General features: G+C 61.2%; 103 protein-coding genes and 5 pseudogenes (2 of these 108 running past the window's edge). 77 read left to right on the top strand and 31 right to left on the bottom strand.

Going from position 1 to position 115,343, the window contains the following annotated elements:
• A protein-coding gene (locus E2K80_RS09705; protein ID WP_135374831.1) for an alpha/beta fold hydrolase crosses the window boundary here: on the top strand, nt 1-446 show its 3' portion. Its footprint begins 349 nt before the window's first position; the window shows 446 of its 795 coding nt (coding positions 350-795); the start codon falls outside the window, past its left edge; its stop codon occupies nt 444-446.
• Here E2K80_RS09705 and E2K80_RS09700 read toward each other — a convergent pair.
• On the bottom strand, nt 443-622 hold the full coding sequence (locus tag E2K80_RS09700; RefSeq protein ID WP_135374830.1) for a CTP synthetase: 180 nt from the start codon (nt 620-622) through the stop codon (nt 443-445). The genes E2K80_RS09705 and E2K80_RS09700 overlap by 4 nt on opposite strands.
• Before the next feature lie 881 nt (nt 623-1,503).
• Nucleotides 1,504-2,103 (bottom strand): LysE family translocator, encoded by a 600-nt coding sequence (locus E2K80_RS09695; protein ID WP_135374829.1) that lies wholly within the window; start codon nt 2,101-2,103, stop codon nt 1,504-1,506.
• Between the two features lie 72 nt (nt 2,104-2,175).
• On the opposite strand from E2K80_RS09695, the gene E2K80_RS09690 reads away from it, so the two are divergent.
• Complete coding sequence (locus tag E2K80_RS09690; protein ID WP_135374828.1) at nt 2,176-2,628, top strand: Lrp/AsnC family transcriptional regulator; 453 nt, start codon at nt 2,176-2,178, stop codon at nt 2,626-2,628.
• Between the two features lie 306 nt (nt 2,629-2,934).
• Here the strand turns inward: E2K80_RS09690 and E2K80_RS09685 are convergent, their stop codons facing one another.
• Nucleotides 2,935-3,114 carry a DUF1127 domain-containing protein gene (locus tag E2K80_RS09685; protein ID WP_238475478.1) on the bottom strand — a complete coding sequence of 60 codons (180 nt, stop codon included), beginning with the start codon at nt 3,112-3,114 and terminating at the stop codon, nt 2,935-2,937.
• 247 nt (nt 3,115-3,361) lie between these two features.
• Between E2K80_RS09685 and E2K80_RS09680 the strand changes: the two genes are divergently transcribed.
• The 28 genes and pseudogenes from E2K80_RS09680 (at nt 3,362) to E2K80_RS09545 (ending at nt 35,322) form a co-directional block, all read left to right on the top strand.
• Nucleotides 3,362-4,549 (top strand): MFS transporter, encoded by a 1,188-nt coding sequence (locus E2K80_RS09680; protein ID WP_135374827.1) that lies wholly within the window; start codon nt 3,362-3,364, stop codon nt 4,547-4,549.
• Between the two features lie 198 nt (nt 4,550-4,747).
• Nucleotides 4,748-5,851: an Mrp/NBP35 family ATP-binding protein gene (locus E2K80_RS09675; protein WP_135374826.1), complete on the top strand. Its 1,104-nt coding sequence runs from the start codon at nt 4,748-4,750 to the stop codon at nt 5,849-5,851.
• 628 nt (nt 5,852-6,479) lie between these two features.
• Nucleotides 6,480-7,010 carry a division/cell wall cluster transcriptional repressor MraZ gene (locus E2K80_RS09670; RefSeq protein ID WP_135374825.1) on the top strand — a complete coding sequence of 177 codons (531 nt, stop codon included), beginning with the start codon at nt 6,480-6,482 and terminating at the stop codon, nt 7,008-7,010.
• Nucleotides 7,010-8,019, top strand: a pseudogene (rsmH, locus tag E2K80_RS09665) (16S rRNA (cytosine(1402)-N(4))-methyltransferase RsmH). Before E2K80_RS09670 ends, rsmH begins: the two are co-directional and overlap by 1 nt.
• 2 nt (nt 8,020-8,021) lie before the next feature.
• Nucleotides 8,022-8,372 (top strand): cell division protein FtsL, encoded by a 351-nt coding sequence (gene ftsL / locus E2K80_RS09660; RefSeq protein ID WP_135374824.1) that lies wholly within the window; start codon nt 8,022-8,024, stop codon nt 8,370-8,372.
• Nucleotides 8,369-10,153: a peptidoglycan D,D-transpeptidase FtsI family protein gene (locus E2K80_RS09655; protein WP_135374823.1), complete on the top strand. Its 1,785-nt coding sequence runs from the start codon at nt 8,369-8,371 to the stop codon at nt 10,151-10,153. The genes ftsL and E2K80_RS09655 overlap by 4 nt, the downstream gene beginning before the upstream one ends.
• 18 nt (nt 10,154-10,171) lie before the next feature.
• A complete protein-coding gene (locus E2K80_RS09650; protein WP_135374822.1) occupies nt 10,172-11,650 on the top strand; it encodes a UDP-N-acetylmuramoyl-L-alanyl-D-glutamate--2,6-diaminopimelate ligase in 1,479 nt (492 codons plus the stop codon).
• The gene (locus E2K80_RS09645; RefSeq protein ID WP_135374821.1) at nt 11,647-13,062 is read left to right on the top strand and encodes a UDP-N-acetylmuramoyl-tripeptide--D-alanyl-D-alanine ligase; all 1,416 of its coding nucleotides are present in this window, start codon (nt 11,647-11,649) and stop codon (nt 13,060-13,062) included. The genes E2K80_RS09650 and E2K80_RS09645 overlap by 4 nt, the downstream gene beginning before the upstream one ends.
• A gap of 12 nt (nt 13,063-13,074) precedes the next feature.
• Nucleotides 13,075-14,160 carry a phospho-N-acetylmuramoyl-pentapeptide-transferase gene (gene mraY / locus E2K80_RS09640; RefSeq protein WP_135374820.1) on the top strand — a complete coding sequence of 362 codons (1,086 nt, stop codon included), beginning with the start codon at nt 13,075-13,077 and terminating at the stop codon, nt 14,158-14,160.
• A 250-nt stretch (nt 14,161-14,410) separates the two neighbouring features.
• Complete coding sequence (gene murD / locus E2K80_RS09635) at nt 14,411-15,814, top strand: UDP-N-acetylmuramoyl-L-alanine--D-glutamate ligase (protein ID WP_135374819.1); 1,404 nt, start codon at nt 14,411-14,413, stop codon at nt 15,812-15,814.
• Nucleotides 15,815-15,835: 21 nt separating this feature from the next.
• On the top strand, nt 15,836-16,255 hold the full coding sequence (locus E2K80_RS09630; protein WP_210405360.1) for a VOC family protein: 420 nt from the start codon (nt 15,836-15,838) through the stop codon (nt 16,253-16,255).
• A gap of 116 nt (nt 16,256-16,371) precedes the next feature.
• A complete protein-coding gene (gene ftsW / locus E2K80_RS09625; protein WP_135374818.1) occupies nt 16,372-17,538 on the top strand; it encodes a putative lipid II flippase FtsW in 1,167 nt (388 codons plus the stop codon).
• Nucleotides 17,539-17,542: 4 nt separating this feature from the next.
• Nucleotides 17,543-18,643, top strand: coding sequence for a UDP-N-acetylglucosamine--N-acetylmuramyl-(pentapeptide) pyrophosphoryl-undecaprenol N-acetylglucosamine transferase (locus tag E2K80_RS09620; RefSeq protein WP_135374817.1), 1,101 nt, complete (start codon nt 17,543-17,545; stop codon nt 18,641-18,643).
• Entirely contained in the window at nt 18,640-20,052 is a 1,413-nt protein-coding gene (murC, locus tag E2K80_RS09615) for a UDP-N-acetylmuramate--L-alanine ligase (RefSeq protein WP_135374816.1), read from the top strand. The genes E2K80_RS09620 and murC overlap by 4 nt, the downstream gene beginning before the upstream one ends.
• A 232-nt stretch (nt 20,053-20,284) precedes the next feature.
• On the top strand, nt 20,285-20,536 hold the full coding sequence (locus E2K80_RS09610; RefSeq protein WP_135374815.1) for a DUF2484 family protein: 252 nt from the start codon (nt 20,285-20,287) through the stop codon (nt 20,534-20,536).
• The gene (locus E2K80_RS09605) at nt 20,536-20,784 is read left to right on the top strand and encodes a DUF2484 family protein (protein WP_135374814.1); all 249 of its coding nucleotides are present in this window, start codon (nt 20,536-20,538) and stop codon (nt 20,782-20,784) included. Before E2K80_RS09610 ends, E2K80_RS09605 begins: the two co-directional genes overlap by 1 nt.
• Before the next feature lie 86 nt (nt 20,785-20,870).
• Complete coding sequence (locus E2K80_RS09600) at nt 20,871-21,167, top strand: hypothetical protein (protein WP_135374813.1); 297 nt, start codon at nt 20,871-20,873, stop codon at nt 21,165-21,167.
• The gene (gene murB / locus E2K80_RS09595) at nt 21,167-22,102 is read left to right on the top strand and encodes a UDP-N-acetylmuramate dehydrogenase (protein ID WP_135374812.1); all 936 of its coding nucleotides are present in this window, start codon (nt 21,167-21,169) and stop codon (nt 22,100-22,102) included. Before E2K80_RS09600 ends, murB begins: the two co-directional genes overlap by 1 nt.
• Before the next feature lie 45 nt (nt 22,103-22,147).
• Nucleotides 22,148-23,098 carry a D-alanine--D-alanine ligase gene (locus tag E2K80_RS09590; RefSeq protein WP_135374811.1) on the top strand — a complete coding sequence of 317 codons (951 nt, stop codon included), beginning with the start codon at nt 22,148-22,150 and terminating at the stop codon, nt 23,096-23,098.
• Entirely contained in the window at nt 23,086-23,988 is a 903-nt protein-coding gene (locus tag E2K80_RS09585; protein ID WP_135374810.1) for a cell division protein FtsQ/DivIB, read from the top strand. Before E2K80_RS09590 ends, E2K80_RS09585 begins: the two co-directional genes overlap by 13 nt.
• Entirely contained in the window at nt 23,985-25,319 is a 1,335-nt protein-coding gene (gene ftsA / locus E2K80_RS09580; protein ID WP_135374809.1) for a cell division protein FtsA, read from the top strand. Before E2K80_RS09585 ends, ftsA begins: the two co-directional genes overlap by 4 nt.
• Nucleotides 25,320-25,511: 192 nt before the next feature.
• Nucleotides 25,512-27,098 (top strand): cell division protein FtsZ, encoded by a 1,587-nt coding sequence (gene ftsZ, locus E2K80_RS09575; protein WP_135374808.1) that lies wholly within the window; start codon nt 25,512-25,514, stop codon nt 27,096-27,098.
• Between the two features lie 244 nt (nt 27,099-27,342).
• Complete coding sequence (lpxC, locus tag E2K80_RS09570) at nt 27,343-28,266, top strand: UDP-3-O-acyl-N-acetylglucosamine deacetylase (protein WP_135374807.1); 924 nt, start codon at nt 27,343-27,345, stop codon at nt 28,264-28,266.
• A 110-nt stretch (nt 28,267-28,376) separates the two neighbouring features.
• Nucleotides 28,377-29,264 (top strand): outer membrane protein assembly factor BamD, encoded by an 888-nt coding sequence (locus tag E2K80_RS09565; protein ID WP_135376553.1) that lies wholly within the window; start codon nt 28,377-28,379, stop codon nt 29,262-29,264.
• A gap of 37 nt (nt 29,265-29,301) precedes the next feature.
• Nucleotides 29,302-30,960, top strand: a complete 1,659-nt coding sequence (recN, locus tag E2K80_RS09560; protein WP_135374806.1) for a DNA repair protein RecN — start codon at nt 29,302-29,304, stop codon at nt 30,958-30,960.
• Nucleotides 30,961-31,222: 262 nt separating this feature from the next.
• The gene (gene cobT, locus E2K80_RS09555) at nt 31,223-33,100 is read left to right on the top strand and encodes a cobaltochelatase subunit CobT (protein ID WP_135374805.1); all 1,878 of its coding nucleotides are present in this window, start codon (nt 31,223-31,225) and stop codon (nt 33,098-33,100) included.
• Nucleotides 33,101-34,900, top strand: coding sequence for an aminopeptidase P family protein (locus E2K80_RS09550; RefSeq protein ID WP_135374804.1), 1,800 nt, complete (start codon nt 33,101-33,103; stop codon nt 34,898-34,900).
• 80 nt (nt 34,901-34,980) lie between these two features.
• Nucleotides 34,981-35,322, top strand: a complete 342-nt coding sequence (locus E2K80_RS09545) for a DUF427 domain-containing protein (RefSeq protein ID WP_135374803.1) — start codon at nt 34,981-34,983, stop codon at nt 35,320-35,322.
• Nucleotides 35,323-35,471: 149 nt separating this feature from the next.
• Here E2K80_RS09545 and E2K80_RS09540 read toward each other — a convergent pair whose 3' ends face one another.
• From E2K80_RS09540 to E2K80_RS09515, 6 genes are all read right to left on the bottom strand, one after another.
• Nucleotides 35,472-37,085, bottom strand: a complete 1,614-nt coding sequence (locus E2K80_RS09540) for a chloride channel protein (RefSeq protein WP_210405476.1) — start codon at nt 37,083-37,085, stop codon at nt 35,472-35,474.
• 280 nt (nt 37,086-37,365) lie between these two features.
• Nucleotides 37,366-37,785: a hypothetical protein gene (locus E2K80_RS09535; RefSeq protein ID WP_135374802.1), complete on the bottom strand. Its 420-nt coding sequence runs from the start codon at nt 37,783-37,785 to the stop codon at nt 37,366-37,368.
• A gap of 185 nt (nt 37,786-37,970) precedes the next feature.
• Nucleotides 37,971-38,903 (bottom strand): threonine/serine dehydratase, encoded by a 933-nt coding sequence (locus E2K80_RS09530; RefSeq protein ID WP_135374801.1) that lies wholly within the window; start codon nt 38,901-38,903, stop codon nt 37,971-37,973.
• Nucleotides 38,904-38,959: 56 nt separating this feature from the next.
• The gene (locus E2K80_RS09525) at nt 38,960-39,652 is read right to left on the bottom strand and encodes an aspartate/glutamate racemase family protein (RefSeq protein ID WP_135374800.1); all 693 of its coding nucleotides are present in this window, start codon (nt 39,650-39,652) and stop codon (nt 38,960-38,962) included.
• A gap of 125 nt (nt 39,653-39,777) precedes the next feature.
• Nucleotides 39,778-40,764, bottom strand: coding sequence for a cobaltochelatase subunit CobS (gene cobS, locus E2K80_RS09520; RefSeq protein WP_135374799.1), 987 nt, complete (start codon nt 40,762-40,764; stop codon nt 39,778-39,780).
• Between the two features lie 292 nt (nt 40,765-41,056).
• Entirely contained in the window at nt 41,057-42,838 is a 1,782-nt protein-coding gene (locus tag E2K80_RS09515) for a serine protease (RefSeq protein ID WP_135374798.1), read from the bottom strand.
• 171 nt (nt 42,839-43,009) lie between these two features.
• On the opposite strand from E2K80_RS09515, the gene E2K80_RS09510 reads away from it, so the two are divergent.
• The 6 genes from E2K80_RS09510 (at nt 43,010) to E2K80_RS09485 (ending at nt 51,288) form a co-directional block, all read left to right on the top strand.
• Nucleotides 43,010-43,957, top strand: a complete 948-nt coding sequence (locus E2K80_RS09510) for a glycine--tRNA ligase subunit alpha (RefSeq protein ID WP_135374797.1) — start codon at nt 43,010-43,012, stop codon at nt 43,955-43,957.
• Complete coding sequence (locus E2K80_RS09505) at nt 43,954-44,481, top strand: DUF6446 family protein (protein ID WP_135374796.1); 528 nt, start codon at nt 43,954-43,956, stop codon at nt 44,479-44,481. The genes E2K80_RS09510 and E2K80_RS09505 overlap by 4 nt, the downstream gene beginning before the upstream one ends.
• 3 nt (nt 44,482-44,484) lie before the next feature.
• Nucleotides 44,485-46,593, top strand: a complete 2,109-nt coding sequence (glyS, locus tag E2K80_RS09500) for a glycine--tRNA ligase subunit beta (protein ID WP_135374795.1) — start codon at nt 44,485-44,487, stop codon at nt 46,591-46,593.
• Nucleotides 46,594-46,851: 258 nt separating this feature from the next.
• Nucleotides 46,852-49,374 carry a putative PEP-binding protein gene (locus E2K80_RS09495; RefSeq protein ID WP_135374794.1) on the top strand — a complete coding sequence of 841 codons (2,523 nt, stop codon included), beginning with the start codon at nt 46,852-46,854 and terminating at the stop codon, nt 49,372-49,374.
• Nucleotides 49,375-49,620: 246 nt separating this feature from the next.
• Nucleotides 49,621-50,241: a cell wall hydrolase gene (locus tag E2K80_RS09490; RefSeq protein WP_238475476.1), complete on the top strand. Its 621-nt coding sequence runs from the start codon at nt 49,621-49,623 to the stop codon at nt 50,239-50,241.
• A gap of 120 nt (nt 50,242-50,361) precedes the next feature.
• Entirely contained in the window at nt 50,362-51,288 is a 927-nt protein-coding gene (locus E2K80_RS09485; RefSeq protein WP_135374793.1) for a dihydroneopterin aldolase, read from the top strand.
• Here the strand turns inward: E2K80_RS09485 and E2K80_RS09480 are convergent.
• Nucleotides 51,274-51,801, bottom strand: coding sequence for a GNAT family N-acetyltransferase (locus E2K80_RS09480; protein ID WP_135374792.1), 528 nt, complete (start codon nt 51,799-51,801; stop codon nt 51,274-51,276). The genes E2K80_RS09485 and E2K80_RS09480 overlap by 15 nt on opposite strands.
• 115 nt (nt 51,802-51,916) lie before the next feature.
• Here E2K80_RS09480 and folP point away from each other — a divergent pair, with 115 nt between their 5' ends.
• Nucleotides 51,917-52,942 carry a dihydropteroate synthase gene (gene folP / locus E2K80_RS09475; RefSeq protein WP_135374791.1) on the top strand — a complete coding sequence of 342 codons (1,026 nt, stop codon included), beginning with the start codon at nt 51,917-51,919 and terminating at the stop codon, nt 52,940-52,942.
• A 15-nt stretch (nt 52,943-52,957) separates the two neighbouring features.
• Complete coding sequence (gene glmM / locus E2K80_RS09470) at nt 52,958-54,301, top strand: phosphoglucosamine mutase (RefSeq protein WP_135374790.1); 1,344 nt, start codon at nt 52,958-52,960, stop codon at nt 54,299-54,301.
• A 324-nt stretch (nt 54,302-54,625) separates the two neighbouring features.
• Here glmM and guaD read toward each other — a convergent pair whose 3' ends face one another.
• Nucleotides 54,626-55,909: a guanine deaminase gene (gene guaD, locus E2K80_RS09465; RefSeq protein ID WP_135374789.1), complete on the bottom strand. Its 1,284-nt coding sequence runs from the start codon at nt 55,907-55,909 to the stop codon at nt 54,626-54,628.
• A gap of 99 nt (nt 55,910-56,008) precedes the next feature.
• Between guaD and mgtE the strand changes: the two genes are divergently transcribed.
• Nucleotides 56,009-57,391, top strand: a complete 1,383-nt coding sequence (gene mgtE, locus E2K80_RS09460; protein WP_135374788.1) for a magnesium transporter — start codon at nt 56,009-56,011, stop codon at nt 57,389-57,391.
• Nucleotides 57,392-57,490: 99 nt separating this feature from the next.
• On the opposite strand, the gene E2K80_RS09455 is transcribed toward mgtE, so the two are convergent.
• The 3 genes from E2K80_RS09455 to E2K80_RS09445 form a co-directional block, all read right to left on the bottom strand.
• Nucleotides 57,491-59,257 carry a hypothetical protein gene (locus E2K80_RS09455; protein ID WP_210405359.1) on the bottom strand — a complete coding sequence of 589 codons (1,767 nt, stop codon included), beginning with the start codon at nt 59,255-59,257 and terminating at the stop codon, nt 57,491-57,493.
• Between the two features lie 32 nt (nt 59,258-59,289).
• Nucleotides 59,290-60,198 carry a hypothetical protein gene (locus tag E2K80_RS09450; RefSeq protein WP_135374786.1) on the bottom strand — a complete coding sequence of 303 codons (909 nt, stop codon included), beginning with the start codon at nt 60,196-60,198 and terminating at the stop codon, nt 59,290-59,292.
• Nucleotides 60,199-60,400: 202 nt separating this feature from the next.
• On the bottom strand, nt 60,401-61,432 hold the full coding sequence (locus E2K80_RS09445; protein WP_135374785.1) for an NAD-dependent epimerase/dehydratase family protein: 1,032 nt from the start codon (nt 61,430-61,432) through the stop codon (nt 60,401-60,403).
• A gap of 274 nt (nt 61,433-61,706) precedes the next feature.
• Here E2K80_RS09445 and E2K80_RS09440 point away from each other — a divergent pair, with 274 nt between their 5' ends.
• Both E2K80_RS09440 and E2K80_RS09435 read left to right on the top strand, forming a co-directional pair.
• Nucleotides 61,707-62,108 (top strand): MerR family transcriptional regulator, encoded by a 402-nt coding sequence (locus E2K80_RS09440; protein WP_135374784.1) that lies wholly within the window; start codon nt 61,707-61,709, stop codon nt 62,106-62,108.
• Complete coding sequence (locus E2K80_RS09435) at nt 62,071-62,472, top strand: carboxymuconolactone decarboxylase family protein (protein WP_135374783.1); 402 nt, start codon at nt 62,071-62,073, stop codon at nt 62,470-62,472. The genes E2K80_RS09440 and E2K80_RS09435 overlap by 38 nt, the downstream gene beginning before the upstream one ends.
• Before the next feature lie 144 nt (nt 62,473-62,616).
• Here the strand turns inward: E2K80_RS09435 and E2K80_RS09430 are convergent, their stop codons facing one another.
• On the bottom strand, nt 62,617-63,909 hold the full coding sequence (locus tag E2K80_RS09430; protein ID WP_135374782.1) for an O-acetylhomoserine aminocarboxypropyltransferase/cysteine synthase family protein: 1,293 nt from the start codon (nt 63,907-63,909) through the stop codon (nt 62,617-62,619).
• Nucleotides 63,910-64,262: 353 nt separating this feature from the next.
• Here E2K80_RS09430 and E2K80_RS09425 point away from each other — a divergent pair, with 353 nt between their 5' ends.
• The 3 genes from E2K80_RS09425 to E2K80_RS09415 are packed head-to-tail and all read left to right on the top strand — an operon-like array spanning nt 64,263 to nt 65,602.
• Nucleotides 64,263-64,640, top strand: a complete 378-nt coding sequence (locus tag E2K80_RS09425) for an NADH:ubiquinone oxidoreductase subunit NDUFA12 (protein WP_135374781.1) — start codon at nt 64,263-64,265, stop codon at nt 64,638-64,640.
• Nucleotides 64,641-64,685: 45 nt separating this feature from the next.
• The gene (gene mlaD / locus E2K80_RS09420; RefSeq protein WP_135374780.1) at nt 64,686-65,141 is read left to right on the top strand and encodes an outer membrane lipid asymmetry maintenance protein MlaD; all 456 of its coding nucleotides are present in this window, start codon (nt 64,686-64,688) and stop codon (nt 65,139-65,141) included.
• Entirely contained in the window at nt 65,138-65,602 is a 465-nt protein-coding gene (locus E2K80_RS09415; protein ID WP_135374779.1) for a DUF2155 domain-containing protein, read from the top strand. The genes mlaD and E2K80_RS09415 overlap by 4 nt, the downstream gene beginning before the upstream one ends.
• Here the strand turns inward: E2K80_RS09415 and aat are convergent.
• The gene (aat, locus tag E2K80_RS09410; RefSeq protein ID WP_135374778.1) at nt 65,566-66,231 is read right to left on the bottom strand and encodes a leucyl/phenylalanyl-tRNA--protein transferase; all 666 of its coding nucleotides are present in this window, start codon (nt 66,229-66,231) and stop codon (nt 65,566-65,568) included. The two genes, E2K80_RS09415 and aat, sit on opposite strands and share 37 nt — an antisense overlap.
• Nucleotides 66,232-66,372: 141 nt before the next feature.
• Between aat and E2K80_RS09405 the strand changes: the two genes are divergently transcribed.
• Together E2K80_RS09405 and E2K80_RS09400 are read left to right on the top strand one after the other, a co-directional pair.
• A complete protein-coding gene (locus tag E2K80_RS09405; protein WP_135374777.1) occupies nt 66,373-66,846 on the top strand; it encodes a MarR family winged helix-turn-helix transcriptional regulator in 474 nt (157 codons plus the stop codon).
• 1 nt (nt 66,847) lies between these two features.
• The gene (locus E2K80_RS09400; RefSeq protein ID WP_168193151.1) at nt 66,848-67,564 is read left to right on the top strand and encodes a deiodinase-like protein; all 717 of its coding nucleotides are present in this window, start codon (nt 66,848-66,850) and stop codon (nt 67,562-67,564) included.
• 196 nt (nt 67,565-67,760) lie between these two features.
• Here the strand turns inward: E2K80_RS09400 and accC are convergent, their stop codons facing one another.
• A complete protein-coding gene (gene accC / locus E2K80_RS09395; protein ID WP_135374775.1) occupies nt 67,761-69,110 on the bottom strand; it encodes an acetyl-CoA carboxylase biotin carboxylase subunit in 1,350 nt (449 codons plus the stop codon).
• Nucleotides 69,111-69,122: 12 nt separating this feature from the next.
• The gene (gene accB, locus E2K80_RS09390; protein WP_135374774.1) at nt 69,123-69,617 is read right to left on the bottom strand and encodes an acetyl-CoA carboxylase biotin carboxyl carrier protein; all 495 of its coding nucleotides are present in this window, start codon (nt 69,615-69,617) and stop codon (nt 69,123-69,125) included.
• A 317-nt stretch (nt 69,618-69,934) separates the two neighbouring features.
• Between accB and E2K80_RS09385 the strand changes: the two genes are divergently transcribed.
• The 3 genes from E2K80_RS09385 to preA are packed head-to-tail and all read left to right on the top strand — an operon-like array spanning nt 69,935 to nt 72,953.
• Complete coding sequence (locus tag E2K80_RS09385) at nt 69,935-71,269, top strand: NAD(P)-dependent oxidoreductase (RefSeq protein WP_135374773.1); 1,335 nt, start codon at nt 69,935-69,937, stop codon at nt 71,267-71,269.
• A complete protein-coding gene (locus tag E2K80_RS09380; protein ID WP_135374772.1) occupies nt 71,266-71,634 on the top strand; it encodes a hypothetical protein in 369 nt (122 codons plus the stop codon). The genes E2K80_RS09385 and E2K80_RS09380 overlap by 4 nt, the downstream gene beginning before the upstream one ends.
• Nucleotides 71,635-71,651: 17 nt before the next feature.
• The gene (gene preA / locus E2K80_RS09375) at nt 71,652-72,953 is read left to right on the top strand and encodes an NAD-dependent dihydropyrimidine dehydrogenase subunit PreA (protein WP_135374771.1); all 1,302 of its coding nucleotides are present in this window, start codon (nt 71,652-71,654) and stop codon (nt 72,951-72,953) included.
• Nucleotides 72,954-73,292: 339 nt separating this feature from the next.
• On the opposite strand, the gene E2K80_RS09370 is transcribed toward preA, so the two are convergent.
• On the bottom strand, nt 73,293-73,907 hold the full coding sequence (locus E2K80_RS09370; protein ID WP_135374770.1) for a TetR family transcriptional regulator C-terminal domain-containing protein: 615 nt from the start codon (nt 73,905-73,907) through the stop codon (nt 73,293-73,295).
• A 232-nt stretch (nt 73,908-74,139) separates the two neighbouring features.
• Between E2K80_RS09370 and E2K80_RS09365 the strand changes: the two genes are divergently transcribed.
• The 14 genes and pseudogenes from E2K80_RS09365 (at nt 74,140) to E2K80_RS09300 (ending at nt 88,380) form a co-directional block, all read left to right on the top strand.
• Nucleotides 74,140-75,465 (top strand): aspartate aminotransferase family protein, encoded by a 1,326-nt coding sequence (locus E2K80_RS09365; RefSeq protein WP_210405475.1) that lies wholly within the window; start codon nt 74,140-74,142, stop codon nt 75,463-75,465.
• 40 nt (nt 75,466-75,505) lie between these two features.
• Nucleotides 75,506-76,756 (top strand): Zn-dependent hydrolase, encoded by a 1,251-nt coding sequence (locus E2K80_RS09360; protein ID WP_135376549.1) that lies wholly within the window; start codon nt 75,506-75,508, stop codon nt 76,754-76,756.
• A 5-nt stretch (nt 76,757-76,761) separates the two neighbouring features.
• Entirely contained in the window at nt 76,762-77,013 is a 252-nt protein-coding gene (locus tag E2K80_RS09355; RefSeq protein WP_135374769.1) for a hypothetical protein, read from the top strand.
• Nucleotides 77,014-77,046: 33 nt separating this feature from the next.
• The gene (gene hydA, locus E2K80_RS09350) at nt 77,047-78,510 is read left to right on the top strand and encodes a dihydropyrimidinase (protein WP_135374768.1); all 1,464 of its coding nucleotides are present in this window, start codon (nt 77,047-77,049) and stop codon (nt 78,508-78,510) included.
• A 2-nt stretch (nt 78,511-78,512) separates the two neighbouring features.
• Nucleotides 78,513-79,331 (top strand): ABC transporter ATP-binding protein, encoded by an 819-nt coding sequence (locus E2K80_RS09345; protein WP_238475711.1) that lies wholly within the window; start codon nt 78,513-78,515, stop codon nt 79,329-79,331.
• Nucleotides 79,324-79,767, top strand: a complete 444-nt coding sequence (locus E2K80_RS09340) for a GNAT family N-acetyltransferase (protein WP_135374766.1) — start codon at nt 79,324-79,326, stop codon at nt 79,765-79,767. Before E2K80_RS09345 ends, E2K80_RS09340 begins: the two co-directional genes overlap by 8 nt.
• A 120-nt stretch (nt 79,768-79,887) precedes the next feature.
• Nucleotides 79,888-80,790: an ABC transporter permease gene (locus tag E2K80_RS09335; RefSeq protein WP_210405473.1), complete on the top strand. Its 903-nt coding sequence runs from the start codon at nt 79,888-79,890 to the stop codon at nt 80,788-80,790.
• Entirely contained in the window at nt 80,787-81,698 is a 912-nt protein-coding gene (locus E2K80_RS09330; protein WP_135374765.1) for an ABC transporter permease, read from the top strand. The genes E2K80_RS09335 and E2K80_RS09330 overlap by 4 nt, the downstream gene beginning before the upstream one ends.
• 36 nt (nt 81,699-81,734) lie before the next feature.
• Nucleotides 81,735-82,721, top strand: coding sequence for an ABC transporter substrate-binding protein (locus E2K80_RS09325; RefSeq protein WP_135374764.1), 987 nt, complete (start codon nt 81,735-81,737; stop codon nt 82,719-82,721).
• A 144-nt stretch (nt 82,722-82,865) separates the two neighbouring features.
• A pseudogene (locus E2K80_RS09320) lies at nt 82,866-83,117 on the top strand (EthD family reductase); the annotation flags it as partial.
• 290 nt (nt 83,118-83,407) lie between these two features.
• A complete protein-coding gene (locus E2K80_RS09315) occupies nt 83,408-84,733 on the top strand; it encodes a helix-turn-helix transcriptional regulator (protein WP_135374763.1) in 1,326 nt (441 codons plus the stop codon).
• Nucleotides 84,734-84,966: 233 nt separating this feature from the next.
• Entirely contained in the window at nt 84,967-85,389 is a 423-nt protein-coding gene (locus E2K80_RS09310; RefSeq protein WP_135374762.1) for a response regulator transcription factor, read from the top strand.
• Between the two features lie 41 nt (nt 85,390-85,430).
• Nucleotides 85,431-85,697 (top strand): hypothetical protein, encoded by a 267-nt coding sequence (locus E2K80_RS09305; RefSeq protein ID WP_135374761.1) that lies wholly within the window; start codon nt 85,431-85,433, stop codon nt 85,695-85,697.
• Nucleotide 85,698: 1 nt separating this feature from the next.
• Nucleotides 85,699-88,380 carry an ATP-binding protein gene (locus E2K80_RS09300; RefSeq protein WP_135374760.1) on the top strand — a complete coding sequence of 894 codons (2,682 nt, stop codon included), beginning with the start codon at nt 85,699-85,701 and terminating at the stop codon, nt 88,378-88,380.
• 181 nt (nt 88,381-88,561) lie between these two features.
• Here the strand turns inward: E2K80_RS09300 and E2K80_RS19570 are convergent.
• The 6 genes and pseudogenes from E2K80_RS19570 to E2K80_RS09275 form a co-directional block, all read right to left on the bottom strand.
• Nucleotides 88,562-88,846, bottom strand: a pseudogene (locus E2K80_RS19570) (transposase); the annotation flags it as partial.
• A gap of 17 nt (nt 88,847-88,863) precedes the next feature.
• Nucleotides 88,864-88,984, bottom strand: a pseudogene (locus E2K80_RS19295) (transposase); the annotation flags it as partial.
• A gap of 314 nt (nt 88,985-89,298) precedes the next feature.
• On the bottom strand, nt 89,299-90,567 hold the full coding sequence (locus E2K80_RS09290; protein WP_210405453.1) for a M24 family metallopeptidase: 1,269 nt from the start codon (nt 90,565-90,567) through the stop codon (nt 89,299-89,301).
• 44 nt (nt 90,568-90,611) lie between these two features.
• Nucleotides 90,612-92,162, bottom strand: a complete 1,551-nt coding sequence (locus E2K80_RS09285; RefSeq protein ID WP_135374757.1) for a trimethylamine methyltransferase family protein — start codon at nt 92,160-92,162, stop codon at nt 90,612-90,614.
• A gap of 2 nt (nt 92,163-92,164) precedes the next feature.
• Nucleotides 92,165-94,609: a GcvT family protein gene (locus E2K80_RS09280; protein WP_238475709.1), complete on the bottom strand. Its 2,445-nt coding sequence runs from the start codon at nt 94,607-94,609 to the stop codon at nt 92,165-92,167.
• A 93-nt stretch (nt 94,610-94,702) separates the two neighbouring features.
• Entirely contained in the window at nt 94,703-95,362 is a 660-nt protein-coding gene (locus tag E2K80_RS09275; RefSeq protein ID WP_135374756.1) for a TetR/AcrR family transcriptional regulator, read from the bottom strand.
• Between the two features lie 82 nt (nt 95,363-95,444).
• On the opposite strand from E2K80_RS09275, the gene E2K80_RS09270 reads away from it, so the two are divergent.
• The 11 genes from E2K80_RS09270 to E2K80_RS09225 all read left to right on the top strand — a co-directional run bounded on the left by E2K80_RS09270 (nt 95,445) and on the right by E2K80_RS09225 (nt 106,477).
• A complete protein-coding gene (locus E2K80_RS09270) occupies nt 95,445-96,698 on the top strand; it encodes a sarcosine oxidase subunit beta family protein (RefSeq protein WP_135374755.1) in 1,254 nt (417 codons plus the stop codon).
• An 11-nt stretch (nt 96,699-96,709) separates the two neighbouring features.
• On the top strand, nt 96,710-97,000 hold the full coding sequence (locus tag E2K80_RS09265; RefSeq protein ID WP_135374754.1) for a sarcosine oxidase subunit delta: 291 nt from the start codon (nt 96,710-96,712) through the stop codon (nt 96,998-97,000).
• Entirely contained in the window at nt 96,997-98,253 is a 1,257-nt protein-coding gene (locus tag E2K80_RS19290) for a 2Fe-2S iron-sulfur cluster-binding protein (protein WP_210405452.1), read from the top strand. The genes E2K80_RS09265 and E2K80_RS19290 overlap by 4 nt, the downstream gene beginning before the upstream one ends.
• Complete coding sequence (locus E2K80_RS19285; protein WP_210405451.1) at nt 98,139-99,794, top strand: glycine cleavage T C-terminal barrel domain-containing protein; 1,656 nt, start codon at nt 98,139-98,141, stop codon at nt 99,792-99,794. The genes E2K80_RS19290 and E2K80_RS19285 overlap by 115 nt, the downstream gene beginning before the upstream one ends.
• Nucleotides 99,787-100,299 carry a hypothetical protein gene (locus tag E2K80_RS09255; protein WP_135374753.1) on the top strand — a complete coding sequence of 171 codons (513 nt, stop codon included), beginning with the start codon at nt 99,787-99,789 and terminating at the stop codon, nt 100,297-100,299. Before E2K80_RS19285 ends, E2K80_RS09255 begins: the two co-directional genes overlap by 8 nt.
• On the top strand, nt 100,296-101,297 hold the full coding sequence (locus tag E2K80_RS09250) for a GlxA family transcriptional regulator (protein ID WP_135374752.1): 1,002 nt from the start codon (nt 100,296-100,298) through the stop codon (nt 101,295-101,297). The genes E2K80_RS09255 and E2K80_RS09250 overlap by 4 nt, the downstream gene beginning before the upstream one ends.
• 191 nt (nt 101,298-101,488) lie before the next feature.
• A complete protein-coding gene (locus E2K80_RS09245) occupies nt 101,489-102,820 on the top strand; it encodes an ABC transporter substrate-binding protein (protein ID WP_135374751.1) in 1,332 nt (443 codons plus the stop codon).
• 2 nt (nt 102,821-102,822) lie between these two features.
• Entirely contained in the window at nt 102,823-103,101 is a 279-nt protein-coding gene (locus E2K80_RS09240; protein WP_135374750.1) for a hypothetical protein, read from the top strand.
• 12 nt (nt 103,102-103,113) lie between these two features.
• A complete protein-coding gene (locus E2K80_RS09235) occupies nt 103,114-104,076 on the top strand; it encodes an ABC transporter permease (RefSeq protein WP_443216553.1) in 963 nt (320 codons plus the stop codon).
• A complete protein-coding gene (locus E2K80_RS09230) occupies nt 104,073-104,891 on the top strand; it encodes an ABC transporter permease (RefSeq protein WP_135374749.1) in 819 nt (272 codons plus the stop codon). Before E2K80_RS09235 ends, E2K80_RS09230 begins: the two co-directional genes overlap by 4 nt.
• The gene (locus E2K80_RS09225) at nt 104,888-106,477 is read left to right on the top strand and encodes an ABC transporter ATP-binding protein (RefSeq protein ID WP_135374748.1); all 1,590 of its coding nucleotides are present in this window, start codon (nt 104,888-104,890) and stop codon (nt 106,475-106,477) included. Before E2K80_RS09230 ends, E2K80_RS09225 begins: the two co-directional genes overlap by 4 nt.
• A 3-nt stretch (nt 106,478-106,480) precedes the next feature.
• On the opposite strand, the gene E2K80_RS09220 is transcribed toward E2K80_RS09225, so the two are convergent.
• Together E2K80_RS09220 and E2K80_RS09215 are read right to left on the bottom strand one after the other, a co-directional pair.
• Nucleotides 106,481-107,983 carry a sulfatase-like hydrolase/transferase gene (locus E2K80_RS09220; protein WP_135374747.1) on the bottom strand — a complete coding sequence of 501 codons (1,503 nt, stop codon included), beginning with the start codon at nt 107,981-107,983 and terminating at the stop codon, nt 106,481-106,483.
• A gap of 25 nt (nt 107,984-108,008) precedes the next feature.
• A protein-coding gene (locus tag E2K80_RS09215) for an IS3 family transposase (RefSeq protein ID WP_135374746.1) occupies nt 108,009-109,096 on the bottom strand; the annotation gives its coding sequence in 2 pieces (ribosomal slippage) (nt 108,009-108,835 and nt 108,835-109,096; 1,089 coding nt in all).
• A 306-nt stretch (nt 109,097-109,402) separates the two neighbouring features.
• Here E2K80_RS09215 and E2K80_RS09210 point away from each other — a divergent pair.
• Nucleotides 109,403-109,777: a transposase gene (locus tag E2K80_RS09210; RefSeq protein ID WP_135373732.1), complete on the top strand. Its 375-nt coding sequence runs from the start codon at nt 109,403-109,405 to the stop codon at nt 109,775-109,777.
• 13 nt (nt 109,778-109,790) lie between these two features.
• On the opposite strand, the gene E2K80_RS09205 is transcribed toward E2K80_RS09210, so the two are convergent.
• Nucleotides 109,791-110,687: a bestrophin family protein gene (locus tag E2K80_RS09205; RefSeq protein ID WP_135374745.1), complete on the bottom strand. Its 897-nt coding sequence runs from the start codon at nt 110,685-110,687 to the stop codon at nt 109,791-109,793.
• On the bottom strand, nt 110,684-111,952 hold the full coding sequence (gene purD, locus E2K80_RS09200) for a phosphoribosylamine--glycine ligase (RefSeq protein ID WP_135374744.1): 1,269 nt from the start codon (nt 111,950-111,952) through the stop codon (nt 110,684-110,686). Before purD ends, E2K80_RS09205 begins: the two co-directional genes overlap by 4 nt.
• 210 nt (nt 111,953-112,162) lie before the next feature.
• Here purD and xseA point away from each other — a divergent pair, with 210 nt between their 5' ends.
• Nucleotides 112,163-113,761, top strand: coding sequence for an exodeoxyribonuclease VII large subunit (gene xseA / locus E2K80_RS09195; RefSeq protein ID WP_135376545.1), 1,599 nt, complete (start codon nt 112,163-112,165; stop codon nt 113,759-113,761).
• 142 nt (nt 113,762-113,903) lie between these two features.
• Here the strand turns inward: xseA and E2K80_RS09190 are convergent, their stop codons facing one another.
• Entirely contained in the window at nt 113,904-114,857 is a 954-nt protein-coding gene (locus E2K80_RS09190; RefSeq protein ID WP_135376544.1) for an IS481 family transposase, read from the bottom strand.
• 100 nt (nt 114,858-114,957) lie between these two features.
• Nucleotides 114,958-115,128, bottom strand: a pseudogene (locus E2K80_RS19565) (IS630-like element ISSpo6 family transposase); the annotation flags it as partial.
• Between the two features lie 65 nt (nt 115,129-115,193).
• On the opposite strand from E2K80_RS19565, the gene E2K80_RS09185 reads away from it, so the two are divergent.
• On the top strand, nt 115,194-115,343 hold the 5' end (the start) of the coding sequence (locus E2K80_RS09185; RefSeq protein WP_135373736.1) for an IS110 family transposase. It continues 870 nt past the right edge of the window; only the first 150 of its 1,020 coding nucleotides appear in the window; its start codon is at nt 115,194-115,196; its stop codon lies beyond the right edge, outside the window.

The following is a 115,343-nucleotide window of genomic DNA, read 5'->3' as shown; positions in this document are numbered from 1 at the left end:
ATACGCAGGTGCAGTTCATCCATGCCATGCGCGCCCTGGACCTGTCGGGTATCGCGACACGGCGCGATGCGGATGCGGCATTGAAGGCCGATGTGCCGGAAGACGGGATACGCGCCTTCCTGCTGCAATCCCTTGATGTGAAAGAGAAACGCTGGCGGTTGAATCTGGATGTGCTGGAGGCGTTCATGCCCCAGATCATTGGCTGGCCCGATCTTGCAGGCCGGTTCGATGGCCCGGCGCTGTTCCTGTCCGGCGGCGCGTCGGATTATGTCAGGGCTGACCATCGCCCGGCCATTCGCGCGTTGTTTCCCGCCGCTCGGTTCGCCAAAATTCCCGGTGCAGGGCATTGGCTGCACGCAGACAAGCCCCGGGAATTCGAGGCCAGTCTGGGTATTTTCTTTGGCGCAAACGGATCGTCGGGGCAGGGTCAGACCCCTGAATCCTAAAGCGTGCGGATCTTCCGGCCCGCCAGCCAGGCGACGGGGATGGCGATCAACGCACCAAGGGCCGCGCCGATCACGATGGGGCGCCAGCCATCCAGACCGGCGGCCAGAACCGCGATCACGCCAACCCCAGCCAGCGCGGTGGAGGCCAATGTAAATATCAGGAAAAACAACCGCATATCTGTCGCCCCTCTGTCAGAACAGGATTTCTGGACAAAGGGATATCGGCAAGGTCAACTATTGTCTTTGACCTGGATTAGATGAGACAGGGTTTGGCGTAAGGGCACACCACGATATCTGGTAGGCCCTGCCTTATTTTGCTGTTTTTGTATGGTGATCCGCGAGATGTAGTTGATCTGCTGCGCAAGCCCGTGTATGAAATTATCCACAGGTGCATAGACGCGGTACACTGATGACGGGGCTCGACTGAATCATGGCAGGCGGGCCTCGTTTTCTGTTTATACTGCTGTGATATCCGGCTTTCTCGAACAGGAAAAGACGCCAGGTGCTCAGACGCGGTCTTCGCATTGGGCCGAAACCCATCCTGACGTCTTCCTGTTCCGGTTCTCCACCAAAGCGGTTTCCCGGCCCAGTTGCGCGGGCCCTTGCGAGCCTTTGCTGCCACGCTCCCTCCCTCCGAGGAGGTCAGTCCCGTGACGCGCGCCAACCCTTGAAATCCGTGCCTTGCCTCATCCGGCCCGAAGACCTTTTGCGACCTGACCGCAGTTCCCAAAACCCTTTGCAGTTCAATCCAGGCTCAAGTCCCGTCTTGCTCTGCTCCGGCTCCTAAGGGGCCTTTTGCGCCCCGCCCGGTTTGCTTGCGCCCCGTTGCGGTAAGACAGAATTCACAACAGCCGGGCGCGTTGCGCAAGCGTGGAGCAGTGCAGCATGAAAATTTCCTGGGGATGAAAACGGGGGCAGGCTTGTGGGTAAGACGTGGAAGGGGCGGAAAAAGGTTTTCACCTCCGGGCTTTGGGGGAATACAACATCTTGCCGCCCAAAATCGTCATATGCTGCAGGTGCGAAGGTCCTGTTTTGCAGAAGATGCGCCAGCCTGACCCTAGCTTTTGAGGATCGGATAAAGCGAAGCGACCAGAATCAGCGCGGCGGTGATATTGAACGCCCGCAGCCGGGCCGGGTTGGTCAGGAAACGTCGCATTTGCTGGCCCAGAAAGGCCCAGGACCCGACAGAGGGCAGGTTGACCAGACCAAAGACCAGGGCCATGACCAGCAAATCCACCAAGCCCCGCCCCGGCGGCGTGTAAACCGTGATCGCGGTCAGCGCCATGCTCAGCGCCTTGGGGTTGACCCATTGAAAGCCGGCGGCCTGAAGAAAGCTCAGCGGGGTGCCGGTGGCCTGCGCCTCGGGCAGGATCGGGGCGGCACTGGCAATCTTCCATGCAAGATACAGCAGATAGCCGACACTGATCACTTTCAGGATGGTGTAAATCACCGGGTAGGCATCAAACACCCGGATCAGCCCGACCCCGATGGCCAGTGCCATGATCACAAACCCAAGCGCGACACCCAGCATATGCGGAAAGGTCCGGCGCATGCCGAAATTGGCGCCCGAGGCCATCAGCATCAGGTTGTTCGGCCCCGGCGTGATGGAACTGACAAAGGCGAAAAGCGCAAGCGCAAGGATCAGATCAGCTGTCATGGGGCAAGGTTATGCGGCGGGGGATGCAATGAAATTGCAAATATCCCGGAATTCGGATTATAATCACAACAAATGACGAAGATTGATCAGAAAGATCGCCAGATATTGCGTGAACTGTCCCGCGACGGGCGGATCAGCAATCTGGATCTGGCGGATCGGGTGGCGCTTAGCGCCTCGGCCTGTCTGCGCCGGGTGGCTGCATTGGAGGCGGGGGGTGTCATTACCGGCTATCGTGCCGTTCTGGACCCGGTGCAGATGGGTGTGGGCTTCACCGCTTATATGAGTGTGGGTCTGTCGGTGCATTCCAAAGCCGCGCAGGAGGCGTTTGAACGGGCCGTGGCCCATGCGCCTGAAGTGCGGGAATGCCACAATATCACCGGGGCTGTGGAATATCTGCTGCGTGTCGAGGCTGCCGATCTGGTCAGCTATAAACGCTTTCACACCGATGTGCTGGGCGCGCTGCCGCAGGTGGCGACAATCACCACCTATGTGGTGATGGGCTCGCCCAAGGATGACCGTGCCTGACCCCCTGCAATATGTGATCGCCTTGAACACACAAAAAAGGCGGTGACACCAAAAGGGAGGAGAAGGTGCCACCGCCAGATTTCAGCACCCTCAAAGGGAGGAGGAGGGGCCGATGATTGGGCCCAAGGGGCCCGGAACTTTACGGCGGCTCCAAGGGAGGAGGTAGGAACCGCCGTGAATGGACCAAACCTCAAGGGAGGAGGAGAAGTTTGATCCGAAATACGGCACACCCAAAAGGGAGGAGAAGGGGATGCCGCATCACATCGCGCGCCCGAAATAAGGGAGGAACGGGCTATGCGAATTCTGTCAGGCCTGGCGATCTGCCTTGCCATAGGCGGCCTCATAGGCCACCGATTTGATCATCGAACGCGACAGCCCCAGGTCGGACAATTCGCGGGTTGAACAGGTTTCCAGCTCGGCAATGGTCTGACGATAGACCTTGCGGGCGGCATAGGCTTCGGCAAGCTGGGTCTTGATCTCTGCCAAGCGGTCGCTGAAAGAAAGAGTGGATGAGTGTGAACCCGATATATAGGCCATTGGAGATACCTCAATTATGTGCTGTTGCGCCGTGTCGGACCCATTTCCGAAGCGCTTTGGATGTGACGGCGTTTTGCCCGTTTCGAGTAAAAGATAACGCCATGCTGCAGGTGCGCAATCCCCAGCCTGTTCAATGCCGCTATGCAGAAAGTGCATATCGAAAATCCTTATTTTGCTGCAATTTTGAGCATTCGGCATGAGGTCCGCTGCTTTTTCCAACAGACAGTTCCGGCTGTTTTTTCTGGGTATCTTTTTCGCTGTACAGGCGATCTGGATACAGCGGGTGACAATTTCCTGGCTGGCCTGGGAACGCACCGAATCTGCGGGATTCGTGGGGCTGGTCGCCGGGCTCAGCCTGTTGCCGACATTGCTGACGGGGCCGTTTTTCGGCGTGCTGGCAGACCGGATGGATATTCGCCTGGCATCTATTCTGACCAATCTGGGGCAGGTGATCTGCATCACCGGCCTGGCCCTGACCCTGCCATGGATCAAGGCACCGGGTCTGGCCCTGGCGGCGCTTGCCATCGGCATTGTCAGTTCGGCCCACCATCCGGTGCGGATGTCGCTTGGGCCGCGTCTGGTGCCGCCGGATATGGTGCAGCATGTGGTGTCTGCCACGGCGCTGAATTTCAATATGGCGCGGCTGGTGGCCCCGGCGGGTGCGGGGTTTCTGATCGCGCAATTCGGGGCGCAGGTGACGCTTTGGGTCGCGGTGGTGTTTTATATGCCGATGCTGGCCGTGCTTGGCCATCTGCGCCCGCGAACCCTGCCGCCCCGTGCGCGGCGGCCGTTTCTAAAGGAACTGACGGATGGGCTGCGTTATGCCCGTGACACGCCGCTGATCCGCACCGCCTTTCTGCTGACCATGATCTTTGCAACCGCCGTACGTGGCGGGTTGGAGGTGTTGCCGGTTCTGGCCGATGGCGCGTTTCAGCGGGGCGCCGGGGGGCTGGGTCTGTTGACCGCGGCCGCAGGGGCAGGGGCGGTGATGGCGGCCCTTGCCAAAGCGCTCGGTATCGGGGCGGTCGGCGCGCGCATTCCGATAGCGGTCTATGTCGCAGCCCTGGCCGGGCAGGGGGCGATAATCGGGATGGGGCTGGCGCCGGTCTGGTCCGTGGCGCTGGCGGCGACCGCATTGGCGGGGTTCTGTTCCACCTGGTGCGGGATCAGCCTGCAGGCGGCAATCCAGACCGATCTGCCCGATGCCCTGCGCGGGCGGGTGATGAGCCTGTGGACCGTGGTTGGCTTTGGCACCGTGGCCATCGGCGCCTTTGCCATTGGCGGGGTTGCGGACTGGCTGGGCATTGGCCCGGCATTGATGGCGGCGGGCTGCACCGGTGTGATGTGTCAGATCATCCTGACCACATGGGGGGCGCAGCGCTGAATTCTGATCCAGGGCGTTTCGGGACAGACTTGAGACATCAGGCATCGAAAATATCCCCGGAACGCAAGGCGTGGCAGGGTCTTTTCAATGCAGGTTTTCCCCGAAACGCTGTAGGGCGTTTCAACATGAAATCAAAACGCTATATGTCAGGGGCTAAGTCTGATCAAATCGCTCAATCACATCCGGGATGCCTGCAAGATGACCGTGACCAAACAAACCGTTCTGGATGCCCTTTCGGCCCTGACCCTGCCCGATGGTGGCGATCTGGTCAGCCGTGATCTGGTGCGCGCGGTGCAGGTTCAGGGGGATCGGGTCAGCTTTATCATCGAGACTGAAAACCCCGATCAGGCCCGCAGGATGGAGCCGGTGCGTCTGGCTGCAGAGCAGGAGGTCAAAAAGCTGCCCGGTGTGGGGTCCGCCATCGTGGCGTTGACCGCCCATGGGCCGGCAGGCCGGGGCAAGGCCCCCACACCCGCCCCGGCCCCGGCAGAGGCGCCGCCGAACCTGAAAATCGGCGGCCATCCGAAACCCCAGGCTGAACCGATGAACCCCAAAGGCGTGGCGCGGATCATCGCGATCGGTTCGGGCAAGGGCGGGGTCGGCAAATCAACCGTTTCTTCCAATCTGGCGGTGGCGCTTGCGCGGCAGGGCCGCAAGGTCGGTCTGCTGGATGCGGATATATACGGGCCGTCCCAGCCCCGGATGATGGGGGTGAACAAGCGCCCGGCCTCCCCCGATGGCAAAACCATCATTCCATTACAGAACCACGGCGTCACCTGCATGTCGATCGGTTTCATGCTGCCCGAGGAGAAAGCCGTTGTCTGGCGTGGCCCGATGCTGATGGGGGCCTTGCAGCAGATGCTGGGGCAGGTGGAATGGGGCACGCTGGATATTCTGCTGGTCGACCTGCCGCCGGGTACGGGTGATGTGGCGATGACGTTGTGCCAGCGCTCGAAACTGACAGGGGCGATTGTGGTTTCCACCCCCCAGGATGTGGCGCTGCTGGATGCGCGCAAGGCGCTGAACATGTTCGAGACGCTGAAGACCCCGGTTCTGGGTCTGATCGAGAATATGTCGACCTATATTTGCCCCAGTTGCGGGCATGAGGCGCATATCTTTGGTCATGGCGGGGTGGAGGCCGAGGCGCAGAAACTGGATCTGCCGTTTCTGGGGGCGCTGCCGATCTCGCTGGAGACACGGATTGCGGGCGATACTGGCATACCGATTGCTGCAGGCGACAGCCTGATGGCCGAGGCTTATGGCGCATTGGCCGCGCGATTGGTGGCTGGCGGTATGGCCTGAATGCCGGTCAGGGTGGCTTGACCCTGCCTTCTGACTATCACCGCCATGCTGAAGATACAGGGTTTCACCTGTCAGCGGCCTTTTCTGGAGGGGGGTGATTCGGGCCGGATTCCCTCCAAATCTCACGAATCCGCGTGAAAATGCGCCAGGTCATGGATTTTTTTCCCATATCTGCGGCACGAGCCTGCCATGCTATATCTGGGGTCGGTCTATCTCCCAGACACAATTTGTGGCCCGTTTTCCGCCGATATCACCACTATCTGTTGTGTTGACGACCCTTCGGAAACCATATCTTGGAGATTTTTCCCACAAAAAGGGATTGATTGGGAAATACTTCCATGGCACAAAACTCCCACAGCAGTTGAGAGTACCCGGGTTTCCCAAGGCAGCCCGGAATAAAAACAAAAAACGGCAGGTTTCATACAGGCTTCTCACATGCTGAACAACGAGATCCAGCGCGCGGGTGAGTAGACATCCCCCCAGATGACCCGCGCAGTTGGACACCCAGAAATGGGACGAGGGCGGCGGATTGGGCAGTGGCAGCTAGCTCGATCCGCCGTTGTCCGTTGCAGCCGTTCGTTTCGGGCGGTGATGCGATGAAAGCGGGGCGAGATGAGGGCGCGGGACAGTGGAACACAGGTTTCAGGGTGAAAGCCTGAACAAGGTGGACGGAAAGGGCCGGGTGTCGATCCCGGTCAAATTCCGTCGTGTTCTGCAAAACTCCGACAAGCAGTACACACCGGGCGGCGCGCCGCGTCTTTACATCGCCTATGGCAACGCGAAGGACAGGCATCTTGAATGCCTTTCCGGCGACGCCTTTGACGAGATTGACGCGATTATCCGCGCCGAAAAACGCGGCAGCCATCTGCGTAGAGGGTTGGAATACCTCTATTATTCGAAATGCGACGAGACCAGCGTTGACGATACCGGGCGTCTGGTTCTGTCAGCCCTGGCCCGCGACAAGATCGGTCTGGGGGCCGAGGCGCTGTTTCAGGGCAAGGGCGATAAATTCCACATTCTCAATTCCGCAGACGGGGCCGCAGCGGATGAGGATATTGAAGCGATGCTCGCGGCTCTGGGGCAAGGAAATGACTTCTTCGATCCGCTTTCGCTGGCCGGGCAGACCGGTCCAAAACGATCCGATGATGGAGATGCGTGATGCAAGCCGAGGTGCCTGCCAGCTCCGACGCCCGTCCGCATATTCCCGTTCTTCTGGCCCCCTTGCTGCGCGCGGTGGCGCCGGTTGGGGGGGCTGGCTCGACGGCACTTTCGGCGCTGGTGGTTACGCCCGTGGCTTGCTTGAGGCCGGGGCCGATACGGTGATCGGCGTGGACCGTGACCCGCTGGCATTTGAAATGGCCGGGGCATGGGCCGGGGCGATGGGGGATCGTCTGCGGCTGGTCGCCGGAGAGTTTTCCGATATGGATCAACACGCCTCCGATGCGGGCTTTCCCGGGCTTGATGGGATTGTTCTGGATCTGGGCGTATCCTCCATGCAGCTGGATCAGGCCGAGCGCGGGTTTTCCTTTCGTCGTGACGGGCCGCTGGACATGCGCATGGGGCAGGCGGGCCTGTCGGCCGAAGAGATTGTGAATGACGCGTCCGAGGCCCTGATTGCGGATATTCTCTACCACTATGGCGAGGAACGCGCGGCCCGGCGGATTGCCCGGTCGATCGTGGCTGCCCGGGCCGGGGGGCGCATCACCCGTACCGCGCAGCTTGCCCAGATCATTGAGAAAAACCTGCCGCGCGCGAAACCGGGGCAAAGCCATCCGGCCACCCGCAGCTTTCAGGCCATCCGTATCGCGGTGAATGATGAGCTGGGGCAACTGGCCGAAGGGCTGCAGGCCGCTGAACGGGCGCTGAAGCCCGGCGGCAGGCTGGCTGTGGTGACATTCCATTCCATTGAAGACCGGATCGTGAAGCGGTTCTTGCAGGACCGGGCCAGCAGCGGCGGCGGCGGGTCGCGGTATGCGCCCGAAGCGGCGGCACGGCAGCCGACTTTCGATCTGACGCCGCGCCGCGCCATCGCGCCCGATGAGGATGAGGTGGCGCAAAACCCCCGGGCCCGGTCTGCAAAGCTGCGCGTGGCCCGGCGCACGGATGTGCCGGCCAGCCCTGTTCCGGCAGAGGTGTTTGGCTTGCCGCAACTGGCAGAGGGGATCTGAAGATGCGTGGCGTTGCAACATTTCTGGCCGCATTGGCGGTGATCTGTCTGGGCTATTGGGCCTATCACCAGAACATCCTGACCCAGCATTCCGTGCGCGAGGTGGAACGCCTGCACCGCGCCATCGGGGCCGAGCGTGAGCGCCTGTCGGTCCTGCGTGCCGAATGGGCCTATCTGAACCGCCCCGACCGGCTGCGCGAACTGGCGGATTTGAATTTCGACCGGCTGGGCCTGATGCCGATGTCGCCGGATCATTTCGGCGATGTGCATCAGATCGTCTATCCGCCGCTGCTGGACCAGTTGATCTCTGAAACCCTGACCGGCAGCGCCTCGGGCCCGGAGCAATTGCCATGACCCTGCGCACCCCGCTTCGCCCGCTGACCCGGATATTGAGGGCCCGCGAGTACGGCGAAAACCCCGATGCGATTGAACGTGAAAACCTGCGCCTGCGCCATGAGGCGATGCGCGACAGGATGCGCCAGCGGGCCGAAACACGGCTGTTGCTGCTGGCGATGTGTTTCTTTGCGGCCTTTGTCACCGTGGGTCTGCGCATGTCGGCGCTGGCCGCGTCCGAGCCGGAGGAACCGCGGGTGGCCACTTCGGGCTCGGGCATTCTGAACACCCGCGCCGATATCGTCGACCGGGAGGGGCGGGTGCTGGCCACAAATCTGGTCACAAACTCGCTTTATGCCCATCCCCATGAAATCATCGATCCGGCCGCCGCCGCCCATGGTCTGGCGGGTATCTTCCCCGATCTGGAAGAGGAAGCCCTGCTGCGCCGGTTCACATCGGACAGCCGGTTCATCTGGCTGCGCCGCTATATCTCGCCCGAGCAGGAACAACTGGTTCATGATCTGGGCGAACCGGGTCTGCTGTTCGGCCCGCGCGAGATGCGGCTTTATCCCAACGGGTCGGTCGCGGCCCATATTCTGGGCGGGGCCGGGTTCGGACAGGAGGCAGTGAACGCCGCCGAGGTTATCGGTGTGGCCGGTGTCGAGGCGCAGTTTGACGAGTTGCTGCGCGATCCGGCCCGCGATGGGGCGCCGCTGGAATTGTCGCTTGATCTGACGGTGCAATCGGCGGTCGAACAGGTGCTGGCCGGCGGTATGGTGATCATGAATGCGCGGGGGGCCTCGGCCGTGCTGATGGATGTCCATACCGGCGAGATCCGCGCCATGGCCTCTTTGCCAGATTTCGACCCCAATGCCCGCCCGCAACCCCTGACCGAGGGTGATCAGGCCGACAGCCCGCTGTTCAACCGGGCCGTGCAGGGCGTGTATGAACTGGGCTCTGTCTTCAAGATTTTCACCGTGGCACAGGTGCTGGAGGAAGGGCTGGTGAACCCCGCCACCATGATCGACACCACCGGGCCGCTGCGCATGTCGGGGTTTTCGATCACCGATTTTCGCAATTACGGCGCCCGTCTGTCGGTCAGTGATGTGATCATCCATTCCTCGAATATCGGCACGGCACGTCTGGCGCTGATGCTGGGCGGGGAACGGCAGCAAAGGTTCCTGGAACAGCTTGGCTTTTTCCAGCCGACGCTGGTGGAAATGGTCGAAGGGCCGTCCGGGCGTCCGCTTCTGCCTGCACGCTGGGGCGATCTGACGACGATGACCGTATCCTATGGCCATGGCCTGTCCACCTCGCCTTTGCATGTGGCAGCCGCCTATGCCTCGGTCACCAATGGCGGCACGCTGATCCGGCCGACGCTTCTGCGTCAGGACGGCCCGCAGCAGGGCGCGCGCATCATCTCTGAACAGGTTTCGGCGCAGATCCGCGGCATGCTGCGCGATGTGGTGACCGATGGCACGGCCAGCTTTGGCGATGTGCCGGGCTATGAGGTGGGCGGCAAGACAGGATCGGCGGACAAACCGCGCCCGAATGGCGGCTATTACGAGGATCGGGTGCTGTCTACATTTGCCAGCATCTTCCCGGCCCATGACCCGCAATATGTGCTGGTTGTCACCCTGGATGAGCCCGAGATCGTGGCTTTGGGAGAGGCGCGGCGGACAGCGGGCTGGACCGTCGTGCCCGTCGCCGCAGAGGTGATCCGCCGGGTGGCCCCGCTTCTGGGGCTCAGACCAGAGATTGAACCCCGGGACGGCTTTCAGCTATCCAGCGCGTCAGAATGAGCTTTTGGAGAATCGGCCATGGCGTCAGGGGTGAAAACGCTCGCGGAGCTTGGATTGACCCCCACCCGGGGCGGTGATGTTCCGGTCAGCGGATTGAGCCTGGACAGCCGCGCCGTCAAGCCCGGGCATCTGTTTGCGGCCCTGCCGGGCACGCAGGTTCACGGGGCGGAATTCATCCAATATGCGGTGCGGATGGGCGCGGCTGCGGTTCTGACCGACCGGGCCGGGGCCGCGATTGCCACCGATCATCTCGGCGATGTGGGGCTGGTGCTGGTCGAGGATCCGCGCGCGGCTCTGGCCCATGCGGCGGCGCTCTGGTTCGGGATGCAGCCGGAAACCGTGGTTGCGGTCACCGGCACCAATGGCAAGACCAGCGTGGCCAGTTTCACCCGGCAGATCTGGGCCGCCCTGGATATCGAGGCGGCGAATATCGGCACCACCGGCGTGGAAGGGGCCTTTGCCGCGCCGGCCATCCACACCACCCCCGATGCGCTGACCCTGCAGCATCTGCTGGCCGATATGGCGGTGGCGGGCGTCAACCATGTGGCGATGGAGGCGTCTTCCCACGGGTTGGACCAGCGGCGGATGGAGGCCGTGCGCCTGGCCGCTGCCGCCTTCACCAACCTGACCCAGGATCATCTGGATTATCACGGCACGATGGAGGCCTATTTCGAGGCCAAGCTGCGGCTGTTCACCGAACTTCTGCCCGAAGAGGCGACGGCGATTGTCAATCTGGATGATCCGCGCGGGCCGGATGTGGCCGCCGCCTGCACCGCCCGCGAGATCGAGGTGATCACCCTTGGCCAATACACGGAAGAGGCCCGGCTGAAGATCACCGGGCGGCGGCTGGATGAGGCGGGTCAGGATCTGCTGTTTCGCTGGCAGGGGCAGAGTTACCAGGCCCGGCTGGACCTGATCGGCGGGTTTCAGGCGATGAATGTGCTGACCGCCGCCGGTCTGGTCATCGCTGCCGGGGCCGAGGCCGAAGCGGTTTTTGCGGTGCTGTCCCGGCTTCAGGGCGTGCGCGGGCGGATGCAACTGGCCGCGCGGCGAAGCTTTGGCGCGCCGGTTTTCGTCGATTACTCCCATACGCCGGATTCACTGGAAACCGCCCTGAAGGCGCTGCGCCCCCATGTGTTGGGCCGGTTGATTGTGGTCTTCGGTGCCGGTGGCGACCGGGATCGCGGCAAACGCCCGCTGATGGGGCAGGCCGCGGCAAAGAATGCGGATGTGCTGTTCGTGACCGATGACAATCCCAGATCCGAAGATCCGGCGCTGATCCGCGCGGCGATCCTGCAGGCCTGCCCCGAGGCAAGTGAGGTCGGCGACCGGGCCGAGGCGATTTTGCGCGGGGTTGATGCGCTTGGGCCGGGGGATGCGTTGCTGATTGCGGGCAAGGGCCATGAAACCGGGCAGACCGTGGGCGATGTGGTCTATCCGTTCGATGATGTGGAACAGGCCAGCGTCGCCGTATCCGCGTTGGAGGGCGCCATATGAGCGTGCTTTGGACCGCCGCCGATGCCGCCGCCGCAACCGGCGGGCGGGCGATTGGCGATTGGGCCGCATCCGGGGTTTCGATCGACACGCGGGCGCTGGAACCCGGCGATTTGTTCGTTGCCTTGAAAGATATGCGTGACGGGCATGATTTTGTGGCTTTGGCTTTGCAGAAAGGGGCTGCGGCCGCTTTGGTCAGCCACCGGCCCGGGGATGTGACGGAGGATGCCCCGCTTCTGATCGTGCCCGATGTGTTGCAGGCGCTGGCCGATCTGGGCCGGGCAGGCCGCGCGCGGATGGCGGGCCGGGTGATTGCGGTCACCGGCTCCGTCGGCAAGACCACAACCAAGGAAATGCTGCGCGCCGCCCTGTCGCCCCAGGGTCGCACCCATGTGGCGGAGGCGAGTTACAACAATCACTGGGGTGTGCCCTTGACCCTGGCGCGGATGCCCGCAGAGACTGAATTCGCAGTGATCGAGATCGGCATGAACGCCCCCGGGGAGATCGCGCCGCTGGCGAAACTGGCCCGGCCCCATGTGGCGATGGTCACCACCGTGGCGGCGGTGCATCTTGAGGCTTTTGGCGCGATCGGGGGGATTGCCCGCGAGAAGGCCGGCATATTCGAAGGGCTGGAACCCGGCGGCGTGGCGCTGATCAATGCCGATCTGGAGACCAGCCCGATACTGGAGGCCGCCGCCAGTGCCGCAGGTGCCGATCTGATCCGCTTTGGAGAAACAGCCGGTCTGCCGGTGAGGCTGTCCGAGGTCAGCCTTGCCGATGAAACAACGGTGATCCAGGCCAGATTTCATGACATGCCGCTTCTGTTCAAGCTGGCGGCACCGGGGCGGCATCTGGCGTTGAACGCATTGGCGGCGCTGGCCGCGGTCGGGGCTGTGGGCGGGGATATTCCGCAGGCGGCGCTGGCCCTTGGGGCCTGGAAGGCGGTGACCGGGCGGGGCAAACGCGAATATCTGTTGATCGACATCGCCGGGGATCGGGGGGTGGAACTGATCGACGATGCGTTCAACGCCAGCCCGATCTCGATGGCCGCCGCGCTGGAGGTTCTGGCCGCCGCGATCCCGCAGGGCCGGGGCCGCCGGGTGGCGGTTCTGGGTGATATGCTGGAACTGGGGCCGGAGGGGCCGGATATGCATGGCGCATTGGCCGATCTGCCCGCGATGGCCGCGATTGATCTGGTCTGTACCTCGGGGCCGCTTATGGCGCATCTGGATGCCGCCCTGCCCGCAGACAAGCGCGGGCCCCATACGGACAGCGCGGTCGAGATGGCGCGGATATTGCCCGGGCTGTTGCGGCCGGGCGACATCGTGCTGATCAAAAGCTCCAAGGGTGCGAAACTGTCGCTGGCGGTTGACGCGCTTCGGAAACTGGGGCAGGCGACTGCCGACAAAGGGTAAGGAAACCGCTTTATGTTATATTGGCTAAGTGGGCTGTCCGATGGCGGCGATGTCTTCAACCTGTTTCGCTATATCACCTTTCGGGCCGGGGCTGCATTTTTCACCGCGCTGATTTTCGGCTTCATCTTTGGCCGGCCGCTGATCAATGCGCTGCGCCGGAAATATGCCAATGGGCAGCCGATCCGCGAGGATGGCCCGGCCCATCATATCACCGCCAAGGCGGGAACGCCGACCATGGGCGGGCTGCTGATCCTGGCGGCGCTGATCCTGTCGACGCTGCTTTGGGCGCGGCTTGACAATGCCTATGTCTGGCTGGTTCTGGGGGTGACGGTGGCCTTTGGACTGATCGGGTTTGCCGATGACTGGGCCAAGGTCAGCCGGAACACCAGCAAAGGCGTGCCGGGCCGTATCCGGTTTGGCGCGGGCCTGATCATTGCGGCCTTCGCGGGCTATATGGCGACACAATTGCACCCGGATGATCTGGCCTTTCAACTGGCCCTGCCGGTGTTCAAGGATGTGCTGGTCAATCTGGGTGTTCTGTTTGTGCCGTTTGCAATAATCGTGATTGTGGGCAGTGCCAATTCGGTGAACCTGACCGACGGGCTGGACGGGCTGGCGATCATGCCGGTGATGATCGCGGCGGGGACATTGGGGGTGATTTCCTATGCGGTCGGGCGTGTCGACTTTACCGAATATCTGGACGTGCATTACGTGCCGGGAACCGGGGAATTGCTGATCTTCACCGCCGGGCTGATCGGCGGCGGGCTTGGGTTTTTATGGTATAACGCGCCGCCTGCGGCGGTGTTCATGGGCGATACCGGGTCACTGGCGCTTGGCGGGGCCCTGGGGGCAATCGCGGTCTGCACCAAGCATGAGATTGTGCTGGCGATTGTCGGCGGGCTGTTCGTGGCCGAGGCGTTGAGCGTGATCATTCAGGTGCTTTATTTCAAACGCACCGGCAAACGGGTGTTTCTGATGGCGCCGATCCATCACCATTTCGAAAAGAAAGGCTGGGCCGAGCCGCAGGTGGTGATCCGGTTCTGGATCATCTCGCTGATCCTGGCGTTGATCGGTCTGGCCACGCTGAAGCTGCGCTGAGAATGTGACAGGGGCAGCCGACCGCTTTGGTGACCGGCGGCAATCGCGGCGGGTTTTTCCGCGACCGCGCCCCGATTGCCTGGTAAGCGCCGGGGTGTAAAACGGAGGCCCGTGTTACGGGCCACGCGATGCTGATTGGCGCTTGTGGGGTATGCTGTAGCCTGACCCGGGGGGTTGCACCTCTGGCTGAGGCCGGGCAGCCTCCGGCGGGCGTATTTTGGACAAGAAGAAGCTGGGGAGCGGAGCGGATATGATCCCGGTTCAAGGATTTGAGGGCGCGAAGGTGGCCGTGCTGGGGCTGGGCCGGTCGGGTCTGGCGGCGGCGCGGGCCTTGCGCGCGGGGGGCGCGGAGCCTTTGGTCTGGGATGATGGCGCCGCCGCGCGGGCGCAGGCGGAGGATGAGGGGTTCACGCTTCATGATCCGCTGAAACCCGGTGCGCTGGAAGCTGTGGCGGCGATGATCGTGTCGCCGGGCATCCCGCATCTTTATCCAAGGCCACACCCGGCGATTGCGGCGGCCTGGGCGGCTTGTGTGCCGGTTGATAATGATGTGGGCGTGTTCTTCCGCTCGCTTGGCGGCGGGGACTGGGACAGTCATGCCACCCCGCCCCGGGTGATTGCGGTGACCGGATCGAACGGGAAATCGACCACGGCGGCGCTGATCCATCATTGTCTGGAAGAGGCGGGGATGGCCGCGCAGCTGGCGGGCAATATCGGGGTTGGCGTGCTGGATATGGACCCGCCTGAAGATGGCGAGGTGATTGTGCTGGAACTGTCCAGTTACCAGACCGATCTGGCCCGCGCACTGACCCCGGATGTGGCGGTCTTCACCAATCTGTCCCCCGATCATCTGGACCGGCATGGGGGCATGGGCGGATATTTCGCCGCCAAGCGCCGGTTATTCGCGGAAGGCGGGCCGGACCGCGCGGTGATCGGCGTGGATGAGGATGAGGGGCGGTATCTGGCCAATCAGATGGCGGAAGGGCCGGGGGACGGGCGGTTGATCCGGGTGTCGGCCGGGCAGAAGCTGACCGGACCGGGATGGCATGTTGTGGCGCGCAAGGGCTGGCTCAGCGAGGTGCGGAAGGGGCGGCAGGTGGCCTCGATCGATCTGCGCGGCATGCGCGGGCTGCCGGGGGCACATAACCATCAGAATGCGTGTTGCGCCTATGGGGCGCTCAGGGCGCTTGGGTTGGCGCCGAAACTGCTGGAGGCCGGGTTGCGGTCCTTTGCCGGGCTGCCGCACCGAAGCCAACCGGTGGCGGAGAAAGACGGGGTGATGTTTGTCAATGACAGCAAGGCCACCAATGTGGATGCAGCCGCCAAGGCGCTTGCGGCCTTCCCGCGGATTCGCTGGATTTGCGGCGGGTTGGAGAAGGATGGCGGGCTTGACGGGTTGAAACCCGCCCTTGGGTCGGTGGCGAAGGCTTATGTGATCGGGCGCGAGGCGCAGGGATTTGCCCTGAAACTGGGGGATCTGCCTTTGGAGATCTGCACCACGATGGCGGTTGCCGTCGACCGGGCGGCGGCAGAGGCGGAACCGGGGGAGACCGTGTTGCTGGCCCCTGCCGCCGCCAGTTTCGACCAATATGACAATTTCGAACAGCGCGGGCAGGATTTCATGGATCAGGTTGCGGCGGTGATTGCGAAATAGGCCTGATCCGCGATCCGTGGTATGGTCGAGGCGGACCACAAGACAGAGGGTGACAGGATGGCAGAGGTGATCGGTGTAGGCGGCGTGTTTCTGGAATGCGCCGACCCTGAGGCGACCAAGGACTGGTATAGCCGCGTTCTGGGAATGGTGCCCAGTGACTATGGCGGATTTGATTTTCTGCATAAGGACAGCGGGCAGGAATTTCCCGAAGGGGCGCGGACGATCTTTGCGCCTTTCAAGGCGGGCGGGGAATATTTCAAACCCTCGACCCTGCCGTTCATGGTGAACCTGATGGTGGATGATCTTGATGCGATGCTGGAGCGGGTGACATCCGAAGGGGTGGAGGAGCTTCAGCCGCGCGAAAGCCACGAATACGGGAAGTTCGGCTGGATACTGGACCTGGACGGTCGCAAGATCGAGCTTTGGCAGCCGCCTAAGTGAAATAAGCTATTTGCGGGCGGGGCCTTCTTTCACTGGCCCTCAGGCGATTTTCGCGCTAAGCTGTCACCCAGACCCGGATAACCGGGCAGCATAGAGGCAGTATCGGGCGATATCCCATGACGGAAATGGCGCATGGCACGGTGGTCGTGCAATCGGGCGAGGCTATTCTGCCGCGCTGGTGGCGCACGGTTGATCGTGTCACCATCGGGTGCATTCTGGCGCTTTTCGCGATTGGCCTGTTGCTGGGTTTCGCGGCCTCACCGCCGCTGGCGGAACGCAACGGCCATGACCCGTTCCATTATGTGATCAGGCAGGCGGCCTTTGGCGGGCTGGCCTTGATGGTGATGGTGATGGTGTCGATGCTGACCCCAACCCAGATCCGGCGGCTGGCGGTGCTGGGCTTCTTTGCGGCGTTCGGGGCGCTGGCCCTGTTGCCTGCCTTTGGTACGGATTACGGGCAGGGCGCCACGCGCTGGTATTCGCTGGGCTTTGCAAGCCTTCAGCCTTCGGAATTTCTGAAACCGGTCTTCGTGATTTTCACCGCCTGGATGATCGCCGCCAGCCAGGAGGTCGGCGGCCCGCCGGGCAAGCTGGTCTCGCTGGTGGTGACCATCGCGATTGTCGGTTTTCTGGCGATGCAGCCCGATTTCGGGCAGGCCGCTTTGGTGGTTTTTGCCTGGTGCGTGATCTATTTCATCGCCGGGGCGCCGATGCTGCTTCTGGCGGCAATCGGCGTTGTGGTGGGTGCGGCGGGCACCATCGCCTATTCCAATTCCGAACATTTCGCGCGGCGGATTGACGGGTTCCTGTCAACCGAACTGGACCCGAATACACAGCTGGCCTATGCGACCAACGCGATCCGCGAAGGCGGGTTTTTCGGCGCGGGTCTGGGCGAGGGCGCGGTGAAATGGACCCTGCCTGACGCCCATACGGATTTCATCATCGCGGTCGCGGCCGAGGAATACGGGCTGGTTCTGGTGCTGGTCATCATCGCGCTTTTTGCCGTCATCGCCCTGCGCGGATTCTTCCGCCTGATGAGAGAACGTGACCCGTTCATTCGCCTGGCAGGCGCGGGGCTGAGCAGTCTTCTGGCCTTGCAGGCCATCATCAATATGGGCGTGGCGGTGCGGTTGTTGCCGGCCAAGGGCATGACATTGCCTTTTGTCAGCTATGGCGGGTCCAGCCTGATTGCCACCGGCCTTGCCATCGGCATGCTGCTGGCCCTGACCCGGACCCGCCCGCAGGGCGAGATCGGTGATATCCTTCTCAGCCGGCACCGGTAGCGGCATGACTGGACCCTCGCATCTTATCATCGCGGCAGGCGGCACCGGCGGGCATATGTTCCCGGCCCAGGCCCTGGCCGAGGCGATGTTGCGCCGGGGCTGGCGGGTGACGCTGTCCACCGATGCGCGGGGCGCGCGGTATGCGGGGGATTTCCCCCATGTTGTCGATGTGCGGCAGGTGGCCTCGGCCACATTCGCGCGGGGCGGGCTTTTGACGAAACTGGTGACGCCGTTTCGGATTCTGGGCGGCATTCTTGCGGCCACGGTTCGGATGGCGCGGGAACGCCCAAGCGTTGTGGTGGGCTTTGGCGGCTACCCCTCGATCCCGGCGATGGCGGCGGCCTGGCTGACCGGGCGGCCCCGGATGCTGCATGAACAAAACGGAGTTCTGGGCCGGGTCAATCAGCTTTTCGCCAGACGGGTCGATGTCGTGGCCTGCGGAACCTGGCCAACCGAATTGCCCGAGGGCACAAATGCGGTGCATTCGGGCAATCCGGTGCGGGCTTCGGTACTGGACAGGGCCGGGGCCTCGTATATTCCGCCGGGGGATTACCCGCTGTCGATCGTAGTGATCGGTGGCAGCCAGGGCGCGCGCATCCTGTCCGATGTGGTGCCTGCCGCAATTGCCGCCCTGCCGGAGGGGGTGCGCAAAACGGTCCGCATTGCACAGCAGGCCCGCCCGGAAGATCAGGCGCGGGTCACCGGCGCTTATGCCGAGGCCGGGATCAGCGCCGAGGTGGAGCCGTTCTTTCGCGACATCCCGCGCCGGTTTTCCGAGGCGCAACTGATCATCAGCCGTTCCGGCGCGTCCTCGATCGCCGATATCTCGATCATCGGGCGCCCGTCGATCCTGGTGCCGCTGGCCGCCGCGATCCGCGATGAGCAAACCGCCAATGCCCGCGCCCTGGTAGAGGCGGATGCGGCGATTCTGATCCCCGAAAGCCAGTTCACGCCAGACAGTCTGTCCCGGCATATCGCCGCCATTCTGACCCAGCCGGATGCCGCCTTGCAGATGGCCAATGCGGCCCTTGGCACAGGCGTGCCCGACGCAACGGAACGTCTGGCGGTTCTGGTCGAAGAACTGGCAAAGAAAGACCTGTCATGAATGCTGCTGCCACAAAACTCCCCACCCAGCTTGGTCCGATCCATTTCGTCGGGATCGGCGGGATCGGCATGTCGGGGATTGCCGAGGTTCTGCTGAACCATGGCTATCAGGTGCAGGGGTCTGATCTGAAAGCCTCGAAACTGACCGAACGGTTGCAGGAGCTGGGTGCGAAAATCTTCATCGGCCAGACCGCGGAAAATCTTGAGGCGGCTGAGGTCGTGGTGATCTCAAGCGCGATCAAGCCGGGCAATGCGGAACTGGATGCCGCCCGGGTCATGGGACTGCCGGTGGTGCGCCGGGCCGAGATGCTGGCCGAACTGATGCGGCTGAAATCCAACATTGCCGTGGCGGGCACCCATGGCAAGACCACCACCACAACCCTGGTGGCAACCCTGCTGGATGCCGGTGGCGTTGACCCGACGGTGATCAATGGCGGGATCATTCATGCCTATGGATCCAACGCGCGGATGGGGCAGGGCGAATGGATGGTGGTGGAGGCCGATGAAAGTGACGGAACCTTCACCCGACTGCCCGCGACGATTGCGATTGTCACCAATATCGACCCGGAACATATGGAACATTGGGGCAGTGAAGAGGCCCTGCATCAGGGGTTCCTGAATTTCGTCTCCAACATTCCGTTTTACGGGCTGGCCGTCTGCTGCACCGATGACCCGGATGTGCAGACCCTTGTGGGCAAGATATCGGACCGCCGGGTGCTGACCTTCGGGTTCAATGCGCAGGCGGATGTGCGGGCGGTGAACCTGAAATACGCCAGGGGTGTGGCGCATTTCGACATCGCGTTGCAGGCCGAGGGCCGGGTGATCGAGGGGTGCAGCCTGCCGATGCCCGGGGATCACAATGTCTCAAACGCGCTGGCCGCCGTTGCCGTGGCCCGCCATCTGGGGCTGAAGACCAGTGAAATCCGCGAGGCGCTGGCCGGGTTCAAGGGCGTGAACCGGCGCTTTACCAAAGTGGGTGAGGTCGATGGTGTGACCATCATCGACGATTATGGCCATCACCCGGTGGAAATTTCCGCCGTGCTGAAAGCCGCGCGTCAGGCCAGCGAGGGCCGGGTGATCGCGGTGCATCAGCCGCATCGCTATTCCCGCCTGCATTCGCTGTTCGAGGATTTCTGCGCCTGTTTCAACGATGCCGATGTGGTGGCCATTGCCGAGGTCTTTGCGGCAGGCGAAGACCCGATTGAAGGCGCCACCCGGGATGATCTGGTGGCCGGGCTGATCCGGCATGGCCATCGTCATGCCCATGCGCTGCAAAGCGAGGATGATCTGGAAACTCTGATCCGCGCACAGACGCAGGAGGGCGATATCGTGGTCTGTCTTGGGGCCGGCACAATCTCGGCCTGGGCGCAGGGCCTGCCCGCCCGGCTGTCGAAAGGGGCGACCGGATGATGTGGACATGTTCCGATCTTTTGGCATTTCCGCGCCTGAAGCACCGAGGTGAAATTCTGCACTACCCCGCATCACCCTCCCGCCCGGCGGCACCGCCGGGCATCGCCCGTACCGCCCCCACGGTACGGGCGATGCCCTCTGCGGAATGTATATATGGTGCAGAATTTCAATCCGGCGCTATAGCTGACGCCATGGCTTTGGCGGGTTCCCCCCGGATCGGCGGGGGGATCGCATGAGCCTGTCCCTGACATTTGCCTGTCTCTGGGTTCTGGCCGCAGCCATCGTTGCGATGCTGCCCATGCGGCATCAATATATTCCGGGGATCGCGCTGTTGATCCTGTCCCTGCCGCTGATCGGCTATGTGGCCTGGCAGCATGGCCCGCTTCTGGTGCTTCTTGTGGTGTTCGCCGTCCTCTCGATGTTCCGCCGCCCGCTTCTGTATTTTGCGCGCCGGGCCATGACCCGTTTGAAAGGAGGCATCTGATGCCCCTGTCCTTGACCCTGGCCTGTCTTTGGGCCGTGATTGCCTGTTTGATCGGGCTTGGCCCGCAACGATATCATTGGCCCGCGGCCTGGCTGCTGATCGCCACCGGTATTCCGCTTCTGGGGTATCTGACCTGGCAATTGGGGCCGTGGTGGGGGCTTGGTGCGATGGTGGCCGGGGCCTCGGTGTTGCGCTGGCCGCTGATTTATCTGGGCCGCTGGGTGCAGCGGTTGATCAGCAGCCAGTGATTGCGCGCGCCGGTATGGGGCTGCTTGACGGGGTTCCGCTTTCGGGGCCAAACCCGTAACTTGCGGGACATTGCGGGGCAGGTGGCATGGACCCAGGGATCATTCTTGTTATCGCAGGCACCGGCAGTGTCTCAGCCTGGCTGGCCTTTGTTCTGGGCCGGTATCTGTCGCCGCTTACGGTTTATCTGTTCTGGGCGGCTTTGCTGATCCTGTCGCTTTGGATGCTGATCAACATGAACCGGCAAACCGGGTGGGACGCAATAGGGTCAGCCGTCTTGCTGTTCTTTGTGGCCTTGCCTGCCGCTGTCGGCGCGCTGATTGGCGGGGTGGCAGGCATATCGATAAGACGCAAACGGCACATGCCGGACGGGGATCAGACGTGATGGATTTGCCTCAGACGACAGGGGTCCTGACCCGGGGGCGCCCGCTGGCCGATCTGACCTGGATGCGGGTGGGTGGCCCGGCGGATGTTCTGTTTCAGCCCGCCGATGAAGCGGATCTGGCGCAGTTCCTGGCAGCACTCGACCCGGCGATCCCGGTCTTTCCCATGGGTGTCGGGTCAAACCTGATTGTGCGCGACGGCGGGCTGCGCGCCGTGGTGATCCGCCTGGGGCGTGGCTTCAACGGGATCGAAACGGCTGCAGGCAAGGTGACGGCCGGGGCCGCCGCACTGGATGCCCATGTGGCCCGCAAGGCCGCCACTGCCGGGCTTGACCTGACATTCCTGCGCACCATCCCCGGCGCCATCGGCGGGGCGCTGAAGATGAATGCGGGCTGTTACGGATCCTATGTGGCGGATCATTTTGTGTCGGCAAGGGCGGTGCTGCGTGATGGTACGTCTGTGACCCTGACACCAAAGGATATTCATTTCGCCTATCGCCAGACCGATCTGCCCGAGGGCGCGGTGATCACCTCGGTCAGTTTCCGGGCCGATGCCGGTGATCCGGCGGTGCTTGAGGCGCGGATGGGCGAACAGCTTGCCAAACGTGATGCCACCCAGCCCACCAAGGATCGCAGTGCCGGGTCCACCTTTCGCAACCCGGCGGGGTTCAGCTCAACCGGGCGGGCCGATGACACCCATGATCTGAAGGCCTGGAAGGTGATTGACGAGGCTGGTATGCGCGGGGCCATACGGGGCGGTGCGCAGATGAGCGAGATGCATTCCAATTTCATGATCAATACCGGCGGCGCGACGGCTGCCGATCTGGAAGGTTTGGGCGAAGAGGTTCGAAAAAAGGTTTTCCAACACAGCGGAATAGAGCTACAATGGGAAATTATGCGCGTAGGTGACCCTGCGGGCGGCAAAACGCCGGAATAACCGGCGGGAAACAAGACCAAACGGGCAGCATAGGCCCGGCGGTATATGAGGCACATCGTGGCGGTGAGTTCGGGCAGAACACTCCCCACAGTTGCGGTTTTGATGGGCGGCCCCTCGGCAGAGCGCGAGGTGTCCCTGTCCACTGGGCGTGAATGCGCCATCGCGCTGCGGGATGAGGGGTTTGAGGTGACGCAGGTGGATGCGGGTGCCGATCTGACCGCGTGTCTGACCGATCTGAAACCCGATGTTGCATTCAATGCGCTTCACGGTCGCTGGGGCGAGGATGGCTGCGTGCAGGGCCTGCTGGAATGGCTGCGCATCCCCTATACCAATTCCGGGGTTCTGGCCTCGGCGCTGGCGATGGACAAGGAGCGTAGCAAGGATGTCTATCGCCGCCACGGATTGCCGGTGGCCGAAAGCTTTCTGGCCGCCAAAACCGATGTGATGGCCGATCATGTGATGACCCCGCCCTATGTGGTGAAACCGAACCGGGAAGGCTCCTCGGTCGGGGTCTATCTGGTGCATGAGGCCGCCAACGGCCCGCCGCATCTGGCCGACACGCTGCCCGACCAGGTGATGGTCGAGGCCTATATACCGGGCCGTGAGCTGACCACCACGGTGATCGGCGGCGGGGCAGGTGACCCGGGCGCGCTGACGGTCACCGATATCCTCACCGATGGCTGGTATGATTACGATGCGAAATACAAGCCCGGCGGTTCGCGCCATGTGCTGCCTGCCGATCTGCCGAAACAGGTTTTCGACGCCTGTATGGAGATGGCCCTTACCGCCCATAACGCCCTTGGCTGTCGCGGTGTCAGCCGCACGGATTTCCGCTGGGACGAGGCGCGCGGGCTTGAGGGGCTGATCGTTCTGGAGACAAATACCCAGCCCGGCATGACCCCCACCTCGCTGACCCCCGAACAAGCCCAGGCCCATGGGATGAGTTTCGGTCAGCTTTGTGCCTGGATGGTGGAGGATGCCTCATGCGATCGCTGATTGCCCGCCGGGGTCCGGTGGCCTCGCCCCCCGCCCATGATCCGGCGCCTTCGATCTGGTCCTACCGGTTTCAGCGGCTGTGGCTGACGCCGCTGTTCCGGTCTTTGTTGCGGATCGGGTTGCCTGCCTTCCTGCTGATCCTCGGGGTCGGCTGGTATCTGTCAGACCCGGCAAACTGGCGTGGCGTGACCGATCAGGTGGCCGAGCTGAGGCGCGAGATCGAGAACCGGCCGGAATTTCGGGTCAATCTGATGACGATCGACGGGGCCAGCCCGCAATTGTCGGAAGACCTGCGCGCCATTCTGGCGCTGGATCTGCCGGTCTCCTCTTTCGATCTGGATCTGGAGGGGTTGCGCAACCGGCTTGAGGGCTTTCCCGCCGTGGCCCGTGCGCGGATACGGATCGAACCCGGCGGCTATCTGATTGCCACCATCGAGGAACGCGTGCCGGTGATCATCTGGCAGACCCGGGCGGAACCGGTGCTGCTGGATGCGGCGGGGCAGTTTGTCGCCCGCCTGTCCGAGCGGGAGCTTCCCACCCCCCTGCCGATGATCGCGGGCGAAGGGGCTGACCGGGCGGTTGATGAGGCATTGGCCCTGATGGATGCCGCCGCGTCTCTGGGGGACGGGATGCACGGATTGGTGCGGATGGGCGAACGTCGGTGGGATGTGGTGCTGCGCAATGGCTGCCGCATTCTGCTGCCTGCGCGCGACCCGCTGACCGCCCTTGACCGGGTGATGGCGCTGAACGACGCCCAGGATGTGCTGGAACGCGATATCCAGCGGATCGACATGCGCAACCCGCAGCGCCCCAATATTCAACTTAGCCCGCATGCGTTGACCGAATTGCGTCGCATGCGGGGCATCGACATCGGAGACGGGAACGGATGAGTATGCTGTACCAATCACAGCGGGCGATGCGGGCCAAGCGGCAGGAAGCCATGCGCCGGGGGATGATGGCGATCCTTGATATCGGCAGCCACAAGATTGCCTGTCTGGTGCTGCGCTTTGACAGCACCGATGATTTCCGACCTGCCGACGGGGTGGGGGCGATGGCCGGGCAAAGCTCGTTCCGGGTGATCGGCGCGGCCACAACCCGGTCGCGCGGGGTGAAGTTCGGCGAGATCGAAACCATGCAGGAAACCGAGCGCGCCATTCGCACCGCCGTGCAGGGGGCGCAGAAAATGGCCGCCGCGCGGGTCGATCATGTGATCGTCAGCTTTGCCGGCGCGCGGCCCCGGTCTTACGGGCTGACCGGGGAGGTCAGTTTGCAGACCGGCACCGTTTCCGAATGCGATGTGGCCCGGGTTCTGGCGGCCTGTGACGTGCCCGATTTCGGCGAAGACCGCGAGGTGATGCATGCGCAGCCGGTGAATTTCGCGCTGGATCATCGCACCGGGCTCAGCGACCCGCGTGGTCATGTGGGCAACCGGCTGTCAACCGACATGCATCTTCTGACCATCGACGCCCGGGCGATCGAACATATGCTCTATTGCGTGAAACGCTGCGATCTGGAACTGGCCGGGATCGCATCGTCCCCCTATGTGGCCGGGGTGGCCAGCCTGGTCGAGGATGAACAGGAACTGGGCGCGGCCTGTATAGATATGGGCGGCGGGTCCACCGGCCTGTCGATCTTCATCAAGAAACACATGATTTACGCCGATACCGTGCGCATGGGCGGGGATCATGTGACCTCGGACATCTCTCAGGCGTTGCAGATCCCGATGAATGATGCCGAGCGGCTGAAAACCCGCTTTGGCGGCGTGGTGGCCACCGGCATGGATGACCGGGAGCGGATCGAGCTGGAGGCCAATACCGGCGACTGGCACCATGACCGGCGCACAATCTCGCGGGCAGAGCTGATCGGCGTGATGCGGCCCCGGGTCGAGGAAATTCTGGAAGAGGTGCGCGTGCGGCTGGACGCGGCGGGGTTTGACCATCTGCCAAGCCAGCGGATCGTTCTGACCGGCGGTGGCAGCCAGGTGCCGGGGCTGGATGCGCTGGCCTCGAAGATTCTGGGCAATCAGGTGCGGCTTGGGCGGCCCCTGCGGGTGCAGGGCCTGCCGCAATCGGCCTGTGGCCCTGCCTTCTCGGCCTGTGTCGGCCTGTCACTGTTCGCGGCCTACCCGCAGGATGAATGGTGGGACTTTGAAGTTCCGGCCGATCGCTACCCCGCGCGCTCTCTGAAACGGGCGGTAAAATGGTTCCGCGACAATTGGTGACCGCTATATACGGGGTGGGTGGCAAAATACCGCCTATCACCCCCAAAAATAATACTATATTTTGCGGTTTTTGATCAGTTTTCGCGTGACGGAGGTTAATGAAACCGTTATTCTGATATGAAAATGAGGCAGAAATTGGTCGAACGGCGCAAGACCGGGGCCAGCATCCACGTAAACAGGCGGACAGAGCTTATGACCTTGAACCTCACCATGCCGGATGATCAGCCGGATTTGAAACCTCGTATCACCGTTTTCGGCGTGGGGGGCGCTGGTGGTAACGCGGTCAACAACATGATCGAACAATCACTGGACGGGTGTGAGTTTGTGGTGGCCAATACCGACGCGCAGGCGCTGGCCCAATCCACCGCTGCCGCCCGCATCCAGATGGGTGCGCGCGTCACCGAAGGCCTTGGCGCGGGCGCCCGGCCTGCCGTGGGCGCCTCGGCTGCGGAAGAAAGCATTGAAGACATCGTCGATCATCTGGCGGGGGCGCATATGGCGTTCATCACTGCAGGGATGGGCGGCGGCACCGGCACCGGCGCGGCCCCGATCATTGCCCAGGCGGCGCGCGAGCTTGGCGTGCTGACCGTGGGTGTCGTGACCAAGCCTTTCCAGTTCGAGGGCGCGAAACGCATGCGTCAGGCCGATGAAGGCATCGAGGCGCTGCAAAAGGTCGTCGATACGCTGATCATCATCCCGAACCAGAACCTGTTCCGTCTGGCCAATGAAAAGACCACCTTCACCGAAGCCTTCTCGATGGCCGATGATGTGCTTTATCAGGGGGTCAAGGGTGTGACCGACCTGATGGTCCGCCCGGGTCTGATCAATCTCGACTTTGCCGATGTTCGCGCGGTGATGAACGAGATGGGCAAGGCGATGATGGGCACCGGTGAGGCCGATGGCGAATCCCGCGCGGTTCAGGCTGCCGAGAAGGCGATTGCCAACCCGCTGCTTGACGAGATTTCCCTGCGCGGTGCGCGCGGCGTTCTGATCAATATTACAGGTGGTTACGACCTGACATTGTTCGAGTTGGACGAGGCCGCAAACCGCATCCGCGAAGAGGTGGACCCGGAGGCGAATATCATCGTCGGTTCCACCCTCGACACCAATATGGAAGGTCGGATGCGGGTCAGTGTCGTGGCCACCGGTATCGACGCCAGCGAGGTGCAGCAGGATATCCCGATAACCCCGCGCCGCAGCCTGCGGGAGCCGGTTGCCGAAACGCCGGCGCCGGTCGAAGAAACATCCGAGGACTTGCCGGAGGTGACCGCCAGCGCAGAGGTGCAGCCAGAGCCCAATCTCTTCGGAGAGATGGAAGCGGTAGAGAAGGGGGAGGCCGCCGCCATCCCTGAGGATGATGTCCCCGCCCCGGCCTATCAGCCCCGCCCGGTTGCAGCCCCTGCCTTCGCAGCGCCAGCCGCAGCATCTGCCGCGAGCCCGACACCGGTTGCCGCCGCGCCGGATGCCGAATTTGTGGCGCCGCGCCCGGCTTCGGCCAGCACACCCTCGCCGGAGGCGCTGGCCCGGTTGCGTGCCGCGATCAACAAGGATGCATCAGGTTCGCAGCCCCGTGTGGTTGAACCCGAAGCCGGGGGCAAACCACGGTTTGGCATCAACTCTCTGATCAACCGGATGACCGGCCAGGGGGAAGACGACCCGGCCCCGGTTGAACGCCGCCAGCCACCTGTTGCCAGCCGGTCGGCCCCGGAAGACACACATGTTGACCCGGACCAGGAGCGTATCGAAATTCCCGCATTCCTGCGCCGTCAGGCCAACTGATCCATCACAAGCGACAGGAAAAGGCCGGCGCCGAGCCGGTCTTTTTTGTTTATAAACCAAATATTTGTGCGATTTTCCTGAAATGTGTGGCAGAATCTTGCCGATGGATGCGGGCTTTGTTGCAGCCCGTCATAAAGGTTGAATTGTTTCTGTGCGCACGGACCGGTAGGCAACAGATTGAACCGGTTGCCCTTGCTGCCGGACCTATAATCAGATTTTGATCCGACACATATTGGTGATTTCCGTGCAGGCGACCCTTCGATCTTCTATCACGTTTACCGGCACCGGCCTGCATATGGGGCATCCGGTGCGTATGACGATACGCCCGGCTGCGGCGCATTTCGGGATCTGGTTTCAACGCACGGATATCAGGGATCGTGACAATCTGATTCCGGCCCGGTTTGATCTGGTGCCCGCCAGCCAGCTTTGCACCAGACTTGAAAATGAATCGGGCGTGGGTGTGTCGACCATCGAACATCTGATGGCCGCACTTGCGGGCTGTGGCATCCATAACGCGATGGTCGAGATTGATGGACCCGAAGTGCCGATCCTTGACGGGTCGGCTGCGAAATTCGTGCGCGGGTTCCTGTCGCGCGGCATCCGCAATCAGGATGTCCCGGTCCATGCGATTGAAGTGCTCAGGACTGTCAGCGTAGATGACGGGCAGGCCAGTGCCACGATCAGCCCCGCCGATGGTCTGACGATGCGGTTCACGATTGATTTTGCCGATGCGGCCATCGGGCGTCAGACCAGAACTGAAAATCTGGCCAATGGCCGGTTTGTCCGGGAGCTTTGCGACAGTCGCACGTTCTGCCGTCAGGCGGATGTGGATGAGATGCAGGCCCGCGGCCTTGCGCTTGGCGGTATCCCCGGTGTGAATGCGGTGGTTGTTGATGGCGATGCGGTGACCAGCCCGGGTGGTCTGCGCCACGCGGATGAGGCTGTGCGCCATAAAATGCTCGATGCGCTTGGAGATCTGGCGCTGGCGGGCGCGCCGCTTCTGGGGCATTACGATGGCCTGCGGGCCGGTCACATGCTGACCAACCGTCTGCTGCGGACCCTGTTTGCAACGCCGGGGGCGACCCGGCTGGTGGAATGTAGCCCTGCGCAGGTTGCGCGTTTGCCAGGTGTTGGTGTGAACCCTGCCGATCTGGCACACGTTGCCTAACCGCAACGAGGCTGCATTCAGGCATTTTGCCCTCAGATTTAATGTGCTAGGACCAGTCTTAGACAGGGCAGGCAGGCAAGCCTGTCGAAGACGTGGACGAGGTTGAGGCAATGGCAGGCGGGCTGAAAAGCATCAGGAGGCGTGCATGGCTTGGCGTCATGCTGGTTCTTTTTCTCAGCGCCTGTGGCGGAGGCGACCGTGAGCGGCGCGGGTTGCTCGGCGGTTTGTTCAGCGGGCGCAGCGACGAGGTGCCGCTGGAACAGCAGGATGCGGAGACGATTTTCCGCAGTGCCGAGTTCGAGCTGGAGGAAGACGACCCGGAAGAGGCGGCGCGCCTCTTTACCGAGGTGGAACGTCTGCACCCCTATTCGGAATGGGCCAAACGCGCGCTGATCATGGCGGCCTTTGCCTATCATGAAGATCAGGATTACGAGAATGCCCGCGCTGCGGCGCAACGGTATATCGACTTCTATCCGGCTGATGAAGAGGCGGCCTATGCGCAATATCTGCTTGCGCTCAGCTATTATGACCAGATTGACCAGGTGGGCCGGGATCAGGGCATCACATTTCAGGCGCTGCAAGCCCTGCGTCTGGTGATCGAACGCTACCCCGACAGCCCCTATGCGTCCTCGGCAATTCTGAAATTCGACCTGGCCTTTGATCATCTGGCGGGCAAGGAAATGGAAATCGGGCGCTATTATCTGCGCCGGGGCCATTATATTTCGGCGATCAACCGGTTCCGTGTGGTGGTTGAACAATTCCAGACCACCAGCCACACACCCGAAGCGTTGCTGCGTCTGGTCGAGGCGTATCTGTCCCTTGGTCTGACCGATGAGGCACAGACGGCGGCGGCGATTCTGGGCCATAACTTCCAGTCATCGCCCTTCTACGAAGACAGTTACCGCCTGTTGACCGGGCAGGGGTTGAGCCCGGATGCGGCGGGCGAGGGCTGGCTGCGTGATATCTGGCGGCAGACCATGCGGGGCGCCTGGCTTTAAGACTGGCGGGGTGATCCGCCTCGCGGGATAAGGAACGATGCTGCGCCATCTCGACATTCGGGACATGCTGATCATCGACCGGCTGGAGCTTGCCTTCCAGCCGGGTCTGAATGTGCTGACCGGGGAAACCGGTGCGGGCAAATCCATTCTTCTGGACAGTCTGGGCTTTGTTCTGGGCTGGCGGGGCCGGGCCGATCTGGTCCGCACCGGGGCCGTACAGGGGGAGGTGGTGGCGGTTTTCGATCTGCCGCCGGGCCATCCGGCGCGTGCAGTGCTGGAAGAGGCCGGTCTGCCGGTCGGTGACGATTTGATCCTGCGCCGTGTGAACACGCCCGAGGGCCGCAAGACCGCCTGGGTCAATGACCGGCGGGTCAGTGGGGAGGTGTTGCGCGCCCTGTCCGACAGATTGGTGGAATTGCATGGGCAGCAGGATGATCGCGGGTTGCTGGACCCGCGCCAGCATCGCGCCATGCTGGACAGCTTCGGCGGGCTGGAGCCTGCGCGTGCCACAGTGGCAGGCTTGTGGACGGCGCGCCGACAAGCCGGGACCGCCCTGAGGGATGCCGAGGTGGCCCTGGCCGGGATGAAGGCGGAGGAAGAATTTCTGCGCCATGCCGTGGCCGAGCTGGACGCGCTGGAGCCGGAACCGGGGGAAGAGGCGGCGCTGGATACCAGACGCCGGTTGATGCAGGGCGCGGAACGCATGCGCGACGATCTGGCCAAAGCGGCCGAGGCGCTTGGGCTGAACGGTGCCGAAGGCGCAATGGGCGATGCGATGCGCTGGCTCGACGGGCTGTCGGACCGGGCCGAAGGCGGGCTGGAGGCCGCTTTGGCGGCGCTGGAACGCGCGATGGTCGAGCTGGGCGAGGCGCAGGCAGGTGTTGCTGGGTTCGCCGATGCGCTGAGCTTCAATCCCGGCGCGCTGGAAGAGACCGAAGAGCGTCTGTTCGCATTGCGCGGGCTGGCACGGAAACATGATGTGCAACCCGATGATCTGGGCGCTTTCGCCGGGGAATTGCGGGTGCGGCTGGCGGCGCTGGATGGCGGGGAAGGGCAGATCAGCATGTTGAAACAGGCGCTGACCGAGGCTGAGGCGGCATATGACCGCGCGGCGCTGGACCTGTCGGATCGCAGGGCATCGGCGGCGCAGCGTCTGGACAGCGCGATGGCGGGCGAGCTGGCCCCGCTGAAGATGGAGCGGGCCGATTTCACCACCACGCTCAGCAAAACCGCGCCCGGCCCCGATGGCGTGGATGCCGTGGCCTTCATGGTGGCCACCAATCCCGGCGCACCGGCGGGCCCGTTGAACAAGATCGCCTCGGGCGGGGAATTGTCACGGTTCCTGCTGGCCCTGAAAGTCTGCCTGACGCGGGAGGCCGAGGGCGTGACGATGATCTTTGACGAGATTGACCGGGGCGTGGGCGGGGCCACGGCGGATGCGGTGGGCAAACGGCTGGCCGCGCTGGCCGGGGATGGGCAGGTTCTGGTGGTGACCCATGCGCCGCAGGTGGCCGCGCGCGGGGCGCATCACTGGCAGGTGGCCAAGGCGGTGAAGGGCGGGGTGACAACCTCGGATGTGCGGGCACTGGATGCGGAGGCACGGGTGGATGAACTGGCCCGGATGCTGGCCGGTGACACGGTGACCGCCGCCGCGCGGGAGGCCGCCCGGGCGCTGTTGCAGGCCGGACGCGGATGATCGCACCGGCATAACGGTTCTTGTCCCTTCAGATCAAACGCAAACCGCTATGAAATTCTGCACCGCATATGGATTGCGCGGAGGGCATCGCCCGAACCGAGGGGTGGGCGAGAAGCGCCCGCCCCGTGGGGGCGGTACGGGCGCAAGGAAGATAGGGGGTATTCCGGAATTTCAATCCGAATCTTAAGATGCGTCACCTCTGCACCCCATCCCCCACCGGCACGTCTTGCCACCGCCGCCGATCTGCCCCATCTTCGCGGCCATGAGCAAACCAGCCCCAGATAACCCGACCGAGCCGTTCAAAAAGGCCCTGGCCGAGGCGACCCGTGTCCTTGCCGATGACCCGGAACTGGCGGTCACCTATTCGGTGGACCCGCCGGGCGCCACGGGCGACAGCTTGCGCCTGCCGCAGATCAGCCGCCGGATGACGGCCGATGAGGTTCTGCTGGCCCGTGGCACCGCTGATGCGCTGGCGCTTCGCCACAAATACCACGATACGGCCACCGCCAATCGCTATGCCCCCCAGGGGCAGATGGCCCGCGAGTTGATGGAGGCGATGGAAACCGCCCGTTGCGAGGCGGTGGGTGCCCGCGACATGCCCGGCACCGCCACCAATATCGACGCCAAGATCGGCAATGAGGCCCGCCGCAAAGGCTATGGTGAGATCAGACAGGCCGCAGATGCGCCGCTGGCCACCGCCGCGGGCTATCTGATCCGCCATCTGGCCACCGGTCGCGCCCTGCCGCCCGAGGCCGCGAATGTGATGGAGCTTTGGCGCGGCTTCATCGAGGAACGTTGCGATGGCACGCTGGAAACCCTTGATACCGCGCTGACCGATCAACAGGCGTTTGCCCGCCTGTCGCGCCAGTTGATCGACGATCTGGGCTATGGCGACCAGTTGGGCGACGACCCTGACGAGATGGACCCGGAGAATGAGGACGGGGCCGCCGAAGAGGAGGAGGAACAGCCCGATTCCACCGGCGATGCGGATGATGATGACGAGCAGGACAGCGAAGCGGCGCCGGAACGGTCTCAGGAAGATCAGCAGGATGCCTCGCAGGCCCAGGTGCAGATGGATGACACCGGCGAGATGGAGGAGGCCGAGGAACAGGACCTGCCCGACGGGGAGGCCCCGCTGGAGCCTCCACCGCCTGCGCCCCATTCCGAAGCGGACCCGGATTATGCTGTTTTTTCAACGGAATATGATGAGGAAATCCCCGCCGAAGATCTGGCCGAACCGCAAGAGCTGGAACGGTTGCGGGCCTATCTCGACCAGCAGCTGGAGCCGCTGAAAGGGGCGGTCAGCCGATTGGCGAACAAGTTGCAGCGCCGTCTTCAGGCGCAGCAGAACCGTAGCTGGGAATTCGATCTGGAAGAGGGCACGCTGGATGCGGGCCGTCTGGCCCGTGTGGTGGCAAACCCGACCACGCCGCTGAGCTTCAAGCGCGAGAAGGATACCGAGTTTCGCGATACGGTGGTGACGCTGCTGCTGGACAATTCCGGCTCGATGCGCGGACGCCCGATTTCCATCGCTGCGATCTGCGCCGATGTGCTGTCGCGGACATTGGAACGCTGTGGCGTGAAGGTCGAGATCCTGGGCTTCACCACCCGCGCCTGGAAGGGCGGTCGCGCCCGGGAGGACTGGCTGGGGCAGGGCCGGGCGCAACAGCCCGGGCGGCTGAACGATCTGCGGCACATCATCTACAAGAAGGCCGATGCGCCGATGCGCCGGACCCGCGACAATCTGGGCCTGATGATGAAAGAGGGCCTGTTGAAGGAAAACATCGACGGCGAGGCGCTGGAATGGGCGCACCGGCGCATGGCGGCCCGGCAAGAGGCCCGGAAAATTCTGATGGTGATCTCTGACGGGGCACCGGTCGATGATTCAACCCTGTCCGTCAACCCCGCGAATTATCTGGAAAAACACCTGCGCGATGTGATCGCCATGGTCGAAAAACGCAAGGCCGTGGAACTGCTTGCCATCGGCATCGGCCATGATGTGACCCGCTATTATGACCGCGCGGTGACGATCACCGATGTGGAGCAACTGGCCGGTGCGATGACCGAACAACTGGCCAGCCTGTTTGACACCGACCCCCGTGCCCGGGCCCGCGTTATGGGCCTCAAACGGGCCAGTTGAATGTTCCAGTCCTTTGCTGCCACCACCTCGCCCGATCAGGGCCCGCCGCGTCTGGCCGCATTGCGGGCAGAGATCGCTGCGACCGGGCTGGCCGGTTTTCTGGTCCCCCGTGCCGATGCCCATCAGGGCGAATATGTGGCCCCGCGCGATGAACGCCTGTCCTGGCTGACCGGGTTCACCGGGTCTGCCGGGTTCTGCGCGGTTCTGCCCGGGGTCGTGGGTGTCTTCATCGACGGGCGCTATCGGTTGCAGGTCAGGGCGCAGGTGGATACCGCGCATTTCACCCCGGTCCACTGGCCCGAAACCCGGCTGGAAGACTGGCTGATCGAAGAACTGCCCCAGGGCGGGGTGGTCGGTTATGACCCCTGGCTGCACACCAGTGCCGAAATCACCCGGCTGGAGGCAGCGCTGCGGGATCATCAGATCACCCTGCGCCCGGTGGGTAATCTGGTCGATGAGATATGGGAGGATCAGCCCGACCGCCCGGCTGGCGCGGCACTGGCTTATCCGGCGGCGCTTGCGGGCAGGACATCCGCTGAAAAACGTGCCGAGATCGCCACGATCCTGACCGAGGCCGGAGAGGCCGCAGCCGTGCTGACCCTGCCTGATTCCATTGCCTGGTTGCTGAACATTCGCGGCTCGGACCTGTCGCATCTGCCTGTGGCTCAGGGTTTTGCGGTGATCGGCGCGGGCGGGCATGTGACGCTCTATTCAGACCCGGCCAAGTTTGAAGGGCTTGACCCGGATGCGGATATCACCCTGCGCGACTGGTCTGATTTTGAGACGGATCTGGCCACCCTGTCCGGCCCGGTTCGTGTGGACGGTGCCACCGCCCCCCATCGGGTGCGGCGGGTGCTGGAAGAGGCAGGCACTGCCATCGCAGACGGGTCTGACCCCTGTATCCTGCCCAAGGCCCGCAAAACCCCGGCCGAGATCGCGGCGACCAGATCGGCCCATCTGCGTGACGGGGCGGCGATGGCGCGGTTCCTGCACTGGTTCGATGAAAACGCCCCCTCGGGCAGCCTGACCGAGATTGATTGCGTGTGCGCGCTGGAAGGGTTCCGGGCCGCGACCGGTGCCCTGAAAGATATCAGCTTCGATACAATCGCAGGGGCAGGGCCGAATGGGGCGATTGTCCATTACCGGGTGACCGAAGACACCAATGCCCCGCTTCTGCCAGGTCAGCTATTCCTGATCGATTCCGGTGCGCAATATGAGGATGGCACCACCGATATCACCCGCACCCTGCCCGTGGGCATGGTCGGGGCCGAGGAATGCACCGCGTTCACGCAGGTGTTGCAGGGAATGATTGCGATCCACCGGGCGCGGTTTCCCAAAGGCATCGCAGGCCGCGATCTGGATGCGCTGGCCCGCGCCCCGCTTTGGGCGGCAGGGCGTGATTTCGACCATGGCACCGGGCATGGGGTCGGGGTGTATCTGAGTGTGCATGAAGGTCCGCAACGGCTGGCCCGCACCGGGCTTGTACCGCTGGAACCCGGTATGATCCTGTCGAATGAGCCGGGGTATTACCGCGAAGGGGCGTTTGGCATCCGCATTGAAAATCTGGTGGTTGTGGCGGAAGCGCCTGATCTGCCGGGGGCTGATGCGGCGCGGGACATGCTTTGCTTTGAAACGCTGAGCTTCGCGCCCATCGACCGGCGGCTGATTGACTGCAATCTGTTGAACAGGCTGGAACTGGACTGGCTGAACACATATCATGCCCAGGTTGCCGCGCGGATCGGCCCGCTTCTGGACGGGTCTGCCGCCATGTGGCTGACCCGGGCCACAGCGCCGCTCTGACATCACATCGTTACAGGCCCGGACGCACCCTGCGACTATCCGGGCCATGTCCATGACACCAATCGAGGGAGGGAAAAAACATGTCCGATCATATCACTATTCGCAAAGCGGCAGGCAAATGGGTGGTGCGCGCCGGTGGGGCCGTCATCGGGGAAAGCGATCAGGCGCTGGAACTGATCGAAGGCAGCTATCCCCCGGTGATCTATTTCCCGCGCGGGGATATCGGCATGGCCTTTCTGGAAAAGACCAGCAAAACAACCACCTGCCCCCATAAAGGGGCTGCGACCTATTACACGGTCACCTCACCCGATGAAGAACTGACCGATGCCGCCTGGAGCTATGAAGCCCCGATAAAGGCGGTGGCCGGCATCAAGGACCATATCGCGTTCTATACCGACCGTATCACGGTGGAGCAGCTTTGATGTCGGACGCCTATGCCGTTTTCCGCAGGGAAAACGGCAGGGAAAACTGGAGTTTTCCCGTTCGGAATTCTGCAGAATTCCGGCAATCAGGCTTTGCGTTGCATCCAGCCTGTCGCGATCGGGGTGAAACCCTGTGGTGACCCGCCCCCTCAGCTATGCTCTTCCGCTGCTGTGGCCGCCAGGGCGCTGTTATAGGCTTTCAACGCATCCACATGGAACAGGGCACCCTCCAATGCGGGGGGCGCATCCCCGGGGGCCAGTTGCACCACAGGGATGAAATCAAGGCCCGTGCGTTCGAAAATCGGCAGGGCCCGTTCCAGGGTCGCATGGGCGTCGGTGAACACGCCCTGTTCGATCAGGGTCAGCAGGGCCTCTTCCGGGGCTGTGTTTTCATGGCTCATCGGTCGCATCACCTTGCCGACCCGGAACATCGACAGCAGATAGGCCTGCGGCCCCGCCGCCAGATGGATATTGCGCCGCTCAAGCTGGGTCAGAAAGAAAGACCGGTCCACCAGTCTTGAGGCCAGCGCGGTGGACATCGACACCGCCACCATCACCGCCAGCCCGGTCTGCCAGTCGCCGGTCAGCTCGAACACGATCAGCGTGGTGGAAATCGGCGCCCCCAGAACGGCGGCGGCCACCGCCCCCATACCGGCCAGCGCATAAAGCGTTTCCGAGCCCGAGACCTCGGGCAGAAGCCCGGTTGCGATGATGCCAAAGGCCAGCCCGGCCAGCGCCCCCAGCATCAGCGAGGGGGAAAAGACGCCGCCGCCCATCCGCCCGCCCACGGTGATGGCCACCGCAATGGTTTTGAGCACCGCAAACACAATCGCCTCATACAACAGCAACTCTCCGGTCAGGGCGGCGGAGGTGGTTTCATAGCCCACGCCGATAATATGCGGGAACCAGATCGCGATGCCGCCAAGCAGCACACCGGCCACTGCCGGGCGCAGCCAGCGGGGCAACCGCGCCAGACGCTGCATCAATGATCCCATATCCTCGGCCCAGAATGTGGCCCGCATGAAGGCCACGGCGATCAACCCGCAGATCAGTCCGAGGATCAGGAAAGCAGGCAGTTCCACATAGAATTGCAGGGCGCTGTCATGGCCCAGGGTGAACTCGGTCACATTGCCGAATTCCAGCCGGCTGATCACGGTGCCCGCAACCGAGGCGATGACAATCGGCGCAAAGGCATGCACGGCGAAATGGCGCAGCACGACCTCAAGCGCGAAAATCGCCCCCGCGATCGGGGCATTGAATGACGCGCTGACAGCGGCGGCCACGGCGCAGCCCAGAAGGTCGCGCCCGGTGACCCCGTCGGCCTTGATCCAGTCTGACACGCGCGATGAAATCACCGCTGCCAGATGCACCACCGGCCCTTCGCGCCCTGACGAGCCGCCGCTGCCGAGCGTGATCATCGAGGCCACGGCCGAGGCCAGCCCCGCCTTTTGTTCCACCCGCCCATTGTCCAGTGCTGCGCCCTCGATCACATCCGCGACCGAACGGACGCGCCCATCCGGGGTGAACCAGTGCAGGATCAGCCCGACAACCAGACCACCAAGGGCCGGGATCACCAATATCCAGTACCAGGGCAGGCTTTCGGCAAAGGAATGCAGCATGCGCACATCCTCGACCCCGTAAAGCCGGGTCTGTAACGCGTTGATCCCCATGCGAAAGGCCAGGGCGGCAAACCCTGCGGCGATGCCGATGACCAGGGCGATGAACCAGAACTGAATCTGGCTGGGCCCGCGCGAGCGCAGCATTTGCCAGCCGCCGCGGCAGGAGGCCACGATTGCGGTGCATTGATCCTTCAAAACCGTGCGGGCGCTTTGTGCCAAAGGGGCAATCCCCGTATCACGGACCCGGAAACGCGCATCATCCACCAATGTCGCGGGCCCCTGCGGCGCATCGGCATATCAGGCACCTGCAATTCTGCCGTAGTGGTGCCCATCTTGGTTGTAAATCAAGACGATGCAACTGAACACCCTGCGAAACAGGGCGGGGGTGGGTATCGCTCGCGCCTGTCGCGCTGATCCGGGCAGATCAGAGTTCGAAATGCGCCGCGCAGCGGGTGACCGCGCTTTGCAGTTCCAGCCCGTCATCCGCCAAATAAGGTGTGCCGCTTTGGGTCAGACGGGGGTAGAAACTGGTCCGTGCCATGCTTTCCCAATGGTCGCGCCAGGTATTGGCGGTTTCGGCAATATCACCCAGTCGTTCAGATCCACCGGCCAGATCGACCAGTCGGGCCGGGGTCTGGAACCGGGGGGCGCCTGTGGCTCCGGTTAGTTGGGTTGCGAATTCATAGGCATGCCCGAAGGCGGTCATCACTGCGGCGCAGTGAAAGGCCAGGTCCATCTCGCCCGCGCCATCAGCGGGCCAAAGGATGGGGGCGGCATTTGCCGGTGAATGCAGGGGTAGTGATGCCGCCATGACCATGGCGGCGCAAAGGCGTCTTGCGCGCATCGTGTTACCCTTTCTGTCGTGAGCTGCTCGTCCCGGCAGCTTTGGATCCCCCAGTGGATCCTGCAATCAGGGTAACAAAACCCGGTCGTTTGGGGAAATCACGAAATTCCGCAAATCTGTCATCTGTGGCGTTTCGCCTTTAACAGGACAGAGATGTGCGTGGGATGGGTGTGGTGGGGGACGCTTCAGCCAGCGAACCAGTCGGTTTCGGCATTGCCACCGCACAGCAAAACGGCGACCCGTTCATAGGGTTCCGGTCTGTAGGCCCCTGAGGTCAGCGCCGCAAGCGCGGTTGCCGCTCCCGGCTCACACAGCAGGCGGGTGCCTTCCCATAATTTCCGGGCGGCGGTGAAAACCTCTGCATCGGGCAGAACGATGGCGGTTTTCACCCGTTCGGTGACAATTTCATAAGGCAGGGTGCCGATGGTATGGCCACCCAGTGACCCGGCCGAGATACCAGTGGCGGCCACCTCGATATCGGGCCCTTCCTTCAGGGACAGGGCCAGCGTATTGGTGCCTTCGGTCTCGACCGAGACGACATTCACGCGATCCCCGAACCAGGCGGCGATGCCCCCGATCAACCCGCCGCCGCCGGTGGCAACCAGGATCGTATCAAGCCCGTCCAGCTGATCCTCAATCTCTTTGGCCACCGTGCCCTGACCTGCAAGTGTCGGGGCCGTGTCATAAGGATGGACAGACAGCGCGCCGGTCTTTTCGGCGTATTCGTTATATTCCGCCATCCCGTCGGCGACGGAACCTTCGGTCAGGACAACCTCACCCCCGAAGGCGCGGATACGGCGGAGTTTTTCTTCCTTGGCGATCACGGCGGGTACGAAGATTGTCGATTGATGGCCCAGTTCCGTGGCGGCGAAGGCCACGGCAGCGCCGTGATTACCGCCGGAGATGGCGACGACGCCTGCCCCCGGCACCTCGCGGCTGAGCAGGTTGTTGAACGCGCCGCGCGCCTTGAAGGACCCCGTCACCTGCGTGTGTTCCAGTTTGAACAGGATCGGGTAATCCAGCCCGATTGCGCCGGGTTCAACACTCATGGCGGGGGTGTGGCGGATATAAGGGGCGATGCGGGTCGCAGCGGCGGCGATATCAGTGGGATGAAGCATGGTCAAAGATGTTCCATGTCCATACGCCGCAGTCAATCGGGCTTGAGGGTAACGGCTCAGCCGATATCGCGTAACCCGATCTGACCCGAAGCAAGACGGGCCAGCAGCGCCACATGGATGTCAAGCGCGTCGATGACATGGTATCCGGGGTCATGCCCATCGAAAGCAAGACCCAGATCGGTGCCCGCCATCACGATGGCCTGCGCACCCTGATCCTCGATCATGCGCCGGCCCTCATCGAACAGCCGGGTGCGTTGCGCATCGGTACAGCGGCCCGCGACCGCAATCTCCTGATAAAGCTGGCCAATCCCGTGCAGATCGTTTTCAGGGGCGACAGTGCGGGTCCGGGTCATCTGCCCGTAAAGGCCGGTGCGCATCACACCCTCGGTGCCCAGCAGACCGACGGTGGTCATCCCCTCGGCGGCAAAGGCCGCATCAAGCGGGGTGATCGCGCTGATCAGGGGCAGGGGGGAAAGCGCCTTGGTCTCGGCATAGCAGAAATGCCCGCCAAGCGAGGTGATCGCGGCGCAATCGGCGCCCACGTCTTTCAGACGGGTCAGGAGTTCGGCATAAATCCGGGCCTGAGCGCTCCGGTTATCGGCATTGTTGTTGCGGATCAGATCAAAGACATCGGCCTGAACGATGGTCAGATCAAGCCGGGCGTCCAGCGTGCGCATCCGGGTGATAAGGCGCTGGTAATAAACGATGGTGGCGGCCGGGCCGATGCCGCCGATCAGGCCGATATGCATATGGGGTGCTCCCGTCTGTTGCGGGGGGGATTGGGCGACGGGTCGGGGGCGGAGTCAAATCAGGATTGGTGATATGATCCATTGACCGGGGTGGTGCAGCTGGAAAACCCGCCCCGGTCCCGGGGTTACCCCATGCTCATCGACACGGCGCTTTCCGGCAGTTCCTCGTCAAAGCAGCGCTGGTAGAATTCGGCCACGGTCTGGCGTTCCAGCTCATCACATTTGTTGAGGAAGGTCAGGCGGAACGCATACCCCACATTGCGGAAGATCGACGCGTTTTCGGCCCAGTTGATGACCGTGCGCGGTGACATGACGGTGGAAAGCTCCCCGTTCATGAAAGCGGTGCGGGTCAGGTCGGCCACGGTGACCATCTGGGCGATCTGCTTGCGCCCGGCCTCGGTATTGTAATGGGGGGTCTTGGCCAGCACGATCTGGGTCTCGGCATCATGGCTGAGATAGTTCAGGGTCGCGACCAGCGACCAGCGGTCCATCTGTGCCTGGTTGATCTGCTGAACACCGTGATAAAGACCGGTGGTGTCGCCCAGACCCACGGTGTTTGCGGTTGCGAACAGGCGGAAAGACGGGTGCGGGGTGATGATCTCGTTCTGGTCCAGAAGGGTCAGCTTGCCGTCATGTTCCAGCACCCGCTGGATGACGAACATCACATCCGCACGGCCCGCATCATATTCGTCAAAGACAATTGCAACCGGGTTGCGCAGGGCCCAGGGCAGGATGCCTTCGTGGAATTCCGTCACCTGTTTGCCGTCACGCAGTTTGATCGCATCCTTGCCGATCAGGTCGATCCGGCTGATATGGCTGTCGAGGTTCACCCGCACGGCGGGCCAGTTCAGGCGGGCGGCGATCTGTTCGATATGGGTGGATTTCCCGGTGCCGTGATAGCCCTGGATCATCACCCGGCGGTTATGGCTGAACCCGGCTAGGATCGCCATCGTGGTATCGGGGTCGAATTTATAGGTGCTGTCGATGGCGGGCACCCGGTCGCTGGCTTCGGCAAAAGCCTTGACCTTCATGTCGCTGTCGATGCCAAAACTCTCACGGACCGAGATTTCTTCGGTTGGTTTGATATCGCTGCTCATCGTGCCGTCTGCCATTGCGCTGTCTCGTTCCTGATACCTGTTCGTGGTGGTGCAACATATTGCGGGGGGCTGCAAGGGGAAGGAGGGTTTCCCGTCATATGTATGCGGGGGGATGGCCCGGCAGAGCGGGGGCGGGCCGCGTCAGGCCCCCTGCGGGAGCCATCCTTGGCCCGCCTGGGCGTTTGTCTCGCGGCTGGGGTTATCCGCCAGAGACTGTTCCGGTGGCGGCTGTCGGACGCCTCCGGCGGGCGTATTTGGGACAAGAAGAAGGGGCGCGGGGGCATAGGCCCCCGGGCTGTTTGTCAGGTCAGTTCCAGCAGCTGACCAGAACGGTCATATCCGCGCCAAGCCGGGCCAGCGCTTCGCGGCCAAGTGTCCGGCCACCGGTGGCGATGGCGGGGGTGACACCGGCTTCGGCCAGGACCGTGGTCAACTGGTCGCCGCGCAGGGCGAAGCTGACGCCATCGGGCAGGGCGCGGCCCTCTGCCGCCTCGGGCAGCATCATGCCCAGCACGGCGCCGGATGTATCAAGGACCGGGCCGCCTGCATCGCTGTCTTCCGAGGTGATATCCAGCCGCTGGATGTTCTGTTCCCCGTTCAGGCCGGTGAGATCGGCAAGGGTGCCGAAGGTCAGCGAGGCGGTTGAGAGCGCGCCGTCGAAAGGGAAGCCCGCAACCGCGATATCCGCGCGGAGCCGCGGGGGCCTGCTGGCGAAAGCGGCATGGGCAAGGGGGGCAAGCCGGTTCTGCGGCCGCAGGACCGCCAGGCCAAGATCATCATTGCGATAGGTCAGATCGGCTTCATACACATCGTCGATCATGAGGCGGGTGCACTGGCCGACAACCTGGGTTGTGGTCAGCACAGCGCCCTGATCATCCACGTAAAAGCCCGAGCGGCTGATATCCGGGCGGCGCACCTCAAGCCCCGAGATCAGGTCAATCCCCTGTTCGCTGCCCGGATCCGTGGCGCCCGGGTCCAGTGTTTCGTCGAGGAAGGTCAGGCTTTGTTCCATCATCGGCAGGACGCGGGCCATCTGTGCGTCGCGGTCAGGTGTCCAGATCAGTGTGAAGCCTTTCACCTGACCGTTTTCCAGACGCGCAACCGTATGGGACCGCAGGCTGGCGCTTTGGCCGGTGAGCAGAAAGCTGTCATCGCCACGGGTGCGTTCGCCTTCCAGCGGCACGATTTCGAGGGTTTGCATGATCTCGTAAAGCCCATGCAGGGTGGCGCGATCCCCGGTCTGGGAGATCAGCAGCACCTGAACACCGGATTCCGCTCTGCTGGTGTAATGGACAAAAGGATATTCATAGCGGTCGAACCGGACCATCGCGAGGGGCAGGTTGATTTCGATCCCTGCGCGCATATCGCGGATCGGCCCCATGCCAAGGGCAGCCAGTTCGCCGGTATAGGTGTCGAGCAGCTGGGTGCGCTGGCGGGTGGTGAGGATGCCCGTGGGCTCCAGCCCCTGGGCGGTCTGCCAGTCTGACATGGCGCGGCGCGTGCCGGGGCCGAAAGCGCCGTCGATGCCGGATTGGTAGAACCCGAACCATTGCAGGGCGATTTGCAGGGCCTCACGGGCGGGACGATCAAGCGCGCGTTCGGATTGGCGGGCCTGGGCGGCGGTTTCTTCCGGCGGCGCGACGGGCGCTGCGGGTTCGATGGTTTCGACGGTGGCGGTGGCGGTGGAAACGGGGTCGGATGTTTCCGGCAAGGCCGGGGCCACCGGCTGCGCCGTCAGCGTGTTTGCGCCCACGGGCCAGAATTGCTGCCGGTAGATGGTGCCCAGCTCCACATAGCTGTCGCGCGGGATCAACCCCTGTGCGCGCAGATTGGTCAGTTGCTGATTGGCGTTGCCCGGCGTGAATGGGCCAAGCGCCACCGCATACCAGCCTGAAGCCAGCCGGTAGCCATTCACATTGTCGATCAGCCGGGAATAGGCGCGCACCCGGCTTTCAGCGGTGGCCAGATCCGGATGGGCCTCGATCTGGATCCAGACCCGATCCTGTGCATGTGCAGTCTGTGCGGAAAATACCGCGGCGCATAAAGCAATGCCGATCGCAAGACAAACTTGCGTAAAGCCTCGTGTCATAAAAACAAACCTCATATCGTATGATGCCCGGGCGGTAATGCCCGCATTCTGTCGGCGCAAATTATCAAAACGGGCGGAATTTGCACCCGAAATATGAGCTTTGTGCCAATTGACCCTTGAAGGGGTCACACGTATGGAAGCGCGAAGCTTTGAAGCACCGGAAAATACCTTATGCCCGAACCTGTCCAGCCAAAGAGTTTTCAGGAGATCATCCTGCGCTTGCAAACCTATTGGGCGGCACGGGGCTGCGCGATCATGCAACCCTATGACATGGAGGTGGGCGCGGGCACGTTTCACCCGGCAACGACCCTGCGGTCTTTGGGGTCGAACCCCTGGGCCGCGGCCTATGTGCAGCCCTCGCGCCGGCCCACGGACGGGCGCTATGGGGAAAACCCGAACCGGTTGCAGCATTACTATCAGTATCAGGTGCTGATCAAACCCTCGCCGCCGGATTTGCAGGCGCTGTATCTGGGGTCGCTTGAGGCGATCGGGATTGATATGACGCTGCATGATATCCGCTTTGTCGAGGATGACTGGGAAAGCCCGACGCTGGGGGCCTGGGGTCTGGGCTGGGAGGTGTGGTGCGACGGCATGGAAGTCTCGCAATTCACCTATTTCCAGCAGGTGGGCGGGCATGATTGCCGCCCGGTCTCAGGCGAGCTGACCTATGGGCTGGAACGGCTGGCGATGTATGTGCTGGGCGTGGACCATGTGATGGAGATGCCGTTCAACGACCCCTCCGCTCCGATCCCGCTGCGCTATGGCGATGTGTTCCGCCAGACCGAAGAGGAATACAGCCGCTGGAATTTCGATGTGGCCGACACCGCCGTGCTGCTGAAACAGTTCGAAGAGGCCGAAGCCGCCTGTCAGGCGATCCTGGGGGAGGCCGATGAGGACCCGAAAACCGGCAAGCGGATCGTGATGGCCCACCCGGCCTATGATCAATGCATCAAGGCCAGCCATATGTTCAACCTGCTGGATGCGCGCGGTGTGATCAGTGTGACCGAACGACAGGCCTATATCGGCCGGGTCCGGGCGCTGGCCAAACAATGCGCCGACGCTTTTGTGAGGACCGGGGCCGGGGGCTGGACCGCCGAAACTGACCCGGCTGTGGCATGAGCGGGAAGATCATGGCCTTTATCATCGTGTTTCTGACCGCCGTTTTCGGGGCCACACTCTGGTGGTTCCAGACCCAGGCCTATTATGAACCGGTCGCGGCGGATGCGCCGGCGGCCCAGATTCGTCTGACCAGTTTTCAGGGTGTGGTGGAACCCCTGCTGACCGAAGGGTTTGAAGGCATTGATGCGGGCACATCCCCGCTGCGGTTCCGGGCCTGTTTCACAACACCGGTCAGCCTGCCCACCCTGACCGAGAGTTTCGAGCCATATGAGACCGCCGCGCCCCTGATCGCGCCCGGATGGTTCACGTGTTTTGATGCCGCAGCCATTGGCGCGGCGCTGGAAGATGGCAGCGCCCTGGCCTTTCTGGGCGAGGCCAATACGCCTTATGGAATTGACCGGATCGTGGCGATCACCGGCGATGGGCGTGGTTATGCCTGGCCGCAGATCAACCCTTGCGGAGAGGCCGCCTTTGCCGGTGATCCGCTGCCTGTGAATTGCCCGCCCGCGCCTGAGAGGAATTGAGCGATGCCTGACCTGCTGGTGGAGTTGTTCTCCGAGGAAATCCCGGCCCGCATGCAAAGACGCGCGGCCGAGGATCTGAAAAAGCTGGTGACCGACGGGCTGGTCGAGGCCGGGCTGACCTATGAGAGCGCAGGGGCGTTTTCGACGCCGCGCCGGTTGGTGCTGACGGTGGAAGGGGTGCTTGGCGCCTCACCCACCCTGCGCGAAGACCGGCGCGGGCCCCGGGCCGATGCGCCGGAAAAGGCGTTGGAGGGGTTTTTGCGCTCTGTCGGGCTGACCAGGGACCAGCTTGAGATCAGGGATGAGAAAAAAGGCCGTTTCTATTTCGCGGAAATGGTGAAAGAGGGGCGGCCTGCGGCAGAGATCATCGCCGGATTGCTGCCCGATGTGATCCGCAATTTTCCCTGGCCCAAATCCATGCGCTGGGGCGCGGGCAGTCTGCGCTGGGTGCGGCCCCTGCACCGGATCCTCTGTGTGCTGAGCGCCGAGGATGGCCATGAGGTGGTGCCGTTCGCGCTGGATGGCATCGTTGCGGGGGCCGAGACCGAGGGCCACAGGTTCATGGCGCCCGGCGCGTTTTCCGTTGTGTCTTTCGCGGATTACGAGGCGAAGCTGAAAGCCGCGAAGGTGATGCTGTCCGCCGAGGACCGCGCCGCCCATATCTGGGAGGATGCCAGCAATATCGCCTTTGCCGCCGGGCTGGAACTGGTCGAGGACAAGGGCCTTCTGGCCGAGGTGGCCGGGCTGGTGGAATGGCCTGTTGTCCTGATGGGGCAGATCGGCCCGGCGTTTCTGGACCTGCCGGCGGAAGTGCTGCAAAGCAGCATGCGCGAACATCAGAAATTCTTTTCCGTCCGCAACCCGAAAACCGGGCGGATTGAACGGTTTGTGACCGTGGCCAACCGGGAAACCGCGGATCACGGCGCAACCATTCTGGCGGGCAATGAGAAAGTGCTGGCGGCGCGGTTGTCGGATGCGAAATTCTTCTGGGAAAATGACCTGCGCGTGGCGCGCGACGGCATGGCGCCCTGGCTGGACCAGCTTGGGAATGTGACCTTTCACGCCAGATTGGGCACCCAGGCCGAACGGATTGCCCGGATTGCCGCCCTGACGCGTGAGATCGCGCCCCTTGTCGGGGCAGATGCGGATCAGGCCGCGCAGGCCGCAGAGATTGCCAAGGCAGATCTGTCATCGGAAATGGTTTATGAATTTGCCGATCTTCAAGGGGTTATGGGGCGATATTACGCCAAAGCCACCGGGTATTCCGATGAGATTGCGGTGGTGGCCGAAGAACATTACGCCCCGCTTGGGCCATCCGATGATGTGCCGGTCGCGCCGCTCTCCGTGGCCGTGGCGCTGGCCGACAAGATCGATACGCTGACCGGGTTCTGGGCGATTGATGAGAAGCCGACCGGCTCGAAAGATCCCTTTGCACTCCGCCGGGCGGCACTTGGGGTCATTCGGATCGTTCTGAACAACAGGCTCAGGCTTGACCTGCGCGATCTTTCAAAAGCGGCCTTCCGGCATCATGGCATAGGCTCTGCGGAGGCCACCGGTAGTGAGGATGACAACACCCTGTCATATGTTGCTGATCTGGAAGCTTTTTTCCACGACCGTCTCAAGGTCCATCTGCGCGATGAGGGCATCCGCCATGATGTGATCGACGCTGCCCTTGCCATGCCGGGCTCTGATGATCTGACCCTTCTGGTGGCCCGCGCCCGCGCCCTGTCGGATTTCCTCAAGACCGAGGATGGCGGCAACCTGTTGCAGGGCTACAGGCGCGCGGCGAATATTCTGGCGCAGGCCGAAGCCGCCGATGGGGTCGAATACCGTTATGGGGCGGATGTGAAATATGCCGAAACCGGGGAAGAACGGGCGCTGTTCGCAGCGCTTGGCGAGGCCGAGGCGGCGATCAGACCGGCGCTGGAGGCAGAGGATTTCGCCACCGCAATGACCCGGATGGCGCAGTTGCGCGGCCCGATTGATGCGTTTTTCGAGGCGGTGAAGGTGAATGCCGACAGCCAGCTGGTGCGGCGCAACCGTCTGAACCTGCTGCATCAGATTGTGGAAACCTGCACCCAGACCGCCGATCTGGCCCGGGTTGAGGGCTGAAACGCTTCCATTTTGCAACCTGTCCGGGCGTGCGGGGCTTCCATCCACAGCCTTCTATGGAAAACCTGGGGACAAAGCCGCCACAGGGTCGGTATCTGAACGCTCTGGCGCCCATGGCATTGTTGCAGCCGGTTCCGTCCTTATGTGTTGGCATATAAGCGCAGTGTCTGACCAATATCACAGGCGTGTGATGTAACACTGGACAGGTGACGTGGGGGCAGTATTTTATGCTGCACCTGCAAAGGAATGGTCCATATCATGTTGACGACCCCAGATTTCACCGAAATCACGGCAGGCGCGGATATCAAGGCATCCCGTCACGGCAGCCGGGCGAAATGCCTGCAACGTCTGGCGCGGTTGGGTCTGCCGGTGCCGCAATCGGTGGCGCTGCCTTTTGATACGGTGCAGGCAATTGCCAAAGGCAAGCTGCCGAATATGTCTGCGCTTTGGGGTGTGTTCGATGCCGGTGTGCTGGTCTCGGTGCGGTCATCCAGCCAGATGGCCGATTGGGGCGGGCCCGGCTCGGTGCTGAATATCGGGATGAATGACGCGGTGGCGGCGGATTTGGCCAAAACCCATGGCCCGGATGCGGCGGACGCGCTTTATCTCAGCTTTATAAAGACCTACGCGGTCGATGTTCTGCGTCTGGATGCAGATATATTCGAGGGGCCAATCACCCCGAATCTGGCGAAAATCTATTTCGAGGATGAGACCGAAGAGCCGTTTCCACAGGATCCCGGCACCCAGTTGACCGAGGTGTTGCGCGCGATGGCGCGCGCCTGGGAAGGCACAACCGCGCGGCTGTTGCGGCAGGCGCAGGGGGCGCCGGCGGATGCGGGTCTGGGGCTTGTGGTGCAGCGCATGGCGCTTGGCATCGGGCAGGGGGCCAGCGGGTCAGGCGTGGTGCAGTTCGTTTCGGCCAATAGCGGGCAGGCGCAGATCACCGGCCGGTATCTGCCGCAAGGTCAGGGCCGCGCAGCGTTGAGTGAGGACAAGGCGCAATTCGTGCAATCCGACCCGCGCGGCCCGGCGCTGGAGGATGACTGCCCGGGTCAGGTTGCGGCCCTGCGGGAGGCCGGTGCGCTGATCCGCGCCAAGCTGCGCGAAGAGATGCAGATCGAGTTCACCCTGATGAACGGGGAATTGTTCATACTCGACGCGGTGCGCTGCCCCCGGTCCGGCCGGGCCGAGGTTGAGATTGCGGTGGCGCTCGCCGAGGACGGCGTGATTTCAAAGGGTGAGGCCATGTGCCGGGTGCCGCCCTTTACGCTGAACCAGCTTTTGCACCGGCAGGTGGACCCGGATGCCGCCCGCGATGTGCTGACCCGCGGAATTGCCGCTGCCCCCGGGGCGGCGACGGGCAGGATTGTGTTCACTGCCGAAGCCGCGCAAAGCGCGGCAGCGCAGGATGAAGCCTGTATTCTCATCCGCCGGGAGACCAGCCCCGAGGATATTCGCGGCATGCATGCGGCGCAGGCGATCCTGACCGAGCGGGGCGGCATGACCAGCCATGCGGCTGTGATTGCACGGGGTCTGGGCCTGCCCTGTGTGTCTGGGGCGACAAAATTGCAGATGGATGCCCGCAAGAAAACGCTGACAGTGCCGGGGCGCAAGGTGTTTCACGAAGGCGATGTGATCACCGTTGATGGCTCCTCGGGCGAGGTTCTGGCGGGGGAGGCGGTGATGATCGAACCCGCCCTGGGCGGCGCCTTTGCGACCCTGATGGACTGGGCCGATGACGCCCGCGATATCGGCATCCGGGTCAATGCGGATACGCTGGAAGATGCCACCATGGCGCAGCGCTTCGGCGTGGATGGCATTGGTCTGTGCCGGACCGAGCACATGTTTTTCGATCCGATCCGCCTGACCGTGATGCGCGAGATGATCTTTGCCGAGGAACCCGCCGACCGTGCGGCGGCGCTGGACCGGCTTTTGCCCATGCAGCGCAAGGACTTCACCGAGTTGTTTAAACTCATGAAGGGGCAGACGGTCTGCATTCGCCTGTTCGACCCGCCGCTGCATGAATTTCTGCCTGCGGATCGCGATGGCATTCGCGCGATGGCAGAAGCGATGGATATGCCGGTCAGCCAGGTCGCCGCGCGGATCGAAAGCTTGCAGGAATTCAACCCGATGCTGGGCATGCGGGGGGTTCGGCTGGGCATTACGGTGCCCGAGATTTACGATATGCAGGCCCGGGCGATTTTCGAGGCCGCACTTGCCGCCAGCCGGGGCCGTGCATCGGTCGTGCCTGAAATCATGATCCCGCTGGTCTCCGCCAAGCGCGAGGTTGAACTGGTCAAGGCGCGGATTGATGCGGTTGCCGCTGCCGTCCGGTCAGAAAGCGGAAAGAAGTTCGATTTTCGCCTGGGCGTGATGGTGGAAACCCCGCGCGCGGCCTTGCGGGCCGGAGAGATCGCTGAAAGCGCCTCGTTTTTGTCATTTGGAACCAATGATTTGACGCAGATGGCCTATGGGATGAGCCGTGATGATGCGGGCCGGTTCATGTCGGCCTATGTGCAGCAGGGCGTCTTTCCCGAAGATCCGTTTCAGCGTCTGGATACCGAAGGCGTGGGCGAATTGCTGCTTTTGGGGGCCGAACGGGCGCGTGCGACACGGCCGGGTCTGACGCTGTCGATCTGCGGCGAACATGGCGGACACCCGGATTCGATTGCCTTTTCCCGCGCATCCGGCTTCGACTATGTGTCCTGTTCCCCCTATCGGCTGCCGGTGGCCAAACTGGCCGCCGCACAATTCGCGGTACAGGACAAAAAATTGCCTTGATTGATCTGTACGTTACAAGGCGAGGTTCATAAATCCCGAATGGGAACAGCGCTACCTGTTGGGGGCGTATACAGGCGATTCACAAAACTGAGGGTCAGTTTTACGATCTTTTGCCCGCTCGGTATGAGCTTTGTCGAATTGCTGAAATTTGTGCAAAGGGGCACCGGCCCCGGGATGGATCGGATGGTGGGACGAAGGGTAGGCGCCGCTTTTGCGGCGTGTGTTCTGATGTGGGCAGGGGCAGGGGTGGCACAGGATGTGACCGCAAGCTCTTCAACTGACCCGACATCAGGTATCAATATACGTCTGTCATCGTTGATGGGGGATGAACGCGTGGCGCTCCAGGCGCTGACGCCGGACCGTCTGCGCCAGATCGGCACGCCCTATACGGGCCGGGCCGGGCGACGGGGTTCACGACGCGGCGGGCGCGAGATTTATGATGCCGCACGGCTGGACGCGATGCCGCGTGCGCGTGGCAACCGGCAATGGCAATGCCTGACCGAAGCGCTGTATTTCGAGGCCCGGGGAGAAAGCATTCGCGGCCAATACGCAGTTGCAGAGGTGATCCTGAACCGGGTCGACAGCCGCAACTACCCCGATTCGATCTGCGCTGTGGTCAATGAGGGGACGGGCCGGCGCAATGCCTGCCAGTTCACCTATACCTGTGATGGCCGGCCGGAACGTGTGACCGAAAGGGCGATGCATCGCCGTTTGGGTAAGATCGCCCGGATCATGATGGATGGCGCGCCGCGCAGCCTGACCCAGGGGGCCACGCATTACCACACCACAGCGGTACGGCCGCGCTGGGCGCGGGTCTATCCGCGCACGGCACGGATCGGCAGCCATATCTTCTATCGCCGGACGTAATCAGGCCAACAGGGTCGTTTTAACACGCCCGCGCGCCGCCTTTCGGGTTGCGGGCGGGGTGTCGTGTGATGCTACAGCAGACCCAATCTATGGTATCGTGCTGATCAGACGGAGCCTGTGATGAAAAGCGATGAAACCCGCCTTGCCTTTTCCCACCCGTCGGAACGGGCCAAAGCCACGGCGCCCGATGGGCCGCTGGACCGAATCTCGCTGTCCGATCATGAGCGCGAGGTGGAAATCGGCGCGTTTCAGGCCGAACGTGGCACGACGCAGCGGGTGCGGTTCAATGTGGTGGTCGAAGTTCGATCCGAGGCCGATCCTGACGCCGATGATGTGGATCGGATTCTGTCCTATGACACGATTGTCGAGGCGATTGACGGGGAACTGGCCGCAGAACGTGTAAACCTGCTGGAAACCCTTGCCGCCCGCATCGCGGAGCGGGTGCTGATCCATCCTTTGGCGGCCCGCTGTTTTGTGCGGATCGAAAAGCTGGATCGGGGTCCGTTTGCCCTGGGTGTTGAAATTGTACGCTCTGCGCCGGAAAAGCCCAAATTGCAGCTGGCCGACAAGATGCCCCATCCGCTGATCGTGTTTCTGTCGAATGCGGCGATGGCGCGGGCGGATCTGGGTGCGGTGCTGGACCTGCTGGACAGCAGCGGCGCCCCGGTGATCCTTTGTGTCGGGCCATCTGATCTGCCACGCCCGAAAGCCGCGCATGCGCTGCCACAGCGGCGCATCGACCTGCTTGCAATTGAACAGAATGCCTGGGTTCTGGCCGCATGCGATGACCGCTGCGTGGTGGTCGATAGCCGGACCGAACTGGACTGGGCGATGAAACAGGGGCAGATCAGCGTCTGGGCGCCGTCCAAACTGGTGCTGGATGCGGTCGACGGGCCGGGTGTACAGGCAACGCGCGGCGAGGGGTTGGCCCTGTGGCTGGCAGAAAGTTTTGAAGCTGAACGGCTGATCCTGCTGGGTGGAGACGTGCCGCAAGGGGCCGCCCTGCCGGTGGAGACTTGGCCCGCAGAGGCACTACCGCAGCTTTAGCCGCAGTTCCGTCATCGGCGCACCGCCCATCATATGGCTGCCCGCATGTTTGAACCCGGCTTTCTCCAGCACCCGGATGGATGGGGTGTTGGCGGGGCGGACAAGGCCGTAAATCTCTTCCGCCTTCAGGGCCAGACCGGCATAGTCAATGGCGCCGCGCACAAATTCGCTGGCCAGACCCTGACCCCAGAGATCGGGCAGCAGGTGATAGCTGAGATTGAGGCCCTGATGCTGGAATTTCAGGCTGAGCCCGCCAAGCCCCACCACACGGCCCGCATGGACAAGCGCCCATCGGCCAAACCCGTGACGGGTCCAATGGGCCAGATCCTTGCCAAGGCTGGTGGCGCTGCGGGCTGCATCAAACGGTGTTGGGTCCGGGCGATGCCGGACAACCTCCTGGCGGGCAAAAAGATCCGCATAAAACGGTGTATCCGCAGCCTCGACCGGGCGGCAGGTGATGCGCGCGGTGCGGAACACCGGGGTTGGTTCTATGGCGCGGCTTTCAACGGACATATGGGAAATCTCCCATGTGCGGGGGCGCCGGGCAAGATGTTTGCGCTGGCGCTGCACTGCGGCGGGCGGGGTCTTGCCACTTGCGATGACGCGCGGGCGGCGCTAGGCGACGCCCATGGCACGTTATTTCAGACCAATTCCGTTGCATGACCCCGCTGCTGTTCCGGGCGCGCGGGTGCTGGCAGATGGCTGGTGCCGCTTCACCCAGGTCGAGGTTCTGTCCCGCGATGCGGTGTCGCGGGTTGTTCCGGTCGAAGCTGTCCCGCAGGATGTGCTGGCACGGTTGACCGCGCCGCGGGCCGATATCTGTGATGTGTCGCTGGATGCCCCCCGGATCATGGGTATTCTGAACCTCACACCTGACAGTTTTTCCGATGGCGGGCGTTTCAATGCCCCGGATGCGGCGCTGCGGCGTGTGCAGGAGATGTTGGAAACCGGGGCCGACATGCTGGATATCGGGGGCGAATCAACCCGGCCCGGGGCGGTGGAAGTGCCCGCCGGGGAAGAAATTGCGCGCACCGTTCCAGTGATCGCCGCGTTGAGGGCGGGTGGCGTGACGGCGCCGATCAGCATCGACACCCGCAAAGGGGTTGTGGCAAAGGCCGCGCTCGCCGCAGGGGCGGGGGTGGTGAATGACATCTCGGGCCTGCATTTCGACCCCGGTCTGGCGCAGGTGGCGGCGGATGCAGGTGTGCCGGTCATCTTGATGCATTCCGAAGGTGTGCCGGAAACGATGCAGGATGATCCGCGCTATGACCATGTGCTGCTCGATGTCTATGACGCGCTGGAGGCCGCCGTGACCCGGGCCGAGGCCGCGGGTATTCCGCGCCATCGGATCATGGTGGACCCGGGCATCGGCTTTGGCAAACGCGACCCGCATAACCTGGCGCTGCTGACCCGGATCAGCCTGTTTCACGGTCTCGGCTGCGGGGTGCTGCTGGGGGTGTCCCGCAAGGGCATGATCGGGCGGATCGCGGATGTGGACCCGCCCGAGGCGCGGGGCGCGGCATCGGCGGCGGTTGGCTTATGGGCGCTGTCGCAGGGGATACAGATGCTGCGCGTTCATGATATAGAGGTGCACAGGCAAATGATCTCGCTCTGGTCGACAGCAAGCGGGGCAGCGCCCGGAGCCGGGTTGTGAGGGGGCAATAAAGGCATGACACGCAAGCTGTTTGGCACCGATGGGGTGCGGGGACGGGCCAATGATTTTCCGATGACTGCCGAGTTGGCCCTGCGCCTCGGGGCGGCGGCGGGGCGGTATTTCCGCACCGATGGCAGTCGGGCGCACCGGGTGGTGATCGGCAAGGATACACGGCTGTCGGGCTATATGATCGAGAATGCGCTGACGGCGGGTTTCACATCGACCGGGATGAATGTGCTGCTGCTGGGTCCGGTGCCGACACCGGCGGTGGGGTTGTTGACCACGTCAATGCGAGCGGATGTGGGGGTGATGATTTCCGCCTCCCACAACCCGGCAACCGATAATGGGATCAAACTGTTCGGGCCCGACGGGTACAAGCTGTCTGATGAGGCCGAGGCAGAGATCGAGGCCCTGCTGGGGGGGGATATACACCCCGCAAAAGCAGAGAATATCGGCCGCGCCAAACGGATTGACGATGGCCGGTTCCGCTATATGGAGCGGGTGAAAAGCACGTTTCCAACCGGGCTCAGGCTGGATGGATTGAAAGTTGTGGTGGATTGCGCCAATGGCGCGGCCTATCGGGCCGCGCCAGAGGTGTTGTGGGAGCTTGGCGCCGATGTTGTGGCGATCGGGGTCAGCCCGGACGGGCATAATATCAATGACGGGGTCGGCTCTACCGCGCCGGAGACGGCGGCGGCGAAAATTCGTGAGATGGGTGCCGATCTGGGCATATGTCTGGATGGGGATGCAGACCGGGTGATGCTGATTGATGAAACCGGTCTTGTGGCCGATGGCGACCAGATCATGGCGCTGTTTGCCAATCGCTGGGCCGAAGAGGGGCGCCTGAAAGGGCAGACCCTGGCCGCGACCGTGATGTCAAATCTGGGGCTGGAACGGTATCTGGCGGAACGCTCGATTGATCTGCACCGGACGCCGGTGGGTGACCGCTATGTGGTGGAGGCGATGCGCCGGCACGGGCTGAACCTGGGTGGCGAGCAATCGGGCCATATCGTGATGACCGATTATGCCACCACCGGGGACGGGTTGATCGCGGGGTTACAGTTTCTGGCTGAAATGGTGCGGACCGGGCAGCCTGCAAGCGCGCTGGCGCGGAGTTTTGAGACCGTGCCGCAGCTGTTGAAGAATGTGCGCTATGCCAGCGGGCAATTGCCGTTGGATACGCCCGCCGTGCAGGCCGCGATTGCCGCCGGAGAAGCGAAGCTGAACGGGCAGGGGCGGCTTTTGATCCGCAAATCAGGCACCGAGCCCTTGATCCGGGTGATGGCGGAGGCCGAGGATGAGGCACTGATGCTGGCGGTGGTTGATGAGATTGTCGGTGCGGTGGAAGCGGCGGTCTGACCCCTGATTTATGACGCCCTCGCTTCTCTGCTTTTCAAATATCCTCGCCGAAGGCATCCGGCCCCTCGACTATCGCGCTTTGCGGTTTGCAGGGGCGACCCCATCGCAAATTCCGAGCGCCGGAATTCTCAAGAATTCCATGTGGAAAACTGGAGTTTTCCACCCCCCAGGGCGCATTTGCATCTGAGATTACTGTATTTGATGCAGGTTCAAGGCCGGGCGTTTGAGGGTATTGGTCTGCTGTTGTGATCGCGGAAGGCTTGGGATGCCTCCGGCGGAAGTATTTTTGAGATAGAGAAGACAGCTTTGGGTCAGCAAAACGCTTTATTTCAGCGGCTGGCCCGCGATATAGGTTTGGGTGACGGCGCGGTCATCGCCCATCATGATGGTGGGGAAGACCGCCTCCCAGATATCTTTGGCGCGGGCCTTGCGTTGGGCGATGGCGGGGGTCGATGCAAGGTTGAGGGTGATCAGGTCAGCCTCCATCCCCGGGGCGAGCGTGCCGATCTTGTCTTGCAGGTTCAGGGCTTTGGCAGAGCCTGTTGTGGCGAGCCAGAGCAGTTGGGCGGGGTGCAGGGCATTGCCGCGCAGCTGGGCGATCTCATAAGCCGCAGCCATGGTGCGGAGCATCGAGAAGCTGGAGCCGCCGCCGGTATCGCTGGCGAGCCCCACGCGAACTACCTGCGCGAGGGTCATGTCGAACAGGCCGGAGCCGATGAAGCTGTTCGAGGTCGGGCAATGGATCAGCGCCGCGCCGGTCTCGCTCAGGCGCACGATCTCGCGGGGTTCCAGATGGATGGCATGGCCGAACACGGCGTTCGGGCCAAGCAGGCCATGGGCTTCATAAGTGTCCAGATAATCGCGCGCATCGGGGTAGAGGGATTTGACCCAGGCAATTTCATCACTCTGTTCGCTCAGATGGGTCTGCATCAGGCAATCCGGGTGTTCCGCCCATAATGCGCCGAGGGCCGAAAGCTGCGCCGGTGTGGAGGTGGGGGAGAAACGCGGTGTGATGACATAGCTGAGCCGGCCCTGCCCGTGCCAGCGGTTCAGCAGGGCCTTGCTGTCATCATAGGCGGATTGCGCGCTGTCGCGCAGACCCTCGGGTGCGGTGTCACGATCCATGCAGGTTTTCCCGGCCAGCACGCGCAGGTTCCGGGCCTTGGCCTCGGCAAAGAACGCATCGACGCTGTCCGGGTGGATGGTGCAATAGCTGGCCATTGTGGTGGTGCCATGGGCCAGGGTCAGATCGAAATAGCGTTTGGCGGTTTTCGCCGCATAGGCCGGATCGGCAAAGCGCATTTCCTCGGGGAAGGTATAGCTGTTCAGCCAGTCGATCAGGCGTTTGCCCCAGGAGGCGATGATTGCGGTCTGCGGGTAATGGGCATGGGCGTCGATGAAACCGGGCAGGATCAGGGCATCGCCATGATCGGTGATCCAGGCCCCTGGATATGCCCTGCGCAGGGTGTCGGCGGTGCCCGTGGCGGCGATTTTTCCGTCGCGGATCAGGACCGCGCCATATGGGTCGTGCCGGGCCGCATCCGGCCCCTCTGCAAACGGGTCGCCGGTAAAGGCCAGGGTCTGGCCCAGTAGCAATGTCTCGCCCATCGGAAATCCTTGCCCGTTGCAATTTTTGCCACCCCTGTCATAGCCGTCTCAACAGGGCTGTGTTAGGCAAAAATCGAATTTCAGGGTGCGAGGTGGTCCATGGCCGGTGACGCGGGTGACATCCTTTTGGAAGACAGAGACAGCTATGCGCTGGATGAAAGCCTGCGCGGGCAGGTGCGCCGGGCGGTGCTGGGCGATGATGTGGCGGCCATTGATGCGCTGTTGGAGCCGTTGCACCCGGCGGATATCGCCGACCTTCTGGAACAGATCTCGGGCGCGGAACGCGAAGCGCTGCTGCAATTATGGTCCACTGGCATTGATGGCGAGGTGCTGTCGGAGCTGACCGAGGGGTTGCGCGAAGATGTCATCGCGTTCCTGCCCGACCATGTGCTGGCCGGCGCGGTGCGCGAGCTGGACAGCGATGATGTGGTCGATCTGGTCGAGGATCTGGAGGATGCGCAGCAAGAGGCGATCCTGGGTGCGCTGGATGAGGCGGATCGGGCGGCGGTTGAAGAGGCGCTGAGCTTTCCCGAGGAGAGCGCCGGGCGTCTGATGCAGCGCGAGGTGGTGCGCGCGCCCGAGCATTGGACCGTGGGCGAGATGATCGACCATCTGCGCCGCCACAAGGCGGATCTGCCCGAGCAGTTCTATCATGTGGTTCTGGTCGACCCGCGGATGAAACCCACCGGCTATGTGACCCTGGGGCGGATGTTGTCGACGCCGCGTGATGTGGCGTTGAACGGGATCACCGAAGACAGTTTCCGGATCATCCCGGGCACCCAGCCCGAGGAGGAAGTGGCCTATGCCTTCAACCAGTATCACCTGATTTCCGCCCCGGTGGTGGATGATGACGGGCGGCTGGTAGGGGTGATCACCATCGACGATGCGATGGTTGTGCTGGATGCAGAGGCGCAGGAGGATATTCTGCGTCTGGCCGGTGTCGGCGAGGGCGGGCTGAATGACCGGGTGTTCGAGACGACCCGCCAGCGCCTGCCCTGGCTGGGGGTCAATCTGGTGACCGCGATCATGGCCTCGCTGGTCATTGCGCAATTCGAGGCGGCGATCTCGCAATTGGTGGCGCTTGCGGTGCTGATGCCGATCGTGGCCTCGATGGGCGGCAATGCGGGGACGCAAAGCCTGACCGTGGCGGTGCGCGCACTTGCAACCAAGGATCTGACCCGCGCGAATCTGGTGCGGGTTGTGGGCCGTGAGGCAGGCGTCGGGCTGATCAACGGGCTGGTCTTTGCACTGGTCATGGGGGTGGTGGGGCTGATCTGGTTCGGCTCACCCGCTTTGGGCGGGGTGATCGCGGTGGCGATGGTGATCAATCTGCTGGTGGCCGGTCTGGCGGGGATCATGGTGCCGGTGATCCTGAACCGTCTGGGGGTGGACCCGGCGCTGGCCTCCGGCGCCTTTGTGACCACGGTGACCGATGTGGTGGGGTTCTTCGCCTTTCTGGGACTGGCGGTTCTGGTGTTGTAGAGAGGGCTGAGAAACATCGCGAAAAGGTGGAAAACGCGCGTTTTCCACAAGGATTTCTCGAGAAATCCGGTCAGCCGATAGCGGGCCATGCCTGATGGATCAGCCAGGCACTTCCAGGGTGATATTCCGGCCGTTCTTCACATATTGCAGTGTATTCTCACCGATGGCCGCAACCCGGCCCCCATCGACGCGGTCGCCAACCGTGACCCGTACGAACCGGCCGGACGGCATACGCACCAGGGCGCGCCGGTTTGAAGAGGTGCCGCTGACACCGATCAGGTTCACCCGCCGCAGGTTGATGGCATTGCTGTTGGTGGCCGCCCGGCTGACCGTCGCGCTGGAGGGGATTGAGGGTTGAACCCTGGCAGGTGCACTGGCGGTTTGTATCGTTGCCGCGCCGCTTTGGTCGGCGCGGCCCTGGGTGGCCCGGGCCACCGTATCCGCAAAATTGCCAGGGCGCAGGCGGGGTGTCTGTGACGAGGCGACAGCCAGCGCACTGGCCTGGATAACGCGCACCTCCGGTTCTGCATTACCCGCCAGCACATCCGCATCGAAGGTCGCGCCAGCCGTGCCCTGCTCTGAGGGTGTTGTTGCCGCCTCAGCCTCGCGGGCGGCCAATGTCAGTTGCTGAACAGATGGCGGGCGCGGGCTTGGCCTCCGGTTGGCCAGTTCGCTGACAGTGAAGCCGCCCAGAAGCTGGCGCTCACGCCGTTCGGTCAGATCGGCGGGGCGCGGGGTGGGTTGAAAACTGGCAAGAAGCGCAGTTTGCACGGCTTCTGTTTCGGCGTTGTCACCGGTTTCAGGGGTCTCTGTGACTTCGCCGCCTGTGCGCGGCACCGGACGCACCGGGGGCACACCTGCAAAGACCTGCACGCCGTCAGGCGTGAACGCGCCATCGGCCGTAGGCCGGATCAGACCGTTCGCGTCAAGGTCAAACCTTGTGCCGAAAGGCGGGGGGGAGGCGTAATGTTCCAGCCGGGCCGGGGTCAGTTCAGCCCCGGGCAGGGCCAGCGCGTCATGGGTGACAACCACAGGGTCGATCGAGGCCATATAGATCTCGTCTTCCGCATCCGGGTCAGGCAACACCGGCTGTTCCGGGGGGCGTTGCCAGATGCCGCTGGTGGCATAGGCCGCCTCGGTCTCTTCGGGCGAGGGCAGCAGGGTTTCGGGGTCCACCGGGTCCGGCCCAAGGTCAAGATCGGCATCAATATCCGGCAGATCGGGTTCGGCGGCCGCCTCAGGCGGCGGGGCAGGGGGCAGCGGGACCGGAGCGATTACCGGTGTTTCGGGCTGTTCCAGCCGGGCCAGGTCTTCGCTGCGGTCTGCGGTTGCGGGTGCCTCGACTATGGCCGAAGGGACGGGCGTGGCCACCTGCACATCCGGCGCCTCGCGGCCCAGCCAGCGGGCCACGGTGCTGTCGGGCAGGAACAGGGCTGACCAGACGGCAACCAGCGCAAGGATCAGCAGCAGGATCAGGGTCAGGATCAGCCCGGTTTTCAGCGATGGCCCGCTCCGGTCGGGCGCGCGCCGGGCAAGCAGCCCGTCCATCCCCGGCATATCAGCCTCGGCGGTTCTGGTCAGGATGACGGGATCGGGGATGGTATCAGCGGATTTGCGCGCCATAATCCGGGCCGCAAACCCCGGTGCGGGGGTGTCCTGCATCCCCGCAAGCTCATCCTGATCCGTGGCAGGGGGTGTGGGCAGCGGCATGTCCCCAAGCCGCCTGTCCGGTTCAGGTGTCAGGCGACGGCCCGGGGCATTGCTGGTCTCGACGGGTTGCGCCCTGGGGGGGGCGCTCAACCCTGTGGGGATGTCCTTGTTTGGCGTCTTCTGCGTCACAGGCGTGGCGTTTTCGGCGGGGGTCACCGGTGCCACGGTGTCATCACGTGCCGGGGCGGTCAGGCCAAAGCGGCTGACCCGTTCGCTGACCAGACTGCCCGCCTCCCCTCGGGGGCAGGGGCTTTGCCGCGCCGGGCGCCAAACCCCGTGGGCATCTGCATTGGCCCGTCATCTGGGGTGTCGGTCGGGTCATCCTGTGATGCGTCGTCCGGTGCGGGTGGAGCCGCGGGGGCAGAGCTGGCCTTGCCCTGTCTGGCTGTGCGGGATTTGACCACCGGGGTCAGATCGGGTGTGTCATCCACCTCATCCGGGGGGGCTGTTTCCAGCTCGGGTTCTGCGGGTGCCTCGGGGGCGGGATCATCAACCGGGGGCGCCTCGGGCACAGGCTCAGGCGCGGGGTCTGGCACAGGGTCTGGCGCTGAACTGATCTCATCCACAACCGGGGTCCAGCTGTCCGGGCCAAAGGCCAGCCCGCTATCGGGCATGGTCAGCCCGCGCGCATCATCGGCCAGTTGGAAAAGCGGGACGCCGGGAAATTTCTCAACCGGGGGCGAGGCCGCGAACCCGACCCCGTTGAAGCCGTTGTCACGGGCGAACCCTTCGGCCTCGTCCAGGGTTTCGCGGGCGACCACGGCAAGCGCCGCGCGCCCGCCCCCCAGATCGCGCCAGTCATAGGCCAGTTCCTCCACCGCGTAAGGGGTTAACCCGCCCAACCTGCCGGGGATCGCCGCCGAGCCGCCAAGCCCGTCCAGTTCCGTATAAAGAAGCTGATCGTCGGGCAGGACCAGAAGCGTCGGAAAATTGGCACCGCCCCGTGTCTCGCCCATTTCGCGCAGACCGGCCAATGCGCTGCCCAGATCGGGCACATCCAGTGCTGTGTCCCCGATCAGTGCCCAATGGCCCGCCTGCTGGCGGTGGGCCAGGGCGATGCCTTCCGGCGACAGGAATAACACGAACTCGACAGTCACGGACGACCTCTATCCACGGAGCCACCGGGCAGGGCCCCTCCCACATGCCGATCAGTATAGCAGGAGGCGGGCGATGAAAACCATGCGGCGGCTCTGCGGCATGCGGACCAGCTGATTTCATCTTAAGCGGATTTGAAGCCGGACAAAAGAGGTGCCATGACGGGGATGCGATTTGCCTGATGCCGGCCTTCCGCCCCCGCCGTCAGTGCCTGACGGTTTGCAGCAACAGCGCCTCTTGATCCTGTGTCATTCCACACTTGAGGCTTATTCCCCTGCGGCCTCTGTCCCAATTTAGCAATGGGCCAATCGTGTCGGACAATGGGCGGCAAACAAGACCTGCCGAAACTGCCTTTTCCGTTCCGACTTCAAGGAAATATCTGAACTCGGGTATCGACGGTGCCAACAGAGGAATATCCGTCCAGGGCATGACTTGGGCTTTCGTGATAATATCCTCAGCCACCGGAACGAGCACGGCTTTCGATCCGCTTACATTTGCGATCTCAAGAAGAGCAGCGCCAAACGAAATCGGCTTGCTCGTTACATTCCAGATACCTGACAGCCCGTCATTTGCGCATCGCAATGCGAAAGCAGCAGCATCTCTCACATCAATCATCTGAACTGAGCGATCAAGCGGGGCTGGAACGGGCACTTTTGTGCGTTTGCCAATCGCTTCGTCCAATCGTCGGACCCACCAAGTTAATCGGTCTGTGTAGTCACCTGCACCAACCAGCAGCCCAACTCGAAGAGAGGTTGCACGCTCTCCTAGAAGCTCTTCGGCCTTTTTCTCACATGCACGTTTGAGTGGCCCATAAGAATCTCCGTAAGCGAAAGCAGACGCGCGATCTTCACGTGGCAAACTTGCCGCCTTTTCAAAATCTTCCGTTGATGCATCTGGAACAGGCGCCTCTTCGCTGAGGCCCTCTTCAGTGAATGTGCCGTAGGCCGATATCGACGAAATCAGGACATATCTAGTCAGGCTCTGGCGCAAAGCCCGCAGCAAAAGCTGCACGGATGCCGGAGTATATGCGCAGGTGTCAAAGACCCAGTCAAATTGATGACCTTCCAGCGCAGTCACGTCTTCGTACCGATCTGCTTTGATCACTTCAACTTCGGTCGTAACGTCCGCAACCATCTTGCCCCTCGAGAGGATCGAAACGGAATGCTCATCGGAAATCAAAGCGTCCACAATCGCACCGCCCAGAAATCCAGTACCGCCAACAACGAGACATCGCATCTTGTTTGCTCCAATGATTGGTAAGTGATGACTTACCAATGCTGGCCGATCTTGTCAAAATGGCCTCTCTTGAGACATTCGCCGCGATCTGCGCGAACCGCAGATTCACCTCTTTTCCGGAACTTGGTTCACTGTCATGACCTGACAGTCAAAACCGTTTGACGGTCTACACAAAGAGCCGATTTTCAGGTTTTGCATTTTCGGATTTCATGGCTTGACTTAGAGCATGCTCTAACCTGTAGGCAGTCAAGCGTTGGGACAAGGAGACCAGGTTTTGAAGATCGGTGAACTGGCAAACAGATCGGGTTTATCGGCCCATACAATCCGTTATTACGAGCGGATCGGTTTGCTGCCTTACGCCTTTCGGGACCCGTCAGGCCAACGCGATTACAGCGAAGATATCTTTGATTGGATTGAGTTTCTCAATCGACTCAAAACAACAGGGATGTCCGTGCGCGACATGCGGCGTTACGCGGATTTGCGAGAAGGCGGCATTGCGACGGAGACGGCGCGGCGTGACCTGCTGATCGAACACCGTCAGACCGTGCGCGCCCGTGTCGCTGAACTGCAAAACAGTCTTCTTGTCCTCGACGCAAAAATTGCCGGCTATGCCGACACAGCGAAGAAGGACACAGATCATGACAGTACAAAATGCGCTTCAGGAAACGAGATTTGAAAGAGGCTCCCGCGCGCTTGCCAGGATTGACGGGGCCGGTGGCGAGACTGTCGTCAATGCGTTGGCGGATATCGCACCGGATTTTGCCAGATATCTTGTCGAATTCCCCTTTGGGGATATCTATAGCCGCCCGGAACTTGGGCTGCGCGACCGCGAAATCGCGACCATTGCCGCCCTTGCAGCGATGGGCAATGCGGCCCCGCAGTTGAAAATCCATATTGAGGCGGGCCTGAATGTCGGGCTCAGCCGTGTGGAAATTGTCGAAGTGATGATGCAGATGGCGGTATATGCAGGGTTTCCCGCAGCGTTGAACGGTTTGTTCGCGGCGAAAGAGGTGTTTGCTGAACACGAGATTGCCGGATGAGAACCCGCGCCGCCTTGCCCTGTGTGGCTGCGGCAGGGCTGTTTTCAGGCATCCCGGCACCAGAGGGGGCCGTCCCGCGCCCACGCCTGTCCATTCAAGCGCGGGGCCGCCTTGTGCGGCGACCCCGCTTTACGGTGTCGGCGGTTACCCCGCCGCTTTCGTCAGGGCCTGATCCAGATCGGCGATCAGGTCATTGGCATCCTCGATTCCGATCGACACCCGCACCACATTGGGGGCCGCGCCTGCGGCTTCCTGCTGTTCTGCGGTCAGTTGCCGATGGGTGGTGGAGGCCGAATGGATGATCAGGGAACGCGTGTCGCCAAGATTGGCCACATGGGAGAATATCTCAAGGCTATCGACCAGCTTTATGCAGGCCTCATACCCGCCCTTGACGGCAAAGGTGAACAACGCGCCTGCCCCCTTGGGGCAGACCGTGGCCACCCGCGCGTAATAGGGGGAGCTTTCCAGACCCGCATAGGTGACGAAATCAACCCTGGGGTCCGCCTCCAGCCATTTTGCAACCTTCACGGCGTTTTCCACATGGCGCTCCATCCGCAGCGACAGCGTTTCCACGCCCATCAGCGTGTAATGGGCGGCCTGCGGGTTCATCGTCATGCCAAGGTCGCGCAATCCGATGGCAATCCCATGGAAGGTGAAAGCGAGTGCGCCAAAGGTCTCGTGGAATTTCAGCCCGTGATAGGCAGGTTCCGGCGCGCTGAGCGACGGGAATTTGTCAGAAGCTGACCAGTCGAACGTGCCGCTGTCGATGACGCAGCCACCGGTGACCGTGCCGTTGCCGGTAAGGTATTTCGTGGTGGAATGCACCACCAGTGTCGCGCCATGTTCGATCGGGCGGCACAGATAGGGCGTGGCCGAGGTGTTATCCACAATCAGCGGAATGCCAGCGGCATCGGCCATATCGGCAATCGCCCGCAGGTCGGTGATATAGCCGCCCGGATTGGCGATGCTTTCGCAGAACACCGCGCGGGTATCGGCGTCAATGGCGGCTTTGACCGCGTCCAGATCGTCGAAATCGACAAATGTCGCGGACCAGCCGAAGCGTTTGATCGTCTGACCGAACTGGGTGACTGTCCCGCCATAAAGCCGGGTCGAGACCACGACATTGCTGCCCGGTGTCATCAGCGGGAACAGCGCCATGATCTGTGCTGCGTGGCCCGAAGAACAGCATACCGCGCCAACCCCGCCTTCCAGTGTTGCCAGGCGTTCCTGCAACACCGCAACTGTCGGGTTGGTGAGGCGCGAATAGATAAACCCCACCTCCTGCAGGTTGAACAGCGCCGCGGCGTGATCGGCATCGCGGAACACATACCCGGTGGTCTGATAGATCGGTGTCTGCCGCGCGCCTGTGGCCGGGTCGGGGCGGGCGCCTGCGTGAATTTGCAGCGTGTCAAAGCCGTAGCTGGGGGTGTCTGTCATCTCTTCGGTCTCCCTGCGGGTGCGTTTGCAACAGCTTTAGGGCAAGGGAGACAGGGCGACAATGTTGGCATGCGCAGAAAGAACAGAGTCCCGTATCAGACGCCCGTTTCAGGAACGCGGGTTCGGGGCAGGGCCGCAAGGACGGGACAGCGGATTATCCGGGCTCTGTCATTTCAGACCTTGGCCGGTCTGCCCGGGTATATCTGATTGTCGGCCTGTCGTCTGAGGCATGAGATGGGGCTTGGTGGTTGGCATTTGCCCGCCCGCGACCTTCTCCCCTGCCTTTGCCCTAGACCTTGGGCCCTGGTTGCGGCATTACCGGGCAAAGAGGTTCATGCCCCATCGGAGGCCCTATGTTCAGTTTTCTCAATCGCCTTGTGACCTGGTGGAACGGTCAGACCATCGGCACGCAGTTGATGACCTGGCGCAAGGGCACCAAAGTTGGCGAGGATGATGCCGGTAACACCTATTATCAGGCCGAAGACGGGAAACGCCGCTGGGTGATCTTCAACGGCGAGGCCGAGGCAAGCCGGGTCTCACCCGACTGGCATGGCTGGCTGCATCACACCTGGGACGAGCCGCCGACCGACCGGCCGGTGATGCACAAACCCTGGGAAAAGCCCCATCTTCCGAATTTGACGGGCACAGCGCAGGCCTATGCGCCCGCAGGCTCGATCCGCCGTACCGCGCCGGAAGAGCGTCGCGATTACGAGGCCTGGACCCCTGAATAAACAGCGCCCGCAACAGGCGGCGACGGGTAGAAAGAGGTCGGAACCATGTCCGAGAACACAACCACAGAGATCGTTCTGGGCGGTGTCGTTCTGTCCGCAGCTGTCGGATTTCTGCTTTATATCGCCCAGGCCACAGGGGTGGAGCGGGATACAGGCAGTTATGAGCTGATCGCCTCGTTCCGGTCGGTTGAAGGCGTGGGCGTGGGCACGGATGTGCGGATGGCCGGTGTGCGGATCGGTGCGATCACCGATCTGGCCCTGAACCGGACAAGTTTTCGCGCCGATACAACCTTCAGCGTCATCAATGACATCGAGATCCCCGATGACAGTGCGATTTCGATTGCGTCCGAAGGGCTGCTTGGCGGCTCCTATATTGAGATCGTGCCGGGCGGCTCGCCCTTTGCATTGGACCCCGGCGGAGAGATCACCAATACCCAAAGCGCGGTCAGCCTGATTACCCTGCTTCTGCGCTTTGTCAGCGGCGATGGCGAGGATACATGAGGGCCGTTGCTCTGGCTGCCCTGCTGGCTTTGCCCCCCGCCCTGTTTCCGGCCCTGACCGGGGCGCAAGAGGCAACAGATGGGGTGTTCGTGCAGGAAACAGGCGATGGCACCCGCCTGGAACAGCGCCCCAACACAAGGGCGACCACCTCGATCAATGCGCCGCCGGTTGCCGCTGCCGAGGGGGCCGTTCTGCGGGCGCTTGACAAGACTCTGGGCCAGCCCACGGATATCGAGATGTCAGACGGGCAGACGGTGGTTTTCGGGCGCATCGCGATCCGGATGTTTGAATGCCGCTATCCGATTGACAATCCATCGTCTGATGCTTTCGCCCATATCCAGATCCTTGATCTGGAGGGGACGGAACTGTTCAACGGGTGGATGGTGGCCTCCAGCCCGGCGCTGGTGGCGTTGGAACACCCCCGTTACGATGTCTGGGTTCTGAGGTGCAGAACCTCCTGAACGCTGACAGGTTCTGGCTGCGCACCAAACGCGGCCTCCCAGTCAAGGGCCCGTTCCAGATATCTGTGATAGGTCGCCCGGGGGATCTCAACAGCGCCCATGCGGATCAGGTGGTCGGTCACGAATTGCGTATCGAACAGCTGAAACCCGCCATAACGCAACCGACAGACCAGATAGGCCAGCGCGATCTTTGAGGCATCCGGGCGGTGCGAAAACATGCTTTCGCCGAAAAACGCCGCCCCAAGTGTGACGCCATAGACGCCACCCACAAGGGTCTCACAGTCCCAGACTTCCAGGGAATGGGCGAACCCTGCGGCGTGAAGCTGCTGATAAAGGTCGAATATCTCGGCATTGATCCAGGTTTCTTCCCGGTCGGCGCAGCCCTGCACGGTCGCCTCGAAATCCGTATCCACGCGAATATCGAATGGTTCGGCCCTGATCCGCCGGGCCAGTGAGCGCGACATGTGGAACCCGTCAAGCGGCAGGATACCCCGGCGCTGCGGATCGACCCAGAAAAGATCGGGGTCATCGCGCCCCTCTGACATCGGAAAAATCCCTGCCGCATAGGCGCGCAGCAGAAGATCAGCCGTCAGGGGCGGGCGTTTCTCGGGGCGCAGATCATGCGGCATGGGGGCATGATACGCAGGTTGCGCGGAAAAATCCCATGGGTTTTTTGGGCGGGTCGCGGCCTGGGCCGGGATCAGAGGGGTAATGCCATCTGCGCCTCGATATTTACGTGTGTAATACAATATTTGTGATATACAGGTTATATGTTCGACTACGAATCCATTTCCCTGCATTGGGTCAACCGGCTTGGCTTTCTGGTGCGTAAAGAGCTTGGGCAGCGGTTTCGCGACCATGGCTATGATGTCACCCCGGAAGAATGGGCGGTTTTGCTGATCCTGTGGAAACACGGGGCCCAGACCCCGGGCCGGATCGCCGATGTCACCTTTCGCGACCGGACAACCGTGACGCGGCTGGTTGATGGCATGGTCAAAAAGCACTTGGTTGAACGGGATGCGGACCCGAAAGACCGGCGCAAATCTCTGATCGGGGCAAGCGCGTTTGGCCAGAGCCTGCAAAGCGCGCTTGTGCCAATTGCGGCTGATCTTATCCACAAGGCAATGGCCGGGATCAGTCAGGCGGATGCGCTGACGACGCTACGTTGCCTCAGACAGATGACCGAGACCCTTTTGCCCGGTCAACATGCGCCACTCCCTCACCCCCCGGATCAGGAGATGTGATATGTCCGACTATAATTACGATGCCTTTTCTTCCAGGGATTACGATTTCGACATCTCGACCGGGCCGATGCCCGGGGAAAAGGCCCCTGATTTTCCGGTATCCACAAGCAGCGGAGAGGAAAGGCACCTGCTGGATTTCGACGGGGATTTCCTTGTTCTGGAAACCGGCAGCATCACCTGCCCGCTGTTTCAAAGCCGGCGCAGGATGATGGGCGCCCTTGAGGCCGAATTTCCGGGTATCAGCAATGCCGTGCTTTATGTGCGGGAGGCCCATCCCGGTGCGGCGATCCCAAGCCATGACAGTTTCGAGGACAAACGTGCCTGTGCAAACCGGTTGCGCGAGGAGGATGGAGAGGCCCGCCTTGTGCTGGTCGACGGGATCGAGGGCGCGGCCCATAACGCCTATGGCGGCATGCCCAATGCGGTTTTCATCATCAACAGGAACGGCTGCGTCCTGTTCCGGTCGGACTGGAACAACCCGTCCGCCACAAGACAGGCGCTTGCCACGCTGATCGCGGGCGGATCCGTGCGCGCCCGAAGCTATTTCCGCCCGGCGGTTCCAACAACGGTTCTGCGGACATTGGGGCGTGCAGGCAAAGGGGCCTGGCCGGATTTCCTGCGCGGCCTTCCGGTTCTGATCTGGTGCAATCTGATCAAGCGGAATATCCGCCTGGCCTTCAACCGCCCCCCGGCACTGACGCGCGACACGACCTGTTGAGGCATCCGCCTGGAATTCTGCACCAAATATACATTGCGCAGAGGGCCGCGCCCGTACCGAGGGGCAGGAAGCGAAGCGCCCGTCCCGTAGGGGCGGTTCGGGCGCTGCCCGGCGGTGCCGCCGGGCGAAAGGGCGTGGTTCAGAATGTCAGTCCGAATCTATAAGCTGCTATAGGCAAAACGCATAAAACGCCTGGTCAGCTGTTCAGATTGGTTTCCAGCCAGGTTTCCAGCCAATGGATGTTGTAAGCGCCGGTTTGCACCGCCTCTTCCTCCATCAGTGCGGTGAAAAGCGGCAGGGTGGTGTCGACACCATCGACAATCAATTCACCCAACGCGCGTTTCAGGCGGGACAGGGCCTGCGGACGGTCCTGACCATGGACAATCAGCTTGGCGATCAGGCTGTCGTAATATGGCGGGATCGAATAGCCGTCATACAGCGCTGAATCCATCCGCACACCCAGCCCGCCGGGTGCATGATACTGGGTGATCTTGCCGGGGCAGGGGGAGAAATTCGGCAGTTTCTCGGCATTGATACGCACCTCGATGGCGTGGCCGTTGACCTGCAAATCCTGTTGCGTGAACGACATGTCCTCGCCAGCGGCCACACGGATCTGCTCGCGCACCAGATCGACGCCAAAGATTGCCTCTGTCACCGGGTGTTCAACCTGAAGGCGGGTGTTCATCTCGATGAAATAGAAATCGCCGTTTTCATAAAGAAATTCGATCGTACCCGCGCCCTCATAGCCGATCTCGGCCACGGCCTTGGCACAGGTGGCCCCGATCTCGGCCCGGGTCTCGGCGCTGATCGCGGGGCCGGGGGCCTCTTCCAGCACCTTCTGATGGCGCCGCTGCAGGGAACAGTCGCGTTCCCCCAGATGCACCGCCTGACCACGCCCGTCGCCAAACACCTGCACCTCGATATGGCGCGGCGTGCCCAGATATTTCTCCAGATAGACCTCATCATTGCCGAAGGCCGATTTCGCCTCGGCCCGCGCGGTGCGAAAGGCGGTTTCCAGATCCTCGGCGGTTTTGGCCAGTTTCATGCCGCGCCCGCCGCCGCCCGCCGTGGCTTTCACGATCAGCGGAAACCCGGTGTCCTGGGCTACCGCGCGTGCAGCTTCCATATCCGGGACGCCACCGTCAGAGCCGGGCACGCAAGGCACGCCCAGGGCTTTCATCGTGTCCTTGGCGGTGATCTTGTCCCCCATCATGCGGATATGGGCGGCCGAGGGGCCGATGAATTTCAGCCCGTGATCCTCGACAATCTGCACGAATTGCGCGTTCTCGGACAGAAAACCGTAACCCGGGTGGATCGCCTCGGCCCCGGTGATCTCGCAGGCCGAGATGATCGCGGGCACGGACAGATAACTCTGTGTGCCGGGGGCCGGGCCGATGCAGACGGCCTCGTCCGCCATACGCACATGCATCGCGTCGCTGTCGGCGGTGGAATGCACGGCCACCGTGCCCACACCCATTTCGCGCGCGGCGCGGATGACACGCAATGCGATCTCGCCGCGATTGGCGATGAGGATTTTGGAGAACATGTGCCTGCCGCCCTATTCGATGATCATCAGGGGCGCGCCAAATTCCACCGGGGCACCATCTTCGACCAGAATACGTTTGACCGTGCCGGATTTGGGGCTGGGGATCTGGTTCATGGTTTTCATCGCCTCGATGATCATCAGGGTCTGCCCCTCGGTCACTTTGTCACCAAGACTGACGAAAGAGGCGGTGCCGGGTTCGGGTTGCAGATAGGCGGTGCCAACCATGGGCGAGGTCAGCGCATTGGGATCCTGCGCGGGATCGGCGGTTGCCGCAGGCGCCGCAGCCTCGACCGGTGCGGCGGTGGCAGGGGCCGCAGCAGCAGGGGCAACGGCAACCGGGGCAGCGGCGTGCTGCACCACCTGCATCTGGCGCGAAACACGGACATTCAGGCTGTCATCCGCGGCATAGTCGCGTTTGACCTGCAATTCGGTCAGGTCATTTTCCCTGAGCAGTTCGGCCAGCGCCTTGATAAAGGCCACATCCCCGTCATGCGTTTTATTTGCCATGGTGTTCTGTCCTCGCCGCGTTTTCTGGCTGTTATCTGAGTTGGGCCTTCGTGTCCCCGTGCCTGATGTCTGACCATATACTGCACAAGCAGAGGGGATAAAAGCGGGTGAAGAGGGGAAAAGCAGCCAAAGTGTTGCCAGAGACAGGTTTCACCAGATGCCCGATTTTCCGGCAGTATCGCGGATTTTGGCGGCAACCGGGGGGTGTGAGGCCGCATTCCGCCCAAAATCTAATAATTTACCATTTGATAAAATTTTTGACCTGTGCAAACTTTCAGCAGATATAAGCCATTCGATCAGGGAGGGATGAGAATCCCATGACGAACAGCCCGTTCACCCCAGGCATCGCGCCCGGACGTTTGCAGCCCGGTGCCTATGACGCGAATTTCGACGATTTGCATGCGCCGCTTGACGGGCATGAAGCACAGGTCGCCGCCGATCGCTGTTATTTCTGCCATGACGCGCCCTGCATCACCGCCTGCCCCACGGATATTGATATTCCGCTGTTCATCCGGCAGATCGCAACCGGCACCCCGGAAGCGGCGGCGCGAACGATTTTCGAACAGAATATTCTGGGCGGCATGTGCGCCCGGGTCTGCCCGACGGAAACGCTGTGCGAAGAGGCCTGCGTGCGCGAGGCCGCCGAGGGCAAGCCGGTTCTGATCGGACAGTTGCAGCGGTTTGCCACCGATACGGTAATGGCCTCCGGGGCAGAGCATCCGTTCACCCGCGCCGCGCCGACGGGCAAGACCGTGGCGGTTGTGGGGGCGGGGCCCGCAGGTCTGGCCTGTGCGCATCGGTTGGCGATGCATGGCCATGATGTGGTGATCCATGATGCCCGGCCCAAGGGCGGCGGTCTGAATGAATACGGCATTGCGGCCTATAAGACGGTGAATGCCTTTGCCCAGGCCGAAATCGACTGGCTGATGGAAATCGGCGGGATCACCCTGGAAACCGGCAAGGCGCTGGGTGCGGATGTCACGCTGGACAGTCTGACCAAAGGGTTTGACGCGGTGTTTCTGGGCATGGGGCTGGCGGGTGTGAATGCGCTCAGGGCCGAGGGTGAGGATAAGGATGGCGTGCTGGATGCGGTCGGGTTCATTTCCGATCTGCGTCAGGCCAGCGATCTGGCGGGGCTGCCCATCGGCCGGAATGTGGTGGTGATCGGCGGCGGGATGACCGCGGTTGATGCCGCCGTGCAATCCAGATTGCTGGGCGCAGAGATGGTCACGATCCTCTACCGCCGGGGGCCGGACGCGATGCCGGCCAGCCAGTATGAGCAGGATCTGGCGGCCTCCAAAGGGGTTCGGATCGTGTTCAATGCGATGCCGGTGGCGGTTTTGGGCAACGGGTCGGTGACCGGGGTGCGGGCGGAATATACGCGCGCCGAGGGCAAAAGCCTGGTGGGCACGGGGGAAACCTTCGATATCCCCGCCGATCAGGTGCTGAAAGCCATCGGCCAGACGCTGGAAGGCACGCCTGATGGGTTGCAAATCGAAGGCGGCAAGATCGCTGTCACCGGCCCGGGTCAAACCGGCGTGGCCGGTATCTGGGCCGGGGGCGATTGTGCCAGCGGTGGCGAAGACCTGACCGTGACCGCCGTGGCCGAGGGTCGCGATGCCGCCGAGGATATTCACAAGGCGTTGTCATGAAATGGGCCTTGGCGCTTTTTCTTCTGCCACTGTCTGTCTGGGTCTTCCCGGTCTGGGCGCTGTCTGATGAGGCGTCGATCCTTGGCAACTGGTGCACGCTTGAGGGCCGGGGCGAGACGATCTTCTACATCGAAGCGGATGCGCTTGGCGTCCATGAGCACACGATGTGTGACTGGCATGAGCCGCCCGGCGGCCCCGCGCTGACCACGCTGATCGACTGTCGCAATATCCATTTCGAGGGCGACCGGGTGATCGAGACACCCCGCCAAACCTATACCTTCATTGCCGCCTTGCAAAGTGACGACACCCTTCTGGTGCAAGTGGAAAATGAGCCGCAAGCTCGCTACCACCGCTGCGATTATTGACGAAAGGAGCCTGAACCATGGCCGATCTTTCCACCAACTTCCTCGGCATCAAATCACCCAACCCGTTCTGGCTGGCCTCGGCCCCGCCGACGGATAAGGAATATAACGTGGTGCGCGCCTTCAAGGCGGGCTGGGGCGGGGTGGTCTGGAAGACGCTTGGCGAAGACCCCCATGTGGTGAATGTGAACGGCCCCAGATATGGCGCGATCTATGGCGCTGACCGGCGGCTTCTGGGGCTGAACAATATCGAGCTGATCACGGACCGCCCGATGGAGGTGAACCTGCGCGAGATCAAGGCGGTGAAACGCGCCTGGCCGGACCGCGCGATGATCGTGTCGCTGATGGTGCCCTGCGAGGAAGGCGCGTGGAAGAAGATCTTGCCGCTGGTGGAAGATACCGGCGCCGATGGGATTGAGCTGAATTTCGGCTGCCCCCACGGGATGAGCGAACGCGGCATGGGCGCGGCCGTGGGCCAGGTGCCGGAATATATCGAGATGGTGGCGCGCTGGTGCAAGGCCAACACGCGGATGCCGGTGATCGTGAAGCTGACACCCAATATCACCGATATCCGCTATCCGGCACGGGCCGCGAAGGCGGGCGGTGCCGATGCGGTCAGCCTGATCAACACGATCTCGTCGATCACCTCGGTCAATCTGGACACGATGAGCCCGGAACCCTCGATTGACGGCAAGGGCTCCCATGGGGGCTATTGCGGCCCGGCGGTGAAGCCGATTGCTCTCAACATGCTGGCCGAGATTGCGCGCGACCCGGAGACCTACGGCCTGCCCATTTCCGGGATCGGCGGGATCACCACCTGGCGGGACGCGGCAGAGTTTCTGTCGCTTGGGGCCGGAACGGTGCAGGTTTGCACGGCGGCAATGACCTATGGGTTCAAGGTTGTCGAAGAGATGGCATCGGGTTTGAGCCAGTGGATGGATGAAAAGGGCTATAGCTCGATTGATCAGGTGGTTGGCCGGGCGGTGCCGAATGTGACGGACTGGCAATATCTGAACCTGAACTATGTGGCCAAGGCCAGGATCAGCCAGGAGGATTGCATCAAATGCGGGCGCTGCTATGCGGCTTGCGAGGATACCTCGCATCAGGCGATCTCGATGTCGGAGGACCGGGTGTTCGAGGTGATTGATGAGGAATGCGTGGCCTGCAATCTTTGCGTGAATGTCTGCCCGGTGGAGGATTGCATCACAATGGAAGCGCTGGACCCGGGCCAGATGGATGCCCGCACCGGGAAAGTGGTGGACCCCGATTACGCCAACTGGACCACACATCCCAACAACCCGGGTGCCTGCGCGGCGGAATAAAGGGTCTTGCGGATGCATTGAAACAGTCTGCGGCGGAATTTGCGTTCGAAATCAGCAAATAAAGCACCAGACTGAAATCCTGCACCATCCTGCACCATGCTCCCGCCCGGCGGCCCCGCCGGGCAGCGCCCGAACCGCCCCCACGGGGCGGGCGCTTCTCGCCCTCCCCTCGGTTCGGGCGATGCCCTCCGCGCAAACTATATGTGATGCAGAATTTCTGCCCAGTGCTTTATTTGCTGATTGAGAGGTGGAAAATTCTGTTTCAATGTTAACGAAAACGCTACAGGGGCGTGGAAAACAAGGGTTTTCCACAAGGAATTCCCGGGAATTCCGGCGCCGTCATGCCGGGGCCAGAAGCCTGGTGAACAAGACCCGAAGAAACGCTTCCGCCTCGGCAAACGGGTCGCGCCCCGGGCCCAGAACCGCGTGTATCTGCACGTCGAAATCCGCGTAATGCTGGGTCAGCGCCCAGATCGAGAAGATCAGGTGATGAGGGTCCACATCCGCGATCTGGCCTGATTTGGCCCAGCCGCGAATGATCACCACTTTCTCATCGACCAGGGCTTTCAGATCGGTGGCCAGCACCTCTTGCATACGCGGCGCACCCTGCACGATCTCATTTGCAAACAAGCGGCTTTCGAGCGGGAAATCCCGGCTCATCTGCAGTTTACGGCGCACATAGCCCAGCAATTCCTCAACCGGGTCGCCCTCAGGCTTCATCTCGCGCAGCGGGTCCAGCCAGGTATCCATCAACTGGCTCAACAGCGTCACATGTATCGCCTCTTTCGAGGGGAAATAATATAGAAGATTGGGCTTTGACAGCCCTGCCTCCCGCGCGATCTGATCCAGCGTTGCGCCGCGAAACCCGTGTTGTGAGAACACCTGCAGGGCGGCGTTCAGGATGGTTTTTGTGTTTTTGCGCTGAATACGGGTGCGCGGCGGCTGAATGTTCATGGGGTTTACTGTGCCACTCCTTGCGGCACTGGGGCAAGCGCCAAGCAGGGAATGCCCAATCTGGCGGCATGATCGCCCGTTTGCCCATCATTTGCCTTGCGATTGGGCGTTTTCCGGCGTTCAATTTCTTGACTGATCATCTGCCTCTGCTAGCGTGATCTTGACCAGATGGTCAAAACAACCCTCCAAGCCGCCCGGTGACAGACCGGTGCTGCCAGATAAGGTGATCCAAATGGCGCTGGACCGCTCCACCCCGAATGACCTTTCCGCATTCTGGATGCCCTTCACCTCGAACCGGCAATTCAAGCAGACCCCGCGCATGTTCGTTTCTGCCGATGGGATGTTCTATAAAACCGCCGACGGGCGCGAGGTGCTGGATGGCACGGCGGGCCTGTGGTGCTGCAATGCGGGCCATAAACGGCCCAGAATTGTCGAGGCGATCCAGGCCCAGGCGGCAGAGCTTGATTATGCGCCCGCGTTCCAGATGGGGCACCCGAAAGCCTTCGAGTTGGCCAGCAAGCTGCGCGACATGGCGCCGGAACCGTTTGAACATGTGTTCTTCACCAATTCCGGGTCGGAAAGCGTGGAAACCGCGCTGAAGATCGCCATCGCCTATCAGCGCGCCATCGGGCAGGGCACACGGACCCGGCTGATCGGGCGCGAACGGGGCTATCACGGGGTGAATTTCGGCGGCATCTCGGTGGGCGGCATCGTCAATAACCGCAAATATTTCGGGTCGCTTTTGACCGGGGTCGATCATCTGCCGCATACGCATCTGCCCGATCAGAACGCCTTTACCCGTGGCCAGCCGGACCATGGCGCCCATCTGGCAGAAGAGCTTGAGCGGATCGTGGCCCTGCATGGGCCCGAAACCGTGGCTGCCGTGATCGTGGAACCGATGGCGGGGTCCACCGGTGTGCTGATGCCGCCCAAGGGCTATCTGGAACGGCTGCGCGAGATCTGCACCGCCCATGGCATCCTGCTGATCTTCGATGAGGTGATCACCGGGTTCGGGCGTCTTGGCGCCTCTTTCGGGGCGGAATATTTCGGCGTCATGCCTGACCTGATCACCTGCGCCAAGGGGCTGACCAACGGGGTGATCCCTATGGGCGCGGTGCTGGCCACGAAAGAGATCCATGACGCGTTCATGACCGGGCCGGACCATATGATCGAACTGTTCCATGGCTATACCTATTCGGGCAATCCGATGGCCGCCGCCGCCGGTCTGGCGACGCTGGAAACCTATCGTGAAGAGGCATTGTTTGATCGTGCCGCCGATCTGGCGGGCTATTGGGAAGACGGGCTGCATTCGCTGCGCGATTGCCCCCATGTGATCGACATCCGCAATGCGGGGCTGATCGGCGCGGTGGAGCTGGAGCCGATCGCGGGGGAGCCTACGAAACGCGCCTTCCAGGCTTTCCTTGACTGCTATGAGAAGGGCGCCCTGATCCGCACCACGGGCGATATCATCGCGATGAGCCCGCCGCTGATTGTCGAGAAAGCCCATATTGATCAGCTGTTCGGAACCCTGCGCGATGTGCTGATTAATCTGGATTAAGCCCGCCGATCAACAGGCAGAAAACCTTGGGGGAATGATAATGCCGGCACCCGGCGAAAATATGAAGATCAATGGGGAGCGCCTGTGGGACTCGCTGATGGAAATGGCCCAAATCGGCCCCGGCGTGGCAGGTGGCAACAACCGCCAGACCCTGACCGATGAGGATGCGGAGGGCCGCACCCTGTTTCAGGGCTGGTGCGAGGCGGCGGGCTGCTCCATGGGGCTGGACCAGATGGGCAATATGTTCGCCCGGCGGGAAGGCACCGACCCGGATGCCCTGCCGGTCTATGTCGGCTCCCATCTCGATACCCAGCCCACGGGCGGCAAATATGACGGGGTTCTTGGCGTGTTGAGCGGGTTGGAGATTATCCGCTCCCTCAATGATCTGGGGATCCGGACCAGACACCCGATCGTGGTGACCAACTGGACCAATGAGGAAGGCACGCGCTACGCCCCGGCGATGCTGGCCTCGGGCGTGTTTGCCGGGGTCCATACCCAGGATTGGGCCTATGACCGCGCGGATGCGGAAGGCAAGAGCTTCGGGGCAGAACTGGAGCGGATCGGCTGGAAGGGTGAGGAAGAGGTGGGCGCGCGCAAGATGCATGCCTTTTTTGAGTTGCATATCGAACAGGGTCCGATTCTGGAGGCTGAAGGCAAGGATATCGGCGTTGTGACCCATGGTCAGGGCCTTAGCTGGACACAGGTGACCATCACCGGCAAGGACAGCCATACAGGCTCGACCCCCATGCCGATGCGTCGGAATGCGGGGCTTGGCATGGCCCGCGTGCTGGAGCTTGTGGATGAAATTGCCCTGTCCCACGCCCCCGATGCGGTGGGCGCTGCGGGGCATATCGACATCTATCCGAACTCGCGCAATGTGATCCCGGGCAAGGCGGTCTTCACTGTCGATTTCCGGTCCCCGGATCTGGCGGTGATCGAGGATATGGAGGCACGGCTGCAAACGGGCGCATCGGAAATCTGCAAGGATATGGGCCTTGAGGTGGCGTTTGAGAAAGTGGGCGGGTTTGATCCGGTACAGTTTGACGAAACCTGCGTGACCGCTGTGCGTGACGCGGCCCTGCGTCTGGGCTATTCCCATCGTGATCTGATCTCGGGCGCGGGCCATGATGCCTGCTGGATCAACAAGGTGGCGCCGACCGCGATGGTCATGTGCCCCTGCGTTGACGGGCTCAGCCATAACGAGGCAGAAGAGATCAGCCCGGATTGGGCCGCGGCGGGGGCCAATGTACTGTTCCATGCCGTTGTCGAAACAGCTCAGATCGTGGAGTGAAGATATTGAAGAAATTTATCGTTTTGGGTGGGGTTCTGGTCCTGGCCGCCTGCGAACCGGCCCCGCCTTCCGACCCCAACGCGCCCTCGGTGGAATTTTCCGAGGAAACCCTGGCCCTGCTGCCGCGCGGGCAGGATCTGACCAATGTCGTTCTGCAGGACGACAATTGCTATTGGTTCCTGCATCGCGGCCCGGTGGAAGACACCTATATCCCGCTGCTGACCACCGAGGGGCGCGGGATCTGCACCCAGGCCTGAGAGAGACCGACCTGAAACGGGGAGAAAGATGACATGAGCAAGGTGATCAAGGGCGGCACGGTGGTGACCGCAGATCGTCAGCAGAAGGCCGATGTGCTGATCGAGGGGGAGACCATCGCCGAGATCGGCGAAAACCTGTCCGGCGATGAGGTGATCGACGCCGAGGGCGCCTATGTCATCCCCGGGGGGATCGACCCCCATACCCATCTGGAAATGCCGTTCATGGGCACCACGGCGGCGGAAACCTTTGAATCCGGCACCTTTGCCGCGGCGGCGGGCGGCACCACGATGCTGGTTGATTTCTGCCTGCCGGGTGAGGATGGCAGCCTGCTGAACGCGCTGGATGACTGGGACCGGAAGTCGAAAGACCAGATCTGCACCGATATCTCATACCATATGGCGATCACCGGATGGAATGAGACCATTTTCAACGAGATGGAGGCCGTCGTTAAAGAGCGGGGCGTGAACACGTTCAAGCATTTCATGGCCTATAAGGGCGCGCTGATGGTGGAGGATGACGAAATGTACGCCTCCTTCAAGCGCTGTGCCGAATTGGGGGCGCTGCCGCTGGTCCATGCGGAAAACGGCGATATCGTGCAGGAGTTGCAGAACAAATACATGGCCGAGGGGGTGACCGGCCCTGAAGGCCATGCCTATTCCCGCCCGCCCGAGGTGGAGGGGGAAGCCGCGAACCGCGCAATCATGATTGCCGATGCAGCGGGAACGCCGCTTTATATCGTGCATGTGTCCTGCGAACAGGCCCATGAAGCGATCCGCCGGGCGCGGCAGAAAGGCATGCGTGTGTTTGGCGAACCGCTGATCCAGCATCTGACGCTGGATGAAACGGAATATTTCAACAAGGACTGGCAATATGCCGCCCGCCGGGTGATGTCGCCGCCATTCCGCTCGAAAGACCATCAAAACAGCCTGTGGGCCGGTTTGTCCGCAGGCTCATTGCAGGTTGTGGCCACGGATCATGCAGCCTTCACCGATGAACAGAAACGCATGGGGCTGGACAATTTCACCACCATCCCCAACGGCACCGGCGGGCTTGAGGAACGGATGGCGATGCTGTGGACAAAGGGGGTTGAGACCGGGCGGCTGACGCCTGAGGAATTTGTCGCCGTGACCTCGTCGAATATCGCCAAAATCCTGAATATCTACCCGATGAAAGGCGCGATTGTGCCGGGGGCGGATGCGGATGTGGTGGTCTGGGATCCGACGATCTCCAAGACGGTGCATGTCAACACGCAGAAATCCATCATTGATTACAACGTGTTCGAGGGGATGGAGGTGACGGCGCAGCCGCGCTACACCCTGTCGCGGGGCGATGTGATCTGGGCCTATGGGCAGAACAGCCAGCCGCAACCGGGGCGCGGGAAATTCGTGCGGCGCACGCCATATGCCAGCGCCTCGACCGCGCTGAGCCGCTGGAAGGCCCTGACCACGCCGCGCAAGATCGAGCGCGATCCGATGAACATTCCGAGCGGGGTGTGAGGGTGGGGGCAGACGCGTATCACCTGTCAGACCCCGAGGCCCGTACCTCTGTGATTGAGGCCCGAAATCTTGATCTGACCTTCCAGACCAATGACGGCCCTGTGCAGGCGCTGAAAGACGTGAACCTGACGATCAACAAAGGCGAGTTTGTCAGTTTCATCGGGCCGTCCGGCTGCGGGAAAACCACGTTTCTCAGGGTGGTCGCGGCGCTGGAACATCCCACCGGAGGGGAGATCACCGTCAACGGGTTGAGCCCCGATGAAGCGCGGCAGAACCGGGCCTATGGCTATGTGTTTCAGGCCGCCGGTCTCTACCCCTGGCGGACAATTGAAAAGAATATCAAACTGCCTTTGGAGATCATGGGCTTCAGCGCGGCGGAGCAGGCCGAGCGTGTGAAGACTGTTCTGCAACTGGTTGATCTGGAAGGGTTCGGCAAGAAATTCCCCTGGCAGCTTTCGGGCGGCATGCAGCAACGGGCCAGCATTGCGCGGGCCTTGGCTTTTGATGCCGATCTGCTGCTGATGGATGAACCCTTCGGCGCGCTGGACGAGATTGTGCGCGACCATCTGAATGAACAATTGCTGGCGCTTTGGGCGCGGACCGAAAAGACCATCGGCTTTGTGACCCATTCGATCCCCGAGGCGGTGTATCTGTCCACCAAGATCGTGGTGATGTCGCCCCGCCCCGGGCGGATCACCGATGTGATCGACAGCACCCTGCCGAAAGAACGCCCGCTGGATATCCGCGATACGCCGGAATTTCTGGCGATTGCCCATCGGGTGCGCGAAGGGCTCAGGGCCGGGCATGCCTATGATGACTGACACACTCCCGATCCGGCGCGCCGGTCTGGCGGATATCCCGGCCTGCGCCGCAGTGGCCAATTGGTGGATTGACGATACCGAGTGGTTGCCCCGGGATCATCCTGCGGATGTGGTGGAAGACATGATCCGCGAGGCCCTTCCGATCCGGGAAATATGGGTCGCGGGTGACCCGATCGAGGCGTATTTGTCTTTCGATCCGGTGGGGTTCCGTGTGGGTGCTCTGTTCTGCCGTCATGGCGGCCGCGGGGTCGGCAAGGCGCTGATGGATCGGGTGAAACAGGGGCAGAAATACCTTTGGCTCACAACCCATGAGCCAAATCTGCGGGCGCAGAAATTCTATATTCGCGAAGGGTTTACCGAGGTGGAGCGGTTCATGCCGGAGCCGCCGGAAACCGTGCGCGAGGTGAAGATGGAGTGGCGGGCCGATGAGGTGTGACACACGGGCATATGGCAGGGCATTGCCTGTACGCGCCCGCGCCATTTGCGGGGGGCAGTTGTGACCGATGCGGCGCAATCCAGCCCGGCCATGGCCGATAAAGGCGCGCTTGGCCGCAGTATGGCGGCGCTGCTCCGCTATGGGGTGCCCGTGCTGGTGGTGGTCGCCTGTATCCTCGCGCTTTGGTATGCGGCAAGCGTGGGCATGAACCGCGCCTGGACACTGGACCAGGCGGAAAGGGCGGGGGTCAGCCTCAGCACCGGTGAGGTGATCGCGGATGCGATGAATCAGGAGCGGCCCGTGCTGCCGACCCCGCATCAGGTCTTTGCCGAATTGTGGAACACCACAGCGGGGGAGCCGATGTTCCGCGAGCGGCGGGGGGAATTGCGGGGCAATCCACGCTCGCTCTATTTCCATGCCTATCAGACATTGGCGCCCACCTTGCTTGGCTTCCTGTTCGGCACCGGGCTTGGCATCCTGCTGGCGGTCGGGATCGTGCATAACCGGGCGATGGACATGTCGGTGATGCCCTGGGCGATTGCCTCGCAGACAATTCCGATACTGGCGATTGCGCCGATGGTGATCGTGGTGCTGAACTCGATCGGGATCGAAGGGCTGCTGCCGAAATCGCTGATCTCGGCCTATCTGAGCTTCTTTCCCGTGGTGGTCGGCATGGTCAAGGGGTTGCGCAGCCCGGGGGTGATGGATCTGGACCTGCTGCGCACCTATTCGGCAGGCAACGGGGCGACCTTCTGGAAACTGCGGCTGCCGGCCTCGGTGCCGTTTCTGTTTACCTCGCTGAAAGTGGCGATTGCGGCGGCGCTGGTGGGGGCGATCGTGGCCGAACTGCCCACCGGCGCGCGGTTCGGTCTGGGTGCACGCCTGCTGACCGGCAGCTATTACGGGCAGACGATCCAGATCTGGTCAGCGCTGTTCATGGCGGCGATCTGTGCGGCGGTCTTGGTGGGTGGTCTGGGCCTGATCGAACGGCTGACCCTGAAACGCATGGGGGTCGCGCGATGACTGCGATCCGGCACATGCCCCGGGCCCTGCCGGTGATCGCGGTACTGGCGATCCTGGCCGGGTTTCTTGTCAATCAGGGTCTGGGGCTGATCCTGACCGTCTGGCTGGCGGCCTGGGGGGTGAATATATGGCTGTCCAACGGGGCTCGCGGGGCAGGGGCCGGTTTTCTGGTGCCGGTGCTGTTCGGGGTGACCCTGCTGGTCCTTTGGGAACTGGCGGTGCGGCTTTACGGGATCTCACCGGTCATTCTGCCCGCACCCTCGGCAATCTGGGCGCGATTGCTTGGTGCGACCGATACGCTTTGGGCCGACTTTTTTCAGACCATCGTCAAGGGCGCGATGTCGGGCTATGTGATGGGCTGTGCGGCGGCCTTCGCGGTGGCCCTGGCCGTGGACCGGTCACATTTCCTGCAACGGGGGCTTTTGCCCGTGGGCAATTTCATCGCGGCCCTGCCGATTGTGGGCACAGCGCCGATTCTGGTCATGTGGTACGGGTTCGGCTGGCAGTCGAAGGCCGCCGTGGTGGTGATCATGGTCTTCTTCCCGATGCTGGTGAACACGGTGCAGGGGTTGAAATCCTCCGAGATGATGCAACGCGACCTGATGCGGACCTATGCGGCCAGCTATTGGCAGACATTGTTCAAACTGCGCCTGCCCGCCGCATTGCCCTTCATCTTCAACGGGTTGAAAATCTGCACAACCCTTGCGCTGATCGGGGCGATTGTGGCGGAGTTTTTCGGCTCTCCCACGGTGGGGATGGGATTTCGGATTAAGATTGAGGTGGGACGCCTGGCCATGGATATGGTCTGGGCGGAAATCACCGTGGCGGCGCTGGCCGGTTCGGGGTTTTACGGGCTGATGGCCCTGGCGGAGAAAAAGCTGACATTCTGGCACCCGTCACAGAGATAACAGAGATACAAAACGAACCAACTTGGAGGTAAGACAATGAAAACACTGATGACATCCGCGCTGGCGCTTGGGCTGGCCGCAGGGGTGGCGCATGCCAATGATGAGGTGACGCTACAGTTGCAATGGGTCACGCAGGCGCAGTTCGCGGGCTATTACGTGGCGCTTGAAAACGGCTATTACGAAGAGGAGGGTCTGGATGTGACGATCCAGCCAGGCGGGCCGGATATCGCCCCGCCGCAGGTGCTGGCCGGTGGCGGTGCCGATGTGATGCTGAACTGGATGCCTTCGGCGCTGGCCGCACGGGAACGGGGCCTGCCGGTGGTCAATATCGCGCAGCCCTTCGCCTCGTCGGGCCTGATGCTGACCTGCTGGGCCGATGCCGGCATTGCCGAACCCGCCGATCTGGCCGGTCACACCATCGGTGTCTGGTTCTTCGGCAATGAATACCCGTTCCTCAGCTGGATGAGCCAGTTGGGCATTTCCACCGATGGTGGCGCGGATGGGGTGACCGTTCTGCAGCAGGGTTTCAATGTGGACCCGCTGTTGCAGCGCCAGGCCGATTGCATCTCGACCATGACCTATAATGAGTATTGGCAGGTGATTGATGCAGGCGTCAGCCCCGATGACCTGATCACCTTCAAATACGAAGATCAGGGCGTGGCGACGCTGGAAGACGGGATGTGGGTTCTGGAAGAGAACCTGGAAGACCCGGAATTTGTCGACCGGATGGTGCGTTTCGTGCGGGCCTCGATGGAGGGGTGGAAATGGGCCGAAGCGCATCCTGACGAGGCGGCGATGATCGTGCTCGATTATGACGAGACCGGCGCCCAGACCGAAGAGCATCAGACCCGGATGATGGGCGAGGTGGCGCTGCTGACCGCAGGCTCGAATGGCGCGCTGGACGAGGCCGCCTATGACCGGACGGTGGCAACCCTTCTGGCCGGTGGCTCGGACCCGGTGATCACGGCCGTACCTGAAGGCGCCTGGACCCATATGATCACGGATCAGGCGCTCAGCGACTGACGCGTTTTGCCATTGACCAATGACGCGCCGTCCCCGAGCTTTCGGGGGCGGCGATTTTCGTTGTGTCACCTGCCGGAGATATCTGTGATGCCCATGACCCTGACCGTGCTGTACCCGATCACGGGTTAGACGACATTTGATTACGCGTATTACACCAACACGCATATGCCGATGGCCCATGAATATATGGGCGGGCATATTCAGTCTGTGACCGCCAGCAAGGGGCTGGCCGCCGGGCCGGATGTGCCACCGGGATTTCACGCGGTCTATATGGCGACATTCGCCGATGCGGCGGCGCTGGAGGCGGCAATGGATGCCGCAAAGCCGGTGCTTGCGGATATTCCGAATTACTACAACGCCGCACCCCAGATATTGATCGGTGAGGTGATCGCCTGATCCTGTGCCCTGTGCTGATTGGTTGGAAAACGCGTTCGAGCAGGCAGCGAGAGGCGATACAGCGCCGGAGTGAAATTCTGCACCGAATATACATTGCGCAGAGGGCCGCGCCCGTACCGAGGGGCAGGAAGCGAAGCGCCCGCCCCGTGGGGGCGGTACGGGCGCTGCCCGGCGGTGCCGCCGGGCGGGAGGGTGCGGGGTGTTCAAGATTTCAGCCCGACACCTTAGCACATGGTGTCAATCATGCCCCAGCCTGTTGATAGAGAGGGGTTTTCCTGTAAACTTGCCCCATGACACCCCGCGCGTCCGCCCAACGTCGTCATGCCCTGACCGGAAGCCGTATCCGCGAGCGGCGCACGGCCATGGGGTTCAAACAAACCGAACTGGCCCGCGCCGTGGGTATCTCGGCCAGCTATCTGAACCTGATCGAACATAACCGGCGCCGGATTGGCGGCAAGCTGCTGGTCGATCTGGCCAGACGGCTGGAGGTGGAACCCGCCGCGCTGAGCGAAGGGGCGGATGCAACCCTGTTCGATGCGTTGCAGGGTGCTGCGGCGGACAGCCGGTCGCATTTCGGCACCCGGCCCGAGATCAGCCGGATCGACGAGTTGGCCGGTCGCTTCCCCGGCTGGACCGGCCTGATCGCGGCGCAGCACAAACGGATTGCCGGGCTGGAAGTGCTGGTGGATGGCCTGCATGACCGGTTGAGCCATGACCCGGTGCTGGCCGAGACAATGCATGAAGTGCTGTCAACGGTGGCCGCGATCCGCTCCACCGCCGATATTCTGGTGCGCGATCCCGAGATCGAGCCGCAATGGCGGGCCCGGTTCCACCGCAACCTGCATGAAGAGGCCGAACGTCTGTCGGGCCGGGCCACCGGCATGCTGGCCTATTTCGAGGATCAGGGCAGGCGACAGGATGCGCCCGCAACCCCGCAGGAAACCGTGGAGGCGCTGTTCGATGCGGCGGATCATCATTTCCCCGGAATTGAAGAACGGGGAGGGGACGCCATAGAGGATGTTCTGGCCGATCTGGACGCGATGCAGGACCCGGCGACCCATGCTCTGGCGGATCACTCGCTGCGGGCCTATGCCGAGGATGCGGCACGTCTGCCCCTGACCCGGTTTCTGCAGGCCGCGCGGGACGCGGATTTCAAACCGGAGCCGTTGCTGCCGCTGGCTGGCGGGGATGTGGCCCTGGTGTTGCGGCGGCTGGCGACCCTGCCGGGGGGCACAGGCGCGCCGCCGCTTGGGCTGGCCATATGCGATATGGCTGGCGCGCTGATCTTTCGCCGCCGGATCAACGCTTTCTCGATCCCGCGTTTCGGGGCCGGGTGCCCGCTCTGGCCGCTATACCATGTGCTCAGCCGGCCGATGGTGCCGGAAACCACGGTGCTGGACCTGCCCAATGGCGCCCGGTTTCAGGCCTGGGCGGTCTGCCAGCCGATGAAACCCGCAGGGTTCGGTGTGGAACCGGTGATGCACGCCACGATGCTGCTGCGTCCGCTTGACGAGGGTGATGACCGTGCGGCGGCGGGTCACCCGGTTGGCCCGGGCTGTGCCGTCTGCCCCCGCGATGGCTGCGCCGCGCGCCGGATGGACAGCCTGATCGGGTAACGGGGTTTGGTTTTAGCTTCGCATGCCAGACCAAAATTCTGCACCACATATACATTGCGCAGAGGGCAGGCGCGTTGTGGGATTTTGTAGGATATTGGGCCGGTGTTTTGCTTCCTGCTTCACAGCCGCGAAAGCAGGGATGCGGAAATACCCGCACCAACAGGCGTTTGACATTGCACGGAATACGGGCAGAGTTGAAACAGTCAGGGGCCTGACCATCGGAGGAGAACGGTTTGGGCGCACGGGTTCTGCTGGTCGAAGATGAGACCAACATTCTGGAAGCTATCAGTTTTATCCTGTCCCGCGACGGGTGGGAGGTGCATGGCCATGGCAATGGTGCAACCGCGGTTGATGCGGTGGCGCGGCTGACGCCCGATGTGGTGGTGCTGGATGTGATGCTGCCCGGGCGGTCCGGTCTCGATATTCTGCGCGATCTGCGCAACACGGCGGAAACCGTGCATTTGCCGGTGCTGATGCTGACCGCCAAGGGCCAGGCCAAGGATCGTGACATGGCGCTGGCCCTGGGGGCCAATGCCTATCTGACCAAGCCGTTTTCCAATGACGAAATGATAGAGACCTTGCGCCATGTGGCCGGGCCCGGCAGTCTGAATGGCTCAGGGATGAACGGGGCAGGGCCGTCGGATCGACAGTCATGACCCGGAAAAGCAGATACACGCCCAAAGGCTCAGGGAAAACCATGGCCAGACGTGTATTTCTTGAACGCCGGACCTATCGGCGCAACCGGTTGCAGGATGCGGCCAAACTGCTGCCGGTGCTGGGGATGTTTCTGTTTTTCGGGCCGGTTTTCATTCTGACCGGGGATAGCGGTGAAGGCGGCGCGACCGCTGGCTGGCTGGTCTATTTCCTGGGGGTCTGGCTGGCCCTGATCATAGTGACCGCCATGCTGGCCGCCGCGCTGGAGCGCAACACGCCGCGCGACCCGGACCTGCCGGGCGGGCGTTAGGATGCTGTCGTTTAACGGGCTGGTCGCGGTCTGCGTGGTCTATGTCGCATGTCTGTTCTGGGTGGCTTTTCTGGCAGAAAAACGCGCGGCGGAAGGCAAGGCGCGGTGGTTAAGCTCTCCGCTTGTCTATACGTTGAGCCTGTCGATCTACACCACCGCCTGGACGTTTTATGGCGCGGTGGGGTCGGCGGCACGCTCAGGCCTGGAGTTTCTGACCATCTATCTGGGGCCGACACTGGTGTTCATCGGCTGGTTCTGGTTGCTCAGAAAAATGGTGCGGATCGGGCGCGCGCAGCGGATCACTTCGATTGCTGACATGATTTCAAGCCGTTATGGGAAATCCGGTGGGCTGGCGGCGCTGGTCACAGTGCTCGCCGTTATCGGAACAACCCCCTATATCGCGCTGCAACTGCAATCGGTCACCCTGTCCTTTTCGGTTTTCGCACGCTCCGGCCCGCTGGCCGCGCCTGATGCAGGCAGCACGGTGATCTGGGTGGCGGGCGGGCTGGCGCTGTTCACAATTGTGTTCGGCACCAGATCACTGGATGTCAATGAACGCCACCCCGGTCTGGTCTCGGCCATCGCGCTTGAGGCGATTGTGAAACTCTGCGCGCTTCTGGCTGTGGGCGCCTTTGTCGTCTGGGGGCTGGCGGATGGGCCCGGCGATATTCTGGTCAGGCTGGAAGACAGCCCGATGGCGGTCTGGACATCGAATGGCGCCAGATGGGTCGGGCTGACCGTGTTGAGCGGGGCGGCAATCCTGTGCCTGCCGCGGATGTTTCAGGTGATGGTGGTGGAAAATGCCGATGAACGGCATCTGGCGACCGCCAGTTGGGCATTCCCGCTTTATCTGCTGTTGATGAGCCTGTTTGTGATCCCGATCGCGGTGGTGGGCTTGCAGATGATGCCCGCAGGCGCGAACCCGGATCTGTTCATGCTGACCCTGCCTTTGGAACTGGGGCAGGAGGGGCTGGCGCTGCTGGCATTCCTCGGCGGGTTTTCGGCGGCCACCTCGATGGTGATCATCGCGGCGCTGGCGCTCAGCACCATGGTCTCGAACCATATCATCGTGCCGCTCTGGATGCGGGCCACCAAGGGGGAAAACCCGATGACCGGCGATATGCGGCGCGTGGCGCTGATGGCGCGACGGTTGAGCATTGCCGGCGTACTGACCCTTGGGCTTATCTATTACCGGCTGTCCGGCGGAACCGAGGCGCTGGCCTCGATCGGGTTGATCGCCTTTCTGGGGGTGGCACAGGTGTTGCCGGCGCTTCTGGGCGGTATTTTCTGGCGCGGGGCAACGCGCCCGGGGGCGGCGACGGGCATCGGGCTGGGGTTTCTGATCTGGGGCTGGGTGTTGCTGATGCCCAATGCGGCCACCGCCGGGCTGATGCAGGGGCTGCTGGAAAACGGGCCGTTCGGCATTGGCTGGCTACGCCCCGAAACCCCTTTGGGGCTCAACGGGGCCGACCCGCTGCTGACCGCGATGGTGCTGTCGCTTGGGGTCAATACGATTGCCTTTGTGCTGGTATCGCTCTTCACCTTTCCCAGCCCGATGGAACGGCTGATGGGCGCACAATTCGTGAATGTGTATGAACATTCGCGCACGCCTCTGGCCTGGAAGGGCAGCGCGGGCACGGCGGATGATCTGCTGATCATGGCGCAGCGGATATTGGGCGCGGGCCGTGCGGCGCGCCTGTTCCGCGAAGCCGCCGCCGCACAGGGGCGTGAGGCGCAATTGCCTGAACCGACGCCCGATTTTCTGGAACATCTGGAACGGGAACTGGCGGGCTCTGTGGGGGCGGCCACGGCCAATGCGATGGTAGGCCAGATCACCGGCGGGGCCAGTGTTTCGGTGCGCGACCTGCTGGCCGTGGCCGATGAAACCGCGCAGATGATGGAATATTCCAGCCAGTTGGAGGCGAAATCGACCGAACTGGCCCGCACCGCCGCCCGCCTGCGCGAAGCGAACCAGAAACTGACCGAATTGTCGGTGCAGAAAGACGCGTTCCTCAGCCAGATCAGCCATGAATTGCGCACCCCGATGACCTCGATCCGGGCATTTTCGGAAATTCTGATGCAGAACCGCGATCTGGATGCGGAGGGGCGCACAAGGTTCAGCCGGATCATCCATGATGAAAGCCTGCGGCTGACCCGGCTTTTGGATGATCTGCTGGATCTGGCGGTGCTGGAAGACGGGCAGGTGACACTGAACGAGGGCGAGGCGGTGCTCTGCGATGTGCTGGACCGGGCGATCAATGCGACCAGTGCCCTGAAGGAAGGCGCGGGGCTGAGCATCCGCCGCGACCCGGATCAGGAGAACGTGCCGCTCTGGACCGATGCGGACCGGTTGGCGCAGGTGTTCATCAACCTGATCTCGAATGTGCAGAAATACTGCGACGCGGATGCGCCCGAACTGACCATCACGGTTCACCGTCTGCCGGGATATGCAGAGGTGGAATTTGCCGATAATGGCAGCGGCGTGGCCCCGCGCCAGCAATCGCTGATTTTCGAGAAATTCGCCCGCGCCGATACCGCGCGCGAGGCCCCCGGCGCCGGTCTGGGCCTGGCGATCAGCCGCGAGATCATGGGGCGCCTGGGGGGCGCGCTGGTCTATGTGCCGGAGCAGGGCGGGGCCTGTTTCCGGGTGCGCCTGCCGGGCCGGGCCTCGCACGCGGCCTGAATACCGGTGGTCTATAGCTTCGGCCTGTAATTCTGTATCACCCTGCCCCCCCCTTCCCGCCCGGCGGCCCCGCCGGGCAGCGCCCACCCCTCGGCTCAGACGCTGCCCTCTGCGTAATGCATATGTGTTGCAGAATTTTGGGCCTGAGCCTAAAGCATCCGACTTTTAGAGCGTTTTGCGTTTAATTGGTTTCATATCCTGCGGCTTTGAAGAAGTTGAAGCATTCTTCGTCCGTGAAGAGATCGCACACTTGACCGACCGCGTTCCATAACGCGTCATATGTTCTTGCTGCGGCTTTTCGGATCAGCGTTTTGAGCTTTGAGAAAGCCATCTCTATGGGGTTGAGATCGGGCGAGTATGGCGGCAAGAACAAGAACCACGCACCGACATCGCGCAACATTTCGGCGGCCCGCGCACTTTTGTGGCTGGAAAGGTTGTCCAGGATGATCACGTCCCCCTTGCTCAGCGCCCGCTTCCAACTGTGGATCATCGTGGGATGGACGCCAAACTGGCTCGACAGCTCAGCAACAGTGCGTTCCCCCTTCAAAGCTTCAAGCGCAACTTTCGCCTTGAACTCAGCGCTGTGGTTCTTCCGTTTCGACATCTCTGATCTCCTCTTCGTCGGAGATCAGCAGACAGCAAATCATAGCTTACGTCAGTGTCCAAATTTCGGGGGGTAGCTCAAAACCGCCCTTGTTGTTTGAAAACAAGGAATCACGGTTAACACCAAATGTGAATCCCGAATCCAATCAGGCGCAAGACGCTCTAATAAGGGAGGTTTTCTGACACATCGTAACCACAAAGGTGTGGAGATGAGACAGAAACCCGGTACCAAGCGAAGCCACGGTGAGAAGGTTGTTAAGGACATCCGTCGCGCGACGCGGGAACAATATGCAGTGTCTGAATTTTCATCTCGGATCACGCGCTCGGATTTTCCCACGGAAAGCTGTCCAATCGTTCGGCACCGTGCGCGGTTATCAAGACCTGAGTTTCCAGTTTGACGCTTTCGCTGCCACTTTCCGCCATCAGGCTTTCCACGCAAACGACCATGCCGGGTTCAAAGGCACCGCTTGTCGTTTGATCGTCTTGCCAATCGATGTGCAACCACAAGGCAGGCCATTCGTCAGCAAGCCCAACGCCGTGCAGGGCAAGAGAATACCGATACGCGACGTTTTCATCTGGAATCCGCCAGCTTCCCTCATTGAATTCTTTAAAGGCAAGGCCAGGTTTCAGTAGATCCAAGTTGTGATTTATCTGGTCCAACGCCCGGCCGTAGATCTTTTTCTGTATGTCCGAAAATTCCGTGTATCCGCATGTCCAACTCCGCGAAAGGTCGGCGCAATAGCCGTAGGGGCCGATCATATCGGTGTCGAAAGAGATCATTTCACCTGCTTGGCACATGCGGTCGCTACATTCCTTATACCAAGGATTTGTGTTCGGCCCGCATGTCAAAAGCTTGGTCTCAAGCCAATCGCCACCTGATCGCGCGTTTTCAAAGTGAAGATGCGCCCAGAGCTCTCGTTCTGTGACACCGGGTTGCGAATGTTCGTAAATCCGCGCCATTCCGACTTCACAGACGCGAATGGTCCAGCGCATCAATTCAATTTCGTCGGGGGACTTGATCGCGCGCGCCTGTTCGGTCAGCGCATCACCGGGAAGGCAGGACAATCCACAAGCCTCAAGTGCATTTACACCGACACCGTCCAACCTGTCTGCCGCAATGCGCAGATTTCCACCACCATAGGTGCGTACCAAATCGCTGATTTCATTGGCCCAGTTGGCAACGGACAGATCGACCTTGTCGCCTTTGGTTAGGTACATCCAGCTTGTGGCCACCCGTATTTCATCGATGCCCGGCAGCTCTTTGTTGACGTGTTCGCACCCCGCAAATTCAAACATAACAGCGGGTCCATCATTCAGGATCAACGCATACCGAATGGGATTGTGCAGGGTCCAGACCTGCATGTTCGAGCAATCGTACGCGTAGCGGATGTTGACGGGATCATACAGGAGGAGTGCTGCGATATCGTAGTGCTGTATCTGTTCTCTCAAACGGGAAAGACGATAGCGTCGCGCGCGGTCAAGCACTGCATCGCTGACCGGGCTGATCAATGGTTTGTCCGACCCTTCGGAATTTAGATAGGTCGACTTTCGGTCGTCTTTGAAAACATCAAATTCCGAAGTCATCATGTGTTCTACTTGTTATGGGAGGTACGAAATACCGGGATTGCCTAATCAAGCAAGGCGGCCCCTCCTTCAGCGGTTTTCTTCTCAATATAGGGCATCAAGCGCTCCTTCGCTTCTGCTCCCGTCGGGGCGGGTGTGAACTCGGCAAGGATTTGTTTCCATATCCCTGTTGCGCGTTGCGCAGACGTCTGACTGCCTGCATCTTCCCACGCGCCAAAGTTCTGAAGATCCGCGACCAAGGGAGAATAAAACGCGGTCTGGTAACGATCCATTGTGTGTTGCGTAGCAAAGAAGTGGCCGCCTGGCTGTACATCGGCCAGCGCATCCCAGCCGATTTCAGCGTCGCTACCGCTTGGCTTAGTGCACATTTCAGCCAGCGTTTGCAGCGCTTCAATGTCGTTGATGAATTTCTCATACCCAAAGCTTAACCCGCCTTCGAGCCATCCGGCCGAATGTACGGTCAAGGTGGCATTCGCATTTGCAGCGCCCCACAAGGACATATTAGTTTCCGTCGCCGCCTGCATGTCAGGCGTGTTGGACGCCGCCCCCGACGCAGAACGCCAAGGCAAGTTGATATGGCGTGCCAACTGGCCTGCGCCAATCTGCATTTTGATGTGTTCGGGCGTGCCAAAAGCAGGTGAGCCTGATTTCATATCGACGTTGGAACTGAACCCGCCATAGCTGATGGGCGCCCCGCTTTTGGCCAGTTGGGCCAATGTGATACCTGCCATCGCTTCGGCATGCTGTAATGTCAGCGCACCCGCGACGGTGACCGGAGCCATTGCGCCCGCCAGACAGAAGGGTGTGATGATTGTCATCTGGCCTGCACGTGCGAAGTCGATCAGCCCTTGCGCCATTGGGTTGTCCAACATGCGCGGCGAATTGGAGTTGATGACGGACGACGCCCAGACACCCTCTGCAAAATCATCGCTCGACAAATTCTGTGCAATCTGGATCATCTCAAAGCTCTGTTGAACCTGAGCACGGCCACGCGAATATACGAACATCGGCTTATCACCGAATTCCATCTGCGCGCGCATCATATCGTAGTGGCGCAGGTGTGCTGCCACATTTTGCGGCTCAACTGCGGGGCCAAACATGTGCAGAACGTCGAAATGTTGGGCCAGCTTTATGGTTTCCTCATAAGCCCCCAAGTCGCCGGCGCGGCGGCCGCGCTCAAAATCGGTGGCGTTCGGACAACCCGCACCTGCCATGAACAGCATCGCACCGTTTTCGTAGATCTGCTGGCGCGCTGGATTGATTGAGCGAAGGGGGATGGAACTGGGGGCGCTTTCAATCGCTGCCTCAACAACATCACGCCCGATAAAGACCATTTCGTCGTCGTCCACGCGCGCGCCTGCTTTCGCAAATATTTCGCGTGCTTCTGGTAGCAGAACCTTGATGCCAAGCTCTTCAATGACGCGCAATGCGGTGTTGTGGATCGACTGAACCTCATCCTCGGAGAATACGGTTTGTGGCGAAAAGGGATGGCGAAGTTGGCGATAGTTCGGTTGGCGTGCAACTGTATTTGTCGCGGCATTGTCGCGTCTGCGACGGCCCCCGCCACGACGACCTTTGGCTTCTATTTCTACCATGATTACATCCTCATCCTTTTACCGCTTGGGTCATAGGGCGACATCTCGATGACTTTGGCAGGACGCTCTTCACCCATCACATGAACGGATAGGGGTGTCCCGACGGTTGTCAGATTGCGGTCCACCAGTGCGAGCGCAAAGCTGCGTTGCAACCGGTGGCCGTACCCGCCTGATGTGGTCATGCCGACAATCTTGCCGTCGCTCCAAACAGGCTCGAAGCCTGTGCTGTCAGCGGCATCCACTTCAATCTCCAGAATTGTCAAAATTTGAGCAGGAGCGGGGGCGGACGCGGCGGCTTCCTTCCCGATAAAGTCGCCCTTGTCCCACGCGATCCAGCGATCCAAACCGGTCATTGCAGGCGTGTATCCTTGGGTGAATTCGGCGCTCCAGATGCCGATGCTTTTCTCAAGACGCATCGACAGCATGGCGTTAAACCCAACCTCTTTGAGGCCAAAGTCAGTCCCCGCCTGTAGCAACAGTTTACGCAATTGCGCATGTTCACTGGCGTTACAATTTATCTCGAACGCCATTTCCCCTGACAGGGACAGGCGGGCGATGCGCACACGGTGCAGGCCAAGATCAGCCGTCATGCAATTCATCATCTTCAAGCCAGACAGGTCGGTGTCGCTGATCTGCTCAAGGATCTTGCGCGCATTTGGCCCGTTGACCGAGAATCCGTTCATAACCTCTGAAATGTCTTCGATCTGAACGTCAGGCCCCATGTGGTCGCGGAACCACCGCATGTGGAATTCGCGCAGATAGAAACTGCCCATCAGCCAATAGCTGCCATCGCCCCAGTTGAAACAGGTCAGGTCGCCCTTAAGGCGTCCATCTTCGGCCAACATCGGGGCCAGTTTGACTTTGCCTGGTGCGGGAAGCTTGCATGCCAGCAAGGTGTCCAACCACGCTTCGGCCCCAGCACCCGTGATCCGGTAGCGTGAAAAGCCTGAGATATCCAAGAGACCCGCAGCATCTTGCACGGCGGCACACTCATCGGCAACAATCGGGAAGGCTGCAGTTCGGCGCAACGTGCCCGGCTCCGAAAAATCGGCATCCGGTGCAAAGTAGAGCGGCACTTCGAGCCCCCAAACATTGCCCCAGCGCGCATGTGCGGCGTCCATATCATTGAACGCGCCCGCTGTCTTAAGAGTGCGCCCCGCGGGAAGTTGCTCATTAGGGTAAGTCATCACAAAGCGGCGCGCGTAGAATTGCGCCGTTGTCTGGCGGATGTATTCCTTGTTGGATTGGTGCAACCCGAAACGTGCCACATCCATGCCGAAAATATCGGCCTCTGGCGCACCGTGGATTATCCATTCGGCCAAGGATTTGCCGACACCGCCGCCTTGACTGAAACCGGCCATCACGCCGCAAGCCACCCAATACCCGCGCGGCCCAACCGGCCCGACAAGCGGGTTGCCGTCAGGCGCAAAAGTGAACGCACCGTTGACCCATTTGCGGATGCCGACGTTCTCAAGTTCGGGAAAACGCTCGAACCCGATCGCCAGTTCTTCGCTGATCCGGTCGATGTTTTCGGGAATAAGGTCCATGCCGTAGTCCCAAGGCGCGCCATCCATCTGCCAGTGCTTGGGATTGCGCTCATACAGGCCCAACAGCAGCCCGTCCCGTTCCTGACGGGTATAGCTGAACCCGTCCAGATCAGCGACAATAGGCAATTCGCCGGGCAGGTTTTTAAGGCCTTCAACCGTGTCTGTGATCAGGTAGTGATGCTCCATCGGAGTCATCGGCAGATCTACCCCCGCCATCAACCCGCATTGCTTGGCCCAAAGCCCGCCTGCATTCACAACATGTTCGGTGTGTATGGTGCCTTGTTCGGTGATGACGTCCCAGCTTCCATCGCCGCGCTGGTTGAGCTCAAGAACGCGGTTGCGCAGAATGACATCCGCGCCGCGTTTTTTGGCAGCCCCTGCGTAGGCATGGGTCGCGCCGTAAGGATCAAGGTAGCCTTCGTTGGAATCGTACAGGCCGCCCAGAATATCATCCGTTTTGATCACACCGCCGGTGATCTCACGGATTTCTTCGGAGCCCATCAATTTTGCGGTCTCAACACCAATTGCCTGGAAGGTGGCCCAGCTTGCCCTGAGCTGTTCCCAGCGGCTGGGATTTGTCGCGATGTTCACGCCACCTGTCATGTGTAGCCCGACGTCCTGACCGCTTTCGGCTTCGATCTCTTTGTACAGATTGATGGTATAGTCCTGAAGGGCGGCGACATTCGGGTCGCCATTCAGTGTGTGAAACCCGGCCGCCGCGTGCCACGTTGATCCTGCGGTTAGCTCGGCGCGTTCAACCAATACCACATCTGACCAGCCAAACTTTGCGAGGTGGTAAAGTACAGAAGCCCCAACAACGCCACCACCTATGACAACTGCTCGATATGTCGATTTCATATTGCGCCCTTCGAATCTTGCATCTTCGCGCAGGGTGCACATTATGGACAGTTATGTCCATAATCATTGTCAGGTTTGCTGGTTCAATAAGGCGCTTTCAGCGTAGAATTTTTGCACGGGTCATCAATCTACCAATCAAGCACGCACATTTTTTTTGTGACTGGTGTCCCCTAAAGTGCGATCTTTGAGTGCGCATATCTCCGCTTCAGATGGCTCTTGACCGGTCATGCAAAACAGGTAGTCGCGGCTGCGGGCGGCTCGGTCTTCGATCTTTTCACGCTGATCCAACGCGTCATACCCAATCTGTGTAAAGTAGACGATGCGCGCGCGCACATCTGCTTCATTTCGCGGGTATTCAAACCGCTCGAACATGTTCGCCACCGCCGCAATCCGCGAGGCATCCGAGATATCGACAGCGCGGCGCACAGTGCCGGACCGTCTGGCCCAGTCGCGCACTGCAAAATCAAGGCGTGTGTCAAATTTTCCGTCGTTCACCCAGCAGGAAAACAGATGGCCAAGTGCAAAGTTGATACTGTCAGCGGGTTGGTTGGCCGCGCGGACGAGGGCGTCGGTATTGGTTGACTGCCAATGGTCAAGAAGGCTGTCCAATAAGTCAGATCGATTCTTGAAGTACCAATAAAAGGAGGACCGCGCGCACTTCAGTTTCTCTGCAAGAGCAAGGACTTTAACAGCCTCTACGCCGTCGGAAATGAGCGTATCCAGCGCGATCTGCATCCAGTCTTCACGCGTTGTGCGGCCAGGGCCCCGTACCCGTGCTTCTTTTTCGGTCCCCATCTCGCCCTTCCTTTAAGTACATTATTGTACATTAAAATGTTGTCCACTAACGTAGGCTTGAAATTTGCCATTCAGGATCGAAATGACCAAGACCTACTCAGCATTCAACTTACTACGCGAAGGACTGCGAGGCCAGAAGGGCTGGGGTCCGGCTTGGCGGTCACCCAAACCGCGTGCCACCTATGACGTTATAATCATTGGCGGCGGCGGGCATGGGTTGGCAACAGCCTATTATCTCGTCAAAAACCACGGCGTGACCAATGTGGCGGTGATCGAAAAAGGATGGCTTGGCGGCGGCAACACCGGACGCAACACAACAGTGATCCGTTCCAACTACTACTACCCCGAAAGCACAGCGTTATATGATCTGTCTGTAAAGCTGTACGAAGGGCTTTCGCGCGAGCTGAATTATAATGTCATGTTTTCTCAGCGCGGCATGGTTGTTACGGCGCATTCCGAGCCCGAGATGGAATTGGCAGCCCGCAATGTCAATGCGATGCGTTTGAATGGGGCTGACGCTGACTTGCTTGATGTGGATCAGGTGAAGAAGCTGGCCCCGATCCTGAACTTCAGTCCCGATGCACGTTTTCCCATCCACGGTGCTGTGTGGCAGGGACGTGCCGGAACGGGGCGTCATGATGCCGTTGCGTGGGGGTATGCGCGTGCAGCGGATGCGTTGGGTGTCGATATCATTCAAAACTGCGAAGTCACGGATGTGATCACCGAAGGGGGGCGTTGTGTTGGCGTCGCGACAACCCAAGGCGAGATACGCGGCGGCGCTGTTGGTGCAGCGGTCGCAGGCCATTCGTCTGTTCTGGCAAAACTGGCAGGATACACGTTGCCGATCACGTCATTTGCGCTTCAGGCGTTTGTCTCTGAGCCGATGAAGCCGGTGATCGACACGGTGGCGTTTTGTCCGCCCTATGGCACTTATTTCAGCCAATCCGACAAAGGCGGGCTTGTCATTGGCGGTGGGCTGGACAGGGTCCCGTCTTACGGACAGCGCGGGAATATGCCGATCCAAGAAGCCGTTTTGGGCGGTCTGGTCGAAATGGCTCCAGCTTTGGCCAAGGTGAAATTGCTGCGGCATTGGGCTGGCATTGTAGATGTAACCCCTGACAGTAGTCCGATCATTGGGCCGTCCGGTGTGGAGGGGCTTTATGTCAATTGCGGTTGGGGCACGGGTGGGTTCAAGGCGATCCCCGCTGGTGGCACCTTATTTGCACATATTTTGGCCACCGGCACGCACCACGACATCAGCCGCCCGTTTGATCCGGACAGATTTATCACTGGCAGGCTCATCGACGAAGGTGCCGCATCCGGCATCGCGCATTAAGGACCGAAGATATGCAACTTTTCCCATGCCCCTTTTGTGGCGACCGTGATGAGCGTGAATTTCATTTTGCTGGTGAGGCAGGAAAAGTGCGGCCTGACACAGCCGGTTCCGAGGCAGAAGTTTCGGCAAAGGATTGGTCGGAGTATCTGTACACGCAACGCAATGACCACGGCCATGTGCGCGAAATCTGGATGCACTTGCCGTGCCAAGAGGTGTTCCTGCTTGAGCGCCATTCGGTCACGATGGCTGTCATAGGTGCCACATCCTTTCGCGATGTCGGGACAAAGGAAGCCAGCGCATGACCTCACACCGCGTTTCAAATGCTGGATTGATTGACCGCTCCAGGGCGCTTGGTTTCACGTTCGACGGCACATCCTATACTGGATTTGAAGGGGATACGCTTGCCTCTGCCTTGCTGGCCAATGGTGTGCGTGTCGTCGGCCGAAGCTTTAAATACCACCGGCCTCGTGGGGTTTGGGGGGCTTGGTTTGATGATCCGAATGCCATCTTCAATGTCACGTTGAACAATCGCGAATTGCCTAATTGTCCCGCCACAACAACGCCCTTGGCAGATGGTATGTCGGCGCGTTCGGTCAATGCGTTTCCTTCGGCGCTTTTTGACATCAAAGGTGGATTGGATTTGTTCCATCGCTGGCTGAGTGCTGGATTCTATTACAAAACCTTCATGTGGCCGGACTGGCACTTGTTTGAACCCATGATCCGCAAGATGGCGGGTTTGGGCACGTTGAACCCGGAGTTGTTGGACAATTTCACCTCCGATCAGGTCCATGAGGCTTGCGATGTTTTGGTGATCGGTGGCGGCGCTGCTGGTCTGGTCGCGGCGCGGGCGGCTGCTGAAAGTGGACAAAACGCAGTGCTGGTTGATGACCACCCAGAGATGGGTGGTGGACTGTATGCGGCTGGCAGCATTGATGGAACTGCGCCCAAGGATTGGGTTGCGGCACAAATCGCGGCGATCCAAACTGCAGGGGGGCGCATCCTTGCATCGACAACCGCCTTTGGTGTGTTTGATCACAGATTGGTCGGATTGGTGCAGAACAATGGCTTTGGCGCGGCACCACGCCTGATCCGCATGCGGGCAGGGCGAATGATTATGGCAACGGGCGCGTTGGACCGGCCAATCACCTTTGCCAATAATGACCGCCCCGGCGTGATGTCTTTGACCGGCGCGAGCGAATTTTTGGCCCGCTATGGCGTCTTGGCCGGACGCGAAATTGCGGTCTTGTCGAACAACAACTTTGCGGAGCCCATTATTGGCCAACTGGAGGCCGCAGGCGCGCGGGTTCTGGTTTTGGACCCGACATTGGGAGAGATGCGCGCCGTGGGGCGGAAGCTGTTGAAAGGTGTAGAGGTGGCCGGGCAATTCCACGCGGTTGACAGTGTGCTTGTCTCAGGCGGGTTGACGCCAATTGTTCATTTATGGCGACACGCTGGGGGAAACTTGATTGGTCCGACGCCAAGCAGGCCTTCGTCCCCAGTAAGGCACCGGACGGAATGTTCGCAGTTGGCGCGGCCAATGGCACATTTGATCTGAACGCGGCTTTGGAGGAGGCACGGGCCGTCAGTTTAGCGCGAAAGCCAGACCCAGTCACAAACACCTACGCGATCACGCCGCTTTGGCCCGAACCGGGCGGAAAGGGGCGTCTATGGATCGATTTCCAACACGATGTCACGCTCAAGGATGTCGAGTTGTCTGCGCGGGAGAATTACGTCTCGGTTGAGCATCTAAAGCGGTACACGACGCTGGGTATGGCGTCTGATCAGGGCAAGACATCGAACATGGCCGGTTTGGCGGCAATGGCGGCAATTCAGGGCCGCGCAATTCCAGAGGTTGGCACAACCACCTTCCGCCCGCCCTTTGTACCTATTCCGCTTGAGATTTATCATGGGCATCACCGCGGGCAGCTTTTTCATCCGCTTAAACGCTTAGAGCTGGAACCAATCCATCGCGCCGCGGATGCAGCACTTGGGGAATATGGTGGCTGGCTGCGTCCGGGTTGGTATGGATCGAGCGACCCCGCCAAGCATATACGTGACGAAGTGGTCATGGCGCGCACAACGGGCGGGATCTTGGACGCGTCACCGCTGGGCTCGATTGAAGTTATGGGGCCGGACGCCGAAGCCTTCGTGAACTTCATATATTACAACACTATCAAAACACTCAAACCAGGAGCGATCCGGTACGGCTTTATGCTGACCGAAAAAGGCACGGTTTATGATGACGGTGTTGTCGCCCGATTGGGGCTGAACCGCTTCGTTATCTCGTGTTCGTCTTCGCATGTTGACGGGGTGCGCATGGCGTTGGAATCCTGGCGGCAAGACGGCAATGACCCCGACAAAATATTCGTCCATGACATGAGTCAGAATTGGAGCACGGTTACGGTCACAGGACCACAAGCCCGCGCAGTGGTTGGGGCATTGAACTTAGGTATCGACCTGTCCGCGGAGGCATTCAGCCATATGACGTTCCGCGAAACGGAATTCGCAGGCGCGCCATTGCGTATTGCGAGGGTCAGTTTCACGGGTGACACAAGTTTCGAGATATCGACCAAACCCTCTGCGGTCGCAAATCTATGGCGGGCGATTAGTCAGGCTGGTGCGCCACTTGGTGTTGGCCCATTGGGCGTTGAAGCCCTGTCAATTTTGCGCGCCGAAAAGGGATACCTGATTATTGGCAAGGACACTGACGGTGAAACCATGCCGCACGATCTGGGATTTGACCTACCGCGCCAAAAGAAGACCGCGGCTTTTGTTGGGGATCGGGGGCTGCATACGGATGTGGCCAACGATACAAACCGCCGCCAGTTTGTGGGTCTTGAAGTGCAAGAAAATGCCGAACCTCTGGCGACGGGAGCTCATTTGGTGACGGGCGGTGAACAACCTGCCTCAATAGGGATTGTCACGTCCAGCTATGACAGCCCGACGCTTGGCCGGCCCATCGCCTTGGGTTTGTTGGAGCGCGGCGCGGAACGGCACGGCGAGGTCATCCGCGCCTGGCATCTTGGCAAAAGCGTCGAAGCAGTCGTTTGTGCGCCCTGCTTTTATGATCCCGAAGGAGGCAAGCTGAATGCGTGATGATCGGCATAAATGGGATTTCATTGACGACGCCACCTTGCCCCTGACGGCGGTCGGCGTGACGATTGCGCTGGCACCCATCCAGCGTCAAACGCTCGTTTCGGGGCCGCGCATATTAAAACAGTTCAAAGACGCTTCGGGATGGCCCGATGTGGTATCACAGGATCCCTATGCCCTTGCAATCCGGCGTGATCGGGTCCTTCTGGTGGATCACGATCAAGTGCCCCAAGACGGCTGGCACGACGATTTGGAGCAGGCGGTATCGGATGCGACAGATGCCTATAGCGTGTATGATATTTCGGGGCCTAATGCCTTTGAGCTATTGAAACGGGGAGGGGAGGTGTCACTCGCGGTGCCATCGCGATCTGTTGCGCGGCTTTTGTTTGGTATGGGGGTCTTTTTGTACCCTTATAAGAACCCGCAAAGCTTCCGCATTCATGTTGGCCGCGCACATGGCCAAGCGATGCTACAAAGCCTGCTGTCCTGTGCACATCACCTGGAATGACATATGACGTCGATCCGGATGACCGCAGGGCGGAATACTGCATTGTGCTTGTTGAAGGCGCATCACTGATCAGCGTCGGGTGTCTTTGCGAACCTTTTGAGTTCCTAAAGTCACAATGCGAAGGTGCGAAAATTGCCGTTTCAACACTTCACCTGAAGCGGCAGGATTGCGATCCTCGTGCCGGTGTTGCTCTGTCTGGAAATTACGATGTCGCAGCTCTCTTGGCGCGCATGTCGACCCTGAACCGTCCAAGTATGATTTTCTTATGTTGTGGTCTGGATGTCCCGATTGAGCTGCGCGACGATCTGCGGCGCCTGATCCGCACCAGCAAGCGCAACGGGATACGGATCGCGAGCATCGGAGCGGCCACATGGGTTATGGCTGAAGAACATGCAATTCCAGCTGCGGAATGTGTTGTGCATTGGGCATCCGAGGCTGCCTTTGCCGAGCGCAATCTTTCGCTACAGGTCACGAACACCTTGTTCAATTCGGCAGGCAAGGTCGCGACATGTGCGGGCGAGCTGGCTACGCTGGATTTTATGATCGATTTTCTTGCAAGCGAATTTGGCACCCAAACGGCAAAGTTGTTCTGCGACCACACGCTTGTCTCGTTCCCACGTCAAGCAACAAGCGTTCAGCCCGGCGCATTGGAGAACCGGCTGCGCCATCTTCCAAGTATGCTTCGGTCCGTTGTTCGGCAGATGAGCCAGAACATCGACGCGCCACTGGCCCTTGGACATATCGCCCGAACCCACAACATATCGCAAAGACAGCTTGAACGCGTCTTCTCCAAACACCTTGGATGCTCGCCGCGCAAATATTACCGCGATCTCCAACTCGATGTTGCGTATCAATTATGTGAACAGACCGAGCTTGGCCTCGCGGAAGTGGCCCTTGCAAGCGGGTTTGGGTCAACATCTTCCTTCTCGCGTCACTTTCGCGCCAAATTTGGCATAACGCCATCGGCATTGCGCAAAGGTACATCGATGACCGCATGACCGCATGACCGCGAAGGTATGGGCGGCCAATCCAAAAGAAGAAATCGTTTCCGCTTCGCTTGGCGCGTTCGATGTTGGCCGTTTCTGACGCGTGTCTTCTGGGTTTTCTCTTAGGTTTGATCAAGAAGGCCGATCAGGCATCGTGAAAACGGCAAAACTGTTGACAAACGCAAGATCGCCTGCAAATCATTATGTACAATAATGAACATGATCGCTGCAAATATCTATCCAACAGCAATGTCAGAAAAACGGAAGCAAATGGAGACGCTATGACATTTTCCAACAAAATGACCCGACGTGGCATGCTGGCTACCACGGGGGCAGCGACCTTGCTTGGCCTCGCCCCACACAGTGCCATTGCGCAAGACGCCAACCGCGGCGGCGATCTGGTTATTGCAATCAATGGCGCGTCAACTGGCAACAGCCTAGACCCGCGCACGTTCAATTCACCATACATGGCAGTTGTCAGCGGGACGGTTTTCAATACGCTGGTCGAAATCTCTGGTACAAATGCCGAACTTCGGCCCGGACTGGCGTTGAGCTGGGAAGAAAGCGAGCAGGGTCGCGTTTGGTCCTTCAATTTGGCCCCCGAAGCGTCCTTTCACAATGGCAAGCCCGTAACCTCTGCCGATGTGATATATTCGATCATGTCCCATGGTGCCGAAGGCAGTCGTTCCAACTCTCGCGCCATCATCGGAGCGATTGATACGCTGGAGGCAGATGGTGACCACCGTGTCATCTTTACGCTCAAAGCACCGAACTACTTCTTTGCGCCATCGCTTTCCAACTATTCGCTTGCAATCGTTCCCGAGGGTACGACCGCGTATGACGGCGTGGGCACCGGCCCCTATCGCATCACCAATTTTGTGCCCGGTGAAATCCTCGAAACTGAGCGGTTCGATGGATATTTCCGCACCGATCGCGCCTTTGTCGATACCGTGACGTTGCTTGCGGCCAATGACGTTTCTGCACGGGTCAACGCAATCCAATCCGGTCAGGTGCATATCGCAGGAAATCTGGATGCGCGCGCCGTCCCATTGCTGCAAAGCTTGCCAACAGTTGACATACAATTCTCGACCGGCACCGGCTTTTCAGGCTTTAACATGATGGTTGACCGGGCACCTTTCGATAACCTGGCGTTGCGCCAGGCATTGAAGCTGGCCATCGACCGAGAAGATTTTATTCAGCGTATCTATGGTGGCCACGCGCGCCTTGGCAACGATAACCCGGTGCCGCCCAGCGCCGCAGAATTTTCGGCAGATGTGCCGCAATCCGTCTATGATCCGGATCGTGCGCAGGCGCTCTATGCTCAGTCGGGTCATTCGGGCCCAATTGTGCTGCAAACCTCTGATGCTGCAGGGGCAGAGGCTGTGGATGGTGCGACCTTGTTCAAGGAACACGCAGCAGCGGCTGGCATCGATATCCAAGTCCAGCGTGAGCCGGCCGACGGCTACTGGGGCAATGTCTGGGCCCAAACCCCCTTCCACTCAACACTTTGGGGGGACGCCCAACAATCGACCTGATCATGACGCTGGCTTACTCCGGTGGGTCTCCGGCAAATGACACTGGCTTCAACGATGCTGAGTTTGATGCGCTGCTACAGACAGCACGCGGATCCAGTGATGCGGAAGAACGCCTGACTGCTATTGGGAACGCCCAAGCCGTCCTGCAAGAACGCGGTGGCGTCATCATCCCGGCCTTTGCAAACACTCCGGAAGGTATTTCTACGCAGTTGGCAGGCTACGTCCCCGGCACGATTGCAATCGGAAGCATACGCGCGGCCGAGAATGTTTGGTTCAAGTAGCCTGACTTGAATGTGCGACACCCGCTTCTTTCGTTTGTAATCTCCCGCGGGGGAAGCGGGTTGATTTCATTGCTACTGGTTTCGGTTCTGGTATTTATCGGAACCGCGCTCTTGCCAGGAGACGCTGCGCAATCGATCCTCGGGCAAAATGCCACGCCTGAGGCCCTGTCCGAATTGCGCGCCGAACTTGGGTTGAACGATCCGTTGCCGCTGCGCTACTGGAATTGGCTGGCAGGGATGTTGCAGGGCGACATGGGTATCTCTTTTTCGTCCAATCGCCCCGTGGCTGAAGTGCTGCTACCCAGGTTGACGCATTCGATGATCCTTGCGCTATCTGCCGCTATCATTGCCTTACCCTTGGCGATTTCTTTGGGCATCCTTGCAGCGCTCAAGCGCGAAAGTCTTTTGGATCGTGTTATTTCATTTGTCTCAATGTGGCTTGTGTCAATTCCTGCCTTCCTGACAGGCTACATCCTGATCAACGTATTTTCGACCCGGCTGGGTTGGTTTCCCAGCCTTTCGGTCATCAGATCAGGCGCGTCACTGGGCGATTGGGCATATGTACTGGCGCTGCCAGTCGCGACACTTGTGTTCGTCACGATCGCCCACACCATGCGTTTAACCCGCACCGCGATCCTGAGTGTGATGGCGTCGGATTATATCCTCATGGCGGAGATCAAAGGCCTGTCGCCGCGCTATATCATCCTGAAACATGCTTTGCCGAATGCGCTGTCGCCGATCCTGTCAATCTCGATGCTCACAATTGCCTATCTGATGGTCGGGATTGTCGTGATTGAGGCTGTGTTCAGCTACGCAGGCATGGGCAAGCTCATGGTCGATGCCGTAGCCTACCGTGATCTCCCTCTGGTTCAGGCCTGCGGTGTGTGCTTTTCATTCGTCTTTATCTTCCTCAACTTCCTGGCGGATTTCCTGTCGGTTCTCGTTAACCCCCGTCTTCGGGAGCCAAAATCATGATGGCGCGCTACCCGCTGTCCTTCATCCTTTCAGCTGGGATGTTGCTGACGCTGGTGTTGCTTGCGGTTTTTGCGCCTTTTGTTGCGCCTTATTCCCCAAGCGATGTGGTCAGCGCACCTTTCGCCCCACCCAGTACCAATCATCTTCTGGGGGCCGACGCCTTGGGGCGAGACTTGCTCAGCCGTACTGCTTACGGGCTGCGCTACACCATTGGCATTGCATCTTTTGTAACGATGGTCGCGTGTTTTTTAGGGGTGACGCTGGCGATCACGGCTGCTGTCCGCAAAGGGTGGGTTGACGCGATCATCGGGCGCTCTGTCGATGCGGTCATGGCGATACCGCAAATCATCTTTGCTCTTATTGTACTGGCTGTGGCCGGGGTGTCTCTGACGACGCTTGTCTGTACAATGATCGTGCTGGAAACGACTCTGTTTTTCCGCATTCTGCGCGCCGCTGCGGGAGATATCGCGGCCATGGATTTCATCGAGGTTGCGCGCCTTCGTGGCGAAAAGATGCCTTGGTACATCTTCCGCGAAATCCTGCCCAATCTGGCGCCGACATTGATCGCCGAATTCGGCCTGCGCTTTGCCTTTGCCGCCCTTTTTATCAGTGCACTCAGCTTTTTGGGCGTGGGAATTCAGCCACCAGATGCCGATCTGGGCGGGCTTGTGCGTGAAAATGCGCTGGCGATCTCAATCGGACGCGGCGCGCCTTTGGTTCCGGCCGTTGCAATCGCGGCCATCGCTATTTCGACCAACGGCATCGTGGACTGGCTGGTGCGCAAGTATTCGATCCGCGCGGAGCTGGCACAATGAGCTTTCTCAAGATCGAGAACTTGACCCTGAAAGCTGGATCAAAGGCACTTCTGTCAGACATTTCCCTGACCCTCGAAAAGGGAGAAATCCTTGGCTTGATCGGAGAATCCGGGGCTGGCAAGTCAACACTTGGGCTCGCCGCTATCGGGTTTCTGCGGCCCGGATGCCATGTATCATCAGGCAGGGTAGAGCTTTTGGGCCATGATCTGATGGCGATGCCCCCTGACGATTTACGCGGCCTGCGCAGAACCAAGGTTGCCTACGTCGCACAATCCGCCGCTGCTGCGTTCAACCCGTTTTACAGGTTGCAGGATCAGGTGACCGAACTGCGCGCTTTGCAAAAGAGCATGGCCAAGACTGAGCGTCGTGATCTGGTGGTGGCACTGTTTAATCGGTTGCAGTTGCCTGATCCAGTCGCATTCTGTCGCAAGTACCCGCATCAGGCCTCGGGGGGGCAGCTCCAGCGCGCGATGATTGCGATGGCATTGCTCAACGATCCTGAAATTATCGTGTTTGATGAACCGACAACCGCTCTGGATGTTACGACACAAATGGAAGTCCTGCGCGTGATCCGTCAGGTTATTGCCGAACAGGGTTGTGCCGCGATTTACGTCAGCCACGATTTGGCTGTGGTGTCGCAGGTCAGTAGCCGCATTCTGGTTCTGCGCAACGGCAAGACCGTTGAACAAAACAAGACGCGGGCAATCATCGACGCGCCCGAAACCGACTATACAAAGGCTCTTGTCGCGCACCGTAAGGTTGGTGATTTTGTCGGCGCTGCGCCAAGTCAGAACGCTATAATTGAAATCCGGTCGCTTGATCTTGGGTATGGCGCCGTCAAGATAGTGAGCGATGTCAATCTAATTATCGGCGAGGGTGAGATCGTCGCCCTTGTTGGCGAAAGCGGTAGCGGCAAGACAACAGTGGCACGTTCGATCGCCGGTCTTCTACCGCCCTGGGCAGGGCAAATCCTGCTGAATGGGGCAGAGTTGGACGGCAATATCGACAGACGATCAGACTCGTTGCGCCGCCGCATTCAGTTTGCTCACCAACTGCCGGACGTTGCGTTGAACCCACGCCAGACAATCCGCACGGCCCTGGCCCGACCTTTGCAGAAATTCCACGGGCTTTCGGGGGCGGCTTTGAATGCCCGCCTACACGCGTTGCTGGATGAAGTTGAATTGCCACATGATTTATTGAATCGCTCGCCAGGTGCGCTTTCGGGCGGACAGAAGCAACGCGTGTGCATCGCGCGCTGCCTTGCCGCCGAACCGGAAGTGTTAATTTGCGATGAAGTCACATCGGCGCTTGATGCTTTGGTCGAAGACAGCATCCTAAAATTGCTTTGGCGACTGCAGCAAAAGCGTCAGATCAGCATCCTGTTCATTACCCACAATCTTGGTGTCACACGACGGTTCACGCATTCTGTCGCCATCATGGAACAAGGCCGGATCGTAGAACAGGGCACCACCGAGGCGGTTTTTGCCGATCCGCAACAGGACTATACCAAACGATTACTGGCATCCGAGCCGACAACGCGGCGCGGGTGGCTGGACGAACAACTGGCCTTGTCGAGCGGTGAGTGAGGATCAAGTTTGATCCTTGAAATCTCGCAGCTCGTCCTCGTCCCAGAAACCGATAATCACACCTTGTGCGACAGTAGCTGCTTCACCCCCCTGCGAGACTTGTGCATCTGTCACAGTCACACGTTGACGGCCACGACGATACCACGCGAAAACTTCGTTTGTGAGATGCTCGCATTGGCCCGCATAGGCGGGATCGTTTCCCAGATCGTGCAATTCGTCGGGATCATTTTCCAGATCGAAAAGCATAGGTCGGAACCCTTCGAAATAAAACAGCTTCCAACGGGCATCGCAGGCCATCACGATGCGACAATCGGAAATCTCCTGATCCAATTCGCGCCGGGCATCCATGACCGAATAGTCATATTCAGAGAATGCAACATCGCGCCAATCCTCGGGCATTGACCCTTCAAGCAACGGCAAAAGCGAGCGGCCCTCGAACCACTGATACGCTGGATCACCTCCCAACGCATCGACGAATGTAGGGGCAAGATCAATCGCCTCAACCAACGCATCACTGATCTGTCCGCGCAGGGCATTGGGGCGGGGATCGCGTATGATCAACGGCACTTTGACGGAAGGTTCGTGAAACAGATCCTTTTCGCCCATCCAGTGATCACCAAGGTAATCCCCGTGATCAGAGGTAAACACGATCAGCGTCTTGTCCCAAAGACCGCGCGCCTTCAGTTCCGCGAACAACAGGCCCATCTGATCATCGATCTGCTTGATCAGGCCCATGTATGCAGGCAGCACCGTTTCGCGCACTTCATCTCGTGAAAACGCCTTTGACACACGCTGATTCATAAATGCGCCATAGACAGGGTGGGGGTCGGCGCGTTCGCCGTTGTCGCGCGTGGGCGCAACCCAACTGTCTGGTCCATACATGTTGTGATAGGAGGCAGGGGCGATGTAGGGCCAATGCGGCTTTATGAACGACAGGTGGCACAACCACCCGTCCTGACCTGCGCGGCTATCCAGAAAATCAATAAACCGGCGCGTAAGATAAGGCGTTTCGCTATCTGGCTCAGGCACAAGGGCAGGGCGGTCGGAATATTTGAGCAACCAACCGTTGCCCGTCTCATCCACCGTTTCAGGAGCCACACTGTTTGCAGCGGTTAACCACGGATTGTCGCCCGTATGCCCCTGATCGTGTAGATGTTGGTTATATGCGGGATCTGTCGCAACATAGTGCAACCCGTCATCCCTCTCGAACGTATCAAAGCCACACTCCGAAAGGCGCGCGCCTATGATTGTATCAGGCGAAACGCCAAAACGCTCCATGCCTTCGACATCAGCGCGCATGTGGGTCTTGCCAATCAGCACAGTATCATGACCCATCGGGCGCAAATGATCCCCAAGAGTCATTTCCCCGACACGCAGAGGAAAGGCGTTGGCCGTGGACCCGTGCGAGCGTGGATAGCGGCCAGTATACGCGCTCATCCGGCTTGGCCCACATACGGGGGACTGCACATATGCACGGGTGAAGCGGGTTCCATGGTAATCCCCCATTTTTAATGGGGTCCAGCCGTAGAATTCACGCGGCTGTTTTCAGTTTCATGGCGGGTGTTATGCCGCCTATACCCATGTTGGGTCGCTCGTTGTTGTAAGTCCAGAGCCATTCAGTCGCCTTATCTTGTGCCTCCTCAATCGTTTCAAAGATGTATTGTCCGAGCCACTCGCCACGAACAGTGCGGTTGTAACGTTCTATGTAGCCGTTCTGCTGTGGTTTGCCTGGCTGGATGTATTCAAGCCGGATGTTGCGTTTCTCGGCCCATGTCATGAGCGTGCCACTGATATATTCTGGACCATTATCGACGCGAATTGCGTGCGGCTGGCCGCGCCATTCAATGATCTGGTTCAGGCTGCGCACAACGCGCTCCGCTGGCAGTGAGAAGTCGACCTCAATGCACAGGCCTTCGCGATTGAAGTCATCCAGCACGTTCAATGTTCTGATCGACCTGCCATCAGCAAGTTGATCCGCCATGAAATCCATCGACCAAGTGTCGTTTGGGACGTCAGGCACGGCCAACGGTTCAGGTTTGTCCCGCTTCAAACGTTTCTTAGGCTTGATCCGCAAGTTCAGCTCCAGTTCGCAGTAGATCCGGTAGACGCGTTTGTGGTTCCAGCCATAGCCCTGCACATTGCGCAGATACAAAAAGCACAGGCCAAAGCCCCAGTTGCGCTTGTTTGCCGTCAGACGTTCAAGCCAATCAGCAATCTCTTCGTTCTCGTCGCTCAGAACCGGGCTGTATCGATAGCACGTCTCGCTGATTTGGAACGTGCGGCAAGCCAGCGCCACGCTGACACCGTGCCGTGCGACCGCATTCACGGCCACCTCTCGTCGCAGAGACGGCCTTAACGCTTTTTTCCAAGGGCTTCCTTCAGCAGATCATTCTGCATGCTCATCTCAGCATACATGCGCTTCAGACGGCGGTTCTCCTCCGCCATATCCTTCATCTCGGACATCAAAGACGCATCCATGCCGCCAAACTTGGCGCGCCATTTGTAGAAGCTTGCGCTGCTCATTCCATGTTCGCGGCACAGTTCAGAAACAGGCACGCCGCCATCTGCTTGCTTCAGGATCGCCATGATCTGCGCGTCGCTGTAACGTCCATTCTTCATCGTAAATCTCCTCAGATATCTTGCCGAGAAAATTCTACTTTTGAACACCACTAATTTTAGGGGGATTACCCACCCAACAGCGTTCACGCATGCGACGGCAACGACACCGATAATTCTCCGTCTCGGTTCACGACCTAAAGCACCCTGCCTTAAACTTGAATCACAAATACCCTGCCACGCTTCGCGTTCTCAGGGTATTTGTGATGCGCGATGTCTCAGGTTTAAGGCAGCATGCTGTAGGTAAATCGAAGGGCGGCTGGACCATTGCCCGGCAGCACATGCTTGCATGTGTGAGAGGGGACCAAAATTCTGGCTTTGGTGGATGCGCTTGGCAACCTGGTGCGCTTCGTCCTGATGCCAGCCAACCGCTACGACACGGTTGGCGTCGCGCCATTGATCAAAGGTGTAGAATTTGGTGCGATGCTTGCCGACAAAGCCTTCGACAGCAATTGGATCATCGACGACATGAACGCGCGAGGCGCAAAGATCGTCATATCCCAGCGCCCGCAACGATTGCAGCCAATGGCGATCGATAGTGAAATGTACAAATGGCGCCACTTGATCGAAAACTACTTCCAGAAACTGAAAGAATTCAAACGCATAGCTATGCGCTCGGACAAGACTGATGCATCCTATGCTGCAATGATCTGCCTATGCTCTGCGATCATCAACTCAAGATGAATGTCCACAGACCCTAGCTGAGGTGATAGTTCTCTGGCGGCAGGGCGGCGGGCACCTCTTGCCCCAGGCGCGGCGCGAGGCTGATTTCGACCACACGGCACATGGCGTCAAGCGGCAGGCCATTGACGCTGGTGCCAAAGGGTTCTGACAGTTCCTCGGTCACCTCGGCCAGTCCCAGAAACACATAGGCCACCACCGCCACGAAAACCGGTGTCAGCCAGCCGGCCTGATCCACCAGACCAAGCGGCAGAAGCAGGCAGTAGAGATAGGTGGTTCGGAAGATCAGCAGGGAATAGACATATGGCAGGGGTGTGGTTGCAATCCGCTCACATCCCGCCTGTGCGAGGGTGATTGACCCCAGCCTTTCGGCCAGCGCCCTGGCGCCAAACCCATCGGTTTCCCCCGCGTTTCGGGCCGCGGCCAGCTCAGTCCCAACCCTGTCCAGCGCTGCGCAGGGCGGATGCGCGGCACTGCTGAAATCCTCACCGGTCAGGTCGCGCGCCTTGGTGTCATCCGGCACATGGCGCAGATTGGCACGATGCAGATGCAGGAAAGCCAGCGCAGCTTTCAGAATGCGGATGCGCCGTTCCGGCGCGGTGATAAAGACCTCACTCTCGCGCCCAAGCGCCCGCAGATCGGCAATCAACTGCCCCCAGAGTTTCCGCCCCTCCCACCAGCGGTCATAGGCGGCGTTGTTGCGGAACCCCAGAAACATCGACAATGCGACGCCGAATATGGCGAAAGGGGCCGCACTTGGATGGGCAAGGGGCAGAAATGCCGCCCGGTCGGCCCAGGTCAGCCCGGCGGCAAGACCGGTCAGCATCAGGATGCGCGGCGCGATACGCGGCAGGACAGAGCCCTGAAGCGCGAAGAAAAGCTGCACAAATGTGGGTTTGTCGCGGATAATCATCTGCCAAGCGCGCGCCAGCCGATATCGGACCGGGCAAACCCGCCGGGCCAGTCGATCTGACCGGCCATCGCATAGGCTTTGTCGCGTGCCTCTGCCAGGCTGGCCCCCCGGGCGGTGATGTTCAGCACCCGGCCGCCTGCGGCCCTGAACTGCCCCTCGGCACGTGTGGTTCCCGCATGAAAGACGATCTGGAAACTGTCCTCGGGGATATCCTCCAGCCCGTTGATCACACTGCCTTTTTCGTAGTCTCCGGGGTAGCCGTTCGCCGCCATGACCACTGTCATCGCGTGGTCATTGGCCCAACTTACCTGCATCTTGTCCAGGCGGTCCTCGGCACAGGCCAGCATCAGGTCAAGGGCCTGCGCGCCAAGCCGCATCATCAGAACCTGACATTCCGGGTCGCCAAAGCGGACATTATATTCAACCAGCCGGGGCTGCCCGTTCCGGATCATGAAGCCTGCATAAAGCACACCGCGATAGGGGGTGCCGCGCCGGGCCATCTCGTCAATTGTGGGCTGGATGATCTCGGCCATGGCTTTGGCGGCGACCGCATCGGTCAGGACCGGGGCGGGGGAATAGGCGCCCATGCCGCCGGTATTGGGCCCCTCATCCCCGTCATAGGCGCGCTTATGGTCCTGGGCCGTGCCCATGGGCAGCGCGGTTTTCCCGTCTGAAAGCACGAAGAACGAGGCTTCTTCGCCCTCCATGAACTCTTCAATCACCACTTCGGCCCCGGCACCGCCGAAGCTGCCACCGAACATGTCGTCAATTGCGGCGAAGGCGGTTGTCTCATCCATCGCGATGATCACGCCTTTGCCCGCGGCCAGCCCGTCTGCCTTGACGACAATAGGCGTGCCCTGTCTGCGGATATAGGCCTTTGCGGGTGCGGCTTCGGTGAACCGAGCCCAGGCGGCGGTGGGGGCACCGCAGGCATCGCATATCTCTTTGGTGAAGGCTTTCGAGGCTTCCAGCTGCGCCGCCGCCTGGCTTGGCCCGAAGGTCAGAATACCCGCATCGGTCAGCGCATCGGCGACCCCTGCGGCCAGCGGAGCCTCTGGCCCGACAATCACGAAATCAATCGCTTCCTCACAGGCAAATTCGGTCACCAGACCCGGGTTTTCCACATCCAGATCGGCGCATTGGGCGATCTGCGCGATGCCCGCATTGCCCGGTGCCACGATCAGCCGGTCACATTTCGGGTTCTGCAATACGGCCCAGGCCAGGGCATGTTCACGCCCGCCGCCGCCGAGGATCAGGATGTTCATTGGGCGTGTCTCCTTGGCCTTTGAGTCCCGGCGTTCTAAAGCGGTTTGCGTTTATATGGTACAGCCCCATCGAAAACCGCGTTCGACCCGAAGGGGAGAGGCAGCAATTTTCGATTCAGATCAAACGCAAACCGCTATAAGCTGTGGCCCGGACCAAGACAAGCAATGTGCCGAGACAGGCAATGGGCCATGGCAGGCAAAGGGGTGGCGATGTCGGATCTGATCGACGAGGACGAGACCACAGGCAACGCCCCGGAGTTTTCGGTCTCCGAGATCTCAGGGGCGGTGAAACGCACGGTGGAAGGCGCGTTTTCCCATGTGCGGGTGCGGGGCGAGGTCGGGCGGTTGTCACGCCCCCGATCCGGCCATATCTATCTGGATCTGAAGGATGATCGCAGTGTTCTGGCCGGGGTGATCTGGAAAGGTGTTTCCGCCCGGCTGGCCCATCAGCCCGAAGAGGGGATGGAGGTGATCGCCACCGGCCGGATCACGACCTTTCCCGGGCAGTCAAAATACCAGCTGGTGATCGAGGATATCCGCCCCGCAGGTGTGGGTGCCCTGATGGCGATGCTGGAAAAACGCCGGGCGGCGCTGGCTGCGGAAGGGCTGTTTGACGAAGACCGGAAACAGGCGCTGCCCTATCTGCCCGAGGTGATCGGGGTTGTAACCTCCCCCTCCGGCGCGGTGATCCGCGATATCCTGCACCGGCTGCGCGACCGGTTCCCGCGCAAGGTTCTGATCTGGCCCGTGGCCGTGCAGGGGGACAGATGCGCGCCGGAGGTTGCCAATGCGATCCGGGGGTTCAACGGGATGTCCGCCGGGCGCGCGCTGCCCCGGCCTGATCTGGTGATCGTCGCGCGGGGCGGGGGCTCTCTGGAGGATCTTTGGGGGTTCAATGAGGAAATCGTGGTCCGGGCGGCGGCGGAAAGTGAGATCCCGCTGATCTCGGCGGTGGGCCATGAAACCGATACGACATTGATTGATTTTGCCGCCGACAAACGCGCGCCAACACCGACAGCAGCGGCAGAGATGGCGGTGCCGGTGCGGCTGGAACTGCTGGGCTGGGTTGAAACCCAGGGTGGGCGCCTGTCGCGCGGCGTGGCGCAGGCCGTGTCGATCAGAAAACAGCGGCTTGGCGATCTGGCGCGCGGGCTGCCCCGGATCGAGGTGCTGCTGGAAACGCCCCGGCAACGGCTGGACCGCGCCATGGTTCAGCTTGGCCCGGCCTTGCGGAACGCCACACAGACCCGGCGGCTTGCGGCGGACCGGATGGCGGGCCGGTTGCGGCCTGCCCTTGAAAAGGGTTTGAATATCAAACGGGTCGAGGCGGGTCGTGCGGGGGCCGGTCTTGTCCCCCGGCGGCTGGAGGCCGGGCTGCACAGCAGAAAGTCAGAGCTTGCCGGGCTGATGCGGCGCCTGCAGGCGGAGCGGTTGGCCGATCGGATTGTAGCGGCGCGCGCCCGGTTTGACGATGTCAGCCAGAGCTTCACCCGGGTCTCTGCGGCATCGGTTCAGACCCGGCGGGAGCGTCTGGACGCGCTGGAACGGTTGCGCCAGACCCTGGGCTATACCGAGACGTTGAGGCGCGGCTATGCGGTTGTGCGCGAGGGCGATACGCTGGTCACCAGCCACAGCGTCGCAGCCAAAGCGGCGCATCTGGAGATCGAATTTGCCGATGGCCGGCTGGGTGTTCTGCCGGGAGGCGGGGCCGGTCGGAAGGATGGAACAGGCCGCAAACCGGCACCCAAACGCTCTGCACCCGCCCGTCCGGGCAAATCCGGTCAGGGCAATCTTTTCGGCGAGGAATAGGACAGAACACCCTATGCCAAACGGTCATGGGCCTGACCCTGGATCAGCCAATGGCCTTTTCCCGTCATCCGCAATTCGGCATATGGCAAGGACTATTGGGCATTTCTGCCTGATCACGCGTATTTCATCCTGCTCGCGGCATCTAGATGTGGAACCTCAACAGGTTGTTCGGGTCCAAGCCTAACCGGCTGATTGGTGGTTTCGATTTTAGCGCTGAGTGCGGTCGGTGCCAATTGTAAAGATGTGTCCACACGGGCAGGTCTGCGGCGCGGTCGTCTGATGTCTCATAGGCACGGGCATATGCCCACTCACGCAGTGCGGACTGGATGAAGCGTTCAGCTTTTCCGTTGGTTTTGGGCGTGTAGGGTTTGGTTCGGATATGCCTGATACCAAGTTCAGCGCACGCCGCCTTGAAGGCATGGGATTTGTAACAGGAGCCATTGTCCGTCATTACTCGCGCCACCGTCACCCCCATGGTCGCATACCAGGCAACGGCCGCCTTCAGATGGGCGATAGCGCTGACCGCCTTCTCGTCGGGATGGATATCGGTGAAGGACAGCCGTGACGCATCATCGACGCAGACATGGACGTACTCCCAACCAATCCCGCGGCTGTTGGACTGTCCCGTCCTGTCGCCTGTGATGCGGTGGCCTGTGCGTTCGAACTTGCCCAGACGCTTGATATCCAGATGGATCAGTTCGCCGGGATGTTCGCGTTCATAGCGCCGCACGGGTTCGGCGGGCTCCAGATCTCGCAGACGGCTGAGACCGGCCCGGCGCAGCACACGGCTGACGGTGGCAGGCGACACCCCGGTCTTTGCAGCGATATGCGCCCCGGTCAGGCGCTGCCGACGCAGAGCAACAATCTGTTCGGCGACATTGTCAGGCGTCGGGTTGCGCAGACAATGCGGGCGCGATGTCCGGTCAAGCAAACCCTCGTGACCTTCCCGTTCAAACCTTCGCCACCACTTCGCAGCAGTCTTGGCCGAACAGCCGCAGGCCGCTCCAGCCTCACAAAAGCTCATGCCACCCGATATAAGCCTGACAAGCCGCTCTCGACCCAAAGGAGCCAGTCTGGCATTCTTGTGTAAGTTCATTCGATCCCTCCGAAAAGTGGTGAAGCTTGGTAACTCCAACCAACTCGGTTCGGATCGAATGGACAACCTACTGAAAGCTCACATCTAGAGCGTGTCGCAGTCAATCTGCCCCATAGCCTGCGGCCTTGAAGTAGTTGTAGCACTCTTCTTCTGAGAAGAGGTCGCAGACCTTTCCGACGGCGGCCCATAACTGGTCGTATGTTCTGGCTGCGGCTCTTCGGATCAGGGTTTTGAGTTTCGAGAACGCCATCTCAATTGATGGTGTGGATGGCTCCTGCTCCCGGCGTCGCGATGCGCCATGATGGGGTGTCATTGTCCCAACTTGAGGAGCCATCCATGAATGAAGTTAGCACAGTCGGCGTCGACCTCGCCAAGAATGTCATACAGATCCATGGCGTTGATTGCGACGGGAATGTTGTGGTTCGGCGTCAGCTGCGGAGAGGTCAGTTTCTCACGTTCTTCGAAGAGCGCCCAGCATGCCTGATC

Source organism: Rhodophyticola sp. CCM32 (assembly GCF_004751985.1).
Taxonomy (GTDB): Bacteria; Pseudomonadota; Alphaproteobacteria; order Rhodobacterales; family Rhodobacteraceae; genus Rhodophyticola.
The sequence above is the reverse complement of the archived record's forward strand: the minus strand, read 5'-3'. Positions and strand labels throughout refer to the sequence as shown.

Bases quoted from the DNA above. Each gene is read 5' to 3' on its own strand.
- E2K80_RS09700 (WP_135374830.1), bottom strand. From the start codon at position 622: ATGCGGTTGTTTTTCCTGATATTTACATTGGCCTCCACCGCGCTGGCT.
- E2K80_RS09695 (WP_135374829.1), bottom strand. From the start codon at position 2,103: ATGACAGCTGATCTGATCCTTGCGCTTGCGCTTTTCGCCTTTGTCAGT.
- E2K80_RS09690 (WP_135374828.1), top strand. From the start codon at position 2,176: ATGACGAAGATTGATCAGAAAGATCGCCAGATATTGCGTGAACTGTCC.
- E2K80_RS09680 (WP_135374827.1), top strand. From the start codon at position 3,362: ATGAGGTCCGCTGCTTTTTCCAACAGACAGTTCCGGCTGTTTTTTCTG.
- E2K80_RS09675 (WP_135374826.1), top strand. From the start codon at position 4,748: ATGACCGTGACCAAACAAACCGTTCTGGATGCCCTTTCGGCCCTGACC.
- ftsL (WP_135374824.1), top strand. From the start codon at position 8,022: ATGCGTGGCGTTGCAACATTTCTGGCCGCATTGGCGGTGATCTGTCTG.
- E2K80_RS09655 (WP_135374823.1), top strand. From the start codon at position 8,369: ATGACCCTGCGCACCCCGCTTCGCCCGCTGACCCGGATATTGAGGGCC.
- E2K80_RS09650 (WP_135374822.1), top strand. From the start codon at position 10,172: ATGGCGTCAGGGGTGAAAACGCTCGCGGAGCTTGGATTGACCCCCACC.
- E2K80_RS09645 (WP_135374821.1), top strand. From the start codon at position 11,647: ATGAGCGTGCTTTGGACCGCCGCCGATGCCGCCGCCGCAACCGGCGGG.
- mraY (WP_135374820.1), top strand. From the start codon at position 13,075: ATGTTATATTGGCTAAGTGGGCTGTCCGATGGCGGCGATGTCTTCAAC.
- murD (WP_135374819.1), top strand. From the start codon at position 14,411: ATGATCCCGGTTCAAGGATTTGAGGGCGCGAAGGTGGCCGTGCTGGGG.
- E2K80_RS09630 (WP_210405360.1), top strand. From the start codon at position 15,836: ATGGTCGAGGCGGACCACAAGACAGAGGGTGACAGGATGGCAGAGGTG.
- ftsW (WP_135374818.1), top strand. From the start codon at position 16,372: ATGACGGAAATGGCGCATGGCACGGTGGTCGTGCAATCGGGCGAGGCT.
- E2K80_RS09620 (WP_135374817.1), top strand. From the start codon at position 17,543: ATGACTGGACCCTCGCATCTTATCATCGCGGCAGGCGGCACCGGCGGG.
- murC (WP_135374816.1), top strand. From the start codon at position 18,640: ATGAATGCTGCTGCCACAAAACTCCCCACCCAGCTTGGTCCGATCCAT.
- E2K80_RS09610 (WP_135374815.1), top strand. From the start codon at position 20,285: ATGAGCCTGTCCCTGACATTTGCCTGTCTCTGGGTTCTGGCCGCAGCC.
- E2K80_RS09605 (WP_135374814.1), top strand. From the start codon at position 20,536: ATGCCCCTGTCCTTGACCCTGGCCTGTCTTTGGGCCGTGATTGCCTGT.
- E2K80_RS09600 (WP_135374813.1), top strand. From the start codon at position 20,871: ATGGACCCAGGGATCATTCTTGTTATCGCAGGCACCGGCAGTGTCTCA.
- murB (WP_135374812.1), top strand. From the start codon at position 21,167: ATGGATTTGCCTCAGACGACAGGGGTCCTGACCCGGGGGCGCCCGCTG.
- E2K80_RS09590 (WP_135374811.1), top strand. From the start codon at position 22,148: ATGAGGCACATCGTGGCGGTGAGTTCGGGCAGAACACTCCCCACAGTT.
- E2K80_RS09585 (WP_135374810.1), top strand. From the start codon at position 23,086: ATGCGATCGCTGATTGCCCGCCGGGGTCCGGTGGCCTCGCCCCCCGCC.
- ftsA (WP_135374809.1), top strand. From the start codon at position 23,985: ATGAGTATGCTGTACCAATCACAGCGGGCGATGCGGGCCAAGCGGCAG.
- ftsZ (WP_135374808.1), top strand. From the start codon at position 25,512: ATGACCTTGAACCTCACCATGCCGGATGATCAGCCGGATTTGAAACCT.
- E2K80_RS09565 (WP_135376553.1), top strand. From the start codon at position 28,377: ATGGCAGGCGGGCTGAAAAGCATCAGGAGGCGTGCATGGCTTGGCGTC.
- recN (WP_135374806.1), top strand. From the start codon at position 29,302: ATGCTGCGCCATCTCGACATTCGGGACATGCTGATCATCGACCGGCTG.
- cobT (WP_135374805.1), top strand. From the start codon at position 31,223: ATGAGCAAACCAGCCCCAGATAACCCGACCGAGCCGTTCAAAAAGGCC.
- E2K80_RS09550 (WP_135374804.1), top strand. From the start codon at position 33,101: ATGTTCCAGTCCTTTGCTGCCACCACCTCGCCCGATCAGGGCCCGCCG.
- E2K80_RS09545 (WP_135374803.1), top strand. From the start codon at position 34,981: ATGTCCGATCATATCACTATTCGCAAAGCGGCAGGCAAATGGGTGGTG.
- E2K80_RS09540 (WP_210405476.1), bottom strand. From the start codon at position 37,085: ATGCTGCGCTCGCGCGGGCCCAGCCAGATTCAGTTCTGGTTCATCGCC.
- E2K80_RS09535 (WP_135374802.1), bottom strand. From the start codon at position 37,785: ATGCGCGCAAGACGCCTTTGCGCCGCCATGGTCATGGCGGCATCACTA.
- E2K80_RS09530 (WP_135374801.1), bottom strand. From the start codon at position 38,903: ATGCTTCATCCCACTGATATCGCCGCCGCTGCGACCCGCATCGCCCCT.
- E2K80_RS09525 (WP_135374800.1), bottom strand. From the start codon at position 39,652: ATGCATATCGGCCTGATCGGCGGCATCGGCCCGGCCGCCACCATCGTT.
- cobS (WP_135374799.1), bottom strand. From the start codon at position 40,764: ATGGCAGACGGCACGATGAGCAGCGATATCAAACCAACCGAAGAAATC.
- E2K80_RS09515 (WP_135374798.1), bottom strand. From the start codon at position 42,838: ATGACACGAGGCTTTACGCAAGTTTGTCTTGCGATCGGCATTGCTTTA.
- E2K80_RS09510 (WP_135374797.1), top strand. From the start codon at position 43,010: ATGCCCGAACCTGTCCAGCCAAAGAGTTTTCAGGAGATCATCCTGCGC.
- E2K80_RS09505 (WP_135374796.1), top strand. From the start codon at position 43,954: ATGAGCGGGAAGATCATGGCCTTTATCATCGTGTTTCTGACCGCCGTT.
- glyS (WP_135374795.1), top strand. From the start codon at position 44,485: ATGCCTGACCTGCTGGTGGAGTTGTTCTCCGAGGAAATCCCGGCCCGC.
- E2K80_RS09495 (WP_135374794.1), top strand. From the start codon at position 46,852: ATGTTGACGACCCCAGATTTCACCGAAATCACGGCAGGCGCGGATATC.
- E2K80_RS09485 (WP_135374793.1), top strand. From the start codon at position 50,362: ATGAAAAGCGATGAAACCCGCCTTGCCTTTTCCCACCCGTCGGAACGG.
- E2K80_RS09480 (WP_135374792.1), bottom strand. From the start codon at position 51,801: ATGTCCGTTGAAAGCCGCGCCATAGAACCAACCCCGGTGTTCCGCACC.
- folP (WP_135374791.1), top strand. From the start codon at position 51,917: ATGGCACGTTATTTCAGACCAATTCCGTTGCATGACCCCGCTGCTGTT.
- glmM (WP_135374790.1), top strand. From the start codon at position 52,958: ATGACACGCAAGCTGTTTGGCACCGATGGGGTGCGGGGACGGGCCAAT.
- guaD (WP_135374789.1), bottom strand. From the start codon at position 55,909: ATGGGCGAGACATTGCTACTGGGCCAGACCCTGGCCTTTACCGGCGAC.
- mgtE (WP_135374788.1), top strand. From the start codon at position 56,009: ATGGCCGGTGACGCGGGTGACATCCTTTTGGAAGACAGAGACAGCTAT.
- E2K80_RS09445 (WP_135374785.1), bottom strand. From the start codon at position 61,432: ATGCGATGTCTCGTTGTTGGCGGTACTGGATTTCTGGGCGGTGCGATT.
- E2K80_RS09435 (WP_135374783.1), top strand. From the start codon at position 62,071: ATGACAGTACAAAATGCGCTTCAGGAAACGAGATTTGAAAGAGGCTCC.
- E2K80_RS09430 (WP_135374782.1), bottom strand. From the start codon at position 63,909: ATGACAGACACCCCCAGCTACGGCTTTGACACGCTGCAAATTCACGCA.
- E2K80_RS09425 (WP_135374781.1), top strand. From the start codon at position 64,263: ATGTTCAGTTTTCTCAATCGCCTTGTGACCTGGTGGAACGGTCAGACC.
- mlaD (WP_135374780.1), top strand. From the start codon at position 64,686: ATGTCCGAGAACACAACCACAGAGATCGTTCTGGGCGGTGTCGTTCTG.
- E2K80_RS09415 (WP_135374779.1), top strand. From the start codon at position 65,138: ATGAGGGCCGTTGCTCTGGCTGCCCTGCTGGCTTTGCCCCCCGCCCTG.
- aat (WP_135374778.1), bottom strand. From the start codon at position 66,231: ATGCCGCATGATCTGCGCCCCGAGAAACGCCCGCCCCTGACGGCTGAT.
- E2K80_RS09405 (WP_135374777.1), top strand. From the start codon at position 66,373: ATGTTCGACTACGAATCCATTTCCCTGCATTGGGTCAACCGGCTTGGC.
- E2K80_RS09400 (WP_168193151.1), top strand. From the start codon at position 66,848: ATGTCCGACTATAATTACGATGCCTTTTCTTCCAGGGATTACGATTTC.
- accC (WP_135374775.1), bottom strand. From the start codon at position 69,110: ATGTTCTCCAAAATCCTCATCGCCAATCGCGGCGAGATCGCATTGCGT.
- accB (WP_135374774.1), bottom strand. From the start codon at position 69,617: ATGGCAAATAAAACGCATGACGGGGATGTGGCCTTTATCAAGGCGCTG.
- E2K80_RS09385 (WP_135374773.1), top strand. From the start codon at position 69,935: ATGACGAACAGCCCGTTCACCCCAGGCATCGCGCCCGGACGTTTGCAG.
- E2K80_RS09380 (WP_135374772.1), top strand. From the start codon at position 71,266: ATGAAATGGGCCTTGGCGCTTTTTCTTCTGCCACTGTCTGTCTGGGTC.
- preA (WP_135374771.1), top strand. From the start codon at position 71,652: ATGGCCGATCTTTCCACCAACTTCCTCGGCATCAAATCACCCAACCCG.
- E2K80_RS09370 (WP_135374770.1), bottom strand. From the start codon at position 73,907: ATGAACATTCAGCCGCCGCGCACCCGTATTCAGCGCAAAAACACAAAA.
- E2K80_RS09365 (WP_210405475.1), top strand. From the start codon at position 74,140: ATGGCGCTGGACCGCTCCACCCCGAATGACCTTTCCGCATTCTGGATG.
- E2K80_RS09360 (WP_135376549.1), top strand. From the start codon at position 75,506: ATGCCGGCACCCGGCGAAAATATGAAGATCAATGGGGAGCGCCTGTGG.
- hydA (WP_135374768.1), top strand. From the start codon at position 77,047: ATGAGCAAGGTGATCAAGGGCGGCACGGTGGTGACCGCAGATCGTCAG.
- E2K80_RS09340 (WP_135374766.1), top strand. From the start codon at position 79,324: ATGACTGACACACTCCCGATCCGGCGCGCCGGTCTGGCGGATATCCCG.
- E2K80_RS09335 (WP_210405473.1), top strand. From the start codon at position 79,888: ATGGCGGCGCTGCTCCGCTATGGGGTGCCCGTGCTGGTGGTGGTCGCC.
- E2K80_RS09330 (WP_135374765.1), top strand. From the start codon at position 80,787: ATGACTGCGATCCGGCACATGCCCCGGGCCCTGCCGGTGATCGCGGTA.
- E2K80_RS09325 (WP_135374764.1), top strand. From the start codon at position 81,735: ATGAAAACACTGATGACATCCGCGCTGGCGCTTGGGCTGGCCGCAGGG.
- E2K80_RS09315 (WP_135374763.1), top strand. From the start codon at position 83,408: ATGACACCCCGCGCGTCCGCCCAACGTCGTCATGCCCTGACCGGAAGC.
- E2K80_RS09305 (WP_135374761.1), top strand. From the start codon at position 85,431: ATGGCCAGACGTGTATTTCTTGAACGCCGGACCTATCGGCGCAACCGG.
- E2K80_RS09300 (WP_135374760.1), top strand. From the start codon at position 85,699: ATGCTGTCGTTTAACGGGCTGGTCGCGGTCTGCGTGGTCTATGTCGCA.
- E2K80_RS09290 (WP_210405453.1), bottom strand. From the start codon at position 90,567: ATGACTTCGGAATTTGATGTTTTCAAAGACGACCGAAAGTCGACCTAT.
- E2K80_RS09285 (WP_135374757.1), bottom strand. From the start codon at position 92,162: ATGGTAGAAATAGAAGCCAAAGGTCGTCGTGGCGGGGGCCGTCGCAGA.
- E2K80_RS09280 (WP_238475709.1), bottom strand. From the start codon at position 94,609: ATGTGCACCCTGCGCGAAGATGCAAGATTCGAAGGGCGCAATATGAAA.
- E2K80_RS09275 (WP_135374756.1), bottom strand. From the start codon at position 95,362: ATGGGGACCGAAAAAGAAGCACGGGTACGGGGCCCTGGCCGCACAACG.
- E2K80_RS09270 (WP_135374755.1), top strand. From the start codon at position 95,445: ATGACCAAGACCTACTCAGCATTCAACTTACTACGCGAAGGACTGCGA.
- E2K80_RS09265 (WP_135374754.1), top strand. From the start codon at position 96,710: ATGCAACTTTTCCCATGCCCCTTTTGTGGCGACCGTGATGAGCGTGAA.
- E2K80_RS19290 (WP_210405452.1), top strand. From the start codon at position 96,997: ATGACCTCACACCGCGTTTCAAATGCTGGATTGATTGACCGCTCCAGG.
- E2K80_RS19285 (WP_210405451.1), top strand. From the start codon at position 98,139: ATGGCGACACGCTGGGGGAAACTTGATTGGTCCGACGCCAAGCAGGCC.
- E2K80_RS09255 (WP_135374753.1), top strand. From the start codon at position 99,787: ATGCGTGATGATCGGCATAAATGGGATTTCATTGACGACGCCACCTTG.
- E2K80_RS09250 (WP_135374752.1), top strand. From the start codon at position 100,296: ATGACATATGACGTCGATCCGGATGACCGCAGGGCGGAATACTGCATT.
- E2K80_RS09245 (WP_135374751.1), top strand. From the start codon at position 101,489: ATGTACAATAATGAACATGATCGCTGCAAATATCTATCCAACAGCAAT.
- E2K80_RS09240 (WP_135374750.1), top strand. From the start codon at position 102,823: ATGACGCTGGCTTACTCCGGTGGGTCTCCGGCAAATGACACTGGCTTC.
- E2K80_RS09230 (WP_135374749.1), top strand. From the start codon at position 104,073: ATGATGGCGCGCTACCCGCTGTCCTTCATCCTTTCAGCTGGGATGTTG.
- E2K80_RS09225 (WP_135374748.1), top strand. From the start codon at position 104,888: ATGAGCTTTCTCAAGATCGAGAACTTGACCCTGAAAGCTGGATCAAAG.
- E2K80_RS09220 (WP_135374747.1), bottom strand. From the start codon at position 107,983: ATGGGGGATTACCATGGAACCCGCTTCACCCGTGCATATGTGCAGTCC.
- E2K80_RS09205 (WP_135374745.1), bottom strand. From the start codon at position 110,687: ATGATTATCCGCGACAAACCCACATTTGTGCAGCTTTTCTTCGCGCTT.
- purD (WP_135374744.1), bottom strand. From the start codon at position 111,952: ATGAACATCCTGATCCTCGGCGGCGGCGGGCGTGAACATGCCCTGGCC.
- xseA (WP_135376545.1), top strand. From the start codon at position 112,163: ATGTCGGATCTGATCGACGAGGACGAGACCACAGGCAACGCCCCGGAG.
- E2K80_RS09190 (WP_135376544.1), bottom strand. From the start codon at position 114,857: ATGAACTTACACAAGAATGCCAGACTGGCTCCTTTGGGTCGAGAGCGG.